A 100,635-nucleotide genomic window follows, 5' to 3' on the forward strand; every position below is an offset into this window, starting at 1 on the left:
AGCTGTAATTTCTCGCAAGGAATCAAAGCGATGAATAACGGCGTAGAGCATCACGACTACTAAGTGTGTCCACGCATCAAAGCTCTTAACATAGCGTTCTCCCGAATGTCTACGACTATGTTGAAGTACTGACGACTTATCTACGAGTGAGAGAACTTGGCTGTAGAGAGGCTGTTCCGAAGAAAATGATTACGTTTATTCATCATTGGTTTGGCGACAACAAAGTAACGAAAAGAGGGCTGACTTCATTTCCCGAAGCCGGCCCTTAATTTATTACTTCAAAAATTTTTATCGGACACCAATAAAAACAAAACAGCGGGGCTGTATGAGAGATAACTCCTTCTTGCCGGTTGGATGAGATAAAAGCCTGTTGCTGAAGATGGAGCTGAATTTTAACGTCAGTTCAATATAAGACAATGATCTCCAACTGCATTATGGAGACTTTTTTCATTAGCGACATTTAACACTCTTTTATTATCGAAGAACTTCTTCGCTGCAATAGGATGCCCTTAGAAAACTTTTTTCTTTTTCGTTTAATTTATCCCAAGGATATTCATCTTTACTATCAATTCCTTCTCCAGTTTCTGCTATTATTGCTTCTCAATTATTGCTGTCCGGTAAAAAATCGAAGAACCTTCAAAAACTACTGTTCTATAGCAGATTACAAGAGAATTTGAATTAGAGGGCTTGTATTTTTCCATACTGTCATTTCTAACATTGTCAAGCTCCTTTTTCTTCGTAATGTCCTTTTAGAAGGTTGTTTTTGCGAAATATGAATGGTTTTAGTTCCAAATCTCTAACTTCCTTAATTTTACCGTACACCAATACTTCTAAATACTCTTGAATAGGTTTTTCTAAAAATGCCAAAAATTCAGAGTTTTAACAATCAACACAAATATGGTTCATTCTTGCACATAGATCTTCAATCACGACTAACTTCGGTAATGGGTTCTTTGGTGGACGCTGTCGCTACCGAAGTTTGGAGCGGATGCACTCACCATCGGACAAACGTTATTTGTTATTTTGTCCATTTATCATAAGTTTTTTGATGTTTTCAGTGTTTTTAGTCCCTCTCTTATATTTTTATAATTGTTTTTAACAATTTTTATATTCTTTTTTGATTTTCAATTTAAATATTCATTTGTTTGAAATAAAATGTTAAATTTGTTGTGAGTTGTTTTTTGTTTGTTTTTGGTTGAAGTATATTCTTTTGATTTTTATTTCGAAATAGAGTTGGATGTTATTGTTTAATAAATGTCGGATATCTAATTATTTTAAGAATATATGTTTTTGAATAGTGTATATATTAATGTTTCACTTGTTTGGAATTTAAATATGTTTAATAAATGTTAAATTTTATCAATGAATATTATTCGTGTTTCTCTAAAATAAAATGGAATAAATCATTATAGAGTTTGGATTTTTTCCTTAATAATATTGGGTATTGAATGCTCTTTTTGAATGTTTGATAATTTATGTAGATAGTAATAAAACCAAGCAAAAAGATGGAATTTTTATTTTCACTTGAAGCGATGTATGTTTATGCCTTTGTTATTTCATTATTATTAGGAAGTATTATTATTCCTAAAATATTGATTATTTCTACTAAAAGAAATTTGTGTGATATACCAAATGTTAGAAAAATACATCATAGTTTTGTATCTCGTTTAGGGGGATTTTCTTTTGCTTCATCTGTTTCAATAGCTTCTTTATTGACGATATGTTTAGCTTTAAGTTTTTATAATCAATATATTATAGAAAGATTTGAGATTTTTAGTTTGCAACTGTATGTTTTACTATGCGGTGTATTTCTTTTATTTCTTGTTGGTCTTTATGATGATTTGGTAGGAGCTACTTACAAGCATAAGCTTATTTTTCAAATAGGAGCGTCTTCTCTTCCCCCTTTATTTGGAATATATATAGATAATTTTCATGGAATCCTTGGTGTTTTTACAATTCCTGCATGGCTTGGAGTTTTGTTAACCATTTTTATTATGGTTGTAATTATCAATTCTATAAATTTTATAGATGGAATAGATGGATTAGCATCCGGCCTGACTTTTTGTTCTATGTTGGTTATGCTTTCATTATCAATATGGTTGGAAAATTACATTCTGGCAATAGTGGCTGCTGCTACTCTTGGGGTTATAGTGCCTTTTTTTATATATAATGTTTTTGGCGGATATAATGGTTTTAGAAAAAAGATTTTTATGGGTGATAGCGGTTCTTTGACCTTAGGGTATCTGTCTGGTTTTTTTGTTGTGGCTCTTGCTGCTGATGAAAATTTTATTGATAAGGATTGCAGTTCTGCCTTTATTATATCATTCACTTCTATTATTCTTCCGGTTTTTGACTTAATACATGTTGTTTTCTTGCGTCTTTCAAGTAAACATTCTCCTTTTCATCCGGATATGAATCATATACACCATAGATTAATTAAAGCAGGTTTTTCTATGCACTTGTCTCTCTTGATAATTATAGTCATGTCTTGTTTGTTTATTTTTTTAGGTATTTATCTTGCTCCTTATCTTAATATAAATGCTATATTTTTAATATATGTGGTAATTTGGCTGGTTTTTAACTTAATTATAAAAAAGATGAATAATTATAAAAAAATAAAAGAGGCATCGATTGATATTTTATAAATTTGATCTTGATAAATCCTTTAGAGCTTATAATTTTTTAGTTAGATGGAGCAGGAATCACGTGTTAAAAAGTCGTTACTCAACGCTCGAGTTAACTTGTTTTTTTATTTTATAACACTTGTTCTTTCATTCTTTTCCCGAAAAATCTTTCTTGATTGTTTGGGGGTGAGTTTTGTAGGGTTGATAACTACTCTGCAAAATCTTCTTGGCTTTTTGAATTTGGCAGAATTAGGAATTGGTACAGCCATTGGTTATACTCTTTATAAACCTTTATATCAGAATAACAAATACCAGATAAGTGAAGTCGTTTCTGTATTGGGTTATTTATATCGTCGGATAGGCATCGTTATTTTGGGGGGTGGGATTCTTCTCAGTTTATTTTTGCCATTGATATTTCTAAGTACGGATTTTTCCCAAAGATTGATTTTTTTTGCGTTCTATACCTTTTTGATTAGTTCGTTAATTAGTTATTTCTTGAATTATAAGCAGTTGCTACTCGGTGCTGATCAAAAAAGCTACGTTATTACTGCTTATTTTCAGAGTGCTATAATTGTTAAAACAATACTTCAAATGACTTCGGCCTATTATACCCGTAACTATTATTTATGGGTTACAATAGAATTTATATTTGGTTTTATTTTTTCGTGGATTTTAAATTGGAAAATCCACCAAGTGTATCCGTGGCTTCAAAGCAATATAAAACAAGGAAAACTTTTGTTGAAAAAACATCCTGAAATTTGGAAATATACCAAACAGTTATTTGTCCATCAGATTAATGAGTTCATACAATTTCAAACAGCACCATTATTTATTTACTCTTTTGTTTCTCTTAAAACAGTTGCATATTATGGTAACTATTTGTTAATCAGTGATAAATTAACTCAAGTTTTAGAACATATATTAGGAAGCACTCGTGCCAGTATCGGCAATTTAATTGCAGAGGGAAATATACGCAGGGTTGAAAATATTTTTTGGGAGTTGAACACAATAGAATTTTTCGTTGCCGGATTTTTTTCTTTTGGACTTCTAAAATATACAGAGCCTTTTGTTTCTTTGTGGTTAGGTCCGGAATATATAATGGCAATATCTATTTTATGGCTTGTTGTTATCAGTCTGTTTTTATATATAACACAGGGGGCTATGCAACCTTTTTTATATGGATTTGGGTTATTTCAGGATATATGGGCTTCTATTCTACAAACGGTTTTATACCTTTCATTCTCTGTTATTGGTGGATATAAATGGGGCCTAAATGGTATTTTATGCGGTGGAATTCTTTCTTATGCCTGTATATATATGCTATGGAAACCTTATTTTCTATATAAAAAAGGATTCCAAAAGTCTGTTATAGGTTATTGGAGAAAATGGTCTGTAAATTTCTTGATAACATGTTTTTCCTTGTTTTTGTCTTTTAAGATTTATGATTACGTTGTATATCAATTAATGTCAGCTCCTTATGATTCTTTTGTCAGTTTATTTTTTGCTGCTGTTATTGGTCTCTTAATATGTGTGTTGATAACATTCTTTTCTTTCTATTTATTGACTACTGATATGAAAAATTTTGTAAGGCGTTTTTTAAGAAATAAATGAGAATGGTTATGGAGCTTTTTGTTTTACTGAAACACAAGATGAAAAATGTAATGAGATATTTACGTGTAAAATATATTGGTTTAAAAGTTTTGGGAAAACCTGATATACAAATAAGAAAGCGTATACTTATATTGGCTCCTCACCCTGATGACGAATCGATTGGCTGCTGCGGATTGATACAAAGAGCTGTAAAAGAGAGGAAAGACGTTTATATCATAATTTTAACCGATGGATCTGCTGCATTAGATGATTATGCGAAAAATCAAATAATTAATGAAAGAAGAAGTTTGGCACGTAACGTAACTGATAGATTAAAAATTACAAAACTTTTCTTTCTTGATTTTCCGGATGGAAAAATGAAGTTAAATCATCCTGAGGTGGAAAAACTTCATGCACTCATGAGGGAAATTCATCCGGACCAGGTTTTCATTCCAAGCCGCTTAGAAGGATGGAGTGATCACGTTGTTGTGAAAACACTTATTAAAGAATTGTGGTCCGATATTTCTGAAGTATACGAATATTGTGTTTGGTTTTGGTACTATTTTTCTTGGAAGATTGATTGGAAGAGTATTTATGTGCTTAGAATGACCAGGAATGAACATAGAAATAAAAAGAGAATACTTGAATATTACACTTCAAGTTTATCTCCCCGAGGCAATCCATGGATTGGAGTTCTTCCATCAATTCTTTTAAGAGCTAATACACAAAAAGATGAATTGTATTTTAAAATAAAATAAAAGATATTAATTTATATGTGGACTTTTACAGCTTATGAAAATTGGGAAGAAATTTATAATAAAGATTTTTTAGATTACTGGGAATCCCTATTGGAGATATCTCCTACTGCACACGTTTTCTTTACTCCTGTTATGATGAAGATATGGATTGAAACCTATCTCCCTCTTCGGGAGATGGAGCCTTTATTTTTAGTCGGAAAAGATGGAGATAATGAGATGTTATTCCCTTTGGTAATGTGGAAGAAAAATTGGAAGATGGCTTTTCAGAAGGTTATAGTTCCTGTTGGTTATAGCGATTATGATTATCATGATCCGATTTTTAAATATCCGATTAAAGAGAAATCTGTTTTTTGGACAGAGTTAATAACCTTTCTAAAAAATAAATATAACAAAATAGATGCCATTGAGTTTTTGGGAATTCAAGATATGGAGACCGGTTCTCAATGGCATAAGGATGATGTCTGTCCTTTTTTGGATTTAAAAGATTTCCGTAATTCGGAAGATTTGTTGAAATCATTTTCCCATTCTTTGCGGAAAGATATAAGACGAAAAACAAAACAGTTGGAAGAAGACTTCGGAAAGTTGACAATGAGAGAATACCATACATGGGAAGAGGCTGAGGTGGAATTTAATACCTTTATGAGAATACATACGAATAGATGGCCTAATTCGTATAAAGCACCTCTTTTCCATGAAAAATTGCTTAAGCTGGGTATGCCTGCCGGAGTCGTTCATTTTACTACATTGGATATCAATAATAAAGCCATAGCTTGGAATCTGGGGTTTGAGTACAAAAAAGTTTTTTACTATTACATGGCAATGGGAGATCCTGAATATCATAGATATTCTCCTTCTAAAGTCCATTTATTTTACTTAATAAACAGAGCTGTGGGTTTGAACTATGAAATATATGATCATTTAAAGGGGGCTGAAACTTATAAAAATGGCTGGAGTAGTGGTTATAAGTATATATATAAGAGGTATGTATTGAACCATTGTCTATCTTCTTATATTAAAGAGTCTTTTGTCGGTTTAAGAAAATTGTTAGGAAAATGAAAACACTTATTTGTATACCTTGTCTCTTAATAGGAGGAACTGAAATACAGACGCTCAACTTAGTAAGAGCATTGAGAGAGTACGGCCATGAGGTGCTTATTTTATGTTATTATGAATATGACTCTTACATGGTCCGACGCTGTGAAGAGATGGGTAGTTTGGTACATTGTTTGAGTCCGGATGGTGTTCGTATGGAAGGGAAATCTCAAATTCCTTTTCTCTACAAAGGGTTTAGAAAAATACTCAAAATATATTTGCCTGATGTTGTTCATATTCAATATATGGCTCCCGGAGCCTTACCTGTTTTGTTGCTTAAGATATTAGGTGTACGTAATATTATAGCCACTTTGCATACGACAGCCGAGATATATAAAAGTACCAAATTGGTTCGTTTTATTCAGAAATTTTGTGTCAGAGCTTTTACTTGTATAACACTTGAAGCAGAGAAGTCTTTTTTTGGTTCTTCTTTATTGTATACGAAAGATGTGGTTTTGAAGAGACGTAATCATTTTACCATTTACAATGCATTACCCGATTATATCTGTATTAAAAAAGATTCCAAAGTACGAAATACAACTATTACCGTAGGTGTTGTCAGTCGTTTGGAGCCTATTAAAGGTATGGATTTGGTTATTCCGGCTTTTGCAGAAGTTTTGCTATTGCATCCTTCTATCCGTTTATTTGTAGTGGGAGATGGCAGTTTACTGGATGAAATGAAAGCAGATGCTGAGAAACGGAATATTAGCAATTCTATATCTTTTTTTGGCGAACAGCCGCATGAAGCATTACCTGCTCTCTATGATCAGATAGATATACTTCTTGTTCCTTCTCGAAGCGAAGGCTTCGGCCTCACTGCTATTGAAGGGATGGCACGTGGTTGTGTGGTTGTTGCAGCAAATGTGGGAGGATTACCTGAGGTCGTAAAGAATCGTCAGGTTGGATTGTTACATGAACCGGGTTCCATTGAAGATATTGTGGAAAAAGTTAATCTGCTTGTTTGTTCTCAAAAAAGATTAAAGCATTTGTCGGAGAATGCAAGGGCTTATGTCGGTAAATTCTGCTTTATTCATTATAGTCATTTATTCAATGATTTGTATCAGAAATTATATAATAAAAAAAGAAAAAACAATTCTTTTACATAGTTAAAATCTCGCAAATGGCTTTTCTTAATTACATCTATTTTATTATTATTTCAGTTTTTAGTTTGAAACTTCTTTTGCAGAGAGAAGGTAAAGTCCGTAGTTCTTTCGATAAGAGAAGGGTTTTGCTGTTTACCGGGCCGGAATTGTTTCTATTATTGATTTTTGCTACCGGATTACTTGCTTTTTCTACAGATTTGGGTGGCCTTGATCTAATGGCCATAAGGTTATTTGTACTTGAATTGTTCTGTATTATAGGTCTCTATATAGCCAATCGGAAAATTGGAATAAATATACCGGTTATATTGTATCTGATTTATATGCTATGGTTGTTTATCGGTTTATTTTACAGCCCGTCTGCTACCTATGGCATACGTGTTATTTTAAAGTACTCTTATCCTTTGTTGTTGATGCTTTTTGTATCGTCCGTGGTTCGTGATGAGGAAGTTTTTCTTAAAGCCGGATTATATGCACGTATTGTTGCATTGATATCGTTGGTGGTTATATTAACAAATTCCTATAAACTTATTCAATGGGACAGGTTTATTCCCGGGGTTTTCTGGTATGGTACTGCTGTTACCATAAATTACATTAGCATGATTGTATTCTCATTGGCTATGTATATTTTTTATGGAAGGAAAATAAAGGATATTATTTTAGCTGTACTGTTTTTTATACCGTGTATAGTATTGGGGTTTCGTACAAGTATTATTGGCTCTTCTGCTGCCTTAGGTCTTTTTATTTTTTTTCGTTACAGATGGAAATCATTGCCTTTGCTTTTAGGTCTTTTTATTCTGTTTTTCTCCGTTTTATTGTTTTCTCCTGAAGTAAAAAAGAAGATGTTTTTGAATAAGGATATCAATGCCGAAGACTTTATGGAGGGAAAGGTTACAATAGATGATATCAATAGCAACGGTCGTTTCGTTATGTGGACCAAGCTCTTGGAAAAACATTTCAGAGGAAGAGAACTATTGGGAAGCGGAACGGGAAGTACACAAAAATATATGTATGAAAATCATGTATTCGGAGGCTTGAAAGTACCGCATAATGACTTTGTACAGCAATTATGTGATAATGGCTTGATCGGTATTGTCCTTTATCTGACAATGGCATTGTTTATTATTTCTCACTCTTTTATAGAATATTCAAAGAATAATAATATTTATGCTGTACGTGTCAGTGCTATTGTTGCCGGTGTATCTATGGGAGGTGTTCTTCTAACAATGCTAACAGACAATGTCGTAAACTATTCAATGGCTACTATTGCTTATCCTTTTGGGTTTTATGGAATGATGTTGGGACTAAAAAGAAGACAAAAAAATGATATCAGTAGTAATCCCTTTGTATAACAAAGAACATCAAATCGGTAACACGCTGAATTCTGTTCTGGGGCAGACTTTTCAGGATTTTGAGGTTATAATAGTCAATGATGGCTCTACAGATAGTAGTGTAGAAAAAGTACAGAAAATCTCTGATTCAAGAATTAGATTGATTCATCAGAAGAATTTGGGTGTTTCTGCTGCGCGTAATCGAGGAATTAAGGAATCGAAAGGAGAATGGATCGCTTTTTTGGATGCGGATGATGAGTGGTTACCGGAGTATTTACAGACCCAAATAGAACTTTCGAGAAAATATCCTCAAGCGGCAGTATGTGCAACCGGATATATTTTAAGAGATCAAGATGGGAAGTTGCGTGACCCGTTATTTTCTCATTTGAATATTGAGGGAGATGGGGTGATAAATAATTATTTTGAAATTGTTTCGTCTTCTTCTCCTCTTATAACATCGATTTCTGTATTTATAAAAAAAGAAGCTTTGATTGCTTTGGGAGGCTTTCTGTTAGGTGTAACATTGGGTGAGGATCTTATTACATGGGCGAAGTTAGCTTGCCGATATCCGATTGCTTATTCATCAAAAAAGTTGGCCATATATAATTTCCCCAGTATTCAGATGATTGTTCCGGGGAAGATTCCGGATAAGATTGATTTGGTTGGTGAGGAACTCGGAAGATTATATCGGGAATATGGTTATATCAAAGGGTTAAAAGAGTATGTGGCCTTATGGCATAAAATGCGTATGGCCACTTTTGTAAGATTGAAAATGAAGCACGAGGCTGATATGTCTTATAGATACATAAAATCCTATGCAAAACCTACTCTTAAGGTACGTGTATGGTATCTATTAAACCATATGCCCCCTCTTTTTACAAGAGGTATTCTTAAATGCATCTTTCGGAATTAATACTTTTTAGATGATGAAAAAAGTGGTAATTGTTCATACGGATTTTCGCATATATTGGCCGGCCAGATTGAAAGGTTTGGAACGTATAGCCCAAAAACAAGGTCTTGAGCTATATGTCATCGAGATTGCCGGTAAGGGAAGCCCTTATGCTTTTGCCGGTTGTGAGACCAGTCTCACACGACATTGGAGAATTTTATTTCCCGAAAAGAAAATGGAAGATTTATCCTCTTCTCAAATTAAGCCTTTGTTGATAAGAAATTTACAAGAGCTTAATCCGGATGTTGTTGTTGCCGGGGCCATTGCTTTTCCTTCCGGGGCAATTTCTGTTATGTGGGCAAAGAAAAACCATAAAGGTGTTGTAATATTTGATGATGCCAAAGTCGAAGATGTCCCACGTGGATTTTTTGTGAATTTTATAAAAAAAAGGATATATCGTAATGTGGATTCTGTTGTCTATCCGGCATCTCCCTGGGATAAAACAGCATTTTCATGGGGATTTAAAAAAGAGCAAATTTTTTATGGTATAGATGTAGTTGATAATAATTTTTGGAAATCATCCGATGAATCTATCATACTCAGAGAACCGAAAATGGTTGTAGTCGGCCGACTTGTTAAACGTAAAAATATAGATTTTCTGATTCGTGTTTTTCAAGAATGTAACACACAAGATTATGAGCTTTTGATTGTTGGAGACGGTCCGGAAAAAAAGAATCTGAAATGTTTGGCAGAATCTGATCAGAACATTCGTTTCCTTCCTTTTATGAAGCAGTCGGAATTGAGAGAATTGTATAAACGTGTATCTGTTTTTATTATTCCAAGTACATATGATACGTGGGGACTGGTTATCAATGAAGCTATGGCTGCCGGTTTGCCTGTTATTGCAAGCAGCAAATGCGGAGCAACCGAAGTTTTAGTTAAAGATGGTGTAAATGGTTATGTTTTTAATCCGGAAGATGATGGTACTTCCATGAAGAAAAAACTGGATGTTTTTTTTAATCTTTCCGAAGAAGCGAGAAGAGAATTAGGGCTGGCGTCAGAAAAGATTATTTCAGATTGGGGTATAGATCGATTTGCCGAAGAGATGTTGAAAGCTATCGATTATGCATATCGGAATAAGAAAAAGAGTGTGAACATTTGGGATAAACTTATTTTGAATCTTTGGAAAGGAAGATATAAACAGATATGAAAATCCTTATTGTACATAATGATTATGGCAAGCCCAGCGGTGAAGAATCTGTCGTAGAACGGATGAAGGCCTTATTTATGCAGCAGGGAATGGAAGTTTTTGAGTATAGATGCTCTTCTGAGATTTTAACCGGAGTTAAGGGTAAGATCAGAGGATTTATCTCCGGAATTTACTCCCATTCAGGTGTCAAAGGATTAAGAGAGGCTATAAGAATATATCAGCCGGATATTATTAATGTTCACAACTTATATCCGTTAATATCTCCGGCCGCTCTTTTTGAGTGTAAAAAACAGAAAATACCGGTTGTAATGACTGTACACAATTACCGCTTGATATGTCCTACGGGACTTTTTATGAGAAAGGGGGTACCGTGTGAGGCATGTCTTGTTTCCGGGTGTGAGTTGAATTGTATTCGTTTTAATTGTGAAAAATCTTTTGCTAAATCTATTGGTTATGCTATCCGTAACTATGTTGCAAGGAAGAGTGGGGCGTATAGGAAGAATGTAAGTGTTTTTGCTTGCTTGACGGATTTTCAGAGGAGCAAATTGATCGAAGCGGGTTTTGAACGAGACAAAATCGTTGTTATACCGAACTCGATAGAAGTTCCGCCACAGCATACTTTTTCCGAAGGTAAATATATTGGATATGTAGGCCGGTTAAGCTATGAAAAAGGATTTGACCGATTAGTGAAAATTGCTCGTTTACATCCGGAGTTAAATTTTCAGTTTGCCGGAGAAATACGAGGTGATATGGCTGGAGATATACCTGAGAATGTGAAATTTCTTGGCCAACTTGATCAAAAAAGCTTGGATGGGTTTTTTCGTAATGCAAAATTTTTGGTTATTCCAAGTCGATGTTATGAAGGCTTCCCAATGGTTATATTGGAGGCTGCCGGATGGCATAAGCCTGTAATTTGCCCCGAACATGGAGGTTTCACGGAAATCATAGGCAAAGGAATAAACAGTATTGGGAGGTTATTTAATACCAATGATGAAGATGATTTAGAGAAACAAATTTTGTATTTGTGGAATTCCCCCGAGGAGGTAAAAGAATTGGGAGAAAGGGCCTACCGGAAGCTGCAAACAGGATATTCATCTGAAATAATAGCAAAAAAATGGATGGAGTTAATAGGCTGTTTGGTAAACTCGGGTAGAAGTTTTGAAAATACTTTGCAGAGAAAAGTCCAATAATAAAACTTAATAAATATGAAAGAAGTGGTATTATACTCATATAGGATAGCTATAGACTATGTTTTTTCCGGTATTCCGGTAGAAAAAACAGTAGTAAATACGATTAATCCTCATTCGTATGTTACGGCAAAAGCAGATGTTGCTTTCAAAAAAGCTCTGTTGAGTAGTGATGTGTTGTTACCAGATGGTGAGGGAATTGTTTGGGCTATAAAGAGACGACATGGTATTCATGCACAAAAAATTGCCGGTTCTGATTTGCATCAAATGGTTTTGGACAAACTGAATATTTGTGGAGGAAGAATTTTCTATTTGGGAGCATCTCCGGAAACACTTAGTATCATCAAATCCAAAATGGCGGGCCTTTATCCGAATATTCTTGTAGATACTTATTCTCCTCCCTATAAAGAGGTTTTTTCCGTTGAAGAAAATCGAGAAATGATCAGGCGAATAAACAACTTTTCACCCGATGTTCTTTTTGTGGGAATGACCGCCCCCAAACAGGAAAAATGGATTGATGAAAATAAGAAGCAACTGAATGTGAAGATGATTTCCGGTATAGGTGCAGTTTTTGATTTTTTTGCCGGTACGAAGAAGCGTCCGCCTCAGTGGATGATAAAATGTAAATTGGAATGGCTCGGAAGGCTATTGAAAGAGCCTAAAAGAATGTGGAGACGGAACTTTGTTTCGACACCAATATTTATCATGGATTTTTTGAGATAATATTTTAATGGATTATTTATCGTTTAATAGATTTGAAATAAGTTTATGAAAAAGTATTTTATACATTTTGGGGTAATACTATTTGTTACTTTGTTTTTGTCTTCTTGCAGTAACTTAAAAGAAGTCGTTTATTTACAGAATAAACATATATATGGTAATGCAATCAGTACTAAAAATGTACTTTTCGATGCAACCATAAAGCCTAAAAACATCTTGTCTATTGAAATTAAAAGTGCAGATCCCGAACTCTCGGCTCCTTTTAATTTGAGTGCAGTGACTGTTGAAACTCCTGAATCTGAAAGAAAGACCGGATCGCTTACATATCTCGTCGATAACAGAGGGGAGGTCGAGCTGGCTGTAATAGGGGCAATCTATGTAAATGGTTTAACAGAGCGAGAAGCAGAAAAAATGATAAAAGAGAAGCTCTCTAAATACCTGAATAATCCTACTGTACATGTAAGAATTATGAATTATAAGATATCGGTGTTGGGAGAAGTTACCCATCCGGGAGTCTATTCTATTGAGAATGGTAAGGTAAATATTTTTGAAGCTTTGTCTTTAGCCGGTGATATGACTATCTATGGCAATCGAAAAAATATCAAATTGTTGAGAGAAGATAAAAATGGCGGTAAGCAACTTTTTTTACTCAATATTACCGATGCTAATATTGTCAATTCTCCCTATTATTACTTGCAACAAGGTGATGTTGTGTATGTTGAACCCAGCAAGGTGAAGGCAAATTCTGCACTGGTCAGCGATAATACTACGTTTTGGATATCTACTCTTTCTTTATTGACCGGTTTAGTAAGCATTTTAGTTACCATTTTGTAAATAGAATAAAGCAATGAGAGAATATAGTTCGAATAATATAATGAAGGCTGAAGTAGACAATAATATTGTTCTGAAAAAAATGCTGTCTGTTTTGATGGATAAATGGAAATGGTTTTTATTGTCCATACTGTTCTGTCTGGCTTGTGCCTCTTTTTATCTGTGGTATTCGACAAAAGTCTATACCATTAGTGCAACAGCTTTAATACGTGAAACGGATTCGAAAATCAACCCTGCGCCTCAAGGTGTAAATCTGTCCAATATCGGTTTTTTAGCTCCGGCGAATAGTGTGAGCGATGAAATTGAAATCATGCGTTCAAAAACGGTTATGAAGAAAGCTATTCTTGCGACGGGTTCATTTGTTACTTATACCACGAAAGACGGTTTTTTAAGTCATAAAGATCTTTATACGGAATCTCCCGTTATTGTAACTATGGGAGAAGAAAATCTAAATAAACTTTCATCGGATTTTGCCCTTGAAATCAGAATACCGGATGTAAATAAGATAGAAGTCAATGGCTCCATCGGTGAAAAGAAAATAACAACCGGAGTTGTAGCATGTCCTTATGTTTTGGATTCTCCGGTTGGACCGATTCAAATAGCTCTGAAACCCGATGTTCCTTCTGTTAAATCCGGTAAAGTCTCTGTTGTGGTTCATGCCCTCGACCAATTGGTAAACGATTATTTAGATGCATTATCTATCTTAAAAAAGGAAAATACCAACTCGATTGTTAACATCGAATTCAAGTCTACGCATAGAAGAAGAGGAGAAGATTTTGTAAATGAATTCATTCGTATGTACAACCGTACGGCTGATATGGATAAAAATCTGATTGCTCAGAAAACAGATGATTTTATCAATGAACGTATAAAGATTATCGCTTATGGATTAGGAGATGCGGAAACAGCATTGGAACAAACCAAGAAAGCTGCCGGTCTTACTAATTTGAGTGATTTCCAGAATGTTGTTTCCGGTAATGCGAGTGCCGAAAAGGAGCGTGTACAAATCAATACGCAGTTACAGCTGGTCAAATACTTAAGAGAGTATGTTTATAATCCACAGAATAATGATCAGGTTATTCCGGCAAATATAGGTATCGAAAATACTACTTTAACGACCCTTATAAGCAACTATAATGAACAGCTTTTGAAGCGAAACCGCTATTTGGAATCATCTACACCGGAAAATCCGATGGTGGTAAGAAAAACGGAAGAACTGAAAACCTTAAAAGAAAATATATTGACTTCTATTAATAACGTTTATCAAAGTTTATTAATTAATAAGAGGGATATAGATACTCATGCGAGTAAACTTGCAGGGAGAATATTGAATGCCCCTACTCAAGAACGTGAGTTGACGGATATTTCACGTCAACAGGAAATCAAGTCCAGCCTTTATCTGATGCTGTTACAGAAAAGAGAGGAGAATAATATAAAACTGGCCTCCACGGCAGATAATGCCCGCATTATAGATCCTGCCATAGCGAGCAGAAAACCTGTCAATCCAAATCCTTTTACAGTAAGACTGATCGCTTTAATACTCGGCATATTGATTCCTGTCATAATTCTTTTACTTTTGAATTTCTTCAAGACAAAAATTTCTTCTGTTGAAGATATCCGAAAATTGACCGCAATACCCATTTTTGCTCAAGTACCATGGATTAAAGATTTGAAAAAGCTGCAAATCGTTATCAAAGAAAAAGATAATACGCCTTTATCGGAAGTTTTCAGAAAAATAAGAACAAATCTGAGACTTGCTTTGAAAAGGGAAAACAATAAAGTCGTTTTGGTAACTTCTACGGTGAAGGGCGAAGGAAAGACCTTTATTGCATCAAATCTGGCAGCCAGCTTGTCTCTGTTGGGTAAAAAGGTTGTGATAATAGGCATGGATATGCGTAATCCGCAATTGATCAATGTTTTTGGGTTGAAAGAACAATCGGCCGGGTTAAGCGATATGCTTCTGGCAGGTAATAGAAATTACGATTCTTATATTCAAACGTCAACTTATCATGATAATCTTTTCATACTTCCTGCCGGAAAGAATTCTGTTAACTCTACTGAACTGTTGGAGCTGCCTTTATTACAGGAGATAGTAAAAGAGCTTAAAATGAAGTTTGACTTCGTGATTATTGACACCGTTTCGGTGGGAGAAGATGTGGTAGATGCTTTTGTCATATCGGATCTTGCAGATGCAACTTTATATGTTTGTCGTGATAATCACGTAAAGAGAGACCAATTCTCAACGGTCAATGAATTAATCAGTCAAGGGATACTGCAAAACGTTTCTATTGTATTTAATGGATAGAGAGAGTTTATAATTTTTGTTTGGGTAAATCTTTTGTGATAATTAAGTTCCCATTTTATAGGATAAGGAATACAGATTAGCGGCTTTCTTTGATAATTCTAAAAGTCCTTCAGGCAGAAATTGAAAAACTTCTACTTGAAGGACTTTTTTCTTTGCCTGATGGATTTTCAACGAAGTTAACTTGGATTTTTTTTCTTTGCCTGAAGAATTTTCAACCATCAGGCAGATTTTTTTCAGTACACGTCAGTACACATCAAGATAAGAAAATATGCTTCGATCTTGATAATTAACTAAACGCTATTGTTGTTTTGTTGAAAAAGAATTTGTACTTTCTGATCCATATATAGTAATCGTTTGATATGATTGCAAATGAAAGAATAGTAACATTTTAACAGTAATCTTTATGATGAAGACTAAAGATTTTGATGTTTTTACTAATCAAGAATTATCAGAAGTAAAAGGTGGCACATGGTTCGAAGATGCTATTGACTGGATTGGTGAGAAATTGTCTGACATTTGTAAATGGATGAAGGAATATGGTAAGAAGGACGGGGCTCCAGGCCTTGAAATTCCTTTTTGATTAACTGAAGTGACAGGCCTTATTTTGCTGTTTATACATCAGAATAAAAAGCTTTTACTCGAGGGTTTTAGTAAGGGGTCTTATATCGTAAGAACCCTTGTTTAGTTTAAAACCATCAATCATATACTCAGCAATGAAAAGAAATAGATTTTATATATTCCTTTTATTAACATCGTGCTTTATAGCACAACTTCATGCTCAAAGAAAGCTAACTATAGCTGTATTCGACACACAAGGAAACAGACTGCCATATCCTGAGTTTATAATAGGGCATGATTTTCACAGGGTAGGGACAAAGGATGGAACTGTAGAAGTCTCTTTTGACTCTACTGCTCTACATGATTTAATAACAGTGAAATACATGGGGTATAAAACAACTCAAATACAGTTAGATAGTATTCACTTCTCTGATAAACTAATCAATGTGAATTTAGAAGAGGATTCATATCTGCTTGACCCTATAATAGTTGTTCCAAGCAAATTTTCTGCAGAAAAATACTTTCAGGAGAGAAAAAAGAATTTACTTCTACCTTACTATCGCACATACTTTTTTGATTTGGACTTTGTCTTAAACGAGAACAATAAAACAGATCATTTCTATACCGGCCATGCATTGGGAACATCATGTCGTAACCAAACAGATATAGACAGCGCAAGTTTAGTTATCTCAGAAGTGATTTCATATAATGCTAAGCTACTCACCATATTGAAACGAGCTTCTGAAGTTAGCTATTTGATGGCAAATGCTTTTTGTCACAAAAGTGATAGAAAAAACTTTTATTGCACATACATGGGGAGTATTGATGGTTTTGAGTTGTGGGAGTTCTCTATTCGAAAACAAAAGGAAATGCCTTGGAATTTACAAGAAGACGATGAACTTAGATGTATAGTTTCTTTGGATAAAGATGGCTTTATCAATAGGATTAAAACTCAACTAACATCGTCATCCGAGTATAGTGCATCTTATTTGTTAGATACCGAGTTTGGGCTTCATAAGAAAAAATTAATCCCATCAATAATTAAAATCGATCTCGTACCCAATGCTCGTAATGAGGATTTGAAATCATTATCTCTCGTAATTAATTACTCTAATTTTCGCAAGGAGAAATAACGCAGAATGGTGCTTTATGTGGCTATAAATACAAAACGACAGATTAATTAAAGTTGTTGAAAAGCTACTATCAATCTATTTCCATAACTTTGGATAGAAAAGCGACTATCCTTTGTACAAGCGCCTTTCGCACAATTACCTGATTTTTGGGTAACGATTTGTCAACCGTTCCATTTGCTATGGTTTGCTATATTCTGCTTGCATTTGAAACTCTTTTTCGGTTTAAGGGTTGCTCGTTTTTTTGTTATCCGACAAAACTTTTACACTACTTTTAAGGTGCAGATGCTTTCTTTTCGGAGAATTATAAGTATCTTTTTCTTTGTCCACACAAATAAAGACAATAATGAAGCGTAAATTGCCGATAATTCTTTTTACTGCATTCTCTCTTGCATTCATCTTGGCTGTATATGCCATGATGTTTGATAACTCAAATCGCCATTCACCAAAACATAGTTTTTCAATGAAAAAAATCTTTTTATGCTCATCTTTTCATGATGTGGCTTCCCTTTTGCCCAAGTCTTTTTCTATTCCATTGAAAGGAAAGACGGTAGCATTCATCCCAACCGCAAGTATCCACGAGGAATATACCCAATATGTTGAGGATGGAAAAGTGGCACTTGACTCCCTCGGGCTTGTCGTGAGGGAATTGGAAATTACGCAGCACGACACGAAGGAAATTGCACGGTGTCTGGAAGACTGCAACTATATCTATGTTTCGGGGGGCAACACATTTTTACTCATGAAGGAACTCAGAAGGACAGGAGCAGACAAACTGATTGTCGAACAAGTGGAAAACGGCAAACCATATATTGGAGAATCGGCAGGAGCAATGGTTGTTTCTCCCAACATCGAATACGCCAGAAAGATGGATGTCCCTCCTTCACAGACTTCAGATTTCAAGGGGCTTAATATTGTGGAATTCTATCCCGTTCCACATTTTGGAAATTTTCCTTTTGAAGAGGAGACATGGTCGGTCGTGCAAGAATATATACACTTGCCATTGAAGCCAATTACTAACCAGCAAGCAATTGTCGTTGTGGGAGATAGTGTGACCATACGGCAAAAGTGAAACAAACTTTATAAATAACAAATTCCAGTCGAACCTATATAGAAACAGAAATAAATCAGTGAACAATGGAGTGCAATGATTTTATAGCAATCAACAGAAACAGTTGGAATCAAAAGACGGGGGAGCATTACAATTCAAATTTCTATGATGTCAAAGGATTTTTGGAAGGGAAGTCGTCACTTACCCCTATAGAATTGGAGTGTCTCGGAAACATAGAGGGAAAGAAAGTCTTGCACTTGCAGTGTCATTTCGGGCTGGATACAATCTCCCTGTCCCGTATGGGGGCTAAGGTTACAGGAGTGGACTTCTCGGACGAAGCCATAGAGAGAGCTCGACTGCTTGCAGATAAATCAAGAACTGACACAAAGTTTGTCTGCTGTAATCTTTTTGACCTGCCCGAGTATCTGGATGATTCGTTCGACATCGTCTTTACAAGTTACGGTGTCATCAATTGGTTTCCCAATCTCAAGGAATGGGGAGCAGTTATAAGAAGGTGTCTAAAACCAGATGGAAAGTTTGTGATGGTAGAGTTTCATCCAATTCTATGGATGTTTGACACACGGTTTGAGATGATAGAGTCCGCTTATTCAAGGGAAGAACCCTATATAAGCGTTTCTGAAACCTATACCGACATTTCGGGAACAGGTGGAGAATACAAAGAGATAACTTGGAATCATGGCTTGTGCAAAGTCTTTCAAGGTCTTCTGCATAGCGGTCTGCGCATAGTCGATTTTCAGGAATACGACCATTCGCCCTTTAATCTGTTTGGAAATATGCAAGAAGACAATGGAAAGTATCGTATAAAAGGTAAAGAAGGAATGATACCGATACTGTTTTCTCTCGTTGCTCAGGGATAGATACTGCTATAACACTGACGCAGAAGAATGGCATATAACGAGTATGTTGTTGCTTGCTATATGCCATTCTATTTTACATTCTTCGCCCATGATTTACTTTTTGTACCCTGTTTTCATTCGGGAAAATCCTCTGGACTGACCTTTCCCACTGCCCCTTGAACCATGTGGCAATCGGCATTCTGTCCACGAGCAGGTGGAGTACGGTCTTTCTGTCCCTTTCCTCCCTGCTCACCTTCAAGCCTGCTTTCTCAACGGCGAACGACTGCCTCTACTTGCCCGATTGCAGTTTTCCTGTAACGACGAAGAGTTTGCCTTGCAGGAGTTCGTCCGTGTGTTTCCCTGACAATCCGTCCGAACGGCAAAGCTTTTCGATACAGAGAAATTCGGCAAGCATGGGAAACCACTCCTTCGCCTTGTCGATGATGCGCCTGAGATTGCCGACCTCACGCTGATGCAGTTCCCAGGTTACCGCCATCCCTACCTTCGTCCTGTTGCGGTTGCTCCGTATAATCCTGCTTAGGGGATGCGTATGGATGAGTTCGGGACTGAACCACATACGGCTCTCTTTCTTTGTGGAGAGCGTACGGTGTTGAAGGGAAAAGAGGAAGGCAGGTATTTCCTGCTTTATCCTTTATAGAAAGTCCGTGTCGTCCTTTTCCATCCTCCCCACCTTCCTTACCCAATGGCGTGCTTCCCCTGCGTCGATGATGACAGGCAGACGCTCGTTGTTGGAGCATAGTACGAACTTGGTGAAGAATGAAATCTCGTTCCTGTTCTTGCCCTTCGCTTCCACCTTGTAGGAGAGGGGCGTGCCGAGGTTCTTGAGCCGCTCGCTGTCCTCCCTGCGGTCAAGAAGTACCTCGTCCACTAAGGATGAGCAGTTTCCCTGTCCAGTCAAAATTGAACTGACTTCGGAGGTCCTCGTTGGTGTTGAAGGTTACATTGCTGCCGAAAAGGGTTTTGAGGAAATTGAGGCGTGTACTCTTGCCTGTGTTGCGTTCCTCAGATACGTGCAGCAGGATGGGCAGTTTCTGTACGGGGTGCAGGTAGAGCGGTTGCAGGTAGTCCATGCCAAGTTCGTACTGCTCTCCGAAGATGTGTATTGTCAATGCCTCTATATGGAGAAATGCAACTTGCTTCGGCCGGTGTCTCGTCGGCTCGTAGAGACAGAGGAAACTGCCTATCACGCGCTCATAGTTCACATGGTCGGTAATAGTGCAGAAACCGTTATATTTAAGGATGGTTGCCAAATAGTCTCTGCCGTAGCGTCTCGTTGTTCCACACGATGCGCTTCCTTACAAAACCGCGTCCGACGAGTGGCAGGCTTACCATCTTGTAGAGCGTTGTGCCCACACTGACGAAAGCCCCGTCCTCTTTCTCCTCTTTTCTTTTGCCGGGTGTTTCTTTCAACAGCCCGTCATTGTTTTTCTTATTCATTTCTTTCTTACTTAAATGATTCATATATAGCATCGTGCAAAGTTGCGGACATCGTTCCGAAACTCACTTGTGAATAATGGTGTGGAACGGTGAAAGAAAAACAGCATGAAAAAACAGGGGTAAACAGAGAGGTACGGAGTGAGAAATATGAGAAACAGGGGGATAAATCGGTGGAGATTTAGTAAGGGCAATTGAAAAAAGAAAAAACACACCGCAGGGGGTAGCCCTAGCGGAGAGGGGGAATGCGCATTACCCCGATGAGCAAAATGAACCTAAAGTTGAACATGGTTCGTTGGCACTCGGGTAGGCCAAAGAAGAAGTAATTATCTCTAAAGATTTTTCAATCACGAACTCAACCTCCCCAACTGTCGACTTTTTTCAGGACACGTCACCCCCTCCCTCCTTCTATTAAATTAATGTAGATTTGAAGGTGATGTTTTTAGAAGAATATTTAATGAGATAAATATTCGTTGTGAAACCCACATATTGCATTATCTTATCTGTATTGCTCATCTTTAGGAATAAACAGGTCTGGACACAGAAAGAAAAAATGTATTTTTGTAAAGGTTACATGGAGGGTAACTTTTATTTATGCTTAGACAAGAGATTCATTGGGAAAAGCAATTCAAAGAGCTTTCCGGATGTTTGAAAGAGTTTATTACACTGAATAAATTAAGAAACACTCCGGAGCGTTATGAAATATTGGAATCGGCTCTTGATCTTGAGTACACACATCCGGCTTTTAATGCTCAGATGCTTTATGCACATCACAGCACCCAGGGATATGTGGCCTCTCGTAATTCAATATACAATGCGTTGAATTTATTTGAAGAAGCATCTATTTTAATTAAATTGCCGGAAACAGCCGAAGGAAGTAATTATTGCTTTACTTACCGCACATCCGGTAACATGCTCATGATTTGCAGGCGATGTGGAAATATTTCTTTTTATAAGCGCAAAAGGGAGCTGATTCAAATAAAGCATATTGTACCTCCCCGCTTTAATGTGACAAATCCGGTAATCATTCTCTATGGGATTTGTATTAAATGCAAAAAAATAAAAAAGAAATAAGAACGATAAATATAAACACCATACTCAATGAAAAAAGTAGATGTACTCCTCGGTTTACAGTGGGGAGATGAAGGCAAGGGAAAAATAGTGGACGTTTTAACTCCAAAGTACGATATGGTTGCAAGATTTCAAGGAGGCCCTAATGCCGGTCACACCTTGGAATTTAATAGTGAAAAATATGTACTTCGCTCTATTCCCAGTGGAATATTTCAGGGTAATAAAATTAATGTAATCGGGAATGGTGTGGTACTTGATCCGCTTTTATTTAAGGAAGAGTCAGAAGCTTTGGCAAAAAGCGGACACAACATAATCGAACGTCTGGTTATATCCCGTAAGGCTCATTTGATTATGCCTACACACCGTTTGCTCGATGCAGCCAATGAGAAAGCAAAAGGTGGGGCAAAGATTGGAACTACAGGGAAAGGTATTGGCCCCACTTATACCGATAAAGTTAGTAGAAACGGGTTGAGGGTTGGAGACATCGAGCATAATTTTGCTGAAAAATATGAGATGGCAAAAGCCAGACATATTAGAACATTGAAAGCCCTCGACTTTCCGATAGAAGATAACGGTATAGAGGCCAAATGGTTTGAGGCTGTTGAATATCTGAAGCAGTTTAAGTTTGTCGATAGCGAATTTCTGGTTAACAATGCTTTGGTTGGAGGTAAATCCGTTTTGGCCGAGGGTGCTCAAGGTTCGTTGTTAGATATCGACTTTGGCTCCTATCCTTTTGTGACGTCGAGTAATACGGTCTGTGCCGGCTGTTGTACGGGTTTAGGTGTTGCACCTAAAAATATAGGTGAGGTATACGGTATTTTCAAAGCTTACTGTACACGTGTTGGTGCCGGTCCTTTCCCCACCGAATTATTTGATGAGACAGGAGACCGGATGTGTAATATAGGTCATGAATTCGGTTCTGTTACCGGTCGTAAACGTCGCTGCGGCTGGATTGATCTGGTCGCCCTAAGGTATACTTGTATGCTCAATGGTGTTACCAAACTTATTATGATGAAAAGCGATGTGCTGGATACCTTCAAAACAATTAAGGTATGTGTGGCATACGATATTGATGGAGAGGAGACCCGGGAATTTCCTTTCGAATTGAATGAAAAAGTAAAACCGGTCTACATCGAATTGCCCGGTTGGGAGCAGAAACTTTCCGGTTTGCGAGAGGAAGATCAACTCCCACAAAATTTCAAGAACTACATTAAATTTATCGAGAAGGAATTGGGAATACCTGTTTACATCGTATCCGTGGGGCCGGATCGTGAAGAAACAATCATCCGCCATTAATCGAATCTGCACCATTCATTAAAAATCGAATGAGTACAAGGTATGAAGAGGCTGTTGAGTTTCTTTATAATTCAACACCTGTGTTTCAGCATGTTGGAGCATCCGCTTATAAGCCGGGATTAGAAACGGTGCTTGCTTTGGATAGGTATTATGACTATCCTCATCGAGCATTTCGGAGTATACATGTGGCAGGTACGAACGGAAAGGGTTCTACTTGCCATACTTTGGCCTCTGTTTTTCAGGAAGCCGGATATAAGGTGGGGTTATTTACATCTCCTCATCTGGTAGATTTTCGTGAGCGTATCCGCGTAAACGGAGAAATGATTTCCGAAGATTATGTTTGCAATTTTGTTGATACGTGCAAACCTTTGGTGAAAGAATATGCACCTTCTTTTTTCGAGTTGACCACCCTCATGGCTTTTTGTTATTTCAGGGATTGCAACGTGGATTATGCCATTATCGAGGTTGGTATGGGCGGACGTTTGGACAGTACTAATATTATCAGTCCGATTCTTAGCATTATTACCAACATCTCTTTGGATCATACGCAGTTTCTTGGGAAAACTTTACCTGCAATTGCTTCGGAAAAAGCCGGTATCATCAAGGAAGGCATACCCGCAGTAATCGGTGAGGCAGAAGATAGTGATGTGCGCAATGTATTTATAGAGAGAGCCGCCGAAGTACAGACCGAAATCTTTTTTGCGGATCAGTTGCAGGGATATCGATACAGGAGATCGGCTAACGGTCGATGGCAGTATACGATGCCGCATATCAGAAGTATCGATGGCGAATTGATGGGAGAGGTTCAATGGTTGAATGCTCGAACCGTGTTGATGGCTATTGAAGTTTTGTCATCCAAATGCGGAGTAAGGCTGTCAGTACAGGAAATTATTGATGGTTTTGCGCGGGTAACTCGAAATACCGGACTTATGGGACGGTGGCAGATTATACAAAATCGTCCGCTGGTTGTGTGCGATACTGCGCATAATGAAGGTGGAATCAAGGAGGCAGTGGCACAGCTTGAACACACCCCGCATTGCAAACTGCACATAGTGTTTGGTATGGTAAGCGATAAAGATGTGGACGCAGTGCTAAGACTATTGCCGCAAGATGCCGTTTATTATTTTATAAGCCCGAATATAAAAAGAGCTCTTGATGCAGAAGAACTTTCACAAAGAGCTTCTGTATATAACCTTAGAGGAGAAACTTTTAATACCATTGCAAAAGCCTATGAGACCGCTTTGGCGCAAGCAAAGCCGGAAGACATTATCTATGTAGGTGGGAGCAATTTTGTTGTATCAGAATTTATTATTCATTTAAAAAAACTTTAATATGACAGAATTTGTAAAAAAGACGATGAGGGATAACCCCAAATCGCGCTGGACGGCACTCGTCCTATTGGCATCCATGATGTTTTTTGCTTACATGTTTGTGGATGTACTTTCACCTTTACAAAGTTTACTTCAGGAAACCAGAGGGTGGGATCCTGTAGCTTATGGTAACTTTGCCGGCTCGGAAATGTTTTTGAATGTCTTTTTCTTCTTCCTTATTTTTGCCGGTATCATTTTGGATAAAATCGGTGTGCGGCGCACTGCGATCTTGTCCGGTGTTGTAATGGTTATCGGTGCTTTTATTAAATATTTTTCCGTTTCTTCCTTATTCCCGGGCAGTGGGGTAGAAACATGGTTTAACAACAACCTGAATCTTCCTGCAGCCTGGTGGAATATCACCCCGTTTTTTCAAGGAATGCCCGCGTCGGCCAAGATGGCAGCCGTGGGTTTCATGATATTCGGTTGCGGTGTCGAAATGGCAGGTATAACCGTATCACGGGCTATTGTAAAATGGTTTAACGGCTATGAGATGGCTCTTGCCATGGGTCTGGAAATGGCTATTGCACGTATCGGAGTGGCCATCATTGTTGTTCTCAGTCCGGTATTGGCTTCGTTAAACGGAGTAGATGAAGTTTCCCGTCCTGTGTTGGTTACAGCTTTCCTCATTTTAATTGGTCTCCTTTGCTTCGTTTTCTATTTTATGATGGATAAGAGATTAGACCATCAAATAGGCGCATCCATTGAAGAGAAAGATGAACCGTTCCAGCTTAAAGACCTCGGACGTATTTTTTCATCTAAAACATTTTGGATTGTAGCCCTTTTATGCGTGCTTTATTATTCTGCGATTTTCCCTTTCCAGAAGTATGCTATCAATATGCTTCAGTGTAATCTGGGTATTACTGCAAAAAATGCCGGTATGATTTTCTTCTTCTTCCCAATCGGAGCTGCTATTATTACTCCTTTCCTGGGAAACTTCCTGGACAAAAAGGGTAAGGGAGCCACAATGCTTATTTTCGGTGCAGTTTTGATGATTACATGTCACTTGATTTTTGCTTTCCTGCCGAATTTTGGAGGTGCGTCTACTTTTGTTGCATTCTTCGCAATCGTGTTGCTGGGCATTTCGTTCTCATTGGTGCCTGCCGCACTTTGGCCTTCTGTACCTAAATTGGTGGATGGTAAAATATTAGGTTCGGCCTATGCTGTGATATTCTGGATTCAGAATATCGGTCTCTATTCTTTCCCTATGATTATTGGAAGCGTACTTCGCAATTCCAATCCGGGCATCGAGGATCCTTTGAAATATAACTATACCAAGCCCATGCTTTTGTTTGCTGCTCTCGGTGTTGCAGCTCTTCTTCTGGCTCTTTGGCTGAAGGTTGAAGACAAACGAAAAGGATATGGTCTTGAGGAGCCCAATATCAAATCAAAATAATGTATTATTAATTGCTAATATCCCGTCCAAAATTCTGTAATGCCTGATTAGGACGGGACATTAGCAATAACGAGAAGAAAAACTTTATTTTTTTAATTACACCTATTGCGTAGTTAAATTATCTTCTCTATCTTTGCACCGCATTCAAGGATAAAACGAGTGCTTTTAGAGGATTGTCTCATGGTGTAATGGTAGCACAACAGATTTTGGTTCTGTTTGTCTAGGTTCGAATCCTAGTGAGACAACACAAAAAGGGGAGGACATTGTCTTCCCTTTTTTGTATTGTCTCTATTACGTTTTGCTTTTGAATTTTTATCTATTCTTATGCAAATCGATATAAGGTAAATATCATTCTGTTTTTTACTGCATTTTGTTTTTTAAGTTGAGATATCTCAACTTAAAGTATCGCTTTCGGATAGCTCTTATATAGGACTCAGATATTCAATGAGATGAGAGTCGAACTTTTATTTCCCCATCCTTTTCATTTGGTTATAGCTAATATTCCGATAAGAGTATGGTTGAAACACCTTATGAAAGTCGGCTACATATCGCTTACATTGAACTAATATTATTCTTAAAATACTGTTAAATGTACAACGATCAAAGCTTTATTTTATGTTTTCATTAAAAGTACTATTTCCGTATCTTTGTAAGCTAATAGCTGCATTCCGGCTTCTTGCCCTGCTGGCTGTATGAATAGCTAATAAACAAATCATTATATATGTCCATCATTACAACTATTGAAAAGAGTGTGGCCGATGCTGTGAAAGCATTGTACGGCCAAGAACCGAAACCCGAACAAATTCAACTTCAAAAGACCAAGAAGGAGTTTGAGGGACATTTGACCGTCGTAGTATTTCCTTTGTTGAAAATATCGCATGCAGCTCCGCAGCTAACGGCAAAAGCCATAGGTGATTATCTGTTGACCAACCAACCTTTGGTCAGTCATGTGCAGGTAGTAGGTGGTTTTCTCAATCTGACGATCGCCGACGCTGTATGGTTAGGGTTGTTGGATTTTATTCGTAAAACAAAAGATTTTGGACATATTGCGCCTGCTGAAGAAAGCCGATTGGTGATGATCGAATACTCTTCGCCTAATACGAATAAACCTCTTCATCTTGGCCATGTGCGCAATAATCTGCTCGGGTACAGCCTTGCCAAAATATTAGAAGCGAATGGCCACAGGGTGGTGAAAACGAATATCGTTAATGACCGGGGTATCCATATTTGTAAATCCATGTTGGCATGGCAGAAATGGGGTGAAGGTATCACTCCAAAGAGTTCCGGAAAGAAAGGCGATCATTTAATCGGCGATTTCTATGTGCTCTTTGATCAGAAGCTAAAGGCTGAAGTTAAAAGCTTGATGGAAAATCAGGGACTTACCGAAGAGCAGGCAAAAGAGGTGAGTCCGTTGATGGCAGAGGCTCGTGATATGCTTCGTCGCTGGGAGCAAGGTGACCCTGAGATACGTGATTTGTGGAAGAAAATGAACGATTGGGTTTACGAGGGATTTGATGAAACGTATCGGATGATGGGTGTTTCGTTCGACAAAATATATTATGAATCCGATACCTATTTGGTGGGTAAAGAAGAAGTTCTGCGCGGACTTGACGAAAAACTTTTTATTCGAGATGAAGACGGTTCTGTATGGGCAGATTTGACAGATGACGGTCTGGACCGTAAGATTCTGTTGCGTGCGGATGGAACTTCTGTATATATGACACAGGACATCGGTACTGCTAAGATGCGTTTTCAGGATTATCCGATAGATAAAATGATTTATGTGGTTGGAAACGAGCAGAACTATCATTTTCAGGTATTGAGCATTCTGTTGGATCGTTTGGGCTTCGAGTTCGGTAAGGATCTTACACATTTCAGTTACGGTATGGTTGAATTGCCGGAAGGGAAGATGAAGAGCCGTGAGGGTACGGTGGTGGATGCTGATGATTTGATGAGCGAGATGATTGCCACGGCACGTGATATCGCCAATGAAATGGGGCGCGCCAAGCATATGGATGCTGCTGAAGTCGATGAAGTGGCTCGCCGCGTGGGATTAGGTGCTCTGAAGTACTTCATCTTGAAAGTAGACCCCCGTAAGAATATGACTTTTAACCCGAAAGAATCTATTGATTTTAATGGTAATACCGGCTCGTTTATTCAATATACTTATGCCCGTATTCGCTCTTTGCTTTCGAAGGCTGTGGAAGCCGGATTCGTGGAGCCGGATTCATTGACGAAAGATATCGTCCTCTCAGACAAAGAACAATCTTTGATACAACGTCTGAGCGAATATCCTGATGTGGTTAGAGAGGCAGGAACCACTTACAGCCCGGCATTGATTGCTAATTACACTTATGAACTGGTTAAGGAATATAATCAATTCTATCACGACTTTTCGGTTCTTAAAGAAGAAAATGCAGCACTCAAGTCGATGCGTATTGTACTTAGCGGTGCAGTAGCAGATATCGTTCAGCGTGCAATGGGCTTGTTGGGTATTGAAATGCCCGAACGCATGTAGGTTTTAAATTTGTAAGAAAAGAGAAAATAAGCAGAAATGGCAGTCTGGACCGAAATGTTACAAAAAAAGGCAGATGGCAGTATGCCCACAGTGGCTGCTCTTGTCTCAGGCGGAGTGGATAGTGCCGTCATGGTTCATGAGCTTGTCGGCCATGGTATAAAGCCTCATATTTTTTATATCCGGATCGGCATGGATAGCGATGGGTTTACAGACTGCAGCAGCGAAGAAGATATTGAGTTGACAACATTGATAGCACATCGTTATAGCTTGCCATTTGATGTAGTTTCGTTGCATGATGAATATTGGGACAGGGTGGTGAAGTATACCATTGAAACGGTTAAGAAAGGATTGACCCCAAACCCAGATGTGATGTGTAACAAGTTGATCAAATTTGGTGTGTTTGAAGAACGCTATGGTCATCAGTTCGATTATATCGCTACGGGGCATTATGCGACTACGACCTTTTTGTTGGGGCATACATTCTTATCGACATCTCCCGATCCGGTGAAGGATCAAACCGATTTTCTGGCACAAATTAATCTGAAACAGGTGAGTAAATTACTCTTTCCGATAGGCCATATGCAGAAAAATGAAGTACGACAAATTGCAGAGCGTGAGGGACTTGCCAATGCCCATCGGAAAGATAGCCAAGGTATCTGTTTTTTAGGTAAGGTTAATTATAACGATTTTATTGAACGCGCTCTGGGTACGCGTGAAGGGCGTATTATCGAGCGTGAAACAGGTAAAGTGCTTGGCAAACATAAAGGATATTGGTTTCATACCATAGGTCAGCGCAAAGGACTTGGTTTAAGTGGGGGACCGTGGTTTGTGGTGAAGAAAGATATCAAACGCAATATCATATTGGTGAGTCGGGGATACGATCCTGAGGATCAATACGGTATGCACGTTCAGATGGATGAATTCGATTTTATCAGTTTGGATCCATGGAAACTACAGGAGAAGAAATCACCAGTCGATGAACCTGATGCCGGAGATATAGAGGATATAGATATCACATTTAAGATTAGACATACTCCCGAATTTACTCGTGGCGTTTTATCCTATAAACCTGATGCCGGATATACGATAACCAGCAAGGTAAAAATACAGGGGATAGCTCCCGGTCAATACGGTGTTGTTTATGATTGCAATCATCATATCTGTTTCGGCAGCGGTATGATAACCAAAGGTTTTTAGCAAATGTTTTTTTACAGAAGTTAGTGATGAACGCCAAACCGTTTTCTTTTTTTTCTCTTTTGCTGTTATTGCTGTTTTTTACCGTTTCAGCATGCAGACATAAAGAACCGGAAGTGAATATGGAGGTCAGCTCTCCGAGTGAAGAGGTACTATTGTCTTTGCATCTATCGCCTTCTGATGGTTCTTTATCTTATAGTCTTGCCTTTCGTGGAAAAGAGGTTATCAAAGAAGCGAGGCTGGGCTTTGAAACAGAAAACGGATTAAATCTAAATAAAGGTTTCGCTCCGTTAAGATCAATTTGCGGTACGGTCGATAGTACTTATTCTTTACCTTGGGGTGAGAATAAAAGGGTAAAAAATTATTATCGCTTTCTGGAGATTCCTTTTCGCTGCGCTGACGGTGGTGTACTGACATTGGAAAGTAGAGTTTATGATGATGGAGTCGGGTTTCGTTATCGTTATATCGCTCCTCCGAATGTCGATTCTGTTTTGATTACGAGAGAGTTAACTGAGTTTGCTTTTACAAAAGATGGCAAGAGTTGGAGTATACCTGCCGATGATGAGACTTATGAATTATTATATCGTGAACTTCCTTTGAGTGTTGTTCAAACGGCAAATACGCCGATAACCGTACATACGGAAGATTCATTGTGGATAGCCATTCATGAAGCGCGATTGGTGGATTTCCCCGAAATGACCCTGAAGCAAAAGGATAGCTTGCTATTCGCATGTGAACATGTTCCCTGGCCGACTGAGAGAGTTGTTGCCAAAATGCCATCCGTATTCGTTTCTCCGTGGCGTGTTGTTTTGATTGGGAATAAGGCCGTGGATCTGCCGAAGAATAATATTGTACTCAATTTAAATGATGAATGTTCGGTCGATAAGTCTGCATTGGCGAAACCGATTAAATATATCGGTGTATGGTGGGGGATGCATGTAGGAGTTCACAGTTGGATTCCCGGTGAAAGGCATGGTTCGATTACAGAGCGGGCTCTTAAATATATCGATTTTGCCGCCCGGCATAATATACAGGGTGTGCTGTTCGAAGGTTGGAATGAAGGCTGGGAGAGCTGGGGAGGAGAGCAACATTTCAAACAAACATCTCCGGCAGAGGATTTTGATTTGCAAAAGGTGTTGGCTTATGCTAAAGAGAAAGGTATTGCTTTCATCCTGCATAATGAAACCGGAGCCAATATGCCTGCATACGAAAGAGATCTGGACAGCGTTATGATATTCTGTCGTGATCATGGAATTCGTTACTTAAAGACAGGGTATGCCGGAGGTATTCCCGGTGGGTATAAACATCATGGACAGTATGCCGTCCGTCATTATTTCAATGTTCTTCGTAAGGCTGCGCAAGCCGGGGTCATACTGGATGTGCACGAACCGATTAAAGCTACGGGCATGCGTCGAACATACCCGAATATGATGACACGGGAAGGTGCACGAGGCATGGAGTGGAATGCCTGGAGCGAAGGAAATCCGCCGGAACATGAAACATTGTTACCCTTCACTCGTTTACTCGGAGGTCCAATGGACTATACACCCGGTATTTTTGATATTACTTTAGAAAAGAGCAAACGATCGGGTGTTTATAAAAAATGGAATGACAATGATATGGGTAACAGCCGGGTAAATACAACTCTGGCCAAACAGATTGCCTTGTGGATTACATTATACTCGCCAATGCAAATGGCAGCGGATATGATTGAAAATTACGAGGGGCATGCTGCTTTCCGTTTTTTTGAGGATTACGATGCTGATATAGATGAGAGTTTTCCTCTCGATGGTTATCCGGGGCAATTCTATGTTGTAGCTCGCCGTGCCGGAGAGTGTTACTATTTGGGGGCTGTAACGAATGCGGAGGAGAGGCAGATAGAAGTTTCTTTGGATTTTCTGAAGCCGGAAGTCATTTATGATGCCATCATATATGCCGATGCTCCTGATGCTCATTGGGAGACGAACCCGTTGGCATATCGAATTCTCGATAAAAAAGTTTCATCCGCAGATCGTATAACCATTTCAATGGCTCCCGGAGGAGGGCAGGCCATTACTTTTATTCCTGATAAACAAAATTTTAATTGAGATATGAGTAGTATAAGAGAAGGAGAAAATGAGCTGAGCATCTTAGGCTCACAAACTCGATATAGCCAGGATTATGCTCCTGAAGTTTTGGAAGCATTTACCAATAAACATCAAGAGAACGATTACTGGGTACGTTTTCACAGCCCCGAGTTCACCAGTTTGTGTCCCATTACAGGGCAACCTGATTTTGCAACCGTTTATATCAATTACATACCCGATGTTAAAATGGTCGAGAGCAAGAGTTTGAAATTGTATCTCTTCAGTTTCAGGAGTCACGGTGCTTTTCATGAAGATTGCGTTAATATTATCATGAAGGATCTCATCAAATTGATGGATCCCAAATATATCGAGGTGCAGGGTGATTTTACTCCACGTGGAGGTATCAGCATATTGCCTTACTGTAATTATGGTCGTCCGGGAACGTGTTACGAAGAATTGGCGAAGCAGCGATTATTCAATCAATCTACGAGATGAAAAACTTTGTCGTAGCCATTATCAATCCAATATCCGGAACCGGTTCCAAGAACAGTGTGCCGGGGCTGCTGGCCGATGCCTTTCAGAATACGAATACGGATGTTTATATAACTTTTTCCAAAGAAGAAGGACACGCTACGAAATTGGCGCAAAGAGCTGTGGAGAAAGGCGCTTCCATGGTAATTGCCGTAGGAGGAGACGGAACGGTCAATGAGGTCGCAAAAGCGCTTATCAATACAGGTATTCCCTTGGGTATCATTCCAAAAGGTTCGGGCAACGGACTGGCAAGGGCTCTGAATCTGCCCTTGAATGAGCAGGGGGCAATTGATGTAATCATGCGTGGTAATAAACGTCTCATCGACTGTTGTAAAGCCAATGAACGTCCTTTTTTCTGCACTTGCGGTATGGGGTTTGATGCCGAAGTGAGTGAGAAGTTTGCAGAAGCTCCGTTCCGGGGGCCTTTATCCTATGTGCATGCGGTATTGAACAAGTATATCAATTATAATACGACTACTTATAAGATTGAGTTTGATGGTCGAAAGATCGAACGTGAAGCTTTTTTGATAGCAGCTGCAAATGCACCGCAATACGGTAATAATGCATACATAGCACCGGATGCCAGTATGAGTGACGGGGAGTTGGATTTGGTAATCCTCAAACCATTCAAAGATATAGAAGCTGCTCAAATTCTGCTTCAGCTTTTTACTAAGAATTTGACCAAGAATTCGAATATGGAAGCGTTCAAGACACGAAGAGTGCGGATTATTCGAGAAAAAGCAGGTGTAATGCACCTTGACGGTGATCCGGTGGAAATGGATAAGGTAATAGATATCGAATGTATTCCCGACTCCATACGGGTAATGGTCCCACGCAAAAAAACGTCTAAGAAAGATAAGGCAGAAGAGAAGAAATAAAGCAGGAAAATGCCAATCGATAGAGAAAAGGCATATCAAAGATAAATTCGTTATATACCCGGTTTATTTTATATAAAGAGAGCGTTATGAATTTCATAACGCTCTCTTTATAATGACTTAGCAAAGATTTTACCGTCTAATTGAAAATATTGGTGTCCGGTAAAATTTAGGAGGTTAGAGATTTGGAACTAAAACCCTTCATATTTCGCAAAAACAACCTTCTAAAAGGGCATTACGAAGAAAAAGGAGTTTGACAATGTTAGAAATGACAGTATGGAAAAATACAAGCCCTCTAATTCAAATTCTCTTGTAATCTGCTATAGAACAGTAGTTTTTGAAGGTTCTTCGATTTTTTACCGGACAGCAATAAATTGAAAAGCTGCTAATCCTGAGTCAGGAATGGATATTTGTAGTCCGTAGGAGGCACGAATGTCTCTTTTACACAGCGTGGGCTACACCAACGCATAAGGTTAAGAGGTCCACCGGCTTTATCGTTTGTTCCGCTTGCACGAGAACCTCCGAATGGCTGTTGTCCTACAACGGCGCCTGTGGGCTTATCGTTAATATAGAAGTTGCCTGCTGCATTTCGCAATTTATCCATTGCTTTTACAATGGCATGGCGATCTTTTGCAAAGATCGAACCTGTCAGACCATACATCGTAGTTGTATCACAAAGTTGCAAGGCCTCATCGAAGTTTTTATCGTCATAAACAAATACGGTAAGAACGGGGCCGAAGAGTTCCTCTTTCATTGTAATATAATGAGGGTCGGTTACTTCGATAACCGTAGGCTCGATAAAATATCCTTTGGATTTATCTCCTTTACCGCCGAAAATAATTTTTGCCTCGTTGTCTTTCGCTGCTTTCTCCAAATAGCCCATGATATTGTCGAAAGATGCTTCATCGATAACTGCATTTACAAAGTTGCTGAAATCCATTACATCGCCCATCTTGATATCGTCGATCATGGCAGCCATCCGATCTTTGATCTCTGGCCATAAAGATTTGGGTATATATGCACGAGAGGCTGCCGAACATTTTTGTCCTTGATACTCGAAAGCTCCTCTAACCAAAGCAACACTAACTTCACTCGCATCTGCCGACGGATGTACCATTACAAAGTTCTTACCGCCCGTTTCGCCTACTATGCGCGGATAAGAGCGATATTTATCGATGTTTGCTGCCATACCTTTCCATAAGGTGTTAAAAGTGGCAGTAGAACCGGTAAAATGCAATCCGGCCAAGTGTTCGCTGGCTGTAACCACATTGCCTATGGTGCTGCCTTTTCCCGGGATAAAGTTTACAACTCCGTCGGGCAGGCCTGCTTCTTTGAATATCTGCATCAACAGATAATTGCTGTGTAAAGCTGTCGTACTCGGTTTCCACACAGTTGTATTACCCATCATGGCCGGAGCCAGATTAAGGTTGGAGGCAATACTGGTGAAGTTAAAAGGTGTGAGGGCAAAGATGAAACCCTCCAAAGGCCTGTACTCCATGCGATCCAGAATACCTTTTACGCTGAGAGGTTGCTCTTCGTAGATTTTCCCGGCATAATAGGCTCCGAAGGTCAGGAAGTCTATCAATTCGCAGGGGGCATCGATTTCAGCTTGCATGGGGTTTTTGCTTTGTCCCAGCATAACGCTCGCAGCCAGTCGGTATCTGTATTTAGTCGAAATAAGTTCTGCTATTTTCAGCATCAGTGAAGCTCTTTCCGTCCATGGCAGATCAGCCCAATCTGCTTTGGCTTTTTGGGCGGCTTTGATAGCTTCTTGCACGTGCTTTTCAGATGCCTTGTGGTAGGTTCCCAGTTTATGGTGATGATTATGCGGCATAACTACCGATCCTGTATCTCCTGTATGGATTTCCTTACCTCCGATAATCAGGGGAATTTCCCATTCCTCATTTTTCAGCTCGTTTAATGCTTCTTTTAATTTTTGCCTTCCTTCGGTGCCCGGGGCATAGCTGAATATAGGTTCATTGACCGGCTTTGCAAAGCTATAATGAGAATTGTTCATAAGTTTAATTGATTGTTAATAATGTTATAAAAAGATTTCAGCAATCATACATCTGGCAGAGCCACCCCCGTTTGTCTCTATTGTGTAGAGTTCAGGAGCTAATATCTTGCTGTATTTTTCTATGTTTTCTATTTGTGTAAAAGTCAGGGAGCGTTTGGCCTCTGCACTCATGATAATGAGCGATTTACCCTCATCGCTTTCCAATTCTAACATATTTCCGGCAAAGTGGTTTACTTGTTCCAAAGTTATGGTGATGACCTCATGTCCGGTAGATGTCAGTGAATTTATCACGGTTTCCCGCTCATTGTCGTTTTTGATGGCTTCCAGGCATACCACCGCATAATGTGTGGCTACACACATCATCACATTGGTATGATAGATAGGAGCATCATTGGTGTCTGTGGCATGGAAGAAAACCAGAGAATAATCCAGTTCTTCTTTGAATATATCCAGAACTTCAACGGATGAGCGCTCCGATGCACAGCAATAGGCTATCTTGTTTATTCTGTCCAAAACCATGCTCCCCGTTCCTTCAAGGTACTTGCGCTGTGCTTCATAGCTTTTCAGGTTGATGATGCGTTGTACGCCATCTAACTCTCCAACTGTGGCCAGAATGGGCAATTTACGCTCCTGTTGTCTGTTCAAAGCAAACATGGGGTAGAGCACAAGCTCTCCTGTGATATGTGTAGAGAACCAATTGTTTGGGAAAATAGAATCCGGTGTATGAGGTTTGGGTGAGTCTTGCACTACCAAAACGTCCACACCGTTGTCCCTTAAAAGAGAAACATAGTTGTCAAATTCTTTTTGAGCCTGTTTGGCTACTGTTTCAGGTGAACCTGTCAGTTTTTGAAAAGCATTGTTTGCTGCTGTTTCCGGATTATAGCCGAAGACTGCGGGTCTGACCATCAAAATCCGGTTAGTGGCTTGTTTGCGTATCATAGGCACAAACATTAGATAAAAAATTATTCCAGCACTTTTATTGACTCTTTGATGATTTCGATGGCCTCGTCCAGTTCTTTCTCCGTGATACACAGAGGTGGAGCCAACCGGATGATATGCCTGTGAGTGGGCTTTGCCAGCAAACCTCTGGAGGCCATTTCTTCACAAACATCCCATGCCTCGTGTCCGTTGTGAGGTTGAATGATAATAGCATTCAGCAAGCCTTTACCTCTTACCAAAGTCAAGAGAGGACTCTCGATTTCTTTTAGTTTTGCACGGAAATGACGTCCAAGCATTTCTGCTTTTTCTGCCAGATTTTCTTCTTTGACCACTGTCAGGGCTGCCATGGCTACTTTACAGGCCAAAGGAAATCCACCAAAGGTAGAACCGTGTTCACCCGGCTTGATGGTCAGCATAATTTCATCATCGGCTAGAACTGCACTAACCGGCAGTACTCCTCCGGAAATAGCTTTTCCTAAAATCACAATGTCCGGTCTGATGCCTTCATGGTCGCAGCACAGCATCTTACCCGTGCGTGCAATGCCTGTTTGGACTTCATCTGCAATAAACAGCACATTGTATGCATGGCACAAGTCATAGCACTTTTTCAGATAACCGTTATCGGGTACATTCACACCGGCTTCACCTTGTATTGGCTCCAGTAAAAAGCCTGCAATTTTGCTGCCGTACTGTTTCAGAACTTTTTCCAATTCTTCGGTATCATTGTAGGTAATGGTGATAAATCCGGGGGTGAAGGGGCCGTATCCTGTGAAGCTCGAAGGATCCGAGCTAAGGCTGACGATACTGATGGTTCGCCCATGGAAATTTTCTTTGCAGGCAATGATAAGAGCTTCGTTTTCGGGCACACCTTTTACATCGTATGCCCAGCGGCGGGCCAGCTTCAGGGCTGTTTCCACTGCTTCTGCCCCGGTATTCATGGGTAAAACTTTGTCATAGCCGAAATAGTCATGCATAAACTTTTCATATTCACCCAGCACATCGTTGTAGAAAGCTCTTGATGTCAGGCAGATACGTTCGGCTTGCTCCTGAAGCGCTTTTATTATTTTCGGATGACAGTGACCCTGATTTACCGCACTGTATGCAGACAGGAAGTCGAAATACCGTTTCCCGTCCACATCCCATACATAAGCGCCTTCTCCTTTGGATAGAACAACTTCCAGCGGATGATAATTATGTGCGCCGTACTTTTCTTCCAGATCGATGAAATACCTTGATTTGTTTGATAATTGCATCATGGTTCTTGTTAGATTTCGTTAATATGTAAATGTTTGATTTTTATTTGCAAACGGTTATAAATATAGCAACAAAGCTTTCATAAAACAATACAAAGAATTCATTGTCTTTCTTTTTGTTCTTTGTTCCCTTCTTATCGTTTCGATTGGGTAATAAAACAGGTCTCCACGAAAGGCCTCATTTGGGGATATTTATGGGGTAAAAAAGTTGATTAAACCAAAGAAAGAAGAAAGAGAAGTGTATTGCTTCAGGTTGGTTTTTGTTTTTCATTTGTGTGATGAAAATTCTCTGCCTGATGGTTGAAAATTCTTAGCGCAATGGATTTTTGACGAAGTTAACTTGGATTTTTTTTCTTTGCCTGAATAATTTTCAACCATCAGGCAGAGAATTTTGCGTTTGGCGTGTACACTGTGACGTGTACTGAAAAAAGGTTGAGATTGATGCTTATTTGGAAAGAACTTAAAAGATAAACAGAAATTTCTTGTGGTCCGAATTCTTAGAAAACTCATTCGATAAAATATTCGCAGAACATGCTTATCTATTTCATAAAGATATTGTTGGATATATCTGTCACAAAGAACAGGCCTAATCAGAGTTTCTATTTTTGTTTGTTGTTCTATATGATTTCTTTTTTTTGAACAATTTCAACAATGAATGTGAATTTGTTTTTTATATCTTTGATTTACTAAAGAATCTTGTTTATATTCTCTATACATAACATAGAGAGGACGTTTTAATACCACAATTTTACCAAAATATGAAATCTGTTTTTTCTCGTTTAACCTCGCTTGTTCTGTTTATTTGTGTTTTCAATCAAATGTCGGCTCAAAATGATAATTGTAAGGCATTGTCGGTAGTGTACAGGGTGGGAAGGCCGATCTTAGTCGATGGCGAACAGCAAATTCATTCAGACTCTATGGAACTGATTTCCGATAAAGGCGTCAGCATCTGGATGGCTTGGAATAGAGATTTGTTAATGTCATTATTCAAACAGGAGCAAAAAAACTTACAAAGAGAAGGAACGACAGTTGTAACCTTGTACAGCTATTCAAGTTTCGAGCAGCGACTGAGAGATAACAATGACGACAACGCTCTTAATAACATTAAATCATGGGATGCCGGTTTTACAACGGAGATGTTGTATAAAACCACAGGCTCGAATGAGATAACTTATTATGATGAACTTCCCGGTATGGTTATAGGCACAACTCGAGAGATGACTCCTGTTCCCTGGAATATAGTGGCCGATACCATGACTGTTTTAGGATATCCGTGCCACAAGGCAACTGCATTCTGGGGAGGAAGAGCATGGACCGCATGGTATAGTGAAGAGATTGCCGTTAGTGATGGACCGTCTGTTTTTTCGGGGTTACCCGGACTTATTCTTCAAATGGAAAACGCAGACAAATCTTTTTCGTTTGAAGCGATAGGAATACAACAGCATACCATTCCTTGTGAAAAACTTAAGCTGCCCGAAAATTATAGAAAAGTAACACATAAAGAATTCATAGAGTTTCAAGAGAAGCATAGAAGAGATCGGCAATCTTATGCTGTGGGAAAAGATGGAGTACTTTATAAATATTATAATGATAACAATGTTGTAGTAGTACCATTAGAGAAAAAGTAATACCAACACAAATTCATATATACATTATGAATCGATCTCTAAGCCTGCATTTATTTTTATCTGTTTTTCTCTATTCTTTTCTGTTGCACTTTACGGCCAAAGTACGGTAAGTGGGAATATTTATTACCAAGAAACTCAAGAGCCGGTGGCCGGAGCTGTTGTTTCTCTTCTTGAACCCAAAGAAGGTAAAATGCTTTGTCTCTGTACGACTGATGGCAAAGGGTTCTTTTCCTGTAAAACCGGTCTTCAGTTAGATTATGCTATCATTCGTGTGCGCTCATTGGGGATAGAAACATTTGAAAAGAAAATATCTCTGAGTGAGCATAAACCATTGAAGATACAAGTGGTGGAAAAGGCTCAAATCTTGAGGGAGGTTATCGTTAAGGCACCCTTGATCAGACAAAGCGGGGATACCATTACCTACATGAGTGCCCCTTTTCTGAATCCTAATGATAGGACTTTGGCCGATTTAATGAAGAAACTGCCGGGAATACAGATTTCCGAATCCGGTAAAATTTCGTATCAAGGAGAACCGATTAGTAAATTCTATATCGAGGGTCTTGATATGTTAAATGGCAGGTATGGATTGGCCACAAATAATCTTGATGTAGACAAGGTAGCATCTGTGCAGATTCTTGAAAAACACCAACCGCTGCAGGTGCTTCAGGGGGTTGATATGCCTGATGCTGCGGCAATTAATATCAAACTTAAGAAATCAGCTTTAGGAGCGTTATTTGCTTCTGTTCGTTTGGGAGCAGGAATACCGGTGGGGCTATTCAGCAATCAGTTGGCCGGCATGCGATTTACGAGGAAGCAACAAAATATGTTGATATATAAACAAGACAATACGGGTCGAAATATTGAAAAAGATTTACTTTCTTATTATGAAAATCTTAGAGAAAACGACAGACAGTTCTTATCGATTCCATATACGCCTGCTCCCATTGCCGATCAGTTAACACGCTTTAATAATGCCCATTATGTTTCTGTCAATACATTGCTGGCGATCGATACCGTGTCTACTTTTTCCTATAATCTGAATTACAAAAGAGATAAAAGAACATATCACGATAAGACTACACGTACAATCTATACTCCAAACGGTCCGGTAACCAATTTAATTGAATCTGCCAATGACAGTATAAAAGAGCATCGGGCAGAATTCGAGTTGAAGTACGAACAGAACAGTCATAAGCGATACCTTTTGAATAGAACTGTTTTCAAAATTGCAAAGAACAATGGTGAGGGTGTAATTGACTGGAAGGAAAACCAAGTTTATCAAACTTTGTCTACTCCTTTCTTAAATGTTACCAATAAACTATATCTGATCAGAAAGAGCGAGAGTGGCAGATACAGATTGAATTGGGATACTCGTTATTATCGAACAAAGAATAATTTACAGGTACTTCCGGCTATAGGTTTCGATGAGCTGCTGAATACAGCGAATCGGTCTGTGGATTTTATCGTAAGTCAGAGAGTGAATTATCAGCAATTTTCTTCGGTGGTAAATCTTTCAAAGAGTCGTGACTATCCCAAAAGAATGGTTGGGGATTACTATCTATCGGGTGGAATAAAAGTAGATCGATTTTACTCTGATCTTAGTTTTAATGAAAAGAACGACCTGAATAATATTGTGAAGATTGAGAATGGAGAAAATGATATTTTTTGCAAGACTCTTTTCCTGCGCGGAGGAACTTCTTTTTTCCATAAAGCAGTAAATGGATGGCAACTAAAATTAAACCTGCCTGTTACGTATCAACGGAAATGGTCCGAGTTGAAAACGATGAATTATTTTCGTTTTCATCCTTCACTCGAAAGCAGCTACGATCTTTCATCCCGTTGGAGCTGGAGAGGGCGTATGAGCGTGACCGATCAGGTCGGAGATTTTATGGATGAGATAAAAGGTTATCTCTTAAAATCCTACAACATGCTTTCCTATAGCAGTCACCCTTCCTCACGTCTTATTTTTGCGGATTTTAGTACTTCTTTTAATTATAGAGATCCTTTATCCACCACATTTTGGACTGCATGGTTGGGGCTGAATAGAGGTTGGAGCAATTCTCTGGTCAGTATGAGATATGAGAAAGGGGCTTTCAGGTATGAAAATCGATCACATAAGAATAGCCCGCTCTCCTGCAAATTAGGTAGCAGTATCGAGCATCATTTCCGTTCCATTAAGACAACTCTCAAAGGAAGTGTCGGTTGGATCGGAAATAGTGGCACAACACTCCTTTGGGATAGACCTGCCAACTATAAAGGCAACAATTATTGGATAAATGGTTCCGCATTTTTCAGATGGGCTAAATGGCTTTCCGGTGAATATGTTGCTACTTTCTCTGTCTTTGACTACAAAGTGGGGGCGAAATCTGTTGACACCCATTACTCTCAGTCTCATAAACTGATGTTAACGTTGACACCGGTATATAAATTCAATCTTGGTTTCGATACAAGATATATTCAGAATAGCTCTGCGGGAGAACGGTATAATGTCGTCCTCGGTAGCCTGAACTGTTTGTATAAGATTAATAAAAACATGGAGTTATCGGCAAGTTGGAGTAATGTTTTTGGAGCAAATAATTTTGTTGTTTACCGAAATATTGATTCGGATATAGAGATGACTGAATATATGTTACGTCCTTCGGAGTTTCTTATTAGTGTGGCATTTTCAATATTATAATACTCATATTTCGTCGATGTTCGGTTGAGAGTTCTTACATTGTACCTACTGAACCACAATCTTACCCTCTCTCAAGGTTTTTGTCTTAAGTTTATCACAGTGATACGTTCGATGCCGGAATGTTTCTTTCATGCAATACGCATCGATAAGGATAATCTCAACTTAAAAATGCATTAACTTTGTATGATATTATTATTGTATTTATGGATTTCAAAATAAAAACCGAATGCCGATCGACTAATGCCCGTACAGGCCTTATAACAACGGATCATGGACAAATAGAGACACCTATTTTTATGCCTGTGGGCACCGTAGGAAGCGTTAAGGCCGTACACATGAGAGAACTTCGGGATGATATAAAGGCTCAAATTATTTTAGGAAATACCTATCATTTATATCTGCGTCCGGGCTTGGATATATTGAAAAAGGCCGGCGGATTGCATAAATTCGGCGGATGGACCAAACCTATCTTGACCGATAGCGGAGGGTATCAGGTTTTCAGCCTGACCGACCGGCGGAAAATAACGGAAGAAGGCGTAACTTTTCGCTCACATATCGATGGATCCAAACATCTGTTTACACCGGAAAGAGTAATGGATATCGAGCGTGTTATCGGGGCTGACATCATCATGGCTTTTGACGAATGTTGCCCCGGCGATGCCGACTACAGTTATGCGGCCAAATCCTTAAAACTCACGGAAAGCTGGTTGGACAGATGTGTTAAACGTATTAAAGAAACAGAACCGCTCTATGGATATGGCCAGAGTTTGTTCCCTATTGTGCAGGGATGTGTTTATCCTGACTTGAGAAAGCGTGCAGCGGAAAATGTGGCATCGATAGGTGCCGATGGCAATGCTATCGGAGGATTGGCTGTGGGGGAGCCGACGGAAAAAATGTATGAAATGGTAGAGCTCACGAACGAGATACTGCCGAAGGATAAACCTCGCTATTTGATGGGAGTGGGTACGCCTGTCAATTTGCTGGAGGGCATAGCCAGAGGCGTGGATATGTTCGACTGTATCATGCCTACCCGCAACGGAAGAAACGGTCAGCTTTTCACACGAAATGGAACCATCAATATTAAAAACGCCAAATGGGCCAAAGAGTTGACCCCGATAGATCCCGAAGGGGCAACGTGGGTAGACCGTGAATATACATTGGGTTACTTGCACCACTTGATTAAAACACAGGAGATTCTGGGACTGCAAATAGCCAGCATCCATAATCTGGGTTTCTATCTGAGTTTGATGCAGGAAGCACGTGAGCATATTGCCGCCGGTACTTTCGGACCGTGGAAAGATGAGATGATTTACCGCCTTGATAAACGTCTGTAGTATAGGGCTTTTTAACACTGAACATTTTGAACATGAAAGGATTAAGCCGATTAGACCGATATATCATCAAGCAGTTCTTAGGCACATTTTTCTTTGCTATTCTGCTGATTATATCCATTTCTGTGGTATTTGATATCAATGAAAAGATTGATGATTTTCTGAAGCCGGAAGTGCCGCTTTCCGATATCCTGTTTCAGTACTACCTCAACTTTATTCCTTTCTATGCTAATTTATTCAGTCCGTTATTTGTTTTTATCGCGGTTATTTTTTTTACCAGCAAGTTGGCCGAGAATTCCGAGATCATAGCAATGCTGTCGAGCGGGGTGAGTTTCAAAAGACTGATGAGGCCTTATTTGATTTCGGCGGCTATCATCGCTTCGGTTACGTTTGTTTTGAATAACTACATCATTCCTCCCGGTAATGCTAAAAGATTAGAGTTCGAAAATAACTATATCAAGGATAAAAAAGTAAAGTATGCAGAGAGTGTGCAGATGGAATTGGAAAAGGGTGTTTTTCTTTTTATCGGTTCCTACAGCGCAAGTACGAATACAGGCTATCAAGTCTCTTTGGAAAGATTTAACAAAAGAGATCTGGAATCCCGCCTGATTGCGGAGCGTGCTGTTTACAATCCGGACAGTCTTTACCATTGGACGCTTTTTAACTATCGTATCAGGAACTTCGATGGCCTGTACGAACGGGATAGCGTAGGGGGCAGTCTCGATACCATTATACATTTGCAGCCGTCCGAATTTCTTGTGGGAAAGCATGATGTGGAGACAATGACAACGCCGCAACTGGACAAACAGGCTAAAGTGCAATCCAAACGCGGAATGAGTAATGCCAAAGTGTACAGTATTGAGATGCATAAAAGATATGCCTCGATGTTCTCGGCCTTTATTCTTACAATCATCGGTGCGACCCTTTCCTCCAGAAAAATGAAAAACGGGATGGGATTCAACATTGCTATCGGGTTAGGACTGAGTTTCGGGTATATATTGTTTACAACGGTTACATCGACTTTTGCCGTAAACGGGCAGATGCCTCCGTGGCTGGCTGCATGGTTGCCGAATATCACCTACATATTCATTGCGGCATATTTATACAAAAAAGCGCCACGATAAAAGTGGTTTTGACAATTATGAAAGAAGTAAAACAACGCCCTATATCAATAAAGAACAAAAAAGCCTCTTTCGATTACGAACTGTTGGATACCTACACGGCAGGGCTTGTATTGGTGGGAACGGAAATTAAATCGCTAAGACAGGGAAAAGCAAGTCTGGTGGATACGTTCTGTTACTTTAACAATGGTGAGCTTTGGGTAAAAAATATGTACATCGCAGAGTATTTCTACGGTTCATACAACAATCATTCGGCTCGCAGAGAAAGGAAGCTGCTCCTAAATAAACGTGAGTTGCATAAAATAAAAGAAGCAATAAAAACAAAAGGAACTACTATCGTTCCTCTAAAATTGTTTATTAATGACAACGGGCTTGCAAAACTGGTTATTGCCGTGGCACGCGGCAAGAAGATTTATGACAAGCGTGCAAGCATAAAAGAACGTGAAGATAAACGGAGTATGGCACGGGCTATGCAACATTAACCATACTTAATATTGTTTCTTTAATAATACGAGTTATATACATCGTTTTGTTTAATTAAATCCCCCTAAGTTCATCATATTACAATAGGGTTATTAGGTATATTATGCTATCTTTGTGTACTACCTAATTCAATTTATTAATACACAAAAAGAATATCAAATGGTTAGTTACAAAGATTTAGGCTTAGTAAACTCAAGAGATTTGTTTACCAAAGCCGTTAAAGGTGGTTATGCGATACCTGCATTTAATTTTAACAACATGGAGCAAATGCAGGCAATCATACAGGCTACAGTGGAAACAAACTCCCCTGTTATCTTACAAGTATCCAGCGGGGCCCGCAAGTATGCCAACCAAACGCTGTTGCGTTATATGGCACAGGGAGCCGTTGAGTATGCCAAGGAATTAGGCTGTAAGAATCCTCAGATCGTGTTGCACTTAGACCACGGCGACAGCTTTGAGCTTTGTAAGAGCTGTATTGAAATGGGCTTCTCTTCTGTTATGATTGACGGCAGTCATCTTCCTTATGATGAAAATGTGGCTTTGACCAGAAAGGTTGTCGATTATGCGCATCAGTATGATGTAACCGTAGAAGGAGAGTTGGGCGTATTGGCCGGTGTGGAAGATGAGGTGAGCGCAGAGCACCACACTTATACGGAGCCGGACCAGGTGGAAGATTTTGTAAAGAAGACAGGTGTGGATTCATTGGCTATTTCAATCGGCACCAGTCACGGAGCGAACAAGTTTACTCCGGAGCAGTGTAAACGTGATGCAAACGGAATTTTAATACCTCCTCCTCTTCGCTTCGATATATTGGAAGAAATCGAAAAACGTATACCGGGATTCCCCATCGTTCTCCACGGTTCTTCTTCTGTACCTCAAGATAAAGTTGCCATTATCAATAAATATGGCGGTGCATTGAAAGATGCAATCGGTATTCCCGAGGACCAGCTGAGGCGTGCCGCTAAAAGTGCCGTTTGCAAAATAAACATCGATTCGGATGGTCGTTTGGCTATGACGGCAGCTGTGCGTGAGGTCTTTGCAAACAAGCCTGCAGAGTTCGACCCCAGAAAATATTTGGGCCCGGCTCGTGATGCATTGAAAGAGCTTTACAAACATAAAATTGTTAATGTTTTAGGTTCAAACGATAAGATCTAAGCCTGTTTGTAGCTTTTTAATTATACAATGAACCCCGGATGTTTTTAATTCAACTTCCGGGGTTCATTGTATTCAGACAAAGTCTGTCTTCGATTTTCAAAGTCGAAAAAACTACTCTTTTATTTGTGAGTTTATTCGGCTACGATTAAGAAATAATTCTTTTTACCTCTTTGTACCACAATATACTTATCGGCAATGATATTTTCTTTATTAATCGGAAAATCCTGACTATCCACTTTCTCTTTGTTAATGCTGATGCCTCCCGATTGTATCAGCTTTCGTAATTCTCCTTTCGACTTAAATACCGGAGCCGTTTCGGTTAAGAAATCAATAACTTTAATATTGTCGGATAGAGCTTCTTTTGGAATATTAAATTGAGGTACGCCGTTGAAGACATCCAATATTGTACTGGGCTTCATTTTGCGTAGAGTGTCGGCGGTTCCCTGCCCGAAAAGAATTTGCGAGGCTTCTACTGCTGCATTATACTCGGTTTCGCCATGTACCAATATTGTAATCTCTTGTGCCAGCCTTTTTTGTAATGGACGCAAATGCGGATTTTCCGCCTGCTCGGCTTCTAACTTTTCGATTTCTTCTTTACTTAATGAGGTGAAAATTTTGATATATTTTGCTGCATCTTCATCCGAAACGTTAATCCAGAATTGGTAGAAAGCATAAGGGCTTGTACGTTCGGGATCCAACCAGATATTACCACTTTCCGTTTTACCGAATTTACCTCCGTCGGCTTTTGTTATGAGAGGGCAGGTAAGAGCAAAAGCTTCCTTGCCATCGATTCTGCGAATAAGTTCTGAGCCTGTGGTTATGTTACCCCATTGATCGGATCCGCCCATTTGCAATTTACAGTTGAAATGTCTGTTGAGGTATAGAAAGTCGTAACCCTGAAGTAATTGATAACTGAACTCGGTAAAAGACATCCCTGCGCGCGAATCCGCACTGAGGCGCTTTTTTACTGAGTCTTTAGCCATCATATAATTGACTGTGATGTGCTTTCCTATGTCACGGATGAAATTCAAGAAACCGTAGTCTTTCATCCAGTCATAGTTGTTTACAAGAACAGCGGCATTTTCTGCTTTGCTGTCGAAGTCGAGGAATTTACTCAATTGCTTTTTTATACATTCCTGATTATGGCGGAGTGTTTCTTCGCTGAGCAAATTTCTTTCTGCCGATTTCATAGAAGGATCGCCGATCATTCCGGTGGCTCCTCCTATCAGGGCAATGGGTCTGTGTCCTGCCTGCTGCAGATGACGCAGCATCATGACTCCGACTAAGTGGCCTATGTGTAATGAGTCTGCGGTCGGATCGATGCCCACGTAGGCAGATGTCATTTCTTTCTTCAGTAATTCCTCAGTGCCGGGCATGATGTTATGAATCATGCCTCTCCAACGAAGTTCCTCTACAAAATCAATCATTGTTACTCTCTTGATTTGATATTTTAATATTAGCAGGACAAAGTTAGCGATAATCTTGCTCCGAAAATATTTCTTGCTGTTTTGTCTACCGATTGTTCGAGTTCTTGTAAATCAATTTTTAATGACCGGGAAATATTTTTGTAAGTTGTTTCGATAGATACCTCACCGGTGTCTGTTTCCGTAAGTAATCTACTGTTTTTATATGCAAGCGTAAGACTTTCAGGGTTGAAATGTTCTCCGAAACTTAAATAGAAGCCGGTTCTTAAAAGCTTGGCACATTCTATGGCGTTCCCCCGGTAGCCATGTATAATCCAGGGAGAATGAGGCTTTTTCTCTTTCATGATATGAAGGAGATCGCTGTTTGTTTTGACAGAATGTAAAATTAAGGGAAGATTAAAAGCTTCGCTGAGTTCGATCTGCTCCAGAAAAACGTTGGTCTGCGTCTCTAAAGAATATTTTGATTTAATACGGTCTAATCCGCACTCTCCGATTGCAAGTATCGATGTAGTCGAGTTAAGGATTTGCTTTAATTGATCTAATTGTTCATCGAACTTTTCCAAATGCCAGGGATGCAATCCGATGCTTATGAATTCAGATGTTTCCGATTCTCTGAATTCGGATGGCGTTAGAGAATGTATACGCAGAACAGCTTCTGTTTCGCCAAAAGCTTTGTGAGAATGAATATCCCAGTACATTTACGGAACGGGGTCGTATCCGCTACCTCCCCAGGGGTGGCAACGCAGTATTCTTTTTATCGTTAACCAAAGTCCTTTGAACGGCCCATGCTTTTTCAGCGCTTCCACTGCATAAGTCGAGCAGGTTGGGGTAAATCGACAAGAGGGAGGGGTAAGAGGAGAAATAACTGTTTTATAGAAGTATATAGGGATCAATAATATCCATATCAATCCTTTTCTTATCGGTCGCCATATACTTAAGTTCTTTCTCATTCCAACTCTTGAGCTTCTATCTTGTACAGAGTTTTCTTGACGGCATTTTCGATGGTTTTATAATCAGGAAGATTTTCTCCCACCATTGTAAAAGCAATTTTGGCAAATTTGTTATTATTTTCCAAATAAGCTATCCATGAATGTTTGTTTTTTCGATAAGATTCACGGATGAGTCTTTTTATTCGATTGCGTTTTACAGCTCGCTTAAAACGTTTTTTAGGTACTGCTACCATTATACTGCATCGGACACCCTGAGTCGGGGTGTCCGAAAGTAAATAAACCACACGTAGCGGATATGTGATAAAAGATTTTCCATTGGAGAAAAGATCTTTTATTTCATCACGCAGATAGAGCCTTTCGGCTTTTGTTAGCGTGTTGGGAGATTTATCAGGCTCAATGCCGTTGATCACTTTTTCTTTTTCTTGGTCAGGAATAAATCCAATGCTGTTGTCATCGACTGTGCTTCGGCCGTTGGAGCTGACAGGTCCAAACGAAAACCGGCTTCTTCCACAGCTTTTGCAGTAGAAGGTCCGAAAGCTCCCAGTTTAATCTCTCCTTGCTTAAAGTCCGGGAAGTTTTTATTTAATGATTGTACACCTGCCGGGCTGAAAAGAATGATCATATCTTGTGCTTGAATATCGACATCGCTTAGATCATCACTGACTGTTCGGTACATAATTCCGGAAGTAAAGTTGATATTCTTTTCTTCCAACATATCGATAAGGTCATTTTTATGCTCTTCGGCCAAAGGTAGGAAGTAATGTTCCTTGTTATGCTTGTTGATAACTGCAACCATATCTTCCGTTTTCCCGGTTTGTCCGAAGAAAACTTTCCTTTTGCGATATACAATGTATTTCTGCAGATATACAGCCACAGCTTCACTTATGCAGAAATACTTCATCGTTTCCGGCATTACCAACCGCAATTCTTCCGTTAACTTAAAAAAATGGTCGATAGCTTTGCGGCCTGTGAATATAACCGCCGTGTGGTCCGAAATATTGATCTTCTGATTACGAAATTCTCTGGCCGAGAATGTTTCCACCTGTATAAACGGTCTGAAATCAATATTTACGTTGTGCTGCGCTGCAATATCGTAATATGGGGATTTTCCAAATGCAGGCTTGGGCTGTGAGATTAATATTTTCTCTATCTTGCTCATACAAATAAAGTCAGATAAATATCATTATTTATCATATAATTTATACCATAGTAAATGTAAACAAATGGTAACAATTCGTGGATGCAAAGGTACAACAAAAGATGAATTATTCCAATCTCGGTATATCTTGCATATCCTATTGAAACAAGACAAACAACAATTCGCCATATTATAAAAAGAGCCAGCATAACGTAGAGTATAAAAATAGAAATATTCGAAATCCACAGTAAAGTGGCAGGAATTGTTAATAGAAGGGCGAAGATCAGTTCTATAATATGATATATCTTGTGAAATCTGCTTCTAGTTTCTTCTTTCAGAAACAGAGTTGTTATAAGTTTATAGATTCCTCTTCGTGTACTCATAAACAGGAATATCACAATAAACAAGAAAAAAAACAGTTTGATCGAATTGTAAAAATTTGCTAATGAAATAACTTGCCGGTGGAGGTATAAATGATAAAAAGCCATACTTATACAGATCGTTTCGATAATGTGTATAAGCGTGTTTAGTATGAAAGGTCTGGTAAATCTTTTCAGATGAGTCGAAAATTCATTGACCCTTTTATGTCTTATCACTTCTGCTGTCAGTTGTATTACAGCCGGTATTTGACGTATGATGATGGCTGTCAGTAACCATGTGAAGATCATCAGTCCGATAAAAAAATTAGAACTGTGTTGATTTATCCAAAAATCATTCATCTGTACAACAGGCGAGTTTAGTTATTATTTCTAATATCAGCGAAAGATAACTCTTTCCTTAAAATCTTTTTATGAATATGTTGTAACAACAATAAATGTTTTACGTCTTTAATTGTAGAAACAACTACTAATTATTAATATTAAAATGGTAAATATTATGAAACATGTATTTAGAACTTTTGGATTGGTAAGCATTGCATTTTTGTTTTTGAACGTATCTAATGTTTTTGCACAGGCTAAGACCCTCAACGGGGTTTTCGATGATTTGCAGGAATTTCATGTAGTTCAACTTGCAGTCGATTCTTTGGATTCTCAATTTTCAGAACTGTATGAATACGGCATGAGAAATATCGGGGTATACAGTATCGAGAAAAAAGGAATGAAGCAGGAAATACAGGAGCGTTTGCAGGGAATTAATGAAACAATCGAATTTCCGGATGCCGAATTAATGATGAACATTAAAGAAGAAGACAGTTATGTACGTATTTTTTATGACAAAAAAGATACCGGGCACATCAATAATCTCTACTTTTTGGTAGATACGGAAGATAATTATGTTGCACTTAAGATTTCGGGTGTTATGCTTATGGAGAATATTAAAAAACTTATCTCTGAAAATACAGGCCAAAATTCAGGAAAAGATTTCATTAAATTGGGTAATTAAAATTGTATACGCGTGCAGCGTTATTTGAAGAAATATAGTTTGTAATGTTAAGCGAAAAGCAATTCCTCGATTCTTTCATGCCGCACAGATACCTGGTAGAGATATTGTGTAAGCAAATTTTTGAAGATGAAGATATGGCAAAAGACAGTGTTCAGGATATCTATCTGAAGTTGTGGCAACAGAGAGACTCTTTAGACGAATTGCAAAACCCTAAGGCATATATTTTACGCACAGCACGTAATCATTGTCTCGACGAATTGAGGAAAAGCCATAGCTATGGTAAAAAACAACCGGTCAGTGATGAAATATTGCAGATTATTCCTGCAGGAGAAAAGAATGTGGAAGAAAAACTGGTGTTAAAAGAAACAAATGAGAAACTGATGAAGTGGATAAAAAAACTTAAAGAACCTAAATACTCTCTTTTTGTGATGGCTCACTTCAGACATTGTTCTAATGATGAAATAGCTCTTTCTTTGGGCCTTTCTGCTGTAAACGTCCGAGTGATGCTTAGCAGACTCAGGAGAGAAGCTCGCAAGATATGTATGGATTAGCCCGAAATCAATTTAATAACAGCAAAATGAAAACTAATAAAAAAGAAATCGATGAGTTGCTGGATATGTTCTATGAGGGGAGCACTTCTCGTGAGCAGGAGATGAAATTATATCTTTTACTGTTGAACGAAAGCGATGACGGGGTATATGAAGCAGATAAGAAGTTAATTGTTTCTCTGATGGAAGGAAATTTTGATGAAACTTCGATAGTCGGCAATATGGAAGAACATGTTGAATTTATCACTCGTTTGAAAAGAAAAGAAGCCGGATTGGGAAAGATTTCCTCTCAAAGAAACTATATCGGTTTTTTTAATAGGAAAAACTTCCGATATATGGCGGCCGCATCTCTTTTTATCCTGATTGCGATAGGTTTCTCCAAATTCGGTTTGTCTGATGAAAATATTTTCATGCACGACGTTTCAATGATAGACGGACGAGAGATTTCTCAGGCAGAAGCGGATAAGTTGACCGATGATGTTTTTAACATCATTGATATTAAGATGAAACGGAGCCGGGAGTCACTCGAAGAAATAGATAAAACTGTAGAAAAGATTAAGACCTCCATAAGTTTATAAAATCATTAATAAAAGGAATTGTAATGAAACTAATGAATAAAAAATTGATTTTGATTTTGACTGCTGTATTCCTGTCGTTTTCGGGAATAATAGAAGGTCAAAATATAGATTATGACAAGATGTTAAAGATGAAGGGTGTAACCTCTATTTTTCTTTCGGAAAGTATGATCAAAATGATGCCTAAAGGACGAATGATAAAGGAGAACGTGGATTTTTCCGGAATAGCCGAAAAACTTACAGGTATTTATATTTTTACTTCAGAAAATGAACAGGCTACAGCCGAACTGAAAAAAACGTTTTCTCCTATGTTGGTTACTACATCAAAGAAGTTTGAAACCTTGATGTTTGTAAAAGAGGATAACAGCTTATTGAAGCTGATTTCAAAGAAACAGGGAAACTTGTTTGAAGATCTTTATATGTTGATTGATGAAAAAGAGGATTTTGTAGCAATTATTCTTCGTGGAAAATTTGAAAAGAAAGATCTTGATAAAATTATTTCTCAGTCTCATTGAACTTTTTTCGACTCCAATTGTTTATATTTACGAATCGACCCGTAGGGTAGTTGGTACGTGAAGTATAGACTTCCCCATTTTTATCCGGCAGATCTCTTGAATTAGAGATTTGCCGGATTTTTTGCAAAGCTTTATAAAATAAAAGAGTATCCCATCATGAGATACTCTTTATTTATAAACTATATGAGTATTCTTATCTTTTTTGTTGGGAAAGCCGGTATACTTTTGTTTCATGCGCTGCGGCTTTTACGGATATTTTTTTTCTGATTCCAAATGTTTTTTTGCTCCAAAGATCTTTAGCTTTTATTTTACCTGAAATACCGATCTCTTTCAAATTGATATCTATCGTATTTTCTTTTTCTCCTGTATTCAAGACGCCCAAAGCATAGTCTCCATAGGATAATTCTTTTAAGAAAACCTGCCAATCAGAGGTCTTTATGATTCGTTTTGCCTGTTTTCCTGCCACATCCTGATTAATAGCAATAATATCCCTGTTCATAAGAATGTTTACGGTCTCTTTTGACATGTTTTGCAGGTCGCACGTTATCATTAGCGGAGCAGCCATAAGGCACCACAGACTCATTTGTGATTGGTATTCGACGTCGGTGCATCCTACACCTCCGAGATCGGTTGAGGGAGCTCCGGGTTTACCATGCAATCCCACCACTAACATATCGGGGTCGTTCCATGCACCGATTTTTGCGTATTCATCCAGATCTGCATTGATATTAAGGATATCCAGTATCCCCGCACCTGTACGATGCAGATCTTTTGCATTTTCGGCTTTTTCGATACTCTCCCATTTATCTCGTATATCAGCAGTCGTTCTCCACAATGTGCCGCCTGCTTTTTCTGCCCACAGCCAAGGAGAGCGATCCCCCCATTCGCAGATACCGAGCGTTATGTTACGTCCCGTTTTTTTCAAAGCATTGCTCATTTTTGTGTATCGTTCTATGGCCGTTTCCCGATTATCCGGTGCACCGCAATAGTCATATTTCAGATAATCAAACCCCCATTCGGCAAACGTTTTCGCATCTTGCTCCTCAAAGTGTAAACTTCCTGTATAGCCACCGCAGGTAAGTGGTGCTGCATCGGAGTAGATGCCGATTTTTAGTCCTTTCCCATGTACATAATCTACAAGACTTTTCATTCCGGAAGGAAATTTCTGAGGATCGGGGATTATATTGTTTTTATTATCTCGTCCCCCTTGCCAGCCATCATCTATAAAAATATAATTGTAGCCCAAATCTTTTAACCCGGATTCCACCATGATATCCGCAATCATTTTTATATCGTTTTCGTGAATGTTCAGCCCATAATAATTCCAAGTCATGTACCCCATGGGAGGTGTTTTGACCTCTGAGTTTTGGGCATTTAAGAAAGGGCAGTTGAATAGAGTAGCAAAAATTAGAAAAGCTTTTCCGATTATTTTCATAATAAAGTAAGATTTTTTAGTGTCTTCTTACAAAGTTAATATTATATGCAGATATTGCTAAGAGTTATTTTTATGATGCTTACATGTTGCTATTGGGGAGTAATGTCGATAAAAAGAACCCCGAACATACGAAACATTCGTATATCCGGGGTCTGATAATTGCCCGTTGGGGTTGTTTGAATTATTTTGGAAGTATCACTTCTTCTTCTTTACATCCTTATATATTTATTATTATTGCTGTCCGGTAAAAAATCGAAGAACCTTCAAAAACTACTGTTCTATAGCAGATTACAAGAGAATTTGAATTAGAGGGCTTGTATTTTTCCATACTGTCATTTCTAACATTGTCAAACTCCTTTTTCTTCGTAATGCCCTTTTAGAAGGTTGTTTTTGCGAAATATGAAGGGTTTTAGTTCCAAATCTCTAACCTCCTAAATTTTACCGGACACCAATAATTTATTATGGAAAGTTTTTAACCTTTGTATGCATTAAGCATCCAGATTAATTTTTCCTGTCCACCCAAGAAGCCTACCATTAAATCTGTCGTTACTTCATCTTTCACCGGCTCTGCAGCATCGATGATTTCACGTTCTAAGCTTATGAGAACGCCATATCCTTCTTCTACGATGGCAATACCTTCTTTCGCATCGGATACTTTACCGATTTCTTTTATAGAGCTGATTTTCAGATATTCGCTGAATTTGTTTTCAGGTTTAGCGCCCAATTGCAGTAATCTTTCTGCTACTTCATCTATTTGTTCGGCCATTTCATCATAAAGGTTTTCGTATTGTTTATGTAATTCGAAAAACTGTTTACCTTCAATGTGCCAGTGGAGAGCTCTGAGGTTTGTGTAGAAAATTTGCATGTTTGCAAGCAGTGCTTCCAGTTTGCCGATCAGTTCCTTTGAAGGGTTTACTTTTGTGATTTTTAATACGTTGTTCATAATTTTCAAAATTTATTGTTAGTAATTATTTCTGTAACAAAGATACTTTTACATATATCGACAGGCAACAATCGTTATCTATGGCTCGATAGCTATTTTGAATTATGAAAATAAAATCAATAGCTTAATTCTATTGATGCCATCGGGTTACAGTGATTTACATATAGAATGGTTGCATTAATATGTGTAAAGTAAACATTCCAAAATTCAGGATGTTTCATTATATAAAACATAAAAACAAAAGTCATGGAACAAAAAGAGTTTACTGTAAAAGGTATGATGTGTGAAGGTTGCAGTGGAGCAGTTGAACGGGTGGTTTCTTCGTTGTCCGGAGTACAAAAAGCACGTGTTATTCTTAAAGAAGCACTTCTCATCGTAGATTATAATCCTCAGACTGTTTCTCCGGAATCTATAGCCAGGGTCGTGTCTGATGCCGGGTATGAAATGATATTGTAAGAAGAACATCCCGGCATGAAAGAGAATTTGATAAAACGCATATATCCTATTGTTGGTATGCGCTGTGCCGCTTGTGCCGCAAACGTGGAGAAAGCGGTCGGAAAAATCGACGGAGTCAGGGGTTGTAGTGTTCTCTTATCCGAAAACAGTTTGCATGTACAGTATGACTCCGGCATCGTAGACGGAAAGCAATTGCAGAAAACCGTTCGTGCCATCGGTTTCGATTTGATTATAGGGGATGAAGATGCAGAGAGGCTACAACAAAAGGAAGATATTGAAAAGGCTGAACTGAAGACTATGAAACGGGACACTGTTTTATCTTGGGTTGCCACTGTTTTAATGATGTCTCTGATGTTTGCAGATTTCGGTAATTCTCTTTTGAAAATGTGGTTGATGATGTTGATAGCTTTGCCCGTTTATTCTTATTTCGGTCGTAGCTACCATATCAATGCGGTTAAACAGATACGCCATGGTATTATGTCGATGGATACGCTCGTTTCTTTGAGTACCGGCATTTCGTTTTTCTACAGTTTTATCATGCTTCTTTTACTTACTTTTTCTGCTGAAACGGTTTATCATGGTACGCATCTTTACTTCGATGCTTCTGCTATGATCATAACATTCGTTCTTACGGGAAAGTTGATGGAAAAACGTGCTACTTACAGTACCGGCAGTGCCATCAGGCAGCTTGTCGGGTTAATGCCTAAGGAAGCCGTGGTACGCAGAGACGGTCGGGACGAGACTGTTCCCATCGGCAGTATTCGAATAAATGAGTTTGTTTGCATACGGCCGGGAGAGCGTATACCGGTAGACGGTGTTGTTATTAGCGGGCAAAGCAGTGTGGATGAAAGCATGATAAACGGAGAACCTCTGCCGGTAGATAAGGAACCTGATCATTTCTTGTATACCGGTACCATTAACGGGCGTGGATCCATGATTATGAGAGCAGAGGGGGTAGGGGCACAAACAGTTTTGGGACGTATTATACAGGCTGTGCGTGATGCCCAGTCGAGCAAGGCCCCGATACAGCGATTGGCCGATAAGATAGCCTCTGTTTTCGTACCTGTTGTGATAACGATTTCTATTCTTACCTATCTTTTTTGGCTGATATTCGGTGGTTATGGATCAAATTCCATTGCTCTTTTGTGTGCCATTTCCGTTATGGTTATTGCTTGTCCCTGTGCTTTGGGGCTGGCTACACCTACGGCATTGGTGGTTAGCATAGGCAAAGCTGCTCAAAACCATGTTTTAATTAAAAATGCCGTTTCATTGGAATTGCTTTCCAATGTGAATACCGTACTGCTGGATAAGACCGGTACATTGACGGAGGGAAAGCCGGTAGTCAATTCCGTAGAATGGACTGTGGAAGAAAGTCGTGTAAAAAGATATGAGTTGCTTTTGTATGCAGCAGAATTAGCCAATACGCATCCGTTGGCGGTTTCTATATGTAACTTCCTTGACTTTAAGAATGCAGAACTGCCGAATTTGGAAGGTTATAATAATGTTCCCGGATCCGGTGTGGAGTTTGTTTACGAGGGGCATTCCTATCGAATCGGTTCGGAGCGTTTTGTAAGCGAAAAGAAAGGTGTCTGGAAAAAAAGTATTTCCGCAACGTCGGCTTTGGTTTACTTCAGTGAAGACGATACATTATTGGCACGTTACGAAATAGCCGATAAGTTACAACCACAAAGTCGTGAGGCCGTTGAAGAATTGAAAAAGCACGGATTATCGGTAATCATGGCTACCGGTGACCGTATTGAAAGTGCTGAAGAGATTGCAGCTGAATTAGGAATTACGGAATACAGGGCACGTATGCTTCCGGATGAAAAAGCAGAATTGGTGAAAGAATTGAAAAAACAGGGACGAACCGTGCTTATGGTGGGTGACGGCGTGAATGATTCGGCTGCCTTGTCACTGGCCGATGTAAGCGTGGCCATGGCGAAAGGTAGCGATATAGCCGTAGAAACCGCTATGATCACTCTGGTTAAGCATGATCTGCGCTTGTTGTCGGGTGTTTTCAGATTATCCAGACAAACTCGCAAAATCATAAAGGAAAATTTGTTTTGGGCTCTGATATACAATTTATTGGCGATACCCATTGCCGCCGGAGTGTTGTTTCCTTCGTTCGGTTTACTCTTGGATCCGGCCATATCCGGAGCTGCCATGGCTTTCAGTTCTATTTCCGTGGTCAGCAACAGTTTGAGGTTAAAACGTTTCAAGTTCTGAGTCGAAGACATAAAACAGTCAAATAAGATCCGAAAGAGAGGCATGTGATGAGAATACACATTGCCTCTCCATTTTTTAATACACGTCATACTCAAAAATTCTCTGCCTGATGGTTGAAAATTCTTCAAGCAATGGATTTTCAACGAAGTTAACTTGGATTTTTTTTCTTTGCCTGAAGAATTTTCAACCATCAGGCAGATTTTTTTCAGTCAATCTCAAATAAGATTTATCATTATTTGTTGTTGAAGTATAGAGAATAAATTTTTTAGTTTTCCTGCCTGGATTAAGAAATTCGTAAGTTTATAAACCGGTTGATTCCAATATGGAGAATCGACCGGAATATTTTGTTGATAATTTGCCTATTAAGAGGTCAGAAATCATCTAATGAAACATTTGATGCTCGATGATAAAAGCGAAAAAAATATATGCCTGTTGGATTTATGTGAGTGACTTGCAAAAATCGAAAGATTTTTACCGGAATATCGGTTTTGAGATAAAACTCATAGATGGCGATTGGGTGGAGTTTGATTTAGGTGAAACTTCATTTGCCATATTGAAAAGGCCGCAAAGCAAGGGTGGGGTAATTCCACAGAAAACAAGGATTATGTTTGAGACCGATAATATCGAACATCTTTACAATGAGTTAAGGAGTAAGAACATAAAGATAATCGGAGAAATAAGGGAAGAACCTTATGGGAAGTTATTTACATTTGAAGATCCGGATGGTCATTGGCTCGAATTTTTTCAAAGTAGAAAGTAGACGATTTGACATTTCGGAAGGGAAAGAATTGTATATGATTTTGTCGAATCGCTCAACCGAGGATTGATGGGAAAGATTATCAAGAAAAGACGAGACGGATTTTTGTTTATTATAAAATAAAAAGGATTGAAAGGTTGATGTTTTTATGCTGTTTATAGAATTTTGAATTGTACGGCATGCTTGGCTTTACGTAAATTATATAAAGGTGTATATTTGTGCAATATTAACCTTGTTCTACAATTGATTGAAATTTACAAGAATAACATAATATCATTCTTTTCTGAGAGAATATGAAATACGGATTTATCAAAGTAGCCTCTGCCGTACCATTCCTTGAGGTTGCCAATTGCGATTACAATATAGAACGCATAGAGAAAATGGTCTTCGATGCCGACCGTAACGGAGTCGAAATTATTGCTTTCCCCGAACTGAGTATTACAGGGTATACCTGCGGAGATTTGTTCTTGCAACCTTATTTGCTGGAAAAAGCTGAAGATGCCTTGAGCCGTTTGGTGGAGCGTACGGCTGAAACACAGGTTTTGGTTATTGTGGGTATGCCGTTGCGTGTCGAGGAAAAACTGTTTAATTCGGCTGTTGCTTTTCAGCATGGTAAAATGCTCGGTGCTATTCCTAAAACCTATTTGCCGAATTATCGGGAGTTTCAGGAGAAACGCTGGTTTTCGCCTGCCAGCGATTTGCAATTTTCCATTGCCGACATAGCCGGACATAAAGTACCTATCGGGCATAATATTATTTTCCGCTGCGGTACGGTTGGTATCGGTATCGAGATTTGCGAAGATATGTGGACTCCTTATACCCCGGGTACGCGTCTTTGCCTTTATGGTGCTCAGATTATTTTCAATCTTTCCGCCAGTAATGAAAATGCCGGAAAACATAGCTATCTCAGGTCACTTATCAGCGGACTTTCTTCACAGAGCATTTCCGGTTATGTTTATTCTTCCTGCGGTTATGGCGAAAGTTCGACGGACGTCGTATTCACCGGAAAAGGTTTTATAGCCGAATGTGGAGAGATCATTGAAGAAATGGAGCGTTTCGACTATAGCGAGCGTATGATAATCAATGATATAGATGTATCGCGCATTCAGACGGAGCGATTGATTAATAGCAGCTTTAAGGCTGCGGTTTCCCATTTTACCGACACCAACCTCACGGAGATACCTTTTACGCTGCGTTCAGCAGAGCAATCGCCCGCTATTACGCGTACTGTGGAGCGAAATCCTTTTTTGCCCGATACCCCTTTGCGGGATGAGCGATGCCGTGAGATTTTTAACATACAGATCAGCGGTCTTGCACAGCGTCTCAGACACATGAAAACAAATAATGCCATTATCGGTATTAGCGGAGGTCTCGACTCTACGCTGGCACTGCTCGTTACAGTGGGTACATTCGATTTTCTTGGGCTGGATCGTAAGGGAATTATTGCCGTTACCATGCCGGGATTTGGTACTTCCAAACGTACTTATACCAATGCGTATGAGTTGATGAGCAGATTGGGAGTGACGATTTTGGATATCGATATCACGAAGGCTTGTGAACTTCATTTTAAGCAGATCGGGCACGATTCTGCCGTGCATGATGCCGTTTATGAAAATTCACAAGCCAGAGAGCGTACTAAAATACTTATGGACTTGGCCAATAAATACAAAGGTCCTGTAATCGGAACAGGAGATTTATCCGAGATGGCGCTGGGGTGGTGTACTTTTAACGGAGATCAAATGGCCATGTATAGCGTCAATGCGAGTTTGCCGAAAACATCCGTACAGTTGATTGTGAATTATCTGGCGCGTATCAACCGTTTCGGGGCCGATACTTCCAACACATTGCGTTCGGTACTGGATACCCCTATAAGTCCGGAATTAAAGCCTGTCGATGCTCAAAAACAAACTTCGGAGTCTACGGAAAGTATCATTGGCCCATATGAACTGCATGACTTTTTCATCTATCATTTCATGCACAATGCATTTGCTCCGGAAAAGATTTTTTACCTTGCCGAGGTTGCTTTCAGAGGCAATTATACACGTGCTGAAATAAAGAAGTGTATGTTGACCTTTTTCAAGAGATTTTTCGCCCAACAGTTCAAACGAAATGCCATGCCGGACGGTCCGAAAGTTAGCCGTATCAGTCTTTCTCCTCGTGGAGAGTGGCGTATGGTGAGCGATGCGCATAGTGCTATGTGGCTGAAGGAGATTGAACTTTTGCCGGAATAATTGACTATATTGTCGCTTATAATTTAAACGAACATCTTGTTATATGTGCGATATTTATTTCCATAACAATAATCTATCCAATCACTAAACAAGCTTTATTATGCAGTTGAAGAAATTTCTTTTGATCAGCTTATTAATGTTTTTGGCTGTTCTTACACCTGTATCGGCACAGTATTATTTGGGTTCAGAAGAAAGAGGGGTTACATTAGGAGCCTATGCTCAAGCCGGTTTTGGTGCAGAATTTAAAGAAACATCTAACATTAATTCGTTTTACTTGAGGCGTGCTGTTGTCCATGCCAAAGCTCACATTACGGATAAATGGACAGCAATGGCTGTGGCAGATTTTGCAAAGGGCTTCACTTTGCTTGATCTGTATGCTCAATACTCTTTTGCTCCACAGCTAAATGTACGGTTAGGGCAGTTCAAGAATCCCGTAGGTTGGGAAAATCAATTTAATCCGGCCACCAACGAACTGGTAGAAGGTTCTATTCTTACCAATTACGTGCTCGGCAATGGGCCTATTTGTCCCTTCTTTAGCGGTCACAGCACTACGGGCCGAGATATTGGTTTGGAGGTTTCAGGAGCATTGTTTAATGGTTTACTCGATTATCGTTTGGATGTGTTGAACGGTAATGGTATAAATCAAGTAGATAATAATACCCATAAATCATTCGGTGGCAGCCTGACTCTGCATCCATTGGAAGGACTTTCTCTAAACGGAAGCGCTTTGTATGGACGGATCAATATGGATGTGGCCGGAGTAAACACGCGCGTGGAGCGTCTGCAGTGGGGAGCTGCCGCTGCTTATACGAGCGATATGTTCGACCTTCGTGCAGAGGGACTGTTCCTGCATCTCGATTCGGATAAGGACAAAGGCTATAATGTGACGGGAGTAGCACACTTTTCGGATAGAGTAGACGGCGTCGCAGCTTTTGAACAGCTTTTTCAGGCTAAAGACATAAATATTCTGAGTGCTGTGGGAGGAGTTCAATATAACTTTTCCAAACGGTGTCGTTTACAGGCGCAATATATTTTTACTCAAACGAAAAACAAAGTTGTCGACGCAACTGATGATGCCCATCGGGTAGTGGCACAGCTACAGGTTTCTTTTTAAGAAACTTTTGGCTTTATACGCTGTCTCGTACATAAACAAAGGGGGTGTGTCAAAACTCCATTCTCCCTAAATCAACTGTCATTTGTAAAGAACAATCGCTATCAAAGAGCTAAAAACTCAATGATAGCGATTGTTTTATTGGGTTAGAAAGGGCGCTAACTATCGATATGAAAGGAGATTTCTCCCAATTCCATGTTTTGACACAGCCCCTTTGTTTTGGAGGGATATGTTTTTATTCTATTCGATACAGGCAAATCAAAATGTTGAAATGTGATTTGTTATGCGTATTCCAACGTCAATAACCGGGCCGGATTCAAGACTTCTCTTGCCACTTCAAAGATATCATCGGCAGTAATACTATCTATGCGGAGATAAAGCTCGGGCAGGGAATTAAAATGCTCGAAATGCATTAGGCTTTTTCCCATGGAGAGGAATACATTTTCCCTGTTGTCGTTGGAAATTGCCAACTGACCTTTTAATTGTTGTTTTGCCGCAGTGAGTTCCTGTTCGGTCAGTGGACGGCAGATGAACTGCTCCAGTGCCTCCAGAACCAGTTTTTTTGTATAGGCTGCATTTTGTTTGGCGCAGCCGTAGTAGATATGAAAAACACCGGTATCGCTATATGCCGTATATCCTGCTTCCACGTTGTATACCAAACCGTTTTCTTCGCGCAGCAACATATTTAATTGGGAATTCATACCCGGACCACCCAGAATATTTGTCATCAGGCTGAGTGCGTATCTGCGTTTATCGTTCATCGCATAAGCCAGATTGCCTATCATGGTATGGTGTTGATAAGTGTCTTTTCTTCTTCTTATCGTTTGTCCGCATGGATGTACAAAAGGTTTTCTTTTAACAGCCTCTCTTCGTGGTACGGGGTCCTTGGAAGGGAAATAGTATGATGCCTGCTCTATCAGTCGTTCAAAATCCACCTGTCCCATAACAAAAAGAAGCATATTGTCAGGCCTGTAATGTTTGGCCAGAAATTGCCGGCCTGAAGCCGGTTGTACACGTCTGACCGATTGTTCTGTGCCGAGAATGTTGTGTCCGAGCGGCCTTCCTTTGAAAAGCAAATTTTCAAATTCATCGTATATCAGTTCTGCAGGAGTGTCTTTATACGAATTTATCTCATCGATAATCACCTCTTTTTCTTTTTGAAGTTCTTTCTCCGGATAGGCGCTGTGGAGAACGATGTCACTCATCAGCTCCATCGCCCGGTTGAGGTGCCTTTTACTGAAGGCTGCATATAAGAACGTTTCTTCTTTAGTCGTAAAGGCGTTTAAGTCCGCTCCTACCTCTTCCATTCTGAAAATAATTTGTTTGGCAGATCGCTTCCCGGTACCTTTGAAAAGCATGTGTTCGGTAAAATGAGCCAATCCATGCTCACGGTTATTTTCGTGACGCGACCCCACACCGATACCGTAACCGAGGTAAGTTACTTCGCTTTGATCGGGAAAATAGGCTATTTTCAGGCCTGAAGGCAATATTTCTGTGATATATTCCATTATAGACGGTCTTTTATTAGAAGGATTCAAAATTAATAAATACTTTTGTGCCATAATTTGTTACAATATGGAGCAAAAGCAGATACATCATTATACCGTAGCAGAGATTTTACAGGCCGAAGCAGCAGCTGTGCAGGCCATTCCGCAAGATAATGATTATGAAAAAGCCGTGGACTTGATTGTGAAATGTGTTCATGAGCGAGGCGGACGTTTGGTTACTACCGGTATGGGCAAGGCTGGTCAGATAGCACTTAATATAGCAACTACTTTTAGCTCTACAGGAACCCCTGCATACTTTCTGCATCCGAGTGAAGCACAACATGGTGATTTGGGTTTGTTGTGCAAAAATGATATTATGCTCATGATCAGTAATTCCGGTAAAACTCGCGAGGTGTTGGAGTTATTGGATTTGGCCAAACGTTTGGTGCCGGATCTGCCGACGATCATGATTACAGGCGCTCCTGATTGTAAGTTGGCTTGCAGTGTAGATGTGTGCTTATCCACAGGAAATCCTGCGGAGGTTTGTCCGTTGGGGCTTACACCTACTACCAGTACCACAGTAATGACTGTGTTGGGTGATATATTGGTAGTGGAAACAATGCAACGAATAGGTTTCGGTTATCACGATTACTCTCTGCGTCACCACGGTGGCTATTTAGGTCTCCGCAGTCGTACCCTGAGCGAAGATGAAGCATAGGATGCTTCATGGTTGTTCTGCTTTTCTTGCCTTTACTATCATATTATAACTATTGATGACATTTGAAGAACTTGGTGTAAGCACACCTATCCGTCGAGCAATTGAAGAGCTTGGCTACGAACATCCCATGCCCGTACAGCAGGAAGTGATTCCATACCTTTTGGGCGAACCTGTCGATTTAATTGCATTGGCTCAGACGGGTACGGGTAAAACAGCGGCTTTCGGACTGCCGCTTCTCCAAAAGATAGAGAAAGAACTTTCCGATAGAAATGAAGACAAACAGGGGCGTAAACCGCTAGCTCTGGTTTTATGCCCCACACGAGAGTTGTGTTTGCAGATTGCCGATGATCTGACCGGATACAGTAAATATTTACCCTCCACGCGTATCTTACCCGTATACGGAGGTTCCTCCATCGAATCGCAGATAAAAGTATTGAGGCGCGGAGTCGAAATCCTTGTTGCCACGCCGGGAAGACTTTTAGACTTGATGAAAAGAGGAGAAGCGCACCTGAGCGATGTTAAAACTGTCGTTTTGGATGAGGCGGATGAGATGTTGAATATGGGGTTTGAAGAAGATCTTAACGCTATTTTGGCTGCCGTGCCAAAGGAAAGACATTTATTGCTTTTCTCCGCTACCATGCCTAAAACCGTTAGCGGCATCGCTTCCAAATATCTTCAGAATCCGAAAGAAATTGTCGTGGGTACACGAAATAGCGGGAATACGAATATTAAGCATCTCTATTACGTTGTATCTGCCAAACATAAATACTTAGCTCTAAAAAGAATAGCAGATTATTATCCCAATATTTACGGTATCGTTTTCTGCCGCACGCGTAAAGAAACGCAGGAAATTGCAGACCGTCTCATTCAGGACGGTTATAATGCAGATTCTCTGCATGGAGACCTTAGTCAGGCGCAGCGCGATTATGTGATGCAAAAGTTCCGTATTCGCAATTTGCAAATACTTGTGGCCACCGATGTGGCAGCCAGAGGGTTGGATGTGAATGATCTTACCCATGTTATTCATTACGGCCTGCCCGATGATGTGGAGAGCTATACGCATCGCAGCGGCAGAACGGCAAGAGCCGGTAAAACCGGCCTTAGCATTGCTATTTGCCATAGTCGTGAACGGGGAAAAATTAAGGATATAGAGCGAGCTGTCAAGGTTAAAATGGAGCGTGCATTTATTCCTAACGGTACTCAGATTTGTGAGAAGCAGTTGTTCAATTTAGCCGATCGTATCGAACGGGTGGATACCACAGCTGTTCCGGAGTCTTTAGCTTCGTTTATGCCCAATATTCTACGCAAAATCGAATGGATAGAACGCGATGATCTGATTAAACGAATTATGGCGTTGGAGTTCAGTCGTCTGTTGGATTATTATCAGACAGCTGAAGAGATTGAAGAAGCTGATGAAAAGGGAAGGATAAGATCTGAAAAAGAAGAGAAAGGCAGTCGTGGAAAGAGAAGAAAAACCGAAACCGGTATGACACGTCTGTTTATCAATTTCGGAAAATTCGACCGTATGAATCCCGGCAAACTGATTGAGCTGCTGAACAAATGCGTAAACGGACATCCTGAGATCGGGCGGATAGATTTGATGCAACGTTTCTCCTTTTTCGACGTCGAAGAAAGTATGGCAAAAGAGGTTGTAGAGAGTATGAGCCGTTTTGAGGTGGACGGAAGGCGTATCGTAGTCGATTATGCAGAAAAGGACGACATGAATGCCGATGAAGGGAAAAGAAAGAGAAAACCCAAATGGACACCGGAGCAAAAAAGAGAGCGTAACAAAAACCGTGATGATAAGTCTGGAGAAAGAGCTAAAACCAGAAATGGTAAAGGTTTACGCCGGAATGAAGACGAACCTTTTTACGACCGTTTTAAGAAGAAAAAGAAGCATTAATCCTTTTATTTAATTGTATTTCGGAGTACTTCGGACTAACAGTACGGGTACTCCGGTTTTTATTTCGATTCGGAAAAGCATTTCTTTTGATCATTTTCAGGCAAATGGTTTCCAATACCTGTAACATCAGTTGCAATTGTATCAGAGTTTTCTTGAAATGAAGGTGAAGGTTCGTTCGGAAATTATAGAAACTTGTACTTTCCTTTTGAAACGTTTAAAGTCACTACCTTTACAGAAAGAATTTTCTTGAAAATAAAACCTTGTTCTATTCATTGGTTGTAAAAATCTTTCGGTGCTATTGTACTGTTTCCGGATCGATAATATTTTCAGAAACATTGTAAAGGACCGGGTTGTTAAATCATCATTCAAACATTTAAGAGATAAGGGTAATAGCCCAACTGTTTATGAAACATAGGAAAATCGTTTTAGGAACAATTGTAATTGTTGCTTTCATCGCATTAATGGTATGGGGGTATATCCGTTTTTTCAGTCCTACCCGGATTGCATTGATCAATTTCCCGGAGTATCAAATCTCAAACTTTGTCATGGCCAAGGAGACGAAGAAAATTGTAGTCGTACCTGTCGAAGAAGATAAAGCCGGGAGGCTTACGGACTATGATGCCATATTGCTTTTCGGACCGGGATTAAGATTGAGTGAAAAACAAAATAAAAATCTGGATAAAGCTATAAAGAAAGGAGTACCGGTATATTCTTTCGTCTTTTCTTCTTCCAGAGTCAATTGTCATAACATAACAAACGAACAGAAGCAACAGCTGGACTTGTATTATCAAAACCGTTCGAAGAAGAATTACAGAAATTTGTTGGCCTATATTCGTCAACAGTTCGATGGGCAGAAGTTCGGACAGTTGGCTGTAGAGCCTCCTGTTAAGATTCCGACGGATATTTTCTATTATGAAAGTATCGATGAATATTTTAGCCGTGCAGAGGACTTAACTCGCCACCTGAGAAAAAAAGGTCTGTATCATGAGGATGGGAAAAAAGTGGCTTTGATATCCGGCAGTATTTCTCCGATAGAAGGAAACAGGGCTTATATAGACAGCCTTATAGCTACACTGAGCAGAAAGAATATCAATGTATATCCTATTTCTGCTTCAACTAAAAGAGTGGAGATGCTGCGCGAGCTTAACCCGGATGCGGTGATCTATTTTGCCATGGGACGTTTGCAGAAAGATGAGGCTGTAGAGTATCTCAGGGAACGCAATATTCCTTTGTTTTGCCCCCTTCCTTTGGCTGTCAGCCATGAAGAGTGGATGGAAAGTAAGTTGGGAGCAGGGGGAGGTTTTTTGACAGCGCGTGTTGTTTTGCCTGAAATAGACGGAGCCCTGTGTCCCATGCCGATATCTACACAGAATCCAAATGAGGATGGCCTTTTTATGTATTATCCTGAGATGGACAGAGTGGAAACATTTACCGATTATTTGTCCAATTATCTCGATTTGACAGTAAAACCAAACAGTCAAAAGAAACTGGCCATAGGTTATTTCAGAGGAGTAGGGCAAAACTCTTTGGTTGCAACAGGGTTGGAAGTAATACCTTCCTTGTATGCGTTTTTGCAAAGGCTCCAAACAGAAGGCTACAATGTGCGCGGATTGCCCGATACGGAAAAAGAGTTTGAGAAAATCATTCATACGGAAGGACCGGTCTTTTCAGGAAACCATGAAGGAGCTATGTCCGGATTTTTGGAAAAGTCGCATCCTTTGCTAATCTCTCTGTCGGAATATAATACCTGGTTAAAGAAAAGACTTTCGCCTCGCCGTTATGAAGAATTGGTTGGAACTTATGGCGAAGCGCCCGGAGATTTTATGGTAACGAACAGGCAGGGACAATCTTTTATTGCTGTTCCTCGTATAAAGTTCGGTAATATCGTTTTATTTCCCCAACCCAGACCGGCTATCGGGGGAGACGATTTTCAGGTAACTCATGGCGGTGCCAATGTACCTCCGCCACACAATTATATAGCCACCTATCTGTGGCTGCAAGAATCTTTCTTGGCTGATGCTCTTATTCATTTCGGAACTCATGGCAGTTTGGAGTTTACGCCCGGTAAGCAGACTGCTTTGTCGGGTGATGACTGGCCTGAAGTCCTTGTGGGTTCGATGCCTCATTTTTACTACTATTGTATCGGAAATGTAGGTGAAGGTATTATTGCCAAACGACGCACGAAGGCGGGGCTGATTTCTTATCTTACACCCCCGTTTATCGATAACGGGTTAAGGCACAGCTATGTCGATTTGGAGCGGGATATTCATGAATATTTTACGGCGGATGATAAAAAGCAAACCCAACTTTCCTTAAAAATCAAAGAAAGGGCAGTGAAACTGAATATGCATAAGGATTTGCAGTTGGACGGTGATGTGAATAAACCTTTCACTCAGGCAGAGATCGAGTATCTGGACAATTTTATCGAGGAAATTGCTCAGGAGAAAATAACCGGTGCTCTCTATACTTTGGGTAAACCGTTTAAACAGCAAGATCTTTATACCACTGTAATGGCTTTGTCTGTCGATCCTGTTGCTTATGCCCGTGCAAAGATGGATTTACTGAATAAAAAGATCTCTCGAAAGGAATATGATACCAATAGTTTTATTGTTAATAATTATATAGAGCCGGCGAAAAAGGAAGTTACTCTGCTCTATCAAAAAACGCTCCGAAAAGATACTGTTAGCAATAATCCGAAACAAATGGTTTCTACAAAGAAAATGAGTGCCGAAGGTCGGAAAAGAAGTAGAGGCGAAATGGAAAAAGCTAAAAAAACTTCCAAGATGACTTTTGAGGAACGGGAAATGAAGATGGCTCAGGATGAGTTAAAGAAAGCTCTTGGCTCTGTTTCTCTGTACAAAGAACTCTTGATGTCATCGCCTGAAGCCGAGATGCACTCGTTATTGAATGCGCTTAACGGTGGATATATAGAACCTTCTCCCGGAGGGGATGCGGTGAGTAATCCCAATGCACTGCCCACAGGAAGAAACTTATATTCCATTAATGCTGAAGCAACTCCATCGCAATTGGCATGGGAGCAGGGTAAGAATCTTGTTGAGGCTACACTTTCCCAATATAAAGCGAAGCATGGTACTCTGCCTCGTAAGGTCAGTTATACATTCTGGGCCGGGGAGTTTATCCAGTCGGAGGGTGCTACATTGGCACAGTGTTTCTATATGCTGGGTGTGGAGCCGGTTCGCGATCGAATGGGACGTGTTACGGATCTGCGTCTGATTCCTTCTTCCGAATTGGGCAGACCCCGTATTAATGTAGTTGTACAGGTTTCCGGTCAATTACGCGATTTGGCCTCTTCCCGTTTAACCTTGCTTAACCGCGCGGTACGGATGGCTGCAGAAGCCGGGGATGAAAATTATGAAAACGGTGTGCGCAAGGATGCTTTGGAAAGTGAGAAATTGTTGCTTGAGCAGGGGGTCCCTCCTTTAGAGGCCAGAGAAATGGCGACGATGCGTATTTTCGGAGGTGTCGACGGCCGGTACGGCACCGGTATCAAAGATTTTGTAGAGCAGGGGGATGCCTGGGAAACGCAAACGGATATTGCAAATGCCTATCTTAAAAATATGAGTGCGGTGTATGGTTCTGAAGAACTGTGGGGGGAGTATAAAGAGAATTTATACCGGATAGCTTTGCAAAATACCGATGTCGTTATGCAGCCCAGGCAAAATAATACTTGGGGGGCACTGAGTCTCGACCATATGTATGAATTTATGGGAGGACTCAACGTTTCGGTAAAAGATGTGACGGGGAAAAATCCTGAAACATACCTTTCCGACTATCGCAATCGAAACCGCGTACGTTTGCAGGAGTTGAAAGAAGCTATCGGTGTGGAGAGCAGAACGACAATATTGAATCCTGTTTATATCAAATCTAAAATGGAAGGCGGGGCAACAACAGCGAATACCTTTGCAAAAACGCTTAGAAATTCATTTGGCTGGGAGGCCATGAAGCCGGATGCCATCCACGATAATTATTGGGATGAAGTTTACCGACTTTATGTATTGGATAGTTGTAAGTTGGGTGTAAAAGATTTTTTTGAGACAAAGAATGTGGCTGCTTTTCAGGAAATGACTTCGATTATGCTCGAAACGGCCCGTAAAGGAATGTGGCAGGCAACGGATGAACAGATCGTGGAATTGGCTCGATTGAGTGCCGAGCTCGCATCGAAGTTCGGAGCCGATCAGTCTCATTTTTTTACTTCAAATAAATCTTTGCAGGAATATATTACCGGGAAATTACCTCCGGAAAGTTCGCAATCTTATAAGAAAGCAATTGACAGGGTGAATAAAATCTCTTCCGGAAAAAGTGTGGTTCTGGAAAGAAAAGATGTTAAACCCGAAGGGAAGCAGGAGAAAATCGGCTACCGCAGTTATATATTGGCCGGTGCGATATTCTTTTTGTTCGTTATTTTGTTTTTTCATATAAAAAGGAATAAAAGGAAATAATCTTCGGACTGTTTGATATGGAGTAGTTGGATGCAAAAATTAAATCTTGTTTAACTCTCTTTTTTAAGCTAATTTTGCAAGCTAAAAGTTAAGGCAGGTGCCTTTATTGAGGAAATAGTTACATAATCATAAATATAAAGACAAAATTCAGATGAATGTATCAATTGAAAATCGCTCTGATGTAGATGTCGTGATGACTGTCGATATCGTTGCAGATGATTACCGTCAGGACGTCGAAAAATCTCTTCGTTCATACCGTCAGCGTGCGGATATCAAAGGTTTCCGTAAGGGCAATGTACCTATGGGTATGATTAAAAAGATGTATGGCCGTCCCGTAAAAATTGATCAAATAAATCAAGCAGTCGGACGTGCAATAGGAGAATATATCCATGCGCATAAATTGAATATCCTGGGTGAACCGATTCCTCATGAAGGACAGCCTGAAGCGGATTTTGATAATCAGGAAGACTTTACTTTTAAGTTCGACCTTGCAGTCGAGCCGAAAATAGAGGTCGAGTTAGGAAAAAAAGATAAGCTTGTTTACTATGATATCAAACCGACGGATGAGATGATAGACAAGCATATCGAAGGTATGCGTAACAGCATGGGGGCCTCTGTGGATACCGAGGTGTCTGAAGAAAACGATATCGTTTATGGGCATTTGGTCGAACTGGCCGGAGAAGAAGCCGACCCGGAGGGTATAGAAGTTAAGGAAGCCATGCTTTTGCCTCGTTATATTAAAGAAGAGGAAAATAAAAAACAATTTATCGGCCTGCATGTAGGAGACAAAATCGACTTTGAACCGTTCAAAGCTTTTGGTGGAGATGAGAGAGAGTTGGCAAGTTTCTTGAATATCGATAAGACGGCTGTAGCTGCAACGGAAGGTAAAACCTTTGAGTTTAAGGTTTCGCGTATCTCCCGCCACAAACCGGCAGATTTGAATGAAACATTCTATAAAGCAGCTTTTGGAGAAAACACTCCTATCAATACGGAAGAAGAACTTCGTAAAGAAATCGAGCGCGGTTTTAAGGAGCAATTCAAGGCTGAGAGTGACTATAAGTTTTTACTTGACCTGCGTAAATATCTGATTGAAAAAGCCGGTACTCCCCAGTTTGCAGATGAGACACTGAAACGCTGGTTGAAGTTGAATGATCCCAAACGTACGGATGAGGATGTGGAAAAAGAATATCCTCAAATGATCAAGGAGTTGACTTATCATATTCTTCACAAGCAGCTGGTTGGAAAACATGACATTAAGGTTACTCCCGAAGATGTTAAACAGTTTGCGCTTATTGCAGCCAAGAATCAGTTTGCACAATATGGAATGACCTCTGTACCTGATGATATCTTGGAAAGATATGCCAACAGTATGTTGGAGAAAGAAGATGCCAATCGTAATTTTACAGCCCGTGTGGAAGAGAACAAACTCGGTCAGGTGGTTCGTGATATAATTACGGTAGAGAATAAAGAGGTTTCAATGGAAGAGTTTCAAAAGTTATTTGAAACAGAAGCTTAATCGATTGAATGACAATTTGATCGATTAGGATATCTGAAGACTGCTTCTTTCCCTTTTGAGGAGAGGAGCAGTTTCTGTTTTATGAGGAAACTTTAACAGATAATGGGAAGTTGAGTAAAATAATTATCTTTGCACCACGATTGGCCCGGTAGCTTAGCTGAATAGAGCGTCAGATTCCGGTTCTGAAGGTCGTGGGTTTGAATCCCTCCCGGGTCACTTAAAAGTTTGTAAACAAAAAAGGTTAGCCTTTCAGCTAACCTTTTTTGTTGAAATAGTCCTATAAATGACTTTTGGGAGAAAGTTTTTATTTGCCCCAAAGTTTGGCCAATTCGATAATAACCTGTACTGCACGCTCCATTGTGGTATAGGATACATACTCGAATTTTCCGTGAAAATTTGCACCTCCTGTAAATAAATTGGGACAGGGAAGTCCCATATAACTTAACCTTGATCCGTCGGTGCCTCCTCTGATGGGTTGTATAAGCGGCTTGACACCGGCTGTTTTCATGGCTTCTATGGCTTTGTCGATTAATTCGGGGTGCGGTTCTACCTGCTCGCGCATATTGTAGTATTGATCCTTTAACTCAAGTGTAATAATCTCTCGTCCGTATTTTTTGTTGATCAGTTCGACTGCTGCTTTTATCAGGCTTTTCTTCTGTTCAAAAAGTTTACGGTCATGATCTCTTATGATGTAGTGCATATCTGCTTCCTCCACCGTTCCCCCGAAACCGATTAAATGGAAAAAACCTTCATAGTGGGCAGTAAATTCCGGACGTTGTTCAACCGGTAGTAATTGGTGCAAATCCATGCCTGCCTGCAGAGCGTTGATCATTTTATTCTTAGCAGAACCGGGATGGATATTGCGACCTTGAATATGAATTTTGGCTGAGGCTGCGTTGAAGTTTTCATATTCCAACTCTCCTTCGAAACCGCCATCCATCGTGTAGGCAAATTGTGCACCGAACTTTTTTACATCGAAGAAATCCACTCCCCGACCTATTTCTTCATCCGGTGTGAAGCCTATTTTAATAGGTCCATGCTTAACTTCCGGATGATTGAGTAACCATTCCACCGCTGTCATAATTTCAGCTACGCCTGCTTTGTCGTCTGCTCCAAGTAAAGTGGTGCCGTCGGTGTGTATAATCGTATGTCCTGTAAGTTTGGCCAGTTCCGGAAAATCTTCTGTTTTCATCCAAAGATTTTCATTCAGGCAAATATCTTTACCATCATAATTCTCTATGATTTTTGGATTGACATTTTTTCCGCTCATATCGGGGCTTGTATCTACATGAGAGATGAAGCCGATGGCTGGTTTTTCTTCAAAACCCGGACTGGCCGGTAATGTGCCCATTACATAACCGTATTGGTCTATGGTTACATCGGCAAGTCCCATTTGCGTCATTTCTTCTTTTAGATATCTGAGTAGAACCCATTGTTTTTCCGTACTGGGAAAAGTGGATGAGTTTTCGTCGCTTTGAGTGTCGAAACTCACGTATTTCAAGAAACGTTCTTTTAATTCCATAGATGTATTATTGATTTTCTTTTTTTGCTCTTTTAGAATCCCAAATGAAATATATCACGATAGCAATATAGACAATGACAGTAAGCAGTTCTGCACTGCTTTTTTTATTCCAGGCAGTTGCATATACGAATTTATCTGCTTCAAGATATTTTAGGATAGCGCTGACAACACCCATGAGTGCTCCTCCGGCAATAAACCCGGATGCTATGAGTGTTCCCCTTTCTTTTCGTGCCTTATTCAACTGTGCATCTTTGCTGCGAGTAGAAATGAAATGGCTGATTAAACCTCCTACAAGTAATGGGAGGTTTAGTTGCAGAGGGATGAACATACCTAAAGCAAAAGCCAATGCAGGAACCTTAATAAGAGTGAGAATAAGCGCGAAGACAGCTCCGACAAAGTAGAGCATCCACGGAGTACTTCCACCTTCCATCAAAGGCTTTATTACTGCTGCCATGGCATTGGCTTGTGGTGCAACGAGAGCATTTTCTCCTACAAAACCGTATGTTTTATTTAGAATAATCATGACTCCTGCTACTGTAGCAGCAGAAACCAAAGTCCCAAGAAATTTCCATTTTTCTTGTTTTTTCGGTGTCGTTCCCAGCCAGTAACCTATTTTTAGGTCTGTAATAAAACCTCCTGCCATGGATAAAGCAGTACAAACAACACCGCCGATAAGCATGGCTGCCATCATTCCGCTTTCGCCGGACAGGCCCACACTGACAAGAATAAGGGAGGTTAAGATGAGTGTCATCAGTGTCATCCCTGAAACTGGATTGCTGCCGACAATGGCAATGGCATTGGCTGCAACGGTTGTGAACAGAAAGGATATCACAAAAACAATGAGTGTGCTTACCAGGGCAAAAGACCAATTGTGCAATACGCCGAATTGGAAGAAGAAAAGAGCAGCAATTAGCGAAGCCAGTACTGTGCTCATGATGGTACGCATCGTTAAATCTTGCTGTGTACGCTCCACGTCGATATTGTCTGTCTTTTTACCTCCTAATTCACTGACTGCCAGTTTCAGAGCCTTGCCGATGATATTGGAAGAGCGCACGATGCCGATAATCCCGGCCATAGCTATGCCTCCGATACCTATGGGACGTGCATAATGATTGAATATTTCTTCCGGAGACATATTGCCTATCAGTGTGGTAACGCCTTCTCCGACAGGTATGGTCATACCGGGAGCAAAATAGCTAATGAGAGGAGTAAGTACAAACCATACCACAAAAGAACCGGCACAAATGAGTGCTGCATACTCCAATCCTATTATATATCCTAAACCGAGAACCGCTGCACTTGTATTTAATTTGACAACGACTTTGTATTGATCTGCAATGGTTTGCCCTAACCCGATGAAACGGGAGGATATTTCCTCACGCCACCAACCGAATGTGCCCACGATAAAATCGTATAGACCTCCTATGAGGCCGCTAACGGCCAATAGTTTTGTTTGATTACCTGAACTTTCTCCGGATACCAATACTTCGGTGGTTGCCGTGGCTTCGGGAAAAGGATATTTACCGTGCATATCCTTTACAAAGTATTTCCGGAAGGGTATTAGCAAAAGAATTCCTAAGAAGCCTCCGATTAATGAGGAAAGAAAAATCTGGTAAAACCGGGCTTCCAATCCCAGAATATAAAGAGCCGGAAGGGTAAAGATTGCACCGGCGACTACAACTCCGGAACTGGCTCCGATGGATTGGATAATAACATTTTGTCCTAAAGCATTCTTTTTACCTGTCAGACTTCCAACCCCTACGGCAATGATTGCAATAGGGATAGCTGCTTCGAATACCTGACCCACTTTGAGCCCTAAATAAGCCGCAGCAGCTGAAAAAATGACGGCCATAAGTATTCCCATTCCAACAGAGTAAGGGCTTACTTCTACAGGCTTATGGCTTGCGGGCATAACAGGGTGATAATCTTCCCCGGATGCCAATACCCGATAGGCATTGTCTGGCAATTTGTTCATCTTTTTTTGTTCCATAAACGGAGGGTATTAAATTGGTTTTTATGTATTTATGAGGTCAATGAATGTTAACAAAAATAAGAAAAAGATGCCTGTTTGTTACAGAAAATAAAGTCTGTTTTTTATGTCTGTGACAATTATGGTTTTCAGTAAAAGATACGTTAACTTTGTATTTTAATATCGTATTAGATTATGAAAGAAATTAAGCTGAGGGATTATAAATTCGAGCTTTATATAGAGGAACAAACCATTTTATCATCCATCAAGAAGATGGGAGAACAGATTAAACGCGATTTTGAAGGTAAAAATCCCCTTTTTGTATGTGTAATGAATGGTTCGTTTGTATTTGCGAGTGAATTGTTTATGACCATAAATGAAGGATATGACGTGGCATTTGCACGATACTCCAGCTACAGCGGAACGTCGAGTACGATGGAATTAAAAGAACACATGCCGGTAAGCATGCCGGTGGAAGGTCGTACTGTTATTCTGATCGAGGATTTGATCGATACCGGATATACCATGAAATGTGTAAAAGAGCGGTTTTATGAATTGGGTGCCAAGGAAGTTTTTATAGCAGCCATGCTACAAAAACCCAAAGCATTGAAATGTGATGTTACGACGGACTATGTCTGCTTGGAGATAGACAATGAATTTATCGTTGGACATGGTTTGGATTATGATAACATGGGTCGTATGTACCGCGATATATATAAGATTAAATCGTTGGATAATTAAATCTAAAAGTCATGACCAACATTGTGATTTTTGGTGCTCCCGGTTCGGGAAAAGGCACACAAAGTGAAAATTTGATTAAACGTTACGGGTTCAAACATGTTTCAACCGGAGATTTGCTGAGGGCAGAAATTAAACAAGACACCGAATTGGGACAAGTAGCAAAGAGATATATTGATAAGGGGCAGTTGGTTCCGGATGAATATATCATTCAGATGATAGAGCATTTATTATCTCAGCTGCAAAAAGAGGCCGGACTTATTTTTGACGGATTTCCCCGTACTGTGGCTCAGGCCGTTGCTTTGGACGACTTGCTTGTTCATCATCAAACCAAAGTAGATGTGGTGTTAGACCTTAAAGTGCCGCAAGAGGAATTGATAGATCGTTTATTGAAGAGAGGACAAATATCCGGACGCAGCGACGACAATTTGGAAACAATAAAAAAGCGTCTTTTGGTTTATCATAATCAGACTGCCCCTTTAGCGTCTTATTATGCAAATAAAGGAGTGCTTAAGACGATAGAAGGAACCGGCACCGTTTCTGAGATTGGGGACCGGATCGTTCGAGTGGTAGATGCACAGCACAAATAATCATATATTAAAAGGTGTATGCCGGAAACGAATTTTGTAGATTACGTAAAAATATACTGTCGGAGTGGTAAAGGTGGGAAAGGTTCACGACATTTTCGCCGTGAAAAATATATTCCTAAAGGAGGACCGGATGGAGGAGACGGAGGACGAGGCGGCCATATTTACATAAGAGCCAATCGTAATTATTGGACTTTGCTTCATTTGAGATACGACAGACATATTATGGCTACTGCGGGAGAACCGGGAGGCGCAAAAAGAAGCAGTGGTGCAAACGGAGAAGACCGGTTAATTGAAGTGCCCCCGGGAACAGTAGTTTATGATGCCGATACCGGAGAATTTTTGATGGATCTGTGTGAGGACGGACAAGAGGAAATTTTACTTCATGGAGGGCGTGGCGGATTAGGAAATACCCATTTCAAGACTTCAACCAATCAGGCTCCGCGATATGCACAACCCGGGGAGCCGGCTCAGGAGCGAATGATTGTGCTGCAGTTAAAGATGTTGGCAGATGTGGGATTGGTCGGATTGCCCAATGCGGGAAAGAGCACACTATTATCTGTTATGACTGCAGCTAAACCGAAAATTGCAAATTATCCGTTTACTACTTTGGAACCCAATTTGGGAATGGTGGCTTATCGAGACAACAAGTCCTTTGTGATGGCAGATATTCCGGGTATCATCGAAGGTGCTTCTGAAGGGAAGGGACTTGGTTTGAGGTTTTTAAGACACATAGAACGCAATGCGTTACTGCTGTTTATGATTTCATGTGAATCTGATAATATTATTAACGAGTACCATCTGTTGCTTAAAGAATTGATCAAATATAATGAAGGGTTGGGGGAGAAAAAAAGAGTGCTGGCAATTACCAAGTCTGATTTGATCGATGATGAGCTGAAAGAAATGTTGCGTGCGGAATTGCCGGAAGACCTTCCGGTTATTTTTATTTCTTCGGTTACCGGTTATGGTATGGTTGAACTCAAAGATTTACTTTGGAAAGAACTCAATAGAGAAACCAGACATGAGGTGACGCAATTGGCCCATCGAAATATGGATGTAACATCTATTATTTGGGATAAAGATGAGGAAGAGTTGGATAACTTCAGAAAGAAAATAGACGCAAAAGAAGAGGAAGAAGAGGAAGATCTGGAAGAAGAATGGGATGATGAGACCATAGATATTGAGTGGCTGGATGAAGACCCGAATGATGATATATAGTTGATAGTTTCTATGTTTAAAATTCCCCGTATCAGTTTTTCGGATTCTTTTGCAAATGCATGTCCTTCATTTAGAGTAGGCGTTGTAGCATGTGATCTTATTGATATCGTTGGTGAAGAAGATCTTTACAAAGAAATAGATAATGCCGCTTGTAAATTGAGAGAGAAATATGACGTAGGTGGGGTCAAACAACTACCGGCTATATTTTCCACCAGGATGGCATATAAACGGTGTGGGAAAGATCCGAATAGATATAGACCGGCATCGGAGCAGTTATGTCGCAGGATTATTAACGGTAACGGTGTCTACAGAGTGCATCCGTTGGTCGATTTGGGAAATCTTATTTCGATAAAAACCGGTTACTCGATAGGTATGTTTGATAGAACAAAAATATCGGGGGATGATATTTTATTGCGTATCGGCACATCGAAAGATGTATTTTACGGCATAGGGCGGGGATTGTTAAATATAGAAGGCCTACCTGTTTACGTAGATTCGGAAAGTCCTTTTGCAACCCCTACGAGCGACCATGAACGTACTAAAATATTGCGAAATACAACAAAAGTGCTTATTTTTGTTAATGACTTCGGTACTAAAGATATTCCCATGCAGGAAGAAGATATGCTCTCCATGGCTATTTCTTTGACTAAAGAATTGCTTTATAAGTATTGTACATTGGAGGATTATAGACAAACTTGTTATCAGGTTTTTTAGATAAAAACACATTATAACACAATTGAACAAAATGATTATGAATGAATTAATTGGACAGAATGCCGGTAAAATTTGGAATGCTTTGAATGATCTTGGAAAGATGAATGTAAAACAGCTTAAGAAAATAACGAAAATTCGTACGGATAAGGAGCTTTTTTCTGCTATAGGATGGTTGGCAAAGGAAGGTAAATTGGCATTTGACGAATCTGGTGAAGAAATGATGATGTTCCTTATTTACTGATCTTATAAATATTTTCCGGGCAAGAAAACTCAAATAAGAGCTTATTCTTGCTTGGAAGGGTTTTCGGTGTGAAATATAATATATGATCTTACAATATAGTTTGTACGGTTGACTATATTTTAATACCTTTGTGGTCGGAATGAGTTGAGGAGGTGAGGCTGAAGGCTTTCCTCCTACTTTTTTATATAGAGTTTTGTTGTTTGCAATCGTTTTATGATTCAAAAAAGTATAATCGAGGAATTGGTAAAACAATTTTTATCGACAAAGAGAGATGAAAGCCTGTTTTTAGTCCAGGTAAATGTTAAACCTGCAAATAATATTGAGGTTGTTTTAGATAAATTGGGAGGCGTATCCATAGATGAATGTGTGGAATTGAGTCGTTTTATCGAAAGCAATCTTGATCGAGAAACTGAAGATTTTGATTTGGAGGTCAGTTCAGCCGGCTTGACTTCTCCGTTGAGAATATTACGCCAGTATCAAAATACATTAAATGAGTTTGTTGAGGTATTGGTTAAAGGCGGGAAAAAGGAAAAAGGCATTTTGAAGAGTGTAGATGAATTAGGGATTGTTTTAGCTGTCGATCGTCAAGTCAAGCTTGAAGGGAGCAAACGTAAACAGACCATAATTGAAGATATAGCTATCAAGATGGAAGATATACTTCAAACAAAACGAGTGATAGAATTAAAAAAACGAGAAAAATAAAGAGTTTTCAGATAAAGTATATTATGGCGAAGAAGCAAGAAACAACCAGTTTGACCGAATCATTGTCTGAGTACAAAGAATTGAAGGACATCGATAAGGATACCTTAATAAATGTTCTGGAGGATTCTTTTAGGAATGTACTAACCAAAATGTTTGGTACAGATGAATCTTTTGATGTAATTATTAACCCGGAAAAGGGAGATTTTGAGATTTGGCGAACACGTACTGTGGTTACGGATGAAGAAGCTAAAGGTGAAAACTTTAATTCAACTTTGCAGGTTTCGCTTACGGAGGCTCATAAAATAGATCCGGAAGCTGAGGTCGGAGAGTCTGTAACAGATTCGGTTGATTTTAGCTCCTTCGGTCGTCGAGCTGTATTGAATCTTCGTCAAGCTCTTTCAAGCAAAGTACTCGAGTTGCAAAAAGAGTATTTATATAACAGGTTTTCTAAAAGAGTCGGAGAGCTTATTTCAGCGGAGGTATATCAGGTTTGGAAGCGGGAGGCCTTACTTATCGACGATGAGAATAATGAGTTGTTACTTCCTAAATCAGAGCAAATACCGGGGGATTTTTACCGTAAAGGTGAAACGGTTCATGCCGTTATTGAACGGGTGGAAAATGAAAATAATAATCCTCGTATCATACTGTCTCGAACAAGTGGTGAGTTTCTCAAGAGATTGCTGGAACTGAACGTTCCGGAAATTGCCGATGGTTTAATTACGGTAAAGTGTGTTGCCCGTGTTCCGGGGGAAAGGGCTAAGATTGCAGTTGAATCCTATGATGATCGAATTGATCCGGTCGGAGCCTGTGTTGGTATGAATGGATCGAGAATACGTGGTATCGTTCGTGAACTTAAGGGTGAGAATATAGATGTAATACCATTTACAAATAATAAACTTCTTTTTATACAACGAGCATTAAATCCGGCTAAAATATCTGCTGTAAACTTGAATGAAGAAGAACATGAAGCCGAAGTTTATATGAGACCGGAGGAGGTGCCATTGGCCATAGGTAAAAATGCTTCTAATCTTAAATTGGCTTCGTTACTTACCGGTTATCGAATAGAAGTATTTAGAGATTTGGAAAATCCGATTGAAGAAGATATCTATTTGGATGAATTTAGTGACGAAATTGAGTCTTGGGTGCTTGATATTCTGAAAAATGCAGGTTATACTACAGCTAAACCTGTTTTGCGCCAGGACAGAGATACGTTGATCAAGCAAACGGATTTGGAGGAATCTACTATTGATAATGTTTTGCATGTGCTACGTTCTGAATTTGAAGATGATGAAGAAAATGTTGAGGAAGGAGATTGGAGCGATGGAGATGAGCGGGAAGATGAGGGGAAAAATGTGGAAGTTGAATAACCTCTAATTGTTTTGAAAGATGGACTGATAAGTGGCGTATCGATTTTGACAATTAGAAGAAAGAGTAGCAGTTAAAATATGGGAAAAATAAAATTACTGAAATTAGCAAAAGAACTTGGTGTAGGTGTGGCTTCACTGACAGAGGCGTTGAAAGTAAAAGGATTTGAAGTTGAGAATAATCCTAATGCACGTATAGGGAGTGAGGAGTTTGACGTTCTTTTGAGTGAATTTGTTAAGAATAAAGAAGACCGTAATAAGATAACCCGGCTCTTTCTTAAAGATGCGGGTGAAGGTCAAACTGCGAAAACTGAAGATGCGTCTAAAAAATATCAGGAGACATCGAAACCAAAAGAGATAAAAGAAGAGGACAAGACACTTCACGGATTTGAAAAGCCTCGTTTTAAGGTAGTAGATAAGATTGATTTGAATCCCAGAAAGAAAATATCTCAACTGGAGATTGATAAACCTGTTTCTGCAGAAAATGCTCTTGTTCAGAAAACAAAAGAGCTTTCTAATATAAATGAGACTCAAGAGGTTTCTAAAGAAATATCACAAAATTCCGTAAAATCAAAAGAAGAGCCTAAGTTGGTTGTTGAGAAGAAGCAGGAAGAAGTCATGTCGAAACATGATCAGAATGATGAGACTTCCGGAAAGGAAAAAGTATTATCCGAAATATCATCCCCAAAACCTCAGGATAGTACTTCTAAAGAGAGTGTTTCTATCAAACATACATATATGGAGCCTCATAAACAGAAAGAAGGCAATGAAAAAAAAGAACAGGATTTGAAGGATAAGGAGGAAAAACCTGTACATATACCGGGTTCTGTCGATCAGAGTCAAGCTCCGGATCTTCCAATTGTTGCTCCAACAATTAATGGTCCTAAAGTCGTCGGTTCAATAGATTTAGCCCAATTTAAAGATGACAGAAGTCGTGGTGGACGCAATGAACGCAAGAAAGGGAAGCGTGCACGTACGACGACAAGCGGACAACATGTCAACGTTGCAGAAGAAATAAAGAAAGCTTCATCAAATAACAAAGGAGCCAAGGCTAATAAGAATACCGGAAATCAAAAAGGCACGGCTTCTGAAAGAGTTGATACCAGATCCAATGTTCAAAATGGACAACAGCGTCCGGCACAGCAGCAGTCAAAAAATAATGTCAATGTTTCTAAAAAAGCAGGCAAACGTCAGCGTGAGCGTGAGAAAGTATCTTTGACTCAGGAGGAAATCGATAAGGCTGTAAAAGAAAATCTGGCCAGATTGACCAATAAATCTACCGAGACAAGTCGTGCAGCTAAACGTCGGAAGGATAAACGAGACGCAAGGAATGCTGCTGTAAAAGATGCGATGAGTCAGCCTCAAGAACAAACTATTCAATTGACGGAATTCGTGACTGTCAGTGATTTGGCTACCTTGATGGATGTACAGGTTAATGAGGTAATAAAAACTTGTATGGAGATCGGTTTAATGGTGAATATCAATCAACGTTTGGAGGCTGATACTATTAACTTGGTTGCTGAAGAATTCGGTTTCAAAACGGAGTTTGTTAGTGCCGATGTAGTGGAGGCTATTGAGAATGTTGAAGAAGACGATGAACCGGAAAACCTTGTAGAACGCCCGCCTATTGTAACTGTGATGGGACACGTCGACCATGGTAAAACTTCATTGCTTGACCGAATCAGAAACACCAATGTGATTGCTGGTGAAGCCGGAGGTATTACACAGCATATCGGAGCGTATAACTTAACATTGGGTAACGGAAAGCATATAACATTTCTTGATACTCCGGGACACGAGGCTTTTACTGCCATGCGTGCACGTGGAGCAAAAGTTACCGATATTGCAATTATTATTGTTGCGGCTGATGATAGCGTCATGCCACAAACAAAAGAGGCTATCAACCATGCTTCTGCTGCCGGTGTACCGATTGTGTTTGCCATAAATAAGGTGGATAAGCCGTCTGCCAACCCGGATAAAATTAAAGAAGAGCTGGCCGCTATGAATTATCTTGTAGAGGATTGGGGCGGTAAGTATCAATGTCAGGAGATCAGTGCAAAGAAGGGATTAAATATTGAACGTTTGTTGGAGAAAGTTTTGCTTGAAGCCGAACTTTTAGAGTTAAAGGCTAATCCAAAACGTAATGCTATGGGTAGTATCATCGAGTCTTCTTTGGATAAAGGGCGTGGCTATGTGGCAACTGTTCTGGTGCAAAATGGAACGCTCAAAGTCGGTGATACCGTATTGGCGGGTACACATTACGGGCGGGTAAAAGCAATGTTTAATGAGCGTAATCAGCGAGTTAAAGAAGCCGGCCCCAGTGTGCCTGTTCTTGTATTAGGATTAAACGGTGCTCCGACGGCAGGTGATAATTTCCATGTCTTGGATTCGGAGCAAGAGGCTCGTAATATTGCCACAAAACGGGAGCAGCTGCAACGAGAGCAGGATAACCGTATGAAGAAGGGTTTGACTTTGGATGAACTTGCAAGACGTAAGGCTTTAGGAAATTTCCAAGAGTTGAATTTGATTATAAAAGGTGACGTAGACGGATCCGTGGAAGCTTTGGCTGACTCTCTTGTTCGCCTTTCTACTCCTGAAATTCAAGTTAATGTAATTCATAAAGGAGTGGGGCAAATATCTGAGTCTGATGTCGTTTTGGCTTCTGCTTCTTCTGCGATTATTATCGGTTTTCAGGTAAGACCTAGTGGAGCTGCACGTAAATCGGCAGATCAGGAAGGAGTGGAAATACGTACTTATTCTATTATTTACGATACGATTGAAGATGTTAAATCTGCAATGGAGGGAATGCTTTCGCCCGATATTAAAGAGCAGATAACCGCAAATCTTGAGGTTCTTCAAACATTTAAGGTTAGTAAGGTGGGTACGATTGCCGGCTGTATGGTTTCGGAAGGTAAGATTAAGCGTACCAATAAAATTCGCCTCATCCGAGATGGTATCGTTAAGTATGCCGGTGAGTTGGGCTCATTAAAACGGTATAAAGACGATGCCAAAGAAGTTGTGGCCGGTCAGGAGTGTGGTTTGAATATCGAAGGCTACAATGATATTCAGGTTGGTGATATCATAGAAGCGTATGAAGAAATCGAAATCAAGAAAACTTTAGATTAACGGATCTTCTAAACTATAAAACCGGGGCAGTGTGATGCGTTAGTATAACATTGCCCTTTTTATTTGAGCTTATGAATTGGTTGGATTTATTGATCATTATTATTGTTGGAATATCTGTTTTCCGTGGACTTATTAAAGGCTTGCTTAAAATTTCATTGTTTGTTGCAGGCTTTGTGATAGGAGTAAGAGAGAGTTGGCGTTTAGTACCTTATATATCGGATATTCTTGTCACTCGTTTTAATATCGGAAGTGTTTATCTAAACTATTTATCTTATGCTCTGGCCTTTCTAGGTATTATGTGTATTACCTGGATCATTTCCCTTTTTATCAATAAACTTTCAGGAGAGGGGATTTTGAACCTTATAAACAGATTGCTTGGCGGTTTATGCGGTTTTATCATAAGTGTTTTGTTGATTGGTTATTTAGGTTTCCTGATTGATAAGGTATATCCGATCGGAGTACCTTCTCGAACGACAGCGGAGAATACGAAAAATAAATCAGCCAAGCCTGTCGATGCTCGTTTGCAATCTGAATTGTATCCCAGAATACAAAGTTTTGTTCGAGGACTGGAACTTGATACTTATATGAATGATTGGCGAAAAAATTCGGATAAATAAACATGATAGAAGAGTGTGGCAAAGCTGACAACCTTTGCTTATTATTTATTGTTCAATGTTTGTATATTATATAACTGTTTGGCTTTATGCAAGATGAAAATATTATAGAAGAAGTAACTCGGGGAGAATATAAGTATGGTTTTACCACCGATATTCAAACCGAAACAATTGCTAAAGGCTTGAATGAAGATACCATCCGGCTTATTTCTCAAAAGAAAGAAGAACCTCAGTGGTTATTGGATTTCAGGTTAAAGGCCTTTAGGCATTGGCAAACAATGAAATGCCCTACTTGGGCTCATCTGGATATTCCTGAAATAGACTATCAAGATATAATTTATTATGCAGCACCTAAAAGGAAGAAAAGCCCTAAAAGTTTGGATGAAGTAGATCCGGAACTTTTAGAAACATTCAATAAATTAGGAATTCCTTTGGAAGAACAAAAAATACTGAGTGGTATGGCTGTTGATGCTGTTATGGATAGCGTTTCCGTAAAAACTACATTTAAGGAGAAGTTGGCGGAAAAAGGAGTGATTTTCTGTTCTTTCAGCGAAGCTGTCAAACAGTTCCCCGATTTGGTGAAAAAATACCTTGGGTCAGTCGTTCCACAGAAAGACAATTTTTTTGCAGCCTTAAATTCTGCTGTTTTTAGCGATGGTTCTTTTGTATATGTGCCAAAAGGTGTTCGTTGTCCTATGGAATTGTCTACATATTTCCGAATCAATGCAATGAATACGGGGCAATTTGAGAGAACATTGATCGTAGCCGATGAAGAAGCTTATGTTAGCTATCTGGAAGGATGTACGGCTCCTCAGAGAGATGAAAATCAGTTGCATGCCGCTATTGTGGAGATTATAGTAGAGGCTAATGCCGAAGTAAAGTATTCGACGGTGCAGAATTGGTATCCCGGGGATAAAGAGGGCAAAGGCGGTATCTACAACTTCGTAACCAAAAGAGGTCTTTGTCGAGGTGAAAATTCGAAATTGTCCTGGACACAGGTTGAAACCGGTTCTGCTATTACCTGGAAATATCCCAGTTGTATTCTTAGGGGTGACAATTCCGTAGCCGAGTTTTATTCGGTGGCCGTAACCAATAATTTCCAACAGGCCGATACCGGAACGAAAATGATTCATATCGGTAAAAATACACGTAGCCGCATTGTTTCAAAAGGTATTTCTGCCGGTCGCAGTGAAAATAGCTATCGTGGTCTTGTTCAGATAAATAAAACAGCCGAGAATGCCAAAAACCATTCTCAGTGCGATAGTTTATTGTTGGGCGATAAGTGTGGTGCACATACGTTTCCTTATGCTCAGGTCGATAATGATACAGCCATTATCGAACACGAGGCCACGACCAGTAAAATCAGTGAAGATCAATTATTCTATTGTAATCAGCGAGGCATTGCCACTGAAGAGGCTGTCGGATTGATTGTGAATGGATATGCAAAAGAAGTGATGAATAAGTTGCCGATGGAATTTGCTGTTGAGGCTCAAAAATTGTTGAGTGTTTCCCTCGAAGGCTCTGTTGGATAAACTGTCTATTTAGTATAAGATAATATTGTTGTTAAATGTTAGAAATAAAAGATTTACACGCCTCTATTGGCGACAAAGAAATATTAAAGGGGATAAACCTGTCTGTAAAACCCGGTGAGGTTCATGCCATAATGGGGCCTAATGGATCCGGTAAGAGTACTTTGAGCAGTGTGCTTGTCGGGCATCCGTCATTTACCATAACTCATGGTAGTATTACATTTATGGGCCGGGATCTTTTGGAAATGGATCCGGAGGAGCGAGCTCACTTGGGTATTTTTCTCAGTTTTCAGTATCCCGTAGAAATACCCGGAGTAAGTATGGTCAATTTCATGCGTGCTGCCGTGAATGAGCATCGTAAGGCAACGGGAAAGGAACCTATATCGGCAAGTGAGTTTTTGAAACTCATGCGTGAAAAGCGTGCTATTGTCGAGTTGGACAATAAATTAGCAAGCCGGTCGGTTAATGAAGGTTTTTCCGGGGGAGAGAAAAAAAGAAATGAAATCTTTCAAATGGCTGTTTTAGAACCCAAACTTGCCATTCTCGATGAAACCGATAGCGGTTTGGATATTGATGCCCTTCGCGTGGTAGCAAGAGGTGTAAATGAATTACGCACCCCGGACAATGCAGCCATTGTCATCACTCACTATCAGAGACTGCTGGATTATATAAAACCTGATTTTGTGCATGTTTTATATAAAGGCAAGATTGTTAAAAGCGCAGGCCCGGAACTTGCTCTTGAATTAGAGCAGAAAGGTTACGATTGGATCAAGGAAGAAGCAGGGGAATAATACTATGAACGATAACAATGCGCAGCAATATATCGAACTTTTTCTGGAAAGCACCGATATTTTAACCTCTTCTCTTCCGGTAATCGAACAATCCAGAAAGCAGGCTTTCGATTATTTGCAGAAAGAAGGATTGCCCAGGTTCAAATCCGAAGATTATCAAAGAACCAATATCCCGGTGATTCTGGAAAAAGATTGGGGTATAAATCTTAATCATTTAAATTTCCCGCTAAGAGACATCAAAGGTTTTATGTGCAGTTTGCCGGGCACCGATTCGGGATCACACTGCATCGTCAATGATTCGTATCGTAAAGATTTGAGTCGTATCGAGCATTTACCCGAAGGTGTTTTTGCCGGCAGCCTCATTGAATTCTCTCAGAAGTATCCTGATGTCTTTGAGCGTTATTATGCTTCAATAGCAAAACCCGATCACGATGGTCTCGTGGCTTTGAATACCATGTTTGCTCAGGATGGTTTCGTTCTTTATGTACCTAAAGGGGTAATGATCGAAAGACCGATACAGATTGTACAGTTGCTTAGTAGCAGTGTGCCTTTGATGGCCATCAGACGCAATCTGGTTATCATGGAGGAGGGTAGTGCCGTTAAAATGCTTGCTTGTGAGCATACGTTGGACGACATCGATTTTCTATCTCTCCAGGTCTTTGAGATTTTTGCCGGAGCCAATTCTGACTTTGAGCTTATTGAAATGGAGGAGAGCAGTGCAAAAACCAACCGTATCAGTTCTCTTCACCTCTTGCAGAAAGGTAATTCCAGAGTTACGCTGAATGGTTATACTCTGAATAACGGCCTTAGCCGAAATAACTATTATTGCAAATTTACCGAACCTCATGCCGAACTGGTTCTTGGAGGTTTAGCCATAGGCACCGATAACCAGCATATCGATAACTATACCATCATAGACCATAACGCTACGGATTGCTATACGAATGAATTATTTAAGTATGTTCTTTCAGATACATCTTATGGCGTATTTTCGGGTAGAATTCTCGTAGAGCGCGATGCCCAAAAGACTAAGGCTTATCAGTCTAATCGTAATCTCTTACTTTCCAAAACGGCACGAATGCACAGTAAGCCGCAGCTGGAGATTTACGCCGATGACGTGAAATGTTCGCACGGTATGACTACCGGACAGTTGTCCGACGATGCTTTATTCTATTTGCGTCAGCGCGGTATTCCGTTAAAAGATGCCAGAATGATGCTTAGCATAGCCTTTACGGAGGAGGTCATAAGTCTGGGACACATAGAGGGTGTGCAGGAGCGGTTACATAAGATTATTGAAGCCAGATTTCGCGGAGAATCCTTGCAGTGCAGTCATTGCAATAAGTGTGGAGCCGTTATTCGTTAGGTATTATTCTTCAATTATAGAAAAACTCTTCCGAGGTTGCTGTTGCAATTCGGAAGAGTTTTTTATTTTTCAATCTGAAAATATCAGATTACTGTTCGCTCTCCTAAAGCTTGGGCAAATGCTGCTTTTAATTCGTTCAGTTCTGCAATGTGATGCATCAGCTCTATGATTCGATCATTTTTATTAGACCGCTGTGCTTCTATTATTTCACTCTGTATATCTCTTATTTTTTCCAATATGTAATTGTTTTTGATGTTATAGATCTCTCTTGTAACAAACAAACCCAATTCAAAAGCCTCTTTTTTTTCCTGATTTTCTTTTTTGCCTACCGATACTCTCCCTATACGGTCATATACTTTACTCAACCGGTAACGATCTGTTACCATCTCTACAGCGATGCGGCTGATTTCTGCCGAAGGATGATTGGTAAAGTATTTGACCGTGTCCAGTTGCTGTGCCAGACATACTGAAACGGCTTCATCAAGGATCGTTCTGAAAATGGTAGAGCCGAAAAGAATATCTTCTTCGTATAACTCCTGCCGGATAAAAAGAGAAAGAGGGATGTATTCATCTTCTTCTTTTTCGGCATTTATATGCTCTCCCAATCTTAACAGGGTATTTCCATTCCTTATAATCTGCTTGAGTAACTCAATCTCGTCTTTATTGATTTGCCGGTACGGTTTTTCTGTTTCTGTTGTTTGGAGGGCCACCGGGCTTTCAGCGCCGGTTTCTAACGAGGTCGTTTCCGGCGTTGTTGTTACCTGTGCCGTGTGGCCGGCTTTGCCGTATTGACTTTTCTTACGTTGTTCTCTGCGTTTTTTAACTTCCGACAGTAGCAGTTGTTCGTCTATTTCAAGTCTTTGGCTGGTCGATTGCACATATACGGCTCTTTCTATCGGTTCCGGAATTAAAGCGATACTTTGCACAATGTCACTGATCAGCTCTGCGCGTTTGATCGGATCATTGCTGCTATCTGCCAGAAGAATCGACGTTTTGAAACTGATAAAATCGACTTCGGATTTTTTAATAAAATCATTAAACTCCTCTGCTGTATGTGATTGGGCAAAAGAGTCCGGATCCTCTCCATCCGGCAGTAAAACCACCTTTATATGCAGCCCTTCTTCCAGCAGCAGATCTATTCCTCTTAGTGCAGCTTTAATACCTGCAGCATCTCCGTCGTACAATACGGTAATGTTTTCGGTGAAGCGATGCAGAAGTTTTATTTGCTGGGTTGTGAGGGCTGTTCCGGATGATGAAACCACGTTTTCTATTCCCGACTGGCACATACTCAGTACATCCATGTAGCCTTCGACCAGAAAACACTTATTTTCTCTTGTAATGGATCGCTTTGCCTGATATAAACCGTATAGTTCTCTGCTTTTACTGTAAATGAGATTTTCGGGAGAGTTGACATATTTTGCCGTTTTGTCCTTTTTACCCAAAATTCGCCCTCCGAAAGCCACTATTTTTCCGCTAATCGTATAGACCGGAAAAATAACTCTTCCTCTAAATCGGTCTACAGTGTTTTTGTTGTCTTCATATTTGATCGAAAGTCCCGATTCGATAAGATATTTCTCCTGATACCCGTTTTTTAAGGCCTCTTCGGTCAGTGCCGTTCTCGATTCCGGAGAATACCCTAAACCGAATTGCTTGAGAGTATCCACTCTCAAACCTCGTTCCAAAAAATAGGATAAACCGATGTTTTTCCCCTCTTCTGTTTCAAAAAGTTGATTTTGGAAAAATTTCCCGGCAAACTCATTGACTATAAAAAGACTTTCCCGTTCATTTGCTTTGGCTTTTTCTTCTTCGGTTTCCTCTCGTTCTTCTATCGGAATGTTGTATTTATGAGCCAGAAATTTCAATGCCCCCACATAGTCCAGCTGTTCGTGCTTCATGATGAAATGCAAAGGCGTACCGCCTTCGCCGCAAGAAAAGCATTTGCAGATATTCTTAGACGGGGATACGTAGAATGACGGATTACGGTCGCTGTGGAACGGGCAAAGCCCCACATAGTTGATACCGCGTTTTCGCAGGTTGACGAAATCGCTTACAACATCGACGATGTTAGCCGAATCTAATATTTTTTGAACGGTTGATTGATCTATCACAATTACAAAGAAAAAGGATTTTTCCTTAGATATTCATTGGCTTTTTGCAAATCCTCCGCGGTATCTATTCCGATAGTGGCCGTATCGGTGATACCCACATTGATGCAGAAGTTGTTTTCCAGCCATCGCAGTTGTTCCAGACTTTCCGCCTGTTCCAATGTCGAGGGTGAAAGGAGACCTAATTGCGGTAAAACATTTGAGCGGAATGCATACATACCGATGTGTCGCAGATAAGTATGGTGCCTGCACCACTCTTTGTCTTCACCTCTTTGATAGGGGATGGGGTGACGGCTGAAATAGAGTGCACGTCCCTGTATATCCCTTACCACTTTTACCTGATTGGGGTTAAAGAGTTGTTCATTGCTCGTGTCTTCCGGATAGGCTTCTGCCAGAGTGGCGATGTCTACCTGTTTTTCATGGAACAGCGAAATAAGCAGTTTTATTTGATCGGGTCTGATAAATGGTTCATCTCCCTGCAGATTGATAATGATTTCTTCATTCTTTCCGGCCAAATTAAAGGCTTCTATGCACCTGTCCGTACCGCTTCTGTGAGTGGGAGCCGTCATAACCGCCTCGCTGCCGAAAGAGCGGACTGTCTCGAAAATCCTTTCATCGTCCGTGGCTACCACCACGCGTGACACGCAACTCTCCGCACGTTTCACCACATGCTCGATAACCGGTCTGCCACCTAAACTGGCCAGAGGTTTTCCGGGGAAACGGGTCGATGCATAACGCGCCGGTATGATTGCTATAACCGATCTTTCCATATTTGATTTCTATAATATTCAAAGGTACTATATTTGCACTTATATGAATAAAATATTTAATCTTATTTATGAAAACCCTGGTTATTATCACCCATCCCGATTTGAAGAATTCCGTTATCAATAGACGTTGGAAAGAGGAAGTGGAAAAGAATGCCCGAATCGGTATCAGATGCATCTGCGATTTGTATCCCGATGGTGTTATAGATGTGGAAACCGAGCATAAGATTCTTGAGCAGTACGATAGAATTGTTTTCCAATATCCTTTATACTGGTACAGCGCTCCTTTTATGCTTAAAAAATATATGGATGATGTGTTTACCGATGGTTGGGCTTATGGTGCCGGTGGCGATAAAATGGAGGGAAAAGAAATCGGTGCAGCCGTTTCTTGCGGCAGTGCGGAATCGGCTTTTGTCGAAGGTGGAGCGCAATGCCATTCATTAGCTCATTATTTGGGCGTTTTCGATGGCATAGCAGCTTTTCTGAGGGCTAAGTACATCGGATATTTTGCTTTTTACGATACTTACAATCCCGAGGCTTTACTCTCTTTGGATGACAATGCAAAAAAATATTTGCATTGGTTAGTGAACAAATAACCGGTAAACTTTTTTATATTAAAAAATATTCAAAAAGCAATAAAAAACGAAAAGTTATGAAAATCAAAGCCGAAGTTAAATCTGCCTTTATAGCAGGAGCCTCACTATTATTTTTGGTTTTGGCAGGATACAATTTCAGTAAAGAAGCAAAAGCCGAAACCGTACCGTTTCAGTCTGCTTCATCTCTCTCTTCAGAAGACAGTTCGATTAAATATGTCAATGCCGATTATTTTCGGAAGAATATTTTTGACTATAGCGCAAGTCCGAACAAATTTGTTTATAAAGGGGATAAGCCCGCAATCGTAGACTTTTATGCCGACTGGTGCGGTCCTTGCCGCCAGTTGAGCCCCAAGTTGGAAGAAGTGGCCAAGAAATATAAAGGTAAATTGATTGTGTACAAAGTCAATATCGACAACGAAACCGAGCTTGCACGCATATTTGGCGTTCGGAGCATTCCTATGTGTCTTTTTATTCCTAAAAACGGAACTCCGATTCAAACGATGGGTAATCTGCCGATGAATGAAATAGAGAAAACAATAGCCCAAATTATGTAATGGTCAGCATTTCGGATGGAGCAGGGGAGAGTTTGCTCCATTTGGATGATATGACAGTCAGAGGTATGTCAGAGGTTTGAAGACTGATGACATGCCTCTTTTCTTTATGATGATTTCGTGTAACCGGGAGTTATCAAGGTGGTTGAATTTTCTCTGCCTGACGGATAAAAATCCGTAGCGCTACGGATTTTCAACGAAGTTAACTTGGATTTTTTTTCTTTGCCTGAAGAATTTTCAACCGTCAGGCAGAGATTGACGTGTACTGAAAAAAGTTGACACTCGGGGCGGTTAAGTTTGCGATTAAATTTACACTGTTTTTTCTAAAAACCATTTCAGGTTGACACACTTTTTGTTTTAGGACGGCTTTGGGTTTACACCGACCGAATGCCTTCTCTTTAAGGCATTCATTTTGCGGTACAATCCGGGAGCGATTCGGGGGAGCTCCTCTTCGGGGGTTAACAAAGGATTTTGGGCCTTTGAGTCGAGAATCTGCATCGGGGTTTTAGCCCCGAGAGCTTGATGCGGGCGCGCCCGGTTGTACATACGGATGGCTCCCTCGACCGATAGCTCAGCCTCCCGGAAAGACTGCTGCTCATGGGAGATACGTCACGTCAAACTGACAACAATTGTTTCTTTACATGAACTTTATCGAAAGTTATTTATAAGATACAAATGAAAACACCCCAAAAGTCAATAAAGAACTTTTGGGGTGTTTTTCAATGCTTTGAAAGTTATGCTATGTTGAAATCTATTTTATTTGTTTTTATTTTTTGAGATTGTTTTCAACATTTCATCCACAGCCCTTCTCAATTGTATATCTTCTCCTTTAATATAATTTTCCGGAGTATTCAGAATAAGGATATCTGGTTGCAGTTCAAGGTTTTCCAAAGCACGTCCTTGCATATCTTTTACCGTAACTTGCGGGATACCGAATACAATTCTCGGATCAATTTGATTTTCCCACCATACAGCCGTCATTGTGCCGGGTACCGGTGCTCCGATAAGTTTGCCCAAACCGAGTTCTTTATAAACCCATGGGAAGCCATGGCCGTTGCTGTAATTCCCTTCACTCATCAGCACACAGCTCGGTTTTGTCCATTGCATGAATGGGTCTTTGCCGATAAACGTTCCGCGAGGATCGAATGTGGCATAGGTTTTTCCGCTTAGCAGGTGGACAAGATCTTCGTGCAACCATCCGCCACCATTGTATCTGGTATCTACAACCACAGCTTCACAGTTTCGATACTTACCCATCAAATCTTTGAAAACTTCGCGGAAACTCGGGCTGTTCATGGCGCGTACGTAAACGTATCCTACTTTTCCCTTACTCCATTCTTTTACCTTGTCTTCACGTTGTTTCAGCCAACGGCGATAGAGTAGCTCCAGCTCCTCTCCCTGACTGATGAGTTTGACAACCTGTTCGACTTGCTTACCGGTTTTCGGATCTCGTGCCGTTATCAACATACGTTTGTTTACTTTACCATTGAGTAAAGGTTCGATGGCTTTGCCTTTTTTGATCGTTTCTCCATCGATTTGTTCGATAATCATGCCTTCTTTGATTTTGCTACCGGCAAAACGCAGAGGGCTGCCTATCATCAGCTCCTGAATTAACAGACCGTCTTCACGATGGTTCGGATCAAAGAAAGCTCCGAAGCAAGCTGTTTGTTGTGCTGTGTTTGCTCCTCTATAACGTGCTCCTGTGTGAGAGGCATTCAATTCGCCCAACAGTTCACTGAGCATTTCCGCAAAGTCGTAATTGTTGTTGATGTGGTTTAAGAAACGGCCATAAGTTTTCTTGTAATAATCCCAATCCACACCATGGAGTTTAACATCGTAGAACTTGTCTTTTACTTGTTGCCAGGCGTGGTTGAACATATATTCGCGCTCTTCGGCTGCCTTATGTTCGAACGGAGCAGAAAAATTGATGGCTTTTATTTTACCGTTTTCATATTTCTTTATACCCATTCCCGAAGCTATATAGAGTATCTTTCCCTCTTTATCCATCGTAAGCGACCCCGGTCCTATATTCGGTGCAACGATCTTGGTCGATTGCTCCAGAAGATCTTTTTCCCATAAATCGTAGGAACGCTCATAACGGGCGATGTAATATATTTTAGTGCCCTCTTTGTTGATTATTCCGTCTGAAATGGATCCTGATGTACGGGTCAACCGCATCGTCATGAAGTCTCTGTTATCAAGATCGAACTTCAGTTCTTTATTTTTTTCTTTTTTGCTTTCGTCAGAAGGTTTCTTGGATTTTTCTTTTTTCGCTTTTTTATCCTTTTTTCCGGTTTCTTTTTCTTCTTTCTTTTCTTTCTCTTCTAATTCTTTAATGGATTTTTTTATCGCACGTTCTTCTTTGCTAAGGTTGAAGTCATCGTAAGCCTGTTTATCTAAAAACATCAGGTACATATCTCCCTGTGCACCCCAGCTTCCGTGGCTTCTGTAACCTGCACGGTCCGAATAAAACATAATGGCTTTTCCATCCAAAATCCATTTGCCGCTCACATCCGTATATCCGCTTTCTGTAAGGTTGTGCGTTTTACCGCTTCCATCTGCTTTGATGATGGCGCAGTCTTTATGGTTCCAACCACCGATACCGATATAGTCCGTCAGTATCCACTTGCCATCAGGACTCCATTGGAAATGTTGGTCGCCATCAGAGTATGAGTAGTTGTATTTGGCATCCATTACTTTTCTGGTTTTACCGGTTTCCAGGTTGTAGACCATAATGGCCGACCGGTTCTCCAGAAAAGCGATTTCTTTGCCATCGGGGCTGAACAGAGGAGAGAATGAAGGTACGTTTGTTTTGGTCAGTTGAGTTTCTTTCAATTCACGGGCATAGCAGAAAAGTGGGTCGTCTTTACGAACAAGTTCGGTCATATAAATATTCCAGTTCCCGTCTCTTTCGGCTGAGTAGATAATTTTACGGCCGTCAGGACTGAAGTCTACATTTCTTTCTTGAGTTGCCGTGTTTGTTATCCTTTTGGTTGTTCCAAACTCGATATTGGCCACATATACTTCTCCTCTGGCTACAAAGGCTATTTCTTTTCCGTTTGGAGAAACAGCCGCAGATGAAACTCCGCCGGTCAAATTGGAGTATTTAATATTATTGTCTTCAGAATCGGAGAAGATTTCGATATTTACTTTTTGAGGCTTACTGTTGCCTGAGAGCGTATAGATTTCACCATCGTATGTGAAACAGAGTGTTCCTGTATTTGCAACCGTCAGGAATCGAACGGGATTTTTTTTGAAGTCTGTAATCGGTGTAGCCTTGGCAGATGGGTTTGCCAGGTTCTTATAAAAAACATTGAAGCTACCGTTTTCTTCCGATAAGTAATAAAAGCCTTCATTATTGGGAGACCATACCGCATTTCTGTCTTCTCCTCTGAAAGAGGTCAGCTTTGTAAACTGATTTTTGTTGTTTTTTAACCAGATATCCCTGCTGATGGAAGCTTCCTCATGTTTTCTCCAAGGATCTTCATAGCCTTTTTTGTCTGTATATAAAATTCCTTTTTTTCCGATAGACATTTGCTCCATGGTCAGGGAACTGAAAAGCTCGGGGCGACCTCCTTTTATGTGAATCTTATAGATTTGCGGAAACATGGTGGACGGAAACTGATCGAATAGTTTATCCGGCATGACGTAGGTTCTAAAAAGAATGTGATCGCTGTCAAGGAATGCTTCCGGAGTTTCATTTCCGCTGTGGAATGTCAATCTTTTGGGTGTGCCCCCATTTATCGAAATGGTATAAATATCAAAACTTCCTTCTCTGTCCGATGAAAATGCTATCGTTTTACCATCCGGACTCCAAACAGGGTTTGTATCATGGCCTTTATTGGCTGTTAGTTGGTTGGCTTTACCACCGCCGGCAGGAACGGTGTAAATATCTCCTTTGTAACAGAAAACAATGGTATTGCCATCCGGTGAGATGGCAGCATAGCGTAGCCATAGTGGATTATTGGCTGCTACCATTAATCCCGCAGAAAGAAAGTACAGCAGGATTGTGAAGATTTTTTTTTTCATCGGTTTATTTTGAATTATAATTAATAAGAAAGTGTTGTTTTTTGTGTAATGTAGGATATTTGACTCTACGGTATATGGTCCTTTTGTGGAGTATCGTATTGTTCCTGAAGTTTAAACAGTTCCTGATGCAAACTATCCCTTACAGAGCGGTATTTAGGATTATCGTATTCGTTTTTTAACTCGTCCGGATCTTTACGGAGATCAAAAAGCTCCCATTTATCGATGTCATTATAGAAATGAATCAGTTTATATCTTTCTGTGCGAATACCATAGTGTTTTTTTACGGCATGCTCAGCCGGATATTCAAAAAAATGATAGTAAAGTCCTTTCCTTTTCCATTTTTTATCGGCTTTATCATTCAACAGCAAAGGCTTTAAGGACACGCCTTGCATATCTTTTGGAACAGTTATTCCCGCCAAATCGAGAAAAGTAGGAGCAAGGTCTATATTTTGAACCATAATATCGACAGTCCCTCTTCTTTCAAGCCCTTCAGGCAGATGCATAACGAGAGGTGTTCTCATGGATTCTTCATACATGAATCGCTTGTCGAACCAGCCATGTTCTCCCATATAAAAACCTTGATCGGAAGTATAGACAACCAGGGTGTTATCCAGCAGAGCATTCTTTTCCAGATAGTCCAGTACTTTCCCGATATTTCTATCCAGCGATGCAATGACTTTCATATAGTCTTTCATGTATCGTTGATATTTCCATTCGGCAAGTTCCTTACCTTTTAGCTTTTTATTGTAAAAAACTCCGGCTATCGGCCGGTATAAAGAATCGAACTTTGCTTTGATATCGGGCTTAAGCCGCCCGTGAATACCCTCGGTATCGTTATTGGATGAATATGCTCTGCCCAAGCCGTCTGTTTCCATTCCCGGCAGATACATTTTGAGATCATATACCGGATCCATATCCTTGTATATACTCATTTCCTGCTGCGCGGCAGCTTCCCGTCCTTCATAATTATCGTAAAAAGTGTTGGGTATCGAGATCTCTTTTTCCTCAAACAGATTGAGATCAAGAGTGTCTGCCATCCAGTTCCTGTGTGCAGCTTTATGGTGGATAAACAGAGCAAAAGGCTTTTGAGGGTCTCGTTTTTCGAGCCAATCAAGTCCCATATCTGTTACCACATCTGTTACATAGCCTTCTATTCGTGCGGTATCTGCTTCTCCATGCTTGCCGGGGAAAATAAATCGTGAATCATAGTAATCTCCCTGTCCCGGGAAAATACTCCATTTATCAAAACCTTGCGGTAAAGATTCGAGGTGCCATTTACCGAAGATTGCCGTAGTATATCCGTTTGCCTGTAAAATTTTAGGCATTGTCTGCTGATTTCCGTCAAAGGCTGTTTCATTGTTCAGTTTGCCATTTATGTGGCTGTGTTTGCCTGTGAGCATACAGGCACGGCTGGGGCCGGAAATCGAGTTAGCTACAAAACTCCGATCGAATTTTACTCCATCATTGGCAATACGATCGATGTTGGGTGTTTCCATATATCTTTTATCATAACAGCCAATCATCTGATAGGCATGATCGTCGGACATGATAAAGACAATATTATAGGGATGCCCGGCCGTTTGAGCCACTTTATTACCTTGCCTGCATGAAGGTAGTAAAGCGGCACAAACAGTAAGTCCTGTGAAGCAAATAAGAGATCGCTTCTGTTCCATTTTAAGGTTTACTCTTTATAGAATCGTTCTTTAATGGCTTTTTCCAACATGGGTCTGAAATCCGGATGAGCGATGTTTTTAAGAGCTTCCGCCCTTTCTTTCAGAGTTTTCCCACGCAAGTGGGCTATTCCATATTCGGTTACCATATAATCAACATCGTTTCTCATGGAGGTTACAGTTGCTCCTTCTTTCAGCAAGGGTTGGATACGGCTTTCTGCACCTTTTTTCGCTGTTGAAGGAAAAGCTAAAATGGAGATACCGTTTTTAGCTCTGGTTGCTCCTCGTAAATAGTCCACTTGCCCTCCGGAACCGCTAAACTGTCTGTGTCCGATAGATTCGGAAGCTACTTGTCCCATCAGGTCCACTTCGATACAAGAGTTGATGGATACCATATTATCATTTTGGGCAATAATAAAAGGATCGTTCGTGTAATCGACAGGATATGCTTCAATAGTAGGGTTATGGTCTAAAAACTCGTATAATTCTTTCGAGCCTGAAATTAAAGTCGTTATTACTTTTTCAGGATTCAATGTTTTCTTTTTACCGTTGATTACTCCGGACTTGAGCATGTGCATAACTCCGTCTGTAAACATTTCCGTATGGATACCTAAATCTTTATGATTCTTCAGGCATTGTAAAACGGCGTCGGGAATGGCTCCGATTCCTAATTGCAGGGTTGCTCCGTCGTTAATCAGAGCCGCACAGTTTTTACCGATAGCCATTTCGGTTTCACCGATGGGAGGGCAGGGGATTTCGATGAGAGGTTCATCCACTTCGACGATATAGTGGATATCTGAAACATGAATGAAATTGTCCCCTCCGATGTATGGCATTTGTTTGTTTACTTCTGCTATAACCACCTTTGCATTATCCGCAGCTGCTTTGGTGTAGTCATTGGAGATACCGAACGAACAATATCCGTTTTCATCGGGTTCGGAAACTTGTACGATAGCTACGTCGACGGGAAAATATCCCAACCGGAATAGATCCGGAACCTGGTGAAAGTGACAGGGCATGAACTGTACCCATTTTTCATCGAAACCCGGACGAGAATTGCCTTCGAGGAAATTCAATATGGGAGTCAGGTGATCTTTCATTTCGGGGCGAAGATGCCATGCTGTGCCGAAAAACAACATATGAAAGACTTTGAGGTCTTTGAAATATTCACGGTTGTCGTATAATGCTTTTGAAATTCGAATAGGAGCTGCAGCCGCATGTCCGAAAACTAAATTATTTCCTGATTTTATGCCTTTGACAACAGCTTCGTTGGCTGTTACTAATCGCTCTTTGTAAGAGGTTTCCCAGTATTTTGCCATCGTTTAAATGAGATTATTTAAGGTTATAAAAAAATCATCGTTCCTGAATTCAGGAACGATGACAAAAATAATGATTTTACTTAAATAAAGCGTTGCAAAGCCCTATATAAGTGGGTTTTAACCTAAATAAGGCTTAAGCAGTTGACACTTCTCACTTGAACGCAGTTTTCTGATAGCTTTTTCCTTAATCTGTCTTACACGTTCACGTGTTAATCCGAATTGATCTCCGATTTCTTCCAGTGTCATTTCCTGACTGTCTCCGATACCGAAGAATAGCTTGATAATTTCCGCTTCTCTTTCCGAGAGAGCACTCAATACATTGTCGATTTCTTTTGCCAGCGATTCGTCCATCAATGTACTGTCGGCATTGGGGGAGTCTTCATTGGGCATCACATCCAGCAGGCTGTTATCCTCTCCCTCAACGAAAGGAGCATCCATAGATATATGTCTGCCGGCTACTTTCATGGTATCGGAGATTTTATCTTCTGCTATGTCAAGTTCTTTTGCCAATTCTGTGCTCGATGGTTTTCTTTCGTGCTCCTGTTCGAACTTTTGTAAGGCCTTTGTGATTTTGTTGAGTGTTCCTACCTGATTTAACGGTAGTCTGACAATCCGTGATTGTTCTGCAAGAGCTTGAAGAATGGATTGACGAATCCACCAAACAGCATATGAAATAAACTTAAAACCGCGAGTCTCATCAAATTTTTCTGCGGCTTTAATCAATCCCAAGTTTCCTTCATTAATTAAATCCGGCAGACTTAAGCCTTGATTTTGATACTGTTTTGCCACGGATACCACGAAGCGTAGATTTGCCCTTGTCAGTTTTTCCAAAGCTCTGCGGTCGCCACGTTTAATGGCTTGTGCCAATTCAACTTCCTCTTCTACAGTAATCAGATCTTCACGTCCAATTTCCTGAAGATATTTATCCAAAGACGCACTTTCGCGGTTGGTAATCGATTTTGAAATCTTTAGCTGCCTCATTTACTGCTCATTTTATGCTATAAGGAGTGCAAAATTACTAAATTATATTTAATGCCGCTCTTTATTGCTTTTGTTTGAGTTATAAAACGATAAGGTCGCCATCCTGAACAAAAACAGAAAAAGGGTATAAATATATTTTTCCTAAAACAAGGAAATAATGTGATTCGGTTTGATTTAGAGAACAATTCTGAATGTTGGTTAGTTTGAGTTAAAATCTACAGTAGTATAGTATGTCCTTCATCGGAGGTGGTCGTCTAACCCTTGAATTTATCTCTTACATAAAAATTATGAACAACAGATACTCCTTTTGACTGTTGTTTGCATACTAAACTGCTTTTAGTTTATTTTTGTTCACTGATCCGGTTTTATTCGATTATCAAAAAAATATTTGAGGAGAATAAAGAAGATGAAAAGGATATTTCGCAAGCATGATTTTTAAGGAGGGAAATAAATTCAAATAATCAACTTATTAGGGGGCTGTGTCAAAATTCATTTTTGGGGCAGCCTCCTTTTTTTATTCCTCATCCAACGACAAAGCCCCAACTTTCACAAGCTAGGGCTTCGTTCGTTCACTAAGTTTGAGTAACTTAGCAAATATCAATTACTTAATGAATACAAAGTTACACTTTCGTCCTTACATATCCGACCCCATCCTGCTATTTCCTGCAGAACTTGGTCAAGATATTGATGCCAATGACCCTGTGCGCCTGGTCAACAGCATTGTAGATTCGCTGAATTTAGAATCAATCCAAGGTCT

General features: G+C 39.9%; 81 protein-coding genes, 2 tRNA genes and 2 pseudogenes. 60 read left to right on the plus strand and 25 right to left on the minus strand.

The window, feature by feature from the left end; genetic code table 11:
- Together A3GI_RS11885 and A3GI_RS11675 are read right to left on the minus strand one after the other, a co-directional pair.
- Positions 1-117: pseudogene (locus tag A3GI_RS11885) on the minus strand (DUF4372 domain-containing protein); the annotation flags it as partial.
- Between the two features lie 603 nt (positions 118-720).
- Positions 721-867, minus strand: coding sequence for a hypothetical protein (locus tag A3GI_RS11675; protein WP_018361188.1), 147 nt, complete (start codon positions 865-867; stop codon positions 721-723).
- Between the two features lie 638 nt (positions 868-1,505).
- Here A3GI_RS11675 and A3GI_RS0109340 point away from each other — a divergent pair.
- From A3GI_RS0109340 to A3GI_RS11010, 12 genes are all read left to right on the plus strand, one after another.
- Positions 1,506-2,645 (plus strand): hypothetical protein, encoded by a 1,140-nt coding sequence (locus A3GI_RS0109340; protein WP_018361189.1) that lies wholly within the window; start codon positions 1,506-1,508, stop codon positions 2,643-2,645.
- Between the two features lie 45 nt (positions 2,646-2,690).
- A complete protein-coding gene (locus A3GI_RS0109345; RefSeq protein WP_025079610.1) occupies positions 2,691-4,235 on the plus strand; it encodes a lipopolysaccharide biosynthesis protein in 1,545 nt (514 codons plus the stop codon).
- The gene (locus A3GI_RS0109350; protein ID WP_018361191.1) at positions 4,232-4,972 is read left to right on the plus strand and encodes a PIG-L deacetylase family protein; all 741 of its coding nucleotides are present in this window, start codon (positions 4,232-4,234) and stop codon (positions 4,970-4,972) included. Before A3GI_RS0109345 ends, A3GI_RS0109350 begins: the two co-directional genes overlap by 4 nt.
- Positions 4,973-4,987: 15 nt before the next feature.
- Positions 4,988-6,028, plus strand: coding sequence for a GNAT family N-acetyltransferase (locus tag A3GI_RS0109355; RefSeq protein WP_018361192.1), 1,041 nt, complete (start codon positions 4,988-4,990; stop codon positions 6,026-6,028).
- Complete coding sequence (locus A3GI_RS0109360) at positions 6,025-7,170, plus strand: glycosyltransferase family 4 protein (protein ID WP_018361193.1); 1,146 nt, start codon at positions 6,025-6,027, stop codon at positions 7,168-7,170. Before A3GI_RS0109355 ends, A3GI_RS0109360 begins: the two co-directional genes overlap by 4 nt.
- A 14-nt stretch (positions 7,171-7,184) precedes the next feature.
- Positions 7,185-8,516 carry an O-antigen ligase family protein gene (locus A3GI_RS0109365; RefSeq protein ID WP_018361194.1) on the plus strand — a complete coding sequence of 444 codons (1,332 nt, stop codon included), beginning with the start codon at positions 7,185-7,187 and terminating at the stop codon, positions 8,514-8,516.
- A complete protein-coding gene (locus A3GI_RS11005) occupies positions 8,509-9,408 on the plus strand; it encodes a glycosyltransferase family 2 protein (RefSeq protein ID WP_169333232.1) in 900 nt (299 codons plus the stop codon). Before A3GI_RS0109365 ends, A3GI_RS11005 begins: the two co-directional genes overlap by 8 nt.
- A 67-nt stretch (positions 9,409-9,475) precedes the next feature.
- Positions 9,476-10,594 carry a glycosyltransferase gene (locus A3GI_RS0109375; protein WP_155809458.1) on the plus strand — a complete coding sequence of 373 codons (1,119 nt, stop codon included), beginning with the start codon at positions 9,476-9,478 and terminating at the stop codon, positions 10,592-10,594.
- Positions 10,595-10,683: 89 nt separating this feature from the next.
- On the plus strand, positions 10,684-11,784 hold the full coding sequence (locus A3GI_RS0109380) for a glycosyltransferase family 4 protein (protein WP_238320021.1): 1,101 nt from the start codon (positions 10,684-10,686) through the stop codon (positions 11,782-11,784).
- Between the two features lie 15 nt (positions 11,785-11,799).
- Positions 11,800-12,504 (plus strand): WecB/TagA/CpsF family glycosyltransferase, encoded by a 705-nt coding sequence (locus A3GI_RS0109385; protein WP_018361198.1) that lies wholly within the window; start codon positions 11,800-11,802, stop codon positions 12,502-12,504.
- Between the two features lie 45 nt (positions 12,505-12,549).
- A complete protein-coding gene (locus A3GI_RS0109390) occupies positions 12,550-13,335 on the plus strand; it encodes a polysaccharide biosynthesis/export family protein (RefSeq protein WP_018361199.1) in 786 nt (261 codons plus the stop codon).
- A 13-nt stretch (positions 13,336-13,348) separates the two neighbouring features.
- The gene (locus tag A3GI_RS11010; protein WP_040575361.1) at positions 13,349-15,637 is read left to right on the plus strand and encodes a GumC family protein; all 2,289 of its coding nucleotides are present in this window, start codon (positions 13,349-13,351) and stop codon (positions 15,635-15,637) included.
- 42 nt (positions 15,638-15,679) lie between these two features.
- Here the strand turns inward: A3GI_RS11010 and A3GI_RS11680 are convergent, their stop codons facing one another.
- A complete protein-coding gene (locus A3GI_RS11680; RefSeq protein WP_018361201.1) occupies positions 15,680-15,856 on the minus strand; it encodes a hypothetical protein in 177 nt (58 codons plus the stop codon).
- A 184-nt stretch (positions 15,857-16,040) separates the two neighbouring features.
- Here A3GI_RS11680 and A3GI_RS11755 point away from each other — a divergent pair, with 184 nt between their 5' ends.
- The 4 genes from A3GI_RS11755 to A3GI_RS0109425 all read left to right on the plus strand — a co-directional run bounded on the left by A3GI_RS11755 (position 16,041) and on the right by A3GI_RS0109425 (position 19,254).
- Positions 16,041-16,217: a hypothetical protein gene (locus A3GI_RS11755; protein WP_018361202.1), complete on the plus strand. Its 177-nt coding sequence runs from the start codon at positions 16,041-16,043 to the stop codon at positions 16,215-16,217.
- A gap of 133 nt (positions 16,218-16,350) precedes the next feature.
- Positions 16,351-17,328, plus strand: a complete 978-nt coding sequence (locus tag A3GI_RS0109410) for a hypothetical protein (protein WP_018361203.1) — start codon at positions 16,351-16,353, stop codon at positions 17,326-17,328.
- Between the two features lie 343 nt (positions 17,329-17,671).
- On the plus strand, positions 17,672-18,397 hold the full coding sequence (locus A3GI_RS0109420) for a peptidase E (protein WP_169333233.1): 726 nt from the start codon (positions 17,672-17,674) through the stop codon (positions 18,395-18,397).
- 65 nt (positions 18,398-18,462) lie between these two features.
- Positions 18,463-19,254, plus strand: coding sequence for a class I SAM-dependent methyltransferase (locus tag A3GI_RS0109425; RefSeq protein WP_018361206.1), 792 nt, complete (start codon positions 18,463-18,465; stop codon positions 19,252-19,254).
- A gap of 469 nt (positions 19,255-19,723) precedes the next feature.
- On the opposite strand, the pseudogene A3GI_RS11015 reads toward A3GI_RS0109425, so the two are convergent.
- A pseudogene (locus A3GI_RS11015) lies at positions 19,724-20,691 on the minus strand (primase-helicase family protein); the annotation flags it as partial.
- A gap of 591 nt (positions 20,692-21,282) precedes the next feature.
- Between A3GI_RS11015 and A3GI_RS0109455 the strand changes: the two are divergent.
- The 10 genes from A3GI_RS0109455 (at position 21,283) to A3GI_RS11020 (ending at position 33,005) form a co-directional block, all read left to right on the plus strand.
- The gene (locus tag A3GI_RS0109455; RefSeq protein WP_018361210.1) at positions 21,283-21,762 is read left to right on the plus strand and encodes a transcriptional repressor; all 480 of its coding nucleotides are present in this window, start codon (positions 21,283-21,285) and stop codon (positions 21,760-21,762) included.
- Between the two features lie 27 nt (positions 21,763-21,789).
- A complete protein-coding gene (locus A3GI_RS0109460; protein ID WP_018361211.1) occupies positions 21,790-23,055 on the plus strand; it encodes an adenylosuccinate synthase in 1,266 nt (421 codons plus the stop codon).
- 29 nt (positions 23,056-23,084) lie between these two features.
- Complete coding sequence (locus A3GI_RS0109465) at positions 23,085-24,386, plus strand: bifunctional folylpolyglutamate synthase/dihydrofolate synthase (RefSeq protein ID WP_018361212.1); 1,302 nt, start codon at positions 23,085-23,087, stop codon at positions 24,384-24,386.
- 1 nt (position 24,387) lies between these two features.
- Positions 24,388-25,818, plus strand: a complete 1,431-nt coding sequence (locus A3GI_RS0109470; protein WP_018361213.1) for an MFS transporter — start codon at positions 24,388-24,390, stop codon at positions 25,816-25,818.
- Positions 25,819-25,992: 174 nt separating this feature from the next.
- A tRNA-Gln gene (locus tag A3GI_RS0109475) sits at positions 25,993-26,063 on the plus strand.
- A gap of 476 nt (positions 26,064-26,539) precedes the next feature.
- Positions 26,540-28,336, plus strand: coding sequence for an arginine--tRNA ligase (gene argS, locus A3GI_RS0109480; protein ID WP_018361214.1), 1,797 nt, complete (start codon positions 26,540-26,542; stop codon positions 28,334-28,336).
- Positions 28,337-28,417: 81 nt separating this feature from the next.
- Entirely contained in the window at positions 28,418-29,533 is a 1,116-nt protein-coding gene (gene mnmA, locus A3GI_RS0109485) for a tRNA 2-thiouridine(34) synthase MnmA (protein ID WP_026216055.1), read from the plus strand.
- Between the two features lie 26 nt (positions 29,534-29,559).
- Positions 29,560-31,617, plus strand: a complete 2,058-nt coding sequence (locus A3GI_RS0109490; protein ID WP_018361216.1) for a glycoside hydrolase family 97 protein — start codon at positions 29,560-29,562, stop codon at positions 31,615-31,617.
- 3 nt (positions 31,618-31,620) lie between these two features.
- Entirely contained in the window at positions 31,621-32,091 is a 471-nt protein-coding gene (gene queF, locus A3GI_RS0109495) for a preQ(1) synthase (RefSeq protein WP_018361217.1), read from the plus strand.
- Positions 32,088-33,005: a diacylglycerol/lipid kinase family protein gene (locus tag A3GI_RS11020; RefSeq protein ID WP_018361218.1), complete on the plus strand. Its 918-nt coding sequence runs from the start codon at positions 32,088-32,090 to the stop codon at positions 33,003-33,005. Before queF ends, A3GI_RS11020 begins: the two co-directional genes overlap by 4 nt.
- Positions 33,006-33,387: 382 nt before the next feature.
- On the opposite strand, the gene pruA is transcribed toward A3GI_RS11020, so the two are convergent.
- From pruA to rocD, 3 genes are read right to left on the minus strand one after another with little or no spacing between them, the layout of a single operon-like run.
- Entirely contained in the window at positions 33,388-35,019 is a 1,632-nt protein-coding gene (pruA, locus tag A3GI_RS0109505; RefSeq protein ID WP_018361219.1) for an L-glutamate gamma-semialdehyde dehydrogenase, read from the minus strand.
- 24 nt (positions 35,020-35,043) lie between these two features.
- Complete coding sequence (gene ctlX / locus A3GI_RS0109510) at positions 35,044-35,964, minus strand: citrulline utilization hydrolase CtlX (RefSeq protein ID WP_025004171.1); 921 nt, start codon at positions 35,962-35,964, stop codon at positions 35,044-35,046.
- 17 nt (positions 35,965-35,981) lie between these two features.
- A complete protein-coding gene (gene rocD, locus A3GI_RS0109515; protein ID WP_026216056.1) occupies positions 35,982-37,211 on the minus strand; it encodes an ornithine--oxo-acid transaminase in 1,230 nt (409 codons plus the stop codon).
- 758 nt (positions 37,212-37,969) lie between these two features.
- On the opposite strand from rocD, the gene A3GI_RS11285 reads away from it, so the two are divergent.
- From A3GI_RS11285 to A3GI_RS0109545, 6 genes are all read left to right on the plus strand, one after another.
- Entirely contained in the window at positions 37,970-38,839 is an 870-nt protein-coding gene (locus tag A3GI_RS11285; protein ID WP_018361222.1) for a GLPGLI family protein, read from the plus strand.
- 118 nt (positions 38,840-38,957) lie between these two features.
- Positions 38,958-41,516, plus strand: a complete 2,559-nt coding sequence (locus A3GI_RS0109525) for a carboxypeptidase-like regulatory domain-containing protein (RefSeq protein ID WP_256592980.1) — start codon at positions 38,958-38,960, stop codon at positions 41,514-41,516.
- Between the two features lie 203 nt (positions 41,517-41,719).
- Entirely contained in the window at positions 41,720-42,850 is a 1,131-nt protein-coding gene (gene tgt / locus A3GI_RS0109530) for a tRNA guanosine(34) transglycosylase Tgt (RefSeq protein ID WP_018361224.1), read from the plus strand.
- Between the two features lie 32 nt (positions 42,851-42,882).
- Positions 42,883-43,971: an LptF/LptG family permease gene (locus A3GI_RS0109535; RefSeq protein ID WP_018361225.1), complete on the plus strand. Its 1,089-nt coding sequence runs from the start codon at positions 42,883-42,885 to the stop codon at positions 43,969-43,971.
- A 17-nt stretch (positions 43,972-43,988) separates the two neighbouring features.
- Positions 43,989-44,450, plus strand: coding sequence for an SsrA-binding protein SmpB (gene smpB / locus A3GI_RS0109540; RefSeq protein ID WP_018361226.1), 462 nt, complete (start codon positions 43,989-43,991; stop codon positions 44,448-44,450).
- A 160-nt stretch (positions 44,451-44,610) separates the two neighbouring features.
- Positions 44,611-45,606 carry a class II fructose-bisphosphate aldolase gene (locus A3GI_RS0109545; protein WP_018361227.1) on the plus strand — a complete coding sequence of 332 codons (996 nt, stop codon included), beginning with the start codon at positions 44,611-44,613 and terminating at the stop codon, positions 45,604-45,606.
- Between the two features lie 131 nt (positions 45,607-45,737).
- Here the strand turns inward: A3GI_RS0109545 and tyrS are convergent, their stop codons facing one another.
- From tyrS to A3GI_RS12000, 6 genes are read right to left on the minus strand one after another with little or no spacing between them, the layout of a single operon-like run.
- Positions 45,738-47,030 carry a tyrosine--tRNA ligase gene (gene tyrS, locus A3GI_RS0109550; protein ID WP_026216058.1) on the minus strand — a complete coding sequence of 431 codons (1,293 nt, stop codon included), beginning with the start codon at positions 47,028-47,030 and terminating at the stop codon, positions 45,738-45,740.
- Between the two features lie 32 nt (positions 47,031-47,062).
- Entirely contained in the window at positions 47,063-47,728 is a 666-nt protein-coding gene (locus A3GI_RS11030; RefSeq protein WP_018361229.1) for a TatD family hydrolase, read from the minus strand.
- Complete coding sequence (gene yidD / locus A3GI_RS11540; protein ID WP_370445994.1) at positions 47,729-47,980, minus strand: membrane protein insertion efficiency factor YidD; 252 nt, start codon at positions 47,978-47,980, stop codon at positions 47,729-47,731. It lies immediately after the preceding gene.
- Positions 47,977-48,390, minus strand: coding sequence for a ribonuclease P protein component (gene rnpA / locus A3GI_RS0109560; protein WP_018361230.1), 414 nt, complete (start codon positions 48,388-48,390; stop codon positions 47,977-47,979). Before rnpA ends, yidD begins: the two co-directional genes overlap by 4 nt.
- Positions 48,387-49,139 carry a uroporphyrinogen-III synthase gene (locus A3GI_RS0109565; protein ID WP_018361231.1) on the minus strand — a complete coding sequence of 251 codons (753 nt, stop codon included), beginning with the start codon at positions 49,137-49,139 and terminating at the stop codon, positions 48,387-48,389. The genes rnpA and A3GI_RS0109565 overlap by 4 nt, the downstream gene beginning before the upstream one ends.
- Complete coding sequence (locus tag A3GI_RS12000) at positions 49,136-49,837, minus strand: DUF4271 domain-containing protein (RefSeq protein WP_018361232.1); 702 nt, start codon at positions 49,835-49,837, stop codon at positions 49,136-49,138. The genes A3GI_RS0109565 and A3GI_RS12000 overlap by 4 nt, the downstream gene beginning before the upstream one ends.
- Positions 49,838-49,994: 157 nt before the next feature.
- On the opposite strand from A3GI_RS12000, the gene A3GI_RS0109575 reads away from it, so the two are divergent.
- The 4 genes from A3GI_RS0109575 to A3GI_RS0109590 are packed head-to-tail and all read left to right on the plus strand — an operon-like array spanning position 49,995 to position 52,139.
- A complete protein-coding gene (locus A3GI_RS0109575) occupies positions 49,995-50,501 on the plus strand; it encodes a DUF4252 domain-containing protein (RefSeq protein ID WP_162151393.1) in 507 nt (168 codons plus the stop codon).
- A gap of 44 nt (positions 50,502-50,545) precedes the next feature.
- The gene (locus A3GI_RS0109580; RefSeq protein ID WP_018361234.1) at positions 50,546-51,052 is read left to right on the plus strand and encodes an RNA polymerase sigma factor; all 507 of its coding nucleotides are present in this window, start codon (positions 50,546-50,548) and stop codon (positions 51,050-51,052) included.
- A gap of 26 nt (positions 51,053-51,078) precedes the next feature.
- The gene (locus A3GI_RS0109585) at positions 51,079-51,627 is read left to right on the plus strand and encodes a C15 family peptidase (protein WP_018361235.1); all 549 of its coding nucleotides are present in this window, start codon (positions 51,079-51,081) and stop codon (positions 51,625-51,627) included.
- A 23-nt stretch (positions 51,628-51,650) separates the two neighbouring features.
- Positions 51,651-52,139, plus strand: a complete 489-nt coding sequence (locus A3GI_RS0109590) for a DUF4252 domain-containing protein (RefSeq protein ID WP_081612829.1) — start codon at positions 51,651-51,653, stop codon at positions 52,137-52,139.
- Positions 52,140-52,332: 193 nt separating this feature from the next.
- Here the strand turns inward: A3GI_RS0109590 and A3GI_RS0109595 are convergent, their stop codons facing one another.
- Both A3GI_RS0109595 and A3GI_RS0109605 read right to left on the minus strand, forming a co-directional pair.
- Positions 52,333-53,574: a glycoside hydrolase family 27 protein gene (locus A3GI_RS0109595; protein ID WP_018361237.1), complete on the minus strand. Its 1,242-nt coding sequence runs from the start codon at positions 53,572-53,574 to the stop codon at positions 52,333-52,335.
- 472 nt (positions 53,575-54,046) lie between these two features.
- Entirely contained in the window at positions 54,047-54,517 is a 471-nt protein-coding gene (locus A3GI_RS0109605; RefSeq protein WP_018361239.1) for a Dps family protein, read from the minus strand.
- 246 nt (positions 54,518-54,763) lie between these two features.
- Here A3GI_RS0109605 and A3GI_RS0109615 point away from each other — a divergent pair, with 246 nt between their 5' ends.
- The 5 genes from A3GI_RS0109615 to A3GI_RS0109635 all read left to right on the plus strand — a co-directional run bounded on the left by A3GI_RS0109615 (position 54,764) and on the right by A3GI_RS0109635 (position 61,301).
- Positions 54,764-54,973, plus strand: coding sequence for a heavy-metal-associated domain-containing protein (locus A3GI_RS0109615; protein WP_018361240.1), 210 nt, complete (start codon positions 54,764-54,766; stop codon positions 54,971-54,973).
- 15 nt (positions 54,974-54,988) lie between these two features.
- Positions 54,989-57,199: a heavy metal translocating P-type ATPase gene (locus A3GI_RS0109620; protein ID WP_018361241.1), complete on the plus strand. Its 2,211-nt coding sequence runs from the start codon at positions 54,989-54,991 to the stop codon at positions 57,197-57,199.
- 406 nt (positions 57,200-57,605) lie between these two features.
- Positions 57,606-57,959, plus strand: a complete 354-nt coding sequence (locus A3GI_RS0109625; protein WP_025079583.1) for a VOC family protein — start codon at positions 57,606-57,608, stop codon at positions 57,957-57,959.
- A 290-nt stretch (positions 57,960-58,249) separates the two neighbouring features.
- Positions 58,250-60,187, plus strand: a complete 1,938-nt coding sequence (locus tag A3GI_RS0109630) for an NAD(+) synthase (RefSeq protein WP_018361243.1) — start codon at positions 58,250-58,252, stop codon at positions 60,185-60,187.
- A gap of 100 nt (positions 60,188-60,287) precedes the next feature.
- Positions 60,288-61,301, plus strand: a complete 1,014-nt coding sequence (locus A3GI_RS0109635; protein WP_018361244.1) for a porin — start codon at positions 60,288-60,290, stop codon at positions 61,299-61,301.
- 278 nt (positions 61,302-61,579) lie between these two features.
- On the opposite strand, the gene A3GI_RS0109640 is transcribed toward A3GI_RS0109635, so the two are convergent.
- Positions 61,580-62,806: a M16 family metallopeptidase gene (locus tag A3GI_RS0109640; protein WP_018361245.1), complete on the minus strand. Its 1,227-nt coding sequence runs from the start codon at positions 62,804-62,806 to the stop codon at positions 61,580-61,582.
- A gap of 67 nt (positions 62,807-62,873) precedes the next feature.
- On the opposite strand from A3GI_RS0109640, the gene A3GI_RS0109645 reads away from it, so the two are divergent.
- The 5 genes from A3GI_RS0109645 (at position 62,874) to A3GI_RS0109670 (ending at position 71,598) form a co-directional block, all read left to right on the plus strand.
- Positions 62,874-63,503 carry an SIS domain-containing protein gene (locus A3GI_RS0109645; protein ID WP_051074594.1) on the plus strand — a complete coding sequence of 210 codons (630 nt, stop codon included), beginning with the start codon at positions 62,874-62,876 and terminating at the stop codon, positions 63,501-63,503.
- A 52-nt stretch (positions 63,504-63,555) separates the two neighbouring features.
- Positions 63,556-65,406 (plus strand): DEAD/DEAH box helicase, encoded by a 1,851-nt coding sequence (locus tag A3GI_RS0109650; RefSeq protein WP_025079582.1) that lies wholly within the window; start codon positions 63,556-63,558, stop codon positions 65,404-65,406.
- Between the two features lie 404 nt (positions 65,407-65,810).
- Positions 65,811-69,866, plus strand: coding sequence for a cobaltochelatase subunit CobN (locus tag A3GI_RS0109660; protein ID WP_026216064.1), 4,056 nt, complete (start codon positions 65,811-65,813; stop codon positions 69,864-69,866).
- A 151-nt stretch (positions 69,867-70,017) separates the two neighbouring features.
- Positions 70,018-71,382 (plus strand): trigger factor, encoded by a 1,365-nt coding sequence (locus A3GI_RS0109665; RefSeq protein ID WP_018361250.1) that lies wholly within the window; start codon positions 70,018-70,020, stop codon positions 71,380-71,382.
- 142 nt (positions 71,383-71,524) lie between these two features.
- Positions 71,525-71,598 (plus strand) — tRNA-Arg (locus tag A3GI_RS0109670).
- 88 nt (positions 71,599-71,686) lie between these two features.
- On the opposite strand, the gene pepT is transcribed toward A3GI_RS0109670, so the two are convergent.
- The gene (gene pepT, locus A3GI_RS0109675) at positions 71,687-72,904 is read right to left on the minus strand and encodes a peptidase T (RefSeq protein ID WP_018361251.1); all 1,218 of its coding nucleotides are present in this window, start codon (positions 72,902-72,904) and stop codon (positions 71,687-71,689) included.
- 7 nt (positions 72,905-72,911) lie between these two features.
- Positions 72,912-74,894, minus strand: a complete 1,983-nt coding sequence (locus A3GI_RS0109680) for an OPT family oligopeptide transporter (RefSeq protein WP_018361252.1) — start codon at positions 74,892-74,894, stop codon at positions 72,912-72,914.
- 174 nt (positions 74,895-75,068) lie between these two features.
- On the opposite strand from A3GI_RS0109680, the gene A3GI_RS0109685 reads away from it, so the two are divergent.
- From A3GI_RS0109685 to sufD, 12 genes are all read left to right on the plus strand, one after another.
- Complete coding sequence (locus A3GI_RS0109685; RefSeq protein WP_018361253.1) at positions 75,069-75,614, plus strand: phosphoribosyltransferase; 546 nt, start codon at positions 75,069-75,071, stop codon at positions 75,612-75,614.
- 11 nt (positions 75,615-75,625) lie between these two features.
- Positions 75,626-76,201: an adenylate kinase gene (locus A3GI_RS0109690; RefSeq protein WP_018361254.1), complete on the plus strand. Its 576-nt coding sequence runs from the start codon at positions 75,626-75,628 to the stop codon at positions 76,199-76,201.
- Positions 76,202-76,219: 18 nt separating this feature from the next.
- Complete coding sequence (gene obgE, locus A3GI_RS0109695) at positions 76,220-77,416, plus strand: GTPase ObgE (RefSeq protein WP_018361255.1); 1,197 nt, start codon at positions 76,220-76,222, stop codon at positions 77,414-77,416.
- 12 nt (positions 77,417-77,428) lie between these two features.
- Positions 77,429-78,130: a B3/B4 domain-containing protein gene (locus A3GI_RS0109700; protein ID WP_018361256.1), complete on the plus strand. Its 702-nt coding sequence runs from the start codon at positions 77,429-77,431 to the stop codon at positions 78,128-78,130.
- Positions 78,131-78,167: 37 nt separating this feature from the next.
- On the plus strand, positions 78,168-78,371 hold the full coding sequence (locus A3GI_RS0109705; RefSeq protein ID WP_025079580.1) for a winged helix-turn-helix domain-containing protein: 204 nt from the start codon (positions 78,168-78,170) through the stop codon (positions 78,369-78,371).
- Positions 78,372-78,584: 213 nt separating this feature from the next.
- The gene (gene rimP, locus A3GI_RS0109710; RefSeq protein ID WP_018361258.1) at positions 78,585-79,073 is read left to right on the plus strand and encodes a ribosome assembly cofactor RimP; all 489 of its coding nucleotides are present in this window, start codon (positions 78,585-78,587) and stop codon (positions 79,071-79,073) included.
- Between the two features lie 23 nt (positions 79,074-79,096).
- Complete coding sequence (nusA, locus tag A3GI_RS0109715; RefSeq protein ID WP_018361259.1) at positions 79,097-80,440, plus strand: transcription termination factor NusA; 1,344 nt, start codon at positions 79,097-79,099, stop codon at positions 80,438-80,440.
- Between the two features lie 78 nt (positions 80,441-80,518).
- Entirely contained in the window at positions 80,519-83,563 is a 3,045-nt protein-coding gene (gene infB, locus A3GI_RS0109720) for a translation initiation factor IF-2 (RefSeq protein WP_018361260.1), read from the plus strand.
- Between the two features lie 71 nt (positions 83,564-83,634).
- Positions 83,635-84,180, plus strand: a complete 546-nt coding sequence (locus A3GI_RS0109725) for a CvpA family protein (protein ID WP_018361261.1) — start codon at positions 83,635-83,637, stop codon at positions 84,178-84,180.
- Positions 84,181-84,266: 86 nt separating this feature from the next.
- Positions 84,267-85,709: a Fe-S cluster assembly protein SufB gene (sufB, locus tag A3GI_RS0109730; RefSeq protein ID WP_018361262.1), complete on the plus strand. Its 1,443-nt coding sequence runs from the start codon at positions 84,267-84,269 to the stop codon at positions 85,707-85,709.
- A gap of 35 nt (positions 85,710-85,744) precedes the next feature.
- On the plus strand, positions 85,745-86,497 hold the full coding sequence (sufC, locus tag A3GI_RS0109735) for a Fe-S cluster assembly ATPase SufC (RefSeq protein ID WP_018361263.1): 753 nt from the start codon (positions 85,745-85,747) through the stop codon (positions 86,495-86,497).
- Between the two features lie 4 nt (positions 86,498-86,501).
- Positions 86,502-87,860, plus strand: coding sequence for a Fe-S cluster assembly protein SufD (gene sufD, locus A3GI_RS0109740; protein ID WP_018361264.1), 1,359 nt, complete (start codon positions 86,502-86,504; stop codon positions 87,858-87,860).
- An 83-nt stretch (positions 87,861-87,943) separates the two neighbouring features.
- On the opposite strand, the gene dnaG is transcribed toward sufD, so the two are convergent.
- On the minus strand, positions 87,944-89,968 hold the full coding sequence (dnaG, locus tag A3GI_RS0109745) for a DNA primase (RefSeq protein WP_018361265.1): 2,025 nt from the start codon (positions 89,966-89,968) through the stop codon (positions 87,944-87,946).
- A 2-nt stretch (positions 89,969-89,970) separates the two neighbouring features.
- Positions 89,971-90,735, minus strand: coding sequence for a 3-deoxy-manno-octulosonate cytidylyltransferase (gene kdsB, locus A3GI_RS0109750; protein ID WP_018361266.1), 765 nt, complete (start codon positions 90,733-90,735; stop codon positions 89,971-89,973).
- A gap of 68 nt (positions 90,736-90,803) precedes the next feature.
- Here kdsB and A3GI_RS0109755 point away from each other — a divergent pair, with 68 nt between their 5' ends.
- Both A3GI_RS0109755 and A3GI_RS0109760 read left to right on the plus strand, forming a co-directional pair.
- Positions 90,804-91,328 carry an NAD(P)H-dependent oxidoreductase gene (locus A3GI_RS0109755; RefSeq protein ID WP_018361267.1) on the plus strand — a complete coding sequence of 175 codons (525 nt, stop codon included), beginning with the start codon at positions 90,804-90,806 and terminating at the stop codon, positions 91,326-91,328.
- A 56-nt stretch (positions 91,329-91,384) separates the two neighbouring features.
- Positions 91,385-91,882 (plus strand): thioredoxin family protein, encoded by a 498-nt coding sequence (locus A3GI_RS0109760; RefSeq protein ID WP_036852690.1) that lies wholly within the window; start codon positions 91,385-91,387, stop codon positions 91,880-91,882.
- Between the two features lie 354 nt (positions 91,883-92,236).
- Here the strand turns inward: A3GI_RS0109760 and A3GI_RS11545 are convergent, their stop codons facing one another.
- From A3GI_RS11545 to A3GI_RS0109780, 5 genes are all read right to left on the minus strand, one after another.
- Positions 92,237-92,485 carry an integrase core domain-containing protein gene (locus A3GI_RS11545; protein WP_081612830.1) on the minus strand — a complete coding sequence of 83 codons (249 nt, stop codon included), beginning with the start codon at positions 92,483-92,485 and terminating at the stop codon, positions 92,237-92,239.
- Between the two features lie 150 nt (positions 92,486-92,635).
- Positions 92,636-95,908, minus strand: coding sequence for a S41 family peptidase (locus A3GI_RS0109765; protein ID WP_018361269.1), 3,273 nt, complete (start codon positions 95,906-95,908; stop codon positions 92,636-92,638).
- Between the two features lie 65 nt (positions 95,909-95,973).
- A complete protein-coding gene (locus A3GI_RS0109770; protein ID WP_018361270.1) occupies positions 95,974-97,581 on the minus strand; it encodes a sulfatase family protein in 1,608 nt (535 codons plus the stop codon).
- A gap of 8 nt (positions 97,582-97,589) precedes the next feature.
- Positions 97,590-98,897 (minus strand): acetyl-CoA hydrolase/transferase family protein, encoded by a 1,308-nt coding sequence (locus tag A3GI_RS0109775; protein ID WP_018361271.1) that lies wholly within the window; start codon positions 98,895-98,897, stop codon positions 97,590-97,592.
- 117 nt (positions 98,898-99,014) lie between these two features.
- Positions 99,015-99,878, minus strand: coding sequence for a sigma-70 family RNA polymerase sigma factor (locus tag A3GI_RS0109780; protein WP_018361272.1), 864 nt, complete (start codon positions 99,876-99,878; stop codon positions 99,015-99,017).
- Between the last annotated feature and the right edge of the window lie 757 nt (positions 99,879-100,635).

Source organism: Porphyromonas macacae DSM 20710 = JCM 13914 (genome assembly GCF_000379945.1).
GTDB classification, from domain to species: Bacteria; Bacteroidota; Bacteroidia; order Bacteroidales; family Porphyromonadaceae; genus Porphyromonas; species Porphyromonas macacae.

What these genes read in the sequence shown, in the direction of transcription:
- A3GI_RS0109340 (WP_018361189.1), top strand. Translation starts at nt 1,506, where the DNA reads ATGGAATTTTTATTTTCACTTGAAGCGATGTATGTTTATGCCTTTGTT.
- A3GI_RS0109345 (WP_025079610.1), top strand. Translation starts at nt 2,691, where the DNA reads ATGGAGCAGGAATCACGTGTTAAAAAGTCGTTACTCAACGCTCGAGTT.
- A3GI_RS0109350 (WP_018361191.1), top strand. Translation starts at nt 4,232, where the DNA reads ATGAGAATGGTTATGGAGCTTTTTGTTTTACTGAAACACAAGATGAAA.
- A3GI_RS0109355 (WP_018361192.1), top strand. Translation starts at nt 4,988, where the DNA reads ATGTGGACTTTTACAGCTTATGAAAATTGGGAAGAAATTTATAATAAA.
- A3GI_RS0109360 (WP_018361193.1), top strand. Translation starts at nt 6,025, where the DNA reads ATGAAAACACTTATTTGTATACCTTGTCTCTTAATAGGAGGAACTGAA.
- A3GI_RS0109365 (WP_018361194.1), top strand. Translation starts at nt 7,185, where the DNA reads ATGGCTTTTCTTAATTACATCTATTTTATTATTATTTCAGTTTTTAGT.
- A3GI_RS0109380 (WP_238320021.1), top strand. Translation starts at nt 10,684, where the DNA reads ATGGAAGTTTTTGAGTATAGATGCTCTTCTGAGATTTTAACCGGAGTT.
- A3GI_RS0109385 (WP_018361198.1), top strand. Translation starts at nt 11,800, where the DNA reads ATGAAAGAAGTGGTATTATACTCATATAGGATAGCTATAGACTATGTT.
- A3GI_RS0109390 (WP_018361199.1), top strand. Translation starts at nt 12,550, where the DNA reads ATGAAAAAGTATTTTATACATTTTGGGGTAATACTATTTGTTACTTTG.
- A3GI_RS11010 (WP_040575361.1), top strand. Translation starts at nt 13,349, where the DNA reads ATGAGAGAATATAGTTCGAATAATATAATGAAGGCTGAAGTAGACAAT.
- A3GI_RS11680 (WP_018361201.1), bottom strand. Translation starts at nt 15,856, where the DNA reads ATGGTTGAAAATTCTTCAGGCAAAGAAAAAAAATCCAAGTTAACTTCG.
- A3GI_RS11755 (WP_018361202.1), top strand. Translation starts at nt 16,041, where the DNA reads ATGATGAAGACTAAAGATTTTGATGTTTTTACTAATCAAGAATTATCA.
- A3GI_RS0109410 (WP_018361203.1), top strand. Translation starts at nt 16,351, where the DNA reads ATGAAAAGAAATAGATTTTATATATTCCTTTTATTAACATCGTGCTTT.
- A3GI_RS0109420 (WP_169333233.1), top strand. Translation starts at nt 17,672, where the DNA reads ATGAAGCGTAAATTGCCGATAATTCTTTTTACTGCATTCTCTCTTGCA.
- A3GI_RS0109425 (WP_018361206.1), top strand. Translation starts at nt 18,463, where the DNA reads ATGGAGTGCAATGATTTTATAGCAATCAACAGAAACAGTTGGAATCAA.
- A3GI_RS0109455 (WP_018361210.1), top strand. Translation starts at nt 21,283, where the DNA reads ATGCTTAGACAAGAGATTCATTGGGAAAAGCAATTCAAAGAGCTTTCC.
- A3GI_RS0109460 (WP_018361211.1), top strand. Translation starts at nt 21,790, where the DNA reads ATGAAAAAAGTAGATGTACTCCTCGGTTTACAGTGGGGAGATGAAGGC.
- A3GI_RS0109465 (WP_018361212.1), top strand. Translation starts at nt 23,085, where the DNA reads ATGAGTACAAGGTATGAAGAGGCTGTTGAGTTTCTTTATAATTCAACA.
- A3GI_RS0109470 (WP_018361213.1), top strand. Translation starts at nt 24,388, where the DNA reads ATGACAGAATTTGTAAAAAAGACGATGAGGGATAACCCCAAATCGCGC.
- argS (WP_018361214.1), top strand. Translation starts at nt 26,540, where the DNA reads ATGTCCATCATTACAACTATTGAAAAGAGTGTGGCCGATGCTGTGAAA.
- mnmA (WP_026216055.1), top strand. Translation starts at nt 28,418, where the DNA reads ATGCCCACAGTGGCTGCTCTTGTCTCAGGCGGAGTGGATAGTGCCGTC.
- A3GI_RS0109490 (WP_018361216.1), top strand. Translation starts at nt 29,560, where the DNA reads ATGAACGCCAAACCGTTTTCTTTTTTTTCTCTTTTGCTGTTATTGCTG.
- queF (WP_018361217.1), top strand. Translation starts at nt 31,621, where the DNA reads ATGAGTAGTATAAGAGAAGGAGAAAATGAGCTGAGCATCTTAGGCTCA.
- A3GI_RS11020 (WP_018361218.1), top strand. Translation starts at nt 32,088, where the DNA reads ATGAAAAACTTTGTCGTAGCCATTATCAATCCAATATCCGGAACCGGT.
- pruA (WP_018361219.1), bottom strand. Translation starts at nt 35,019, where the DNA reads ATGAACAATTCTCATTATAGCTTTGCAAAGCCGGTCAATGAACCTATA.
- rocD (WP_026216056.1), bottom strand. Translation starts at nt 37,211, where the DNA reads ATGCAATTATCAAACAAATCAAGGTATTTCATCGATCTGGAAGAAAAG.
- A3GI_RS11285 (WP_018361222.1), top strand. Translation starts at nt 37,970, where the DNA reads ATGAAATCTGTTTTTTCTCGTTTAACCTCGCTTGTTCTGTTTATTTGT.
- tgt (WP_018361224.1), top strand. Translation starts at nt 41,720, where the DNA reads ATGGATTTCAAAATAAAAACCGAATGCCGATCGACTAATGCCCGTACA.
- A3GI_RS0109535 (WP_018361225.1), top strand. Translation starts at nt 42,883, where the DNA reads ATGAAAGGATTAAGCCGATTAGACCGATATATCATCAAGCAGTTCTTA.
- smpB (WP_018361226.1), top strand. Translation starts at nt 43,989, where the DNA reads ATGAAAGAAGTAAAACAACGCCCTATATCAATAAAGAACAAAAAAGCC.
- A3GI_RS0109545 (WP_018361227.1), top strand. Translation starts at nt 44,611, where the DNA reads ATGGTTAGTTACAAAGATTTAGGCTTAGTAAACTCAAGAGATTTGTTT.
- A3GI_RS11030 (WP_018361229.1), bottom strand. Translation starts at nt 47,728, where the DNA reads ATGTACTGGGATATTCATTCTCACAAAGCTTTTGGCGAAACAGAAGCT.
- yidD (WP_370445994.1), bottom strand. Translation starts at nt 47,980, where the DNA reads ATGAGAAAGAACTTAAGTATATGGCGACCGATAAGAAAAGGATTGATA.
- A3GI_RS0109565 (WP_018361231.1), bottom strand. Translation starts at nt 49,139, where the DNA reads ATGAGCAAGATAGAGAAAATATTAATCTCACAGCCCAAGCCTGCATTT.
- A3GI_RS12000 (WP_018361232.1), bottom strand. Translation starts at nt 49,837, where the DNA reads ATGAATGATTTTTGGATAAATCAACACAGTTCTAATTTTTTTATCGGA.
- A3GI_RS0109575 (WP_162151393.1), top strand. Translation starts at nt 49,995, where the DNA reads ATGAAACATGTATTTAGAACTTTTGGATTGGTAAGCATTGCATTTTTG.
- A3GI_RS0109580 (WP_018361234.1), top strand. Translation starts at nt 50,546, where the DNA reads ATGTTAAGCGAAAAGCAATTCCTCGATTCTTTCATGCCGCACAGATAC.
- A3GI_RS0109585 (WP_018361235.1), top strand. Translation starts at nt 51,079, where the DNA reads ATGAAAACTAATAAAAAAGAAATCGATGAGTTGCTGGATATGTTCTAT.
- A3GI_RS0109590 (WP_081612829.1), top strand. Translation starts at nt 51,651, where the DNA reads ATGAAACTAATGAATAAAAAATTGATTTTGATTTTGACTGCTGTATTC.
- A3GI_RS0109595 (WP_018361237.1), bottom strand. Translation starts at nt 53,574, where the DNA reads ATGAAAATAATCGGAAAAGCTTTTCTAATTTTTGCTACTCTATTCAAC.
- A3GI_RS0109605 (WP_018361239.1), bottom strand. Translation starts at nt 54,517, where the DNA reads ATGAACAACGTATTAAAAATCACAAAAGTAAACCCTTCAAAGGAACTG.
- A3GI_RS0109615 (WP_018361240.1), top strand. Translation starts at nt 54,764, where the DNA reads ATGGAACAAAAAGAGTTTACTGTAAAAGGTATGATGTGTGAAGGTTGC.
- A3GI_RS0109620 (WP_018361241.1), top strand. Translation starts at nt 54,989, where the DNA reads ATGAAAGAGAATTTGATAAAACGCATATATCCTATTGTTGGTATGCGC.
- A3GI_RS0109630 (WP_018361243.1), top strand. Translation starts at nt 58,250, where the DNA reads ATGAAATACGGATTTATCAAAGTAGCCTCTGCCGTACCATTCCTTGAG.
- A3GI_RS0109635 (WP_018361244.1), top strand. Translation starts at nt 60,288, where the DNA reads ATGCAGTTGAAGAAATTTCTTTTGATCAGCTTATTAATGTTTTTGGCT.
- A3GI_RS0109640 (WP_018361245.1), bottom strand. Translation starts at nt 62,806, where the DNA reads ATGGAATATATCACAGAAATATTGCCTTCAGGCCTGAAAATAGCCTAT.
- A3GI_RS0109645 (WP_051074594.1), top strand. Translation starts at nt 62,874, where the DNA reads ATGGAGCAAAAGCAGATACATCATTATACCGTAGCAGAGATTTTACAG.
- A3GI_RS0109660 (WP_026216064.1), top strand. Translation starts at nt 65,811, where the DNA reads ATGAAACATAGGAAAATCGTTTTAGGAACAATTGTAATTGTTGCTTTC.
- A3GI_RS0109665 (WP_018361250.1), top strand. Translation starts at nt 70,018, where the DNA reads ATGAATGTATCAATTGAAAATCGCTCTGATGTAGATGTCGTGATGACT.
- pepT (WP_018361251.1), bottom strand. Translation starts at nt 72,904, where the DNA reads ATGGAATTAAAAGAACGTTTCTTGAAATACGTGAGTTTCGACACTCAA.
- A3GI_RS0109680 (WP_018361252.1), bottom strand. Translation starts at nt 74,894, where the DNA reads ATGGAACAAAAAAAGATGAACAAATTGCCAGACAATGCCTATCGGGTA.
- A3GI_RS0109685 (WP_018361253.1), top strand. Translation starts at nt 75,069, where the DNA reads ATGAAAGAAATTAAGCTGAGGGATTATAAATTCGAGCTTTATATAGAG.
- A3GI_RS0109690 (WP_018361254.1), top strand. Translation starts at nt 75,626, where the DNA reads ATGACCAACATTGTGATTTTTGGTGCTCCCGGTTCGGGAAAAGGCACA.
- obgE (WP_018361255.1), top strand. Translation starts at nt 76,220, where the DNA reads ATGCCGGAAACGAATTTTGTAGATTACGTAAAAATATACTGTCGGAGT.
- A3GI_RS0109700 (WP_018361256.1), top strand. Translation starts at nt 77,429, where the DNA reads ATGTTTAAAATTCCCCGTATCAGTTTTTCGGATTCTTTTGCAAATGCA.
- A3GI_RS0109705 (WP_025079580.1), top strand. Translation starts at nt 78,168, where the DNA reads ATGAATGAATTAATTGGACAGAATGCCGGTAAAATTTGGAATGCTTTG.
- rimP (WP_018361258.1), top strand. Translation starts at nt 78,585, where the DNA reads ATGATTCAAAAAAGTATAATCGAGGAATTGGTAAAACAATTTTTATCG.
- nusA (WP_018361259.1), top strand. Translation starts at nt 79,097, where the DNA reads ATGGCGAAGAAGCAAGAAACAACCAGTTTGACCGAATCATTGTCTGAG.
- infB (WP_018361260.1), top strand. Translation starts at nt 80,519, where the DNA reads ATGGGAAAAATAAAATTACTGAAATTAGCAAAAGAACTTGGTGTAGGT.
- A3GI_RS0109725 (WP_018361261.1), top strand. Translation starts at nt 83,635, where the DNA reads ATGAATTGGTTGGATTTATTGATCATTATTATTGTTGGAATATCTGTT.
- sufB (WP_018361262.1), top strand. Translation starts at nt 84,267, where the DNA reads ATGCAAGATGAAAATATTATAGAAGAAGTAACTCGGGGAGAATATAAG.
- sufC (WP_018361263.1), top strand. Translation starts at nt 85,745, where the DNA reads ATGTTAGAAATAAAAGATTTACACGCCTCTATTGGCGACAAAGAAATA.
- sufD (WP_018361264.1), top strand. Translation starts at nt 86,502, where the DNA reads ATGAACGATAACAATGCGCAGCAATATATCGAACTTTTTCTGGAAAGC.
- kdsB (WP_018361266.1), bottom strand. Translation starts at nt 90,735, where the DNA reads ATGGAAAGATCGGTTATAGCAATCATACCGGCGCGTTATGCATCGACC.
- A3GI_RS0109755 (WP_018361267.1), top strand. Translation starts at nt 90,804, where the DNA reads ATGAAAACCCTGGTTATTATCACCCATCCCGATTTGAAGAATTCCGTT.
- A3GI_RS0109760 (WP_036852690.1), top strand. Translation starts at nt 91,385, where the DNA reads ATGAAAATCAAAGCCGAAGTTAAATCTGCCTTTATAGCAGGAGCCTCA.
- A3GI_RS0109765 (WP_018361269.1), bottom strand. Translation starts at nt 95,908, where the DNA reads ATGAAAAAAAAAATCTTCACAATCCTGCTGTACTTTCTTTCTGCGGGA.
- A3GI_RS0109770 (WP_018361270.1), bottom strand. Translation starts at nt 97,581, where the DNA reads ATGGAACAGAAGCGATCTCTTATTTGCTTCACAGGACTTACTGTTTGT.
- A3GI_RS0109775 (WP_018361271.1), bottom strand. Translation starts at nt 98,897, where the DNA reads ATGGCAAAATACTGGGAAACCTCTTACAAAGAGCGATTAGTAACAGCC.
- A3GI_RS0109780 (WP_018361272.1), bottom strand. Translation starts at nt 99,878, where the DNA reads ATGAGGCAGCTAAAGATTTCAAAATCGATTACCAACCGCGAAAGTGCG.